Source organism: Actinoplanes sp. NPDC049598, from assembly GCF_040675435.1.
Lineage (GTDB): Bacteria > Actinomycetota > Actinomycetes > Mycobacteriales > Micromonosporaceae > Actinoplanes.
Window position 1 is genome coordinate 130,789 of the sequence record NZ_JBFAOX010000016.1, and the last position, 84,057, is coordinate 214,845.

An 84,057-nucleotide genomic window follows, 5' to 3' on the forward strand; every position below is an offset into this window, starting at 1 on the left:
GGCGAGCCGCTGGCCGGCTGGTCAGGGGTGGCGCCGAACGGTGAGCCGCTGGCGGGCGTGCCGTAGGGCGAGCCGCTGGCCGGCTGGTCAGGGGTGGCGCCGAACGGTGAGCCGCTGGCGGGCGTGCCGTAGGGCGAGCCGCTGGCCGGCTGGTCAGGGGTGGCGCCGAACGGTGAACCGCCGGCGGGTGCGCCGTAGGTCGAGCCACCGGGTGCGGTCTCCGGCGGCGCCGCGGGAGCGCCGGTCGGGAACGCCACCGGGGCGGCGCCGGCCGGCGAGACGCGGGCGCTGGCCCGGGCCGGCGACTGCGGGGCGACACCGGGCGTGCTCGGCTCGTCCTGCTCTCCCGGCCGGGCGCCCGCGGTGAACATGCCGGTCGGCTCGCTGAAGTCGGCAGCCGGCTGGTACTCGGGGGCCGAGGACGCTTCGCCCTGGTCGGGCTCCGTGGGGGCAGCCCGTCCGTACACCCGGGCCTGCGGGGCCGCCGGCGGCGGCGGAAGCTCGGTGGCCTCGACCGGGGCGACGCGGCTGTTCGTCGGCACCGACGCGCTGGCCGTGACCGGGCGGGCCGAACCCACCGCGGCCGGACCGGCGGAAGCAGAGCCGGCAGAAGCTGAGCCCGTCGAAGCCGAGCCGGCCGCGGCCGAGCCGGAAACCGGGCCGGCGGGGGTGGCCGGGCTGACCGAGGCGGAACCGCCCGCGGCGGGTGGCACCTCGGACGGGTCGCGAGGCTGCGGCACCGATCCGTTGCGGGAGTCGGAGCCGGTCAGAGCGCCGAGGGCCGCGCCGGGCACGCGCTGCGGATACCCGTTGTCACCAGCGGGCTCCGGACGCCTGTACTGAGCGTGGTCGTCCGGTGCCTCGTCCCGCGAGCTCTCACCGAAGCCGGACCCGTAGGCCGGCGCCTCCGAGGCCGACCGAGGCGCGCCGTACGGCGACCCGGAAGCCGGAGCACCGTAGGGCGACTCCTCAGAGTTGGCCGAGCTGAACGGGCGGGCCGAGCCGTAAGTGCCGGTGGCGGGCTGGGCGCCGGAGTTCTCCTCCGGGCTGTCGCCGAAGGCCGGCCGGGCCGAGCCGTACGGGGTGGCGCTGCCTTCGGCGGGCCGGGCCGACCCGTACACGGGCGAGGCCGGCGATGACCCGAACGCGGCGTCGGACGATCCCTCAGCCGGCGCCCCGAACGGCGCGGAGGGCTTGGCCGAACCATAGGCCGAGCCGCTGGCTGATTGCTCCTCCTGCGCGTTGCGGCCGAACGGGTCGGGCAGCGACGAGCCCGGGCCACCGGAATTGCGGCTCGGCAGCTCGGGCGCGGGGCCGTTGGACTCCGAGCGCCCGAACGGATCGGCGAACGGCTCCGACCGGTACGGGTGGGGCGGGATCTCCTCCGCGGCGGGCGCGGACGAGGAGGCGCCGCCGCCGAAGGAACTGAAGCCGCCCGAGGGCTGACCGTCCGGCGAGGAGGCCGGGGCGCCGTACGTCGGCTGCTGGGTGCGGACGGGCAGCTCGCCGGGCTGCGACGGCTGCTGCGGAACGGCCGCGGGGGCCTCCGGCTCGGAGGCGCCGGGCGTGCCGCGCAGCGGGAAACCGCCGCTGCCGCCACCACGGGTCGGGAACGCCGAGCCGCCACCACCGGCGCCGCGCAGCGGGAAGCCACCGGCCGGGTCGGCCGCGGCCGGGGCGGGCGCACCGGTGGGACGCACCGACGGCGGGGCGTCGGGCAGATCGGTCAGGGTCGCGCCCGGGACGCGTACGCGCTGGTTGTCGAAGGCCGAGATGCCGGGCGGGCGACCGGTCGACTGGTCGGCCTGCTCGCCCGGAAAGCCGGAACCACGGCCGAAGTCGTCGGCGGAAGGACCGCCGGAAGCGGCGGGGCCACCAGCGGGATCACCGGAGAAGGCGGGCCCGTCATAAGAGGCGGAAGAGGCAGGAGCGGCCGACTCGGGACCCCGGTTGGCCTGGCCGGCGGCGAAGCCGTTGAAGCCTTGAAGATCGTCCACGGTGCCACCCGGGTTCGCGTTCCGCTGCGGCAGCGGGGCCCCCTGGCGCTGGACGAACTGGTTCTCCGAGTCGGGCGTCGAGCGCACCTGCGGCGCCCAGGCGGACGACGGCTGCTCCGGCGATGGCGACGGCGCGGAAGCCGCATACGGCTCACCGGCCGAGACGGAGCCGTAGGGGGAGGCACTGCCTCGCTGCGGCAGGGCGCCACCCTCGTCCGGCTGCGGCACCCGGGCCGAGCCGTACTGGCCACCGGAGGCGGGACCGCCTGAGGAGGGGCCGAAGGAGGAGACCGCGGGCACCACGAACGGCGAGCCGCCGTTCGGCGTGGCCTGCGGAGGCGGGCCGTACGAGCTGGGGAAACCATCGGCGGGCGGCTGGGCCGAGACCCGGCCCGCTGCCCGCTGACCGTCGGTGTCCGGCGGGAAACCGTCCGACGTGGGTCCGCCCGACGTGGCCTCGGCCGGTCGCGAACCGGCGTAATGCCCCTCGGACGTCATGAGCGCCTCCTCAAACATTTCGGCCGTGCCGGGCTTGTGCACGGACGCGGCCCGCCGGCGGGCGCCGGCGGCCGTGCCCAGCTCTGAGGCCAGGCCGTGCGGAACCCCCGGGCGCGCACTGGGAAAAGTGCGGGTCGTGAGCCCCGGTCCCGGGCCGACCGGCCGAGCCGGCTCGTTGACCGTGCCCAACCGTACCGGGCGAGGGCGGCCTGAGGAATCCCGGTGTACGTCCGGAAGGGGACCGAATGAAGATCTTTAAGCGTGACGTGAAAATGCAAACGGCCCGTCCGGAGGGAATCCGGGCGGGCCGTGGTTGTCGTCAGCTCAGAAGTTGCGGCGCTGCGCCATCAGGGCGATCTCGTCGCGCATGGACTGGGTGGGGGCACTCATCCAGGCGCGGTCGATGGCACGGTTCTCGCGGTTGATCATCCGGCGCCGGCGGAGGCGGTCGGCGATGCTCATTGCTAAGTCACTTCCCTTGTGCCGGGATCTTCCGGCCACATCGTGGTGCTCGTCTCGGTAGCTCCATTGTGCTACCTACCGAGACGAGCTGCCATCGATTTAGGGGGTGACGTCCAGCACGTGCCTAACGATCGTAGGTCAAGAAAACCAGTTGCCTAAGCATCGTCGGTGTGCCTAGCTCCATGAGAGCAGGGCCCCCTCCGGATCGGTGAGGAAGTCGCCGATGTCGCGGAGGAACTTCGAGCCCAGCTCGCCGTCGATGATCCGGTGGTCGAAGGAGAGCGACAGGGTGGTGACCTGGCGCGGCTTGACCTTGCCCTTGTGCACCCAGGGCATCGGCTTGATGGCCCCGACGGCCAGGATCGCCGACTCGCCCGGGGGCAGGATCGGCGTGCCGGTGTCCACCCCGAACACCCCGACATTGGTGATCGACAGCGTGCCGCCCGACATGTCGGAAGGAGGCGTCTTGCCGGATCTTGCAACCTGGACCAGCGTGTTCAACGCCTCAGCCAACTCGCGCAAGGTGAGCCGGCCGGCGTCCTTGATGTTGGGAACGATCAGGCCACGCTCGGTGGCCGAGGCGATACCGAGGTTGACGTACTCCTTGACCACGATCTCGTTGGTCGCGCCGGACCAGGTCGAGTTGACCATCGGGTGACGCTTGACGGCGAGCAGCACCGCCTTGGCCACCAGCAGCAACGGCGAGACCCGGATGTCGCGGAACTCGCGCCGGCCCTTGAGCTTCTCGAGCGCCTTCATGCTCCGCGTCACATCGATCGTCAGGAACTCGGTGACGTGCGGCGCCGTGAAGGCCGACGCCACCATGTTCTCCGCCGTGAGCTTGCGCACGCCCTTGATCGGCACGCGCTGCTCGCGGGACGCGTCGAAGACCGCCGCGGCCACGGCGGGGGTCGCCGTCGGGGCCGCGGTGGCGGCTGGTGCCGGCGCTGACGCGGCTTGCTGTACGTCGTCCCGCGTGACCGAACCCAGCGGGCCCGTCCCGGTGATCGCGGCCAGGTCGACCCCGAGGTCGCGGGCGAGCTTACGGACCGGCGGCTTGGCCAGCACCGGCCCGGCCACACGCGGTGCCGGAGCCGGAGCCTGAGCGGGCGCCGGCGCCACGGGAGCGGGCGGGGGCGGCGCCACGGGCGTACTGCCCAGGCGGGGTCGCCTCTTGGCCGCCGTGGTCCGGGGGCCGTAGCCGACGAGGACGGGCGTGCGGCCCGCGTTGGGCGCCGGGCTGCCGGCCATACCGGGCTCGATGGCGCCCTCGGCCGGCGCGATCTGCACGGCGGCGAGCGACTCGGCCGACGGCACCGGACCGTCCAGATCGGGCAGCGGCCCGGCCGACGGGTCGGTGTCGATTGCGATGATCGGCGCGCCGACCTCGACCGTCGTGCCGGCCTCGACGAAGATCCGGGCGACCACGCCGCCCCACTTGGCCGGGATCTCGACCGCCGCCTTGGCCGTCTCGACCTCGACGATGGGCTGGTTGAGCTCGATGGTGTCGCCGACCTTGACGAGCCAGGCGAGGATCTCGCCCTCGGTCAGGCCCTCACCGAGGTCGGGCAGGGGAAATTCCTTGATCCGGGACATCCGCGTCACCAGCCGAACGAACGGTCGACGGCGTCCAGGACCCGGTCGAGGTCGGGGAGGTACTCCTCCTCGACCCGGGCCGCCGGGTACGGGATGTCGTAGCCGGTCACCCGCAGCACCGGGGCCTCGAGCGAGTAGAAGCAGTGCTCGGTGATCCGGGCCGCGATCTCGGCGCCGAGGCCGATGTTGCCGGGGGCCTCGTGCACCACGACGGCGCGGCCGGTGCGCTTCACCGACTCGTACACCGGCTCGTAGTCGATCGGGGAGAGCGAGCGCAGGTCGATGACCTCGAGGTTGCGGCCGTCCTCGGCCGCGGCGGCGGCCGCGTCCAGCGCCGTGCGGACCATCGGGCCGTACGCGATCAGCGTCGCGTCCGAACCGGGGCGGGCCACCCGGGACCTGTGCAGCGGGTAGGCGCCGGAGAGCCCGGCGTCGAGGTCGACGTCGCCCTTCTCCCAGTACCGCCGCTTGGGCTCGAAGAAGACGATCGGGTCGTCCGAGGCGATGGCCTGCTGGATCATCGTGAACGCGTCGGCCGGGTTCGAGCAGCTCACGACCTTGAGGCCGGGGGTGTGCGCGAAGTACGCCTCGGGGGACTCGGAGTGGTGCTCGACCGCGCCGATGCCGCCCGCGAACGGGATCCGGATCACGATGGGCAGCTTGACCTTGCCCTGCGAGCGGTAGGACATCTTCGCCACCTGGGTGACGATCTGGTTGTACGCGGGGAAGACGAACCCGTCGAACTGGATCTCGCAGACCGGCCGGTAGCCGCGGATCGCGAGGCCGACGGCGGTGCCCACGATGCCCGCCTCGGCGAGGGGGGTGTCGATGACCCGGTCCTCGCCGAAGTCCTTCTGCAGGCCGTCGGTGATCCGGAAGACGCCGCCGAGCTTGCCGACGTCCTCACCCATGACGACGACCTTGGCGTCGCTCTCCAGCGAGCGCCGCAGCCCGTGGTTGAGCGCCTTGCCGAGGGTGATGTTCTCGCTCATCAGTGCCCGCTCCCCTCGAACGATGCCTGGTAGTCGGTGAACTGCCGGCGCTGGGCGTCCAGGTCGGGTGAGCCGTTGGGATAGACGTGGTCGAACATGGTGACCGGCTGCGGGTCGGGCATCGCCAGCACCCGCTCGCGCAGGTCGAGGGCGAGTTTCTTGGCCGCCTCGTCGACCTCGCCGAAGAAGGCGTCGTCGACGATCTGCTGCTTGGTGAGGAAGGCCTTGAGCCGGGAGATCGGGTCCTTGGCCTTCCACGACTCGACCTCGCTGGCGATCCGGTACCGGGTCGGGTCGTCGGAACTGGTGTGCGCGCCCATCCGGTAGGTGTAGGCCTCGATCAGCGTCGGGCCCTCGCCCTGACGGGCCCGGTCGAGCGCCGAGCGGGTGACCGCGTAACTGGCCAGCACGTCGTTGCCGTCGATGCGGACGCCCGGGAAGCCGAAGCCCGCGGCCCGGCGGTAGAGCGGGATGCGGGTCTGGCGCTCGAGCGGCTCCGAGATCGCGTACTGGTTGTTCTGGCAGAAGAAGACGATCGGCGCGTTGAAGACACCGGACCAGACGAACGACTCGTTGACCTCGCCCTGGCTGGTGGCGCCGTCGCCGAAGTACGCGATCACGGCCTCGCCGTCGGGGCTGCCGGTCTTGCCGTCCATGGTCACGCCCATCGCGTAACCGGTGGCGTGCAGGGTCTGGGCCCCGATCACGACCGTGTAGCCGTTGAACTTGTGCTCGTTGGCGTCCCAGCCACCCTGGTCGACGCCGCGGAACAAGCCGAATGGCATGATCGGGTCGATCCCGCGGGTGTAGAGGACGCCGTGCTCGCGGTAGGTCGGGAAGGCCATGTCCTGCGGGCGCAGGGCCCGCCCGGAGCCGACCTGGGCCGCCTCCTGGCCCAGCAGGCTGGCCCAGAGGCCGAGCTCGCCCTGCCGCTGGAGCGCGAGGGCCTCGCCGTCGAGCCGGCGGACCGTGACCAGGTCACGGTAGAGATCTTGGTATTGCTCGTCGGTGAAGTCGACGGAATAGGTCGTACCGTCCGCCGTCGTGACGCTGTCGACGCGCTCGCCCGCGGGGGTGAGCAGTTGGACGAAGCCGCCTGCCGGGGCGTCTACCCCGACGTCGCTTTCGCCGTTCGCCATCGTGTCTCCCTGTTCGTGTCAGCGCCGCGGCGGGTGTTGCCCGTCCACGCGGCGAACCGCCTCGGTCGCCGCGCCTGGCCCGGGTGAGGTTGCCGCGCAGCGTTTCGGCGCGGGCCGAGACCCCGCCGGGGAGTGACGGCAGCCACCTCGCCCCGCTGGATCAGCGAAGCGACGGCGGCGGTGCCGTCGCCCCCATCCTGACAGAGAACGTGAGCCCCGTTACAGGTCAGGCTGATCACAACTGGGAAATTTGCCGGTCACATCGGTGCCCGTATTTGTCCTATTAAGTGGTTTTCGTACGGTCACTACCGTACGAACGGGCCGATTCCGCCGCTGCCGATATGCCTATGCGTCGTTCACTCCGATAACCGGGACGAATCAAAGTTGATCATTCCAGCTCTCGCCCCGCCGGGCTGCTCGTGACACGCCAATGAGCAGGTCGTGACCCGCCGCTCGCCGGTCACCGCCCGCCCCGCCCACCGACCGCCAGGAGGAGACCGGACGTGCCGGACCAGCGCGACGACGACCTCGTGCCGCCGATGAAGGTGATGCGGAAGCGGCTCAACGGCGTCTACCGGGCCGACACCGGCTTCTCCGGTCCCACTCGCCGGTATGTGCTGATCGTGGCGCTTCTGGTCGGTCTGGCCTCGCTGCCGACCCTGGCCGCGATCACGGCCGGGACGAACGAGATCAACGGCGACCGGACCGACACTATGGACGTTCCGGTGCTGCCGCCGACGTTGCCGGGGCCGGTCTCGGTCTCGCCGTCGGCCACGGCCTCGGCCGGCCCGGCGCCCGACGCGGAGCCGGGGGAGCCCGGCGGGTCGCCGGCGGCCCAGGGGGCCGAGCGGGCCGCGGACGCGGCGAAGCGGCTCGGACTGCTGCTCGGGCAGGCCGGGATGCGGGAGCCGTTCGCCGCGCTGCCGGGGATGCCGCGCGTGCCGGGGCTGCCCTCGGTGGAGTCGCCGTCGCGGCCGCGCGCCGAGCGCCCGCGGCCGGCCCGGCCGAAGAGCCCCGGCCGTGACGAGCGCCCGGCCCGTGCCGAGCGCCCGGCCGGTGCGCGGATTCCATCCGTGCCGGGTCTGCCGTCCGTGCCCGGTGAGCCGGAGGAGCCGGAGCTCGAGGTCCCGCCGGCGGCCGAGGAGCCCGCGCCGGCCGAGAAGCCTGCGCCGGTCGAGGAGCCCGCGCCGGTCGAGGAGCCCGCCGACGATGCGCCGTCGGGCCGTGACGCCGGCGACGAATCCGACGATTCGGATTATTCTGATTATTCGGACCATTCGAGTGACTCGGACGATTCGGACGGCGAGGAACCGGAAAAGCCGTACGTGCCGGGGTTGCCCGAAGTCCCCGACGAACGCCGCTGCGAGCGGTCCGCCGAGAAGAAGACCAACCGTCATCGGAGGTCAGCAGTGTCCGAACGCCCGCACAACATCCGCGCGACTCGCATCCTCGAGCGCAGCTACGCCAACACCGGCGGCTACCACGGCCGGATCCCCGAGTCGCGGACCGAGGAGAACCAGATCGCGAACCGCTCCTACCGGGGCGCCCACCGGGCCGGCAGCCTGCACCACGCCGACGACCAGACCCCTGAGCAGCGGCGCAGCTCCCGCGTCGGCCGCCACCACGCCGCCGAACAATCGACCTGGCACTAGGCCCCGTCGAGGCGGTGGCGGTTGGCCTCGAGCCAGGCGTCGATCGCGTCGGTGTCGTTCGGGTCGACGCCCTCGGAGATCAGCTGGGCCACCGCCGCGGTGGCCGGGCTGCGCCGCTCACCCGTCGCGTAGAGCCGGGCGAACTCCGGGATCATCTCCTCGACGACCTCGTCGGTCTGGGTGGCCGCGGTCTCGGGCAGGTCCCGGCGGCGGGTCGCATAGGCCGACCAGGCGCGGGCCACCCGCGGCAGCATCGCCGCGTCGTCCATGTCGAGCACCGCGCGCCGGTGCACCCAGTCGAGCAGGAACAGGCCGGCCACGGCCGGGCTCCAGCGCAGCGGATCGGGCTCGGGCAGGCTCGCCGCGTGGTCGAGGATCAGGCTGATGCAGAAGTGCAGCGAGGCCAGCTCGTCGTCGGCGGTCACCCGGTCGAGGCCGAAGCGGGCCGCCTCGGCCGAGGCGAGGAAGTCGCGCACCAGATCGTGACCGGCCACCGAGGGCGGCTCGGCCAGCGCCGGCGTGGAGGCCGTGGGCAGCAGCGCCAGCCGGGCCGCGGCGAGCGCCCGGTCGGTGGCGAGCGAGCCCTCGGAGGGCAGGTCGCCCAGCCCGTCGGTGATCTCGAGGTGGCGGCTGACCTCGCCCCGCAGCCGCCCCGGATCCTCCTCGCGGAACCAGGTCAGGTCGTCCTCGGCGCACATCTGGCGGACCTGGGTGAGGATCCGCTCGGCCGAGGAGCCGACGAAGATGTCCTTGGTGATGCCGATGTTGTGGTCGACCAGGGCGACGACGGCGTGCTCGGGGCCGCCCTCGTCGACGTCGTCGTAGGCGTAGGTGACCAGATAGGACGTCTGATCGCCGTAGACGTCGCCGTAGGCGTAGCACCCGGTCGGGCGCACGCGCCCCAGCTGGGCCACCCACGACGGCGCCTGGGCCCCGCGCCGCACCTGGTCGGCCCCCTCGGCGTCGGGCACCAGGGCCGCGAAGACCTCGCGGATCGTGGTCGCGGCGGCCGTGCGCCGGCGGACGGTGGAGGCCAGGAAGCCGGTGACGAACTCGCGCACGGCGGTGGCGCGGTCCTCGACCGCCACCGAGTAGACGCTGCCGAGCAGGGCGGTGCCCAGCATCTCGGCATCCAGCGCGCAGTCGAGTTTCGCCACGTCGCGGGCCGCGTGCAGGACCGCCTCGTACGGAGTCTGAGGTGCCGGCATCTCGCGAGCGTACCCGTGACCGGCGCCACTGGGGCTATTCAGATCGCACCGCGGTGAGAGCTTCACGCGCCTGTGCGTAGGCGTTGAGCACCTCACGGACCGGCGCCACCACGTACTCCCGGCCGACCTCGGTGATCGACTGGCGCAATCGTTGCTCGGCCTTTCTCCGGGCGCGCCGTGATCCCCACTCGACGATCGGCTTGAGCAGCAGCCACAGCAGAATGCCCAGTAGGAGGCCACCGAGCAGCAGCACTGTCGGCATCGGCACCACGCCGAGCTTCGGATTGTCGAGCGGCGGCAGGCCGAGCACCCGTACGCCGTAGCCGGCCAGCAACCAGCCGAGCCCGACGATGGCCGCCGCGACCAGGAGCAACTGCAGGCCGCCGACGACCCGCCACCACAGTGGTGTCCGGTCCGGGCCGAGCTTGGTCTGGCCGACCGCGCGGTCCAGCGCGTCCGGCAGGTCGGCCGCCCGGGAGCGGGCCGCGTTGTTCAGGGCCGGGGTCCACACCTCGGGCAGCGGGGCCGCCGCACGGTTGGCGACCGCCCGCACCGAGAGGCCGACCGCGGACTTCTGGGCCGCGTCCGCCTCGGGCAGGGACGTGCGGGGCACGATGTCGGTGGAGACCGCGTCGCTCTCGGGGGCTGTGTCGAGATGCAGCCGCTTGAGCGGGTCGGGCCGGAGTCTGCGCAGGCCCCGCACGAGCGGCCAGCCGGTCGCGGCGGCCGCGCGATGCCGGTAGGCCGCGGCCGCGGCGTCGGCCGCCGCGCCCACGCCGGCCGAGGCCGCGAGGGCCTCGGTGAGCTGGCGGACGGTGGCCCGGTCGACCTCGTCCTCGGCCGCGGGGGGCCCGATCATCGCCATCAGGGGCTGGCTGACCGCGTCGACGTCGGCCGCCACCCGGCGCAGCGCGGCCTGCTTGCTCGCGACCGTGGTCTCCAGGGCGCCGCGCAGCTCGGCCAGCATGCCGGGCTGCTTGGCCGAGGTGGCCAGCACCGGGGCCGAGCCGAGGCCGTCATCGACGAGCAGGCGCTTCAGGTCGGTCAGCACCAGCTCGGTGTCCTGCGTGGACAGCCGGTCGGCCTGGTTGAGCACTACGACCGTCACGTCCGCGTGCGAGCGGAACTGCGACAGATAGGCCTGGTGGAGGATCCGGTCGCCGTATTTCTGGGGGTCGACGACCCAGACGATCTGGTCGACGAGGCCGAGCAGCCGGTCCACCTCGAGACGGTGTCCACGCTCGACGGAGTCGAAGTCGGGCAGGTCGAGCAGGACCAGGCCGCGCAGGGCGACCTCGTCGTCGCCGTCCAGCGCGCTCTCCCGGATGAAGCGGTGCCGCGGCAGCACGCCGACCCAGTCGAGGAGCCGGTTGGCCGGCTCCAGCGGGCCCCACACGCAGGCGTGGGCGACGCCGGTGGTCGGGCGGCGCACCCCGACCGGCGACAACTTGAGCCGGGCCAGGGCGTTGAACAGGCTGGACTTGCCGCTGCCGGTGCTGCCGGCCAGCGCCACCACGGTGTGGTCGCGGGACAGCTCCAGCCGGTTGCCGGCCCGCTCGATCAGCGTGTGCGCCGCGACCAGCTCGTTGTCGGGCAGGTAGGGATCGACCAGGCGGACGAACCGGCCCAGCGCCTCGAGCCGCTGGACCAGCCGGTCGGGGTCGATGCGGCCGTCGTCCGCGCTGTGTGCGCCTCGCACCTTCTCCACCAGGCTCATGACGTGCTCCGGGTCAATGCCAACTCGGCACGGGCATTTTCCACCTCGGTCGCGGCCAGCCGCAGCTCGCCGCCGGGGTCGGTCGCGAGCCCGGCCGCGGTGAGGCGGTCGCTGTAGCGGGCGGCCTCGGCGTCGAGGAGCTCGCCGACCCGCAGCATCAGGTCTTCCCGGGCCTGGGTGGCGAGGGTCCGGATGGCCTGGTCGCCGAAGATCGCCTCGAGCACCTTCTGTGCGGCGACGGTGGTGGCGGCGCCCGTGGCGACCTCGAGCCCGGTCGGGATGAACGCGGTCGAGGTGAAGACGGCGATCATCACGGCCAGGCCGGCGCCGTTCACCGCGTACGCGGCGCCGCGGGCGACCACTCTCTTCTCGCCGCCCTCGGTGCGGACCAGGCCGAGCACCCATTCCTGCCAGTCGCGGACCAGGCGTTCGGCCTTGGCCGGCAGATCGGCCGACGTCCGCTGCAGGCCGGGCTCGAGCAGGGCCGCCCCGGCCGGGTGGGCCTGCCAGGCCGCGTACGCCTGCTCGGCCGCGTCCGCCGCGATCGCGCGCAGCAGCGTGACCAGCTGGGACTCCAGCGCGGACTGGAGGTTGCGGCCGGGCAGCGGGCGGCCGGTGAGCGCCGAGACCAGCTTGTCGCGCAGCTGCCCGACCTTGTTCTCCAGCGTCTTGAGGAACTCGCCCGTGCCGACGAACTCCTGCCAGCGGGCCAGCACCTCGCCGCGCAGCAGCCGGCCGTCGCGCAGCCCGTCGGTCATCGTCTGCCGGGCGTTGCGGTAGGCCGCCTCGACCCGGTCGTTGAGCGCCTTGGCGGCCCGGGTCTGCTCCTCGGCCGCCTCGGCCAGGCCCTCGACGGCCGGCCCGAGCGCGGTCAGCGCGCCGTCGAGCGTCTGCCGCACGACCGCGCCGCGCGCGGTCGCGTCGGCCGCGAGCTGGCCGAACCAGTCGTGCAGGGGCCGGATGACGTCCTCCGGGATCAGGCCCTGACCGTCGAGCCGGGTCTCGGGCAGCACGAACAGCGGGGCGCCGCCCAGCTCGCGGACCGCCAGCATGTCGCTCAGGTGGGTCGCGATCTCGCCGGCCGCCTCGGGCGGCACACGGTCGAGGACCAGCGCGATGACCGTGCCGCGCAGACGCGCGGTGGTCAGCAGCTCCCACGGCACGGCGTCGGCGTAACGCGCGGCCGTCGTGACGAACAGCCACAGGTCGGCCGCCGCGAGCAGCTGGGCGGCGAGCTTGCGGTTGAGGTCGACGACCGAGTCGATGTCGGGCGCGTCGAGGAAGGCCAGGCCGGCGCCGAGCCCGGGGGCCGAGACCAGCTGCAGGGTGCGCGGGTCGGTGCTCGACTCGCGGGTGCGCACCAGGCCCGGCAGGAGCTGGCCCTGCTGGAACCAGGGCTGGTCGCCCGGGTTGCTCACCAGCACCGGGGAACGGGTGGTCGGCCGCAGCACCCCGGCCGCGCTGACCGGAGCCCGGACGAGGCTGTTGACCAGGGTCGACTTGCCGGCCCCGGTGGAACCGCCGACGACCACCAGCAGCGGCGCGTCGAGCCGGGCCAGGCGGGGCAGCAGGTAGTCGTCGAGCTGGGCGACCAGGGCCGCGCCGACCCGCTGCGCGTCCTGGGCCGAGGGCATGACCAACGGGTACGCCGCGGTGTCGATCGCGGCGCGCAACCGGGACAGCGCTTGTGCGAGCTTCGCCACGGCCGGCGGCAGCTCGGCGGCCGGCTGCGGCTCGAGCGCGGCCGGGGCCTCGGGCTCCTGGGGCACCTCGGGCTCCGAAGCGCCGGGATCCGGATGTGGCTGACGGGACACGACGGTTTCCGTACGATCAGAGTGGTCCACGGACTCGGCTTTACCCGCGCTGACCTGGGTTTTATCGGCCGGGCTGGAGGTTGGGAGCGTGGCGCCGGGCGCGGCGGACAGGGCCGACGGACCGACCGCCTCTCCGTGCGTCGTCACGGGTAAAGAGTGCCCGATCTATGCAGACAGAACAACAGGTACCGGTATGCCGTGACCGGACAGGTATCTACCGAAGTGCTGGCGCGGCTGTGGCAGCATCGTACTTGCGCCTCTAAGACTCAACTTCGATTTGACGTTGGGCGCACCCGTGGCATCATTGAGTCGGTTCCACTCAACCTTTGTACCGAACCGAGCTCTGTAAGAAGCGAGGAACACCATGGCACGTGCGGTCGGCATCGACCTCGGCACCACGAACTCCTGCGTCAGCGTTCTGGAAGGAGGCGAGCCCACCGTCATCGCCAACGCGGAGGGCTCCCGGACGACCCCGTCCATCGTCGCCTTCGCCCGCAACGGCGAGGTGCTCGTGGGTGAGGTCGCCAAGCGCCAGGCGGTGACGAACCCGGACCGGACCATCCGCTCGGTCAAGCGGGAGGTCGGCACCAACTGGTCGATCGACATCGACGGCAAGAAGTACACCCCGCAGGAGATCTCGGCGCGGGTCCTGATGAAGCTGAAGCGCGACTCCGAGGCGTACCTCGGTGAGACGGTCACCGACGCGGTCATCACCGTGCCGGCGTACTTCAACGACGCGCAGCGCCAGGCCACCAAGGAGGCGGGCGAGATCGCCGGCCTCAACGTCCTGCGGATCGTCAACGAGCCCACCGCCGCCGCCCTGGCGTACGGGCTCGACAAGGGCTCCAAGGAGCAGACCGTCCTGGTCTTCGACCTCGGCGGCGGCACCTTCGACGTCTCCCTGCTCGAGCTGGGCGACGGCGTCATCGAGGTGAAGTCGACCTCCGGTGACAACCACCTGGGTGGTGACGACTGGGACCAGCGGATCATCGACCACCTGGTCAAGACGTTCCGCGGTGAGCACGGCATCGATCTCGGCTCGGACAAGATGGCCCTGCAGCGTCTGCGCGAGGCCGCCGAGAAGGCGAAGATCGAGCTGTCCGCCGCGACCACCACCAGCATCAACCTGCCGTACATCACGGCCGGCCCGGACGGCCCGCTGCACCTCGACATGTCCCTGTCGCGCGCCGAGTTCCAGCGCATGACGCAGGACCTGCTCGACCGCTGCAAGGGCCCGTTCGAGTCCGCGATCAAGGACGCCGACGTCAAGCTCTCCGACATCGACCACGTCATCCTGGTCGGCGGCTCGACGCGCATGCCGGCCGTGGCCGAGCTGGTCAAGAGCATGACCGGCCGCGACGCCAACAAGGGCGTCAACCCGGACGAGGTCGTCGCCGTCGGCGCCGCCCTGCAGGCCGGTGTGCTCAAGGGCGAGGTCAAGGACGTCCTGCTGCTCGATGTCACCCCGCTCTCGCTGGGCATCGAGACCAAGGGCGGCATCATGCACAAGCTGGTGGAGCGCAACACCACCATCCCGGCGCACCGCTCCGAGGTCTACACGACGGCCGAGGACAACCAGCCCTCCGTGCTGATCCAGGTCTTCCAGGGCGAGCGCGAGATGGCCGCGTACAACAAGAAGCTCGGCACCTTCGAGCTCAGCGGCATCGCCCCGGCGCCCCGCGGCGTCCCGCAGATCGAGGTCTCCTTCGACATCGACGCGAACGGCATCGTGCACGTGTCCGCCAAGGACCTGGGCACGGGCAAGGAGCAGAAGATGACGATCACCGGCGGCTCCGCGCTGCCGAAGGACGACATCGAGCGCATGATGCGCGACGCCCAGGACCACGCGGACGAGGACAAGAAGCGCCGCGAGGACGCGGAGACCCGCAACCTGGCCGAGCAGCTGCAGTGGCAGACCGAGAAGTTCCTGGCCGAGAGCGGCGACAAGCTGCCCGAGGACAGCAAGACCAAGATCGGTGAGGCGCTGGGCGAGCTGCGCGGCGCGCTGGGCGGCAACGACATCGACAAGATCAAGGCCGCTCACGAGCACCTGTCGCAGGTCTCGCAGGAGGCCGGCTCGGCGCTCTACTCGCAGGGTGACGCCGCTCAGGCGGCCGCCGGGGCGGGCGACGCGCCGGGTGCTCCCGGTGGCGCGCCGGGTGGCGCCGCGACCGGTTCGGCCGGCCCGACGGCCGGTTCTTCGGCGGGCGGCCCCGACGACGTCGTGGACGCCGAGATCGTGGAGGACGACAAGAAGTGAGTGCCGCGGACGACGAGAACGACGGTCAGGCGACCGAGCGGGTCGTCATCCGGGACCGCCGCAAGATCGATCCGAAGGGCGAGAAGGGCTCGGCCAAGGGCACGGCTTCGGTCGGCGCCCACCGGGCCGACGACGCCGAGGAGACTCCGGAGCCGGCGGCCGCCGACGCGGCCGCCGAGCCGGAGGAGACCAAGCCCGGCCTCGGCGCCGAGCTGGAGGCCCTGCGGAACGACCTGGAGGAGCGGACCCACGACCTGCAGCGCGTGACCGCGGAGTACGCCAACTACCGCAAGCGGGTCGACCGCGACCGGGGCGCCGCGGCCGAGCAGACCACGGGCTCCGTGCTCACGGCCCTGTTGCCGGTGCTGGACGACATCGATCGGGCCCGGGAGCACGGCGACCTGGCCGGCCCGTTCGCCTCGGTGGCCGAGTCGCTGATCGCGGCGACCGGCAAGCTGGGGCTGGCCGCCTTCGGCGACAAGGGCGACGCGTTCGACCCGAACCGCCACGAGGCGGTCGCGCACCAGACGTCCCCGGACGTCACGGAGCCGACCTGCGTCGAGGTCATGCGCCGGGGCTACACGCTCGGCGAGCGGCTGCTGCGACCGGCTCTGGTCGCGGTCGCCGACCCGGAGTGATCTCACATGTTCGTCCCGCCCACCGCGCCGCGGTGGGCGGGACCTGCCCGTAGGAGGGGGTGGACGAGATGAGCTCGAAGGACTGGCTCGAAAAGGACTTCTATGCCGTTCTCGGCGTGCCCAAGTCCGCTCCGACCGACGAGATCAAGAAGGCCTACCGGAAACTCGCCCGGGATCTGCATCCCGACCGCAACCCCGGTAACAAGGAGGCGGAGGAGAAGTTCAAGGCCGCTTCCGAGGCGTACGACGTGCTCTCGGACGACAAGAAGCGCAAAGAGTACGACGAGATGCGCTCGCTGTTCGGCTCGGGCGCGTTCCGCCGGGGCGCCCGCTCCGGTGGCGGCGGTCAGTTCGACCCGTCCGACCTGTTCGGCGGGTTCAGCAACGCGGGCGCGGCCGGTGGCGGCGGCGCCCCCGGTGACCGCCGGTTCGGCGGCGCCGGCTTCTCGGACATATTCAGCTCGATATTCTCGGGCGGTGGGCCTGGTGGTGGCGCCGCCCGACGAGGACCGCGCCGCGGCCGTGATGTCGAGACCGAGGTGACGCTCGACTTCGCCCAGGCCGTCCGGGGCACGACGCTGCCGCTGACGCTGCGCTCGGCCGGCGAGTGCGACACCTGTCACGGCAGCGGGGCCAAGCCGGGCACGTCACCGCGGACCTGTCCGCAGTGCGCGGGCAGCGGCCTGATCTCGCGCAACCAGGGGTCGTTCAGCTTCTCCGAGCCGTGCCGCGAGTGCCAGGGCGCGGGAACGATCGTCGACGAGAAGTGCCCGGAGTGCCGCGGCACGGGCGGGGTCACCAAGGCCCGCACGATCAACGTCCGCTTCCCGGCGGGCGTGGCCGACGGCCAGCGCATCCGGCTCAGCGGCCGGGGCGAGCCGGGCGACCGCGGCGGGCCCGCGGGCGACCTCTACGTACAGGTCATGGTGCGGCCGGACGAAATCTTCGGCCGGACCGGGGACGACCTCACCCTGACGGTGCCGATCAGCATCGCCGAGGCGGTTCTCGGGACCGATCTCCGGGTGCCGACTCTGGACGGGCCCGTCACCATGAGAGTGCCGCCCGGCACGCCGAGCGGACGCAAGCTGCGAGCCCGGGGCAAGGGCGTGGCTCGCAAGGCCGGACCGCCCGGGGACCTCATCGTCACCGTCGACGTGCAGGTGCCCGCCGAGGTCACCGGGGAAGCCCGGGACGCGCTCGAGCGCTTCGCCAAGCTGACCCCGCCCGCCGGGCGGGAGCGGCTCGAGGCGCGGGTGCGCAAGGGCAGTTAGGACCGTGAAGGAGGTGGCACATGCATGAGGAGATCAGCATCTCGGTCGAGCAGGCCTCCGACGCGAAGGTCCTGATCATCTCGGTCGCGGCCCGCCTGGCCGGCATGCACCCGCAGACCCTGCGGCAGTACGACCGGCTCGGCCTGGTGCAGCCCGGCCGGGCCGGCGGCGGTGGTCGCCGGTACAGCGAGCGCGACGTCGCCCTGCTGCGCGAGGTGCAGCGGCTCAGCCAGGAGGACGGCGTCAACCTGGCCGGGATCAAGCGGATCATCGGGCTCGAGCAGCTCGTCGGCGACCTGCAGCAGCGGGTGCAGGAGCTGGAGCAGGAGCTCGCCGCCGCGTACGACCGGATCGCCCAGATCGAGAGCCCGTACGGCCGTCGTGACCTGGTCCGCCAGGAGCGGCCGTCGACGGCGTTGGTGGTGTGGCGCCCGCGCCGGGCGTCGGACAGGTAATCGCGAAAGGCGGCCCGGTGACAGGGCCGCCTCAGCGCCGGTTGTAAAGACCCAGGCGCCGCGGGTACCGGACCAGGCCGCCCTCGATCCAGTCGCTGTAATCGAAGATCTCGGGCCGGCTCAGCAGCACGCGGCAGTTGTGCGCCCAGATCTGCATCGGCTCGTCGCCGACCTCGTCGGCCCGCTCCACGAACTTCTTGAGACGGCGCTTGCGCTGGCCGGTCGCGTTCTGCCGGACGCCGTCGGCGGCGTAGATGTAAAGGCAGTGCTGCGCGAACCGGCGGGCCGGGCACTGTCTGTCCATGGCCAGCTCGAACAGGACCGGTGCGAGCACGTCGCCCGATATGAGCAGGTCCCAGTCGGCCGGCATGGCGTTGAGAGGGACGGCGTCGGGATGATAGGCCCACGCCTGCAGCTCCTCCGGCCGAGGATCGACCGGGTTGGCGAACCCGAAGAAAGTCGACTCACGCACTGTCACGCCGCCGCCTGATGAGAAAGTCCCGATAACACGTAGTTGTCGGAGCGGAACGGTAGCGCGCCGGTCATGTCCTACGGAAGTGGCACGGCGTCACAATCGGATACTAGTCAGTAGCTTTGAGCACCGGGGCCTGCTGAGGGCGTGTTCGGCGGCGGACAAAATTCTTGAACCACTGGTAATCGGGCAGGCGCGCGAGAAGCGGCCCGGTAACCACGGTGATCAATACGTACGCCGTGGCCAGCGGTGCGAGCCGCGGCTCGACGCCGGAGGACACGGCCAGGCCGGCGATGACGATCGAGAACTCGCCCCGCGGCATCAGGGCCAGGCCGGCCCGCAGCCGGCCGGGCACGGCGATGCCCACCCGTTTGGCCGCCAGATAGCCGGTGACCACCTTGGTCCCCATGGTCAGCACGGCCAGGCCGAGCGCGGGCAGCAGCACCGGCGGGATCTCGGCCGGATCGGTCGAGAGCCCGAAGAAGACGAAGAAGACCGCGGCGAACAGGTCGCGCAGCGGCGACAGCATCTGCGTCGCGTGGTGGGCCACCGGCCCGGAGATGGCGATGCCGACCAGGAACGCGCCGACCGCGCTGGAGACCTTGAGCTCCTCGGCCACGCCGGCCACGAACAGGGTCAGGCCGAGCACGCCGAGCAGCAGCGCCTCCGCGTCCTGGGCCGAGATCAGGGTGCTGATCTGCTTGCCGTACCGGATGGCGACGACCAGGACCGCGATCACCGTGACCACCGCGACGCCCAGCGCCTTGGCCCCGCCGATCAGGCCCACGCCGGCCAGCACGGCCGTGACCAGGGGCAGGTAGAAGGCCATGGCCAGGTCCTCGATGACCAGCACGGACAGGATGACCGGGGTCTCGCGGTTACCGAGGCGCCCCAGGTCGCCGAGCACCTTGGCGATCACGCCGGAGGACGAGACCCAGGTGATGCCGGCCAGCACCAGCGCGGCCCGCCAGTCCCAGCCCATCAGCAGCGCGAAGCCGGCCCCGGGCAGGGCGTTGAGCAGCGCGTCGATCACGCCGGCGGGCGCGGCCGCGCGCAGGTTGCCGACGAGCTCGCCCGCCGAGTACTCCAGGCCCAGCATGACCAGCAGCAGGATGACGCCGATGGCCGCGCCGACCTCGATGAACTCCTCGCTGGCGGAGAGCGGCACCAGGCCGCCGTGCCCGAAGGCGAGGCCGGCCAGCAGGTAGAGCGGGATCGGGGACAGCCCGATCCGGCGACCGAGCCGGCCGAGCATTCCGAGCGCGAAGAGCAGCGCTCCTACCTCGATGAGCAGGATCGTGGTGTCGTGCACGCCCTGGCCTTAGCCGTCGTCGTCGCCGGCCAGGATGGCGGTCACGCCGTCCAGGCCCTCGCGGGTGCCGACGGTCACGACCACGTCGTTCGGCTCGAAGACGAAGGACGGGCCGGGCGACGCGATCACCTCACGGTCACGCATGACCGCGACGATGGAGGCGCCGGTGCGGGTACGGGCCCGGGTGTCGCCGAGCTTGCGGCCGACGAACGGCGAGCCGGCGCCCAGCCCGATCTGCTCGGTGAGCAGGCCGGCCGCCTGCTGCCGGAGACCGGCCAGCTGGCCCAGCATGAGGGAGGCGCCCAGCACGTCGGCCAGGGCCTCGGCCTCGTCGTCGGTCAGCGGGATGGAGGCCAGGCAGGCGTCCGGGTCGTCGACGTCGTAGAGGACCAGATCACGCCGGCCGTTGCGGTGTGACACCACGCCGACCGTCCGTCCCGAGGACGTGACCAGGTCGTGTCGGACACCTATACCCGGCAGAGGAGTCTGTTCCACCCGTACTCGCACGATCACAACGGTAACAGCGTTGTGGCCTGCGGCTCGGGCGTCGCGGCCCGGGCGCGGCGGGCGCTGATCAGCAGGATCAGGCCGACGGCGCAGAGGCCGAGGTTGAGGACGTAGGCGAGCCGGAAGCCGTACGCCTGGGCCAGGCCGAAGGCCGGGGCGGCCAGGATCTGCCCGGTCGTGAACGTGTTGGTGATCATCGTGGTGGCCCGGCCCGGGTGACCCGGCATCAGGTCCTGCATGTACGAGATGCCGAGCCCGCTGATCGCGGCGATGGCGGCGGTGTTGAGCGGCTGGGCGGCCGCGAGCACCCAGATCGAGCCCGCGCTCGCCGCGACGGCGTGGTAGGCGATCGCGCAGCCCACCCCGATCAGGATCAGCGTCCGCGACGGCATCCGGGTGGTGAGCACGCCGAAGCCGAGCATGAGCGGGATCTCCAAGGCGGCGCAGAGGCCGAGGATCAGGCCGGCCGAGCGGACCGACCCGCCCAGGTCGGTGCTGACGTAGAGCGGCATCGCCTGCACCGCCAGCGTGCCCGCGGTCTGCACGACCGTGAAGCCGGCGACGATCAGGACCAGCGTGGATCGGGGCGGGACCGGCGCGACCGCGTCCGGCAGATCTTGCGGGCCACCGGTCGCGGGCCGGCCGGCCTCGGGCAGCCAGCGGATCACGATCAGCGCGGTGATCGCGTACATGATCGCGGCGACCCCGTACGTCCAGCCGAAGCCGTGCCCGGCGAGCACGAGCGCGGCCAGCGGCGGCCCGCCGACCCAGGCGACGGAGAACAGCGTGCGCAGCGTGCTGATGCCGAGGGCGGCCCTTGTGGGATCCCCGGTTTGGAGCACCTGACGGGCGTACGCGAAGGATTGTGGGAAGAGTGAGCCGGCCAGGGCCGTGAGGGTCACGGTGAGCGCGAGCAGAAGCCAGTAGTCGCGGACCACGGCGGTGAGGGCGGTGCCCGCGAGGCCGGCCAGCGCGGCGGTGATGAGCAGCTTGCGCCGGATCGGGCGGCGGTCCGAGACGCGGCCGATCAGCCAGGACACGAGAACGCCGGCGACCGGGGCGGCGATCAGGAAGGCCGTGGTCCGGACTGGGCCCGCGTGCACGGCGTCGCTGAGGAACAGCGCCAGGTAGGGACCGACGAACGAGGTCGAGAGGCCGACCGCTACGAAGATCAGAGCAAGCGGTAAGAGGCGTCTCGACACGTGGTGTAACGCTACAACGACTGGTGGGATGTTATTCAGGGCTCGTGGTGACGATCACTTGCGGCGCGCGCTAGAGTTGAGCGCAGCACGCTCAAGTTTCTCTTCAGGGGAGCGCATGAACGCCGAACGCCTCACCACCAAGAGCCGCGATGTCATCACGGGGGCGGTCGCCGACGCCGGTCGGCGCGGGCACGCCACCGTCGAGCCGTGGCACATGCTGCTTTCTCTTCTCGACACCGGCGGCTCGACCGCGCCGGCTCTCCTGCGCGCCGTCGGGGCCAACCCCGCGGATGTACGCCGCGTGGCCGTGCGCGCGATCGAGCAGTTGCCCTCCGCCCGTGGTGCCAGCACGGCCGAGCCGAGTCTGTCCCGCGAGTTCGTCAACGCGATCGGCGAGGCCGAGCTGATCGCCCAGCCGCTGGGCGACGAGTACGTGTCGACCGAGCACCTGTTGGCCGGCCTGGCCCGCGTCGGCGGCGCCGTCGGGCGCGCCCTCAAGGACGCCGGCGCCACCGAGGAGGCCCTGGTCGCCGCGTTCCCGCAGGTCCGCGGGGGCGAGCGCCGGGTCACCACCAACGACCCGGAGTCCACCTACAAGGCGCTGGAGAAGTACAGCGTCGACCTGACCGCGCAGGCCCGTGACGGCAAGATCGACCCGGTCATCGGCCGTGACGCCGAGATCCGCCGCGTCGTGCAGGTGCTCTCCCGCCGCACCAAGAACAACCCGGTGCTGATCGGCGAGCCTGGCGTCGGCAAGACCGCGATCGTCGAGGGCCTGGCCCAGCGCATCGTGGCCGGCGATGTGCCCGAGACGCTGCGCGACAAGAAGCTGGTCTCGCTCGACCTGGGCGCCATGGTGGCCGGCGCGCAGTACCGCGGCCAGTTCGAGGAGCGCCTCAAGAGCGTTCTGGAGGAGATCCGCAACTCCAACGGCCAGGTCGTCACCTTCCTCGACGAGCTGCACACGGTCGTCGGCGCCGGCAAGGGCGAGGGCTCGATGGACGCCGGCAACATGCTCAAGCCGATGCTGGCCCGCGGCGAGCTGCGGATGGTCGGCGCGACCACCCTCGACGAGTACCGCGAGCACATCGAGAAGGACCCGGCCCTGGAGCGGCGCTTCCAGCCGGTCGTGGTCGGCGAGCCCACGGTCGAGGACACGATCGGCATCCTGCGCGGGCTCAAGGGCCGTTACGAGGCCCACCACCGGGTGCAGATCACCGACGCCGCCCTGGTCGCCGCGGCTTCGCTGTCCGACCGCTACATCAGCGACCGGTTCCTGCCCGACAAGGCGATCGACCTGATCGACGAGGCCGCCTCCCGGCTCCGCATGGAGATCGACTCCCGGCCGGTCGAGCTCGACCAGCTCCAGCGCCAGGTCGACCGCATGCGCGTCGAGAAGCTGGCCCTGGAGAAGGAGACCGACCCGGCCTCCCGTGACCGGCTGGGCCGGCTCGAGCGCGACCTGGCCGACCGCGAGGAGGAGCTGACCGCCCTCAACGCCCGGTGGGAGCGCGAGCGCGGCGGCCTCAACCTCGTCGGCGAGCTGAAGAAGAGGCTCGACGAGACCAAGGCGTCGCAGGAGCGGGCGCAGCGCGACGGCAACCTGCTCGAGGCGTCGCGGCTGCTCTACGAGGTGATCCCGGCCCTGGAAAAGGAGCTGCGGGCGGCCTCCGAGGCCGACGAGCAGGAGGCCAAGGCCGAGCCGCCGATGGTCAAGGAGGAGGTCGGCGCCGACGACATCGCCGAGGTGATCTCCTCGTGGACCGGCATCCCGGCCGGCCGCATGATGGAGGGCGAGACGGCCAAGCTCCTGCGCATGGAGGAGTCGCTGCGGGCCAAGGTGGTCGGCCAGACCGAGGCCGTGGCCGCGGTGGCCGGCGCCGTCCGCCGCTCCCGGGCCGGCATCGCCGACCCCGACCGCCCGACCGGCAGCTTCCTGTTCCTCGGCCCGACCGGTGTCGGCAAGACCGAGCTGGCCAAGGCGCTGGCCGGGTTCCTGTTCGACGACGAGCGGGCCATGGTCCGCATCGACATGAGCGAGTACGGAGAGAAGCACTCGGTGGCCCGGCTCGTCGGCGCCCCGCCCGGCTACGTCGGGTACGAGGAGGGCGGCCAGCTAACCGAGGCGGTGCGCCGGCGCCCGTACAGCGTGGTCCTGCTCGACGAAGTGGAGAAGGCCCACCCGGACGTCTTTGACGTGCTGCTGCAGGTGCTCGACGACGGGCGGCTCACCGACGGCCAGGGCCGTACGGTCGACTTCCGCAACGCGATCCTGGTGCTCACCTCGAACCTCGGCTCGCAGGTGGCCGACTTCACGATGGGCGACGAGGAGCGGCGGGACGAGGTCCTCGCGGTCGTGCGGGCGCACTTCAAGCCCGAGTTCCTCAACCGGCTCGACGACATCGTGGTGTTCCACGCGCTGACCAAGAACGACCTGGCCGCGATCGTCGACATCCAGCTGAGCCGGCTGCGGACCCGGCTGGCCGACCGGCGGCTGACGCTCGACGTCACGACCGGCGCGGTCGAGTGGCTGGGCGAGCACGGGTACGACCCGATCTACGGCGCGCGGCCGTTGCGCCGGCTCGTGCAGTCGGCGATCGGCGACTCGCTGGCCAAGGCGCTGCTGGCCGGGGAGATCCGCGACGGGGACAAGGTCGTGGTCGACCTCGATCCGTCGGGCGACGGGCTGACGGTCACCCGCGGCCTCTGAAAGAAACGAGCCCCGGGCAACTGCCCGGGGCTCGTTCGCTAGTCGGTGGCCGTCCGCTGCCGGTAGGCCTGGGTCATCAAGACGTCGGTGACCAGTTGTTCTCCGCCCTCGGCGGGCCAGATACGGATGCCGTCGCGGTGGAGCTGATATCGCACGTCCTTGAATCGGGTCCGTGTGTCGTCATGGTGAACGACGTCGAGAGTGTCGGCATGGGGCATGGGACTCACCGGTCCTTAACAGGTCTGAGGCGGCCGCGGTGTGGTCACGCGGCCGGCGTAACGGGACAGGTGCCCTAGGACGGTCTGCCTCGGCCCACTTCTGTCGGGGCGGGCGACTCGTCCGGGCACAGGGCGTCGCGGGAGGTCTCTGCTGCCACGTCGGCGCCACGGATGGAAGTGTAGGGGCCGGAATCGACCCGTGTCGCCCCCTGAACGAGCGACCTATTTACGGATATTTCGTCCATCGTCGCCCGATGTTGCCACAGCCTGTCGGCTTCTGCGCCGCTGTCGCCAATATGGCGGCCGACCGATACCGTGAGTGGATCAAGAATAGGGGGCATTGTGACCGTTCCGAGCTACCCGGCGCCCGGCTATCCGGCGCCCGCGCCGAGGTCGCGTCCGCTGATCGTTACGGTCGCGTCCTACCTGCTCTACGCCGTCGCGGCGATCGAGGTGATCAACGCGATCGTGGCCTTCGCGACGATGAGCCGCATGGCTGACACCGTCCGCGACGTCTACGCCGGCACCGAGGCCGAGGACGCCGCCGGCATCGTCAACGCCGCTTTCGTCTTCGGCGCCGTCATCAACCTGCTGATCGGCGCCGGCTTCGCCGTCCTGGCCTACTTCAACGGCCGCGGCAAGAACCCGTCCCGCATCGTCACCTGGGTGATCGGCGGCATCGCGATCTGCTGCTTCGGCTTCGGCCTGAGCGGGAACGCCCTGGTCTCGGCGATGGAGTCGGCCGGGACGACCGACACCACGACCTGGCAGGACGACGACCTCGACCAGCGCATCAACGACGCGCTGCCGGGTTGGTACACGCCGACCACGACGGCCCTGGCCGCCATCGCGCTGCTCGCCATCCTGGCCACGGTCATCCTGCTGGCGCTGCCGGCCTCGAACGAGTTCTTCCGCAAGCCGGCCCCGAGCGGCTGGGACCCCTCGGCCGGATATCCGCCTTACCCGGGCCAGCAGCCGCCGCCCGGCGGCGGGCAGTACCCGATGTACGGGCAGCAGAACCCGTACCCGCCGCAGTACCCCGGGCAGGGCTATCCGGCGCCGCAGGGTCAGCCGGGGCAGCCGGCTCCGGGCCTTCCGCCCTATCCGGGCCAGGGGACGCCGCCTCCGGCGTCCGGTCCTTATTCTCCGCCGACGGCCGGGGATCAGTACGCGCCGCCGCCGGCCTCCGACCCGTACGCGCAGCCGCCGGCGTCCTCGTGGGGGGCCTCGCCGCCCGGTTGGGGCGAGAACCGCCAGCCGGCCGATCCCTCTTCGACCCCGCCATCCAGCCCGCCCGCGAGCTCGCCTTCGACCCCGCCCGCGAGCTCGCCCTCGGAGCCGGACGGGACCGAGCCGCCGGCGGACGGGACGCAGCCACCCAAGCCTTGATGCCTCCCCGGACGGGTTCCGCACCGCTGGGCGCTTCGTCCGGGTAGGTTCGGGCCAACGGATCACCGCGGGGAGTCGTCGATGTCGTACCCAGCCCAGCCGCCGTCGATCGCCGTGGCGCCGCCGCCCTCACCGGCCGGCCGGCCGCCCACGGTGTCGGCGGCTGCCGTTCTGCTCTGGGTGATGGCCGTGATCGGCCTGATCTATGCGATCACCACGCTGGCCATCGTGCCGGGAACGATCGACCGCTTCCGCGACGTCACCGTCGGCACGGGCGACACCGACCGGGACTACTACGTCGCCGTCGTCTGGCTCGGCGCGGCCGTGGCCCTCGCGCTGGCCGTGATCATCTTTGCCCTGTACGTGGTGCTGGGGCTCGCCCTGCGCCGCGGCAGCAACGCGGCCCGGATAGCGACGCTGGTCGCCTGCGGCCTGGGGATCCTGGCCGGTGCGGCCAGCGCCCTCACGGTGGCGGTCGAGGGTGGTGGCGACTCGGTGCCCGGAGCGCTGGGCACCCAGCTGACCGACTCGTACCCCGGGGGCTGGGTCGGGACGAACGCCGGGCTGTCGGTGGCCCAGATCTTCGGGTACGTGGTGGTGGGGGTGCTGGTGTTGACGGCTCCCCGGGCCTTCTTCCGCAAGCCGTCCGCCCCGGCCGGCGCGGGGATGCCGGCGGGTGGGTATCCGCCGGCCTACGGGGCGCCCTATCCCGGCTATCCGGCGCCGGGTCCGACTTCGGGTCCGGCTTACGGCGTCGGCCCGTCCGGCCCTGGATCGCCGTACCCAGCCGCGCCCTATCCCTCCACGCCGTCCGGGCCGGATCCGTCCGCGCCGTCCGCGCCCTACCCAGCCGCGCCGTCCGCGCCCTACCCAGCCGCGCCGTCCGCGCCCTACCCAGCCGCGCCGTCCGGGCCGTATCCGTCTGCGGCTTACCCGGCCGCTTCGTCCGGGCCGTATCCGTCAGCGCCCTACCCGGCCGCTCCGTATGCGGCCGGGCCCGGCGTGCCTTATCCGCCTGCGCCTGCCGCGGGTGACGCCGAGTCGCCGTACGCCCGTCCCTCGACCCCGCCCTCGCCGGAAGCCGCCCCGGCGGATCCGGCCTCCGCTCAGCCCGCCGCGAATTTCGACGCCGCTACGGCGCCTTCGTCCGCGCCGGTCCCAGCCGGGTCCTCTTCCACAGCGGCCCCTTCCGCAGCGGCTCCTTCCGGCACAGCCCCTTCCGCAGCGGCTCCTTCCGGCACAGCCCCTTCCGCGCCGTCGGCTTCCGGGCCTAATCCGGCTGAGGTTCCTTCGGGTGAGTCGAGTGGGGCCGAGTCGGGGAAGCGTGAGACGCCTTCGCGGTCCGATGATGAGTACTGGTCGCGTCCGTCCGAGTAGTTACTCGTGAGTTACCCCCTCGTTTTGAGGTGAGCCCCCTCATATTGATGGGTATGGGTCACCCGAACGGGTAGCTTTCTCATCCGGCGATGTCCCTCAATCGGCTGTCCGGATAGCGCCCGGCCAGCCGGTCGGAGGGTGTTTTTCGCTACATGGGTAAAGGTCCGGCGCCAACATTCACAGGACCTTCTCAGCACCCCGACCGGGTGATCTGTCGGCTGCCGCTCGTGTGACCCAGGACATAGGGGCTTTGAGCTGCATCGATGTTCTCCGGATGGGGCGAAAGGGACTTCGCCAACAGTAAGGTTTGTTTAACGAAGGACCCAATGTTGTGCGTCAATAGTTCCCTTCAGCACTGCCGGGGCGAAAGGTTCCAGTTTCGTTCCAGCCAGTACGCTCGATACATGCAAGCACGCCACGACCTGCGTAAATTCATCACTGAATTGCCCGTCGCAGAGCGTGGTGCCGTGCTTTCATCGGGTCGTGAACTTCTGGCATCCGGCCGCCCGGTCCAGAAGATCGCGCACGGTGTTGAGATGACGACGGCGAGGTGTGTGCGGACCTCGCTCAAATCGGATCAGTCACCGGAAACGGATCGACGAATTGACAATGTGGGGCGTCTCACTCCCGGGGCGGGGATCGAGACCTCGACACAGATGGGCAGCGACCTGACGGCGGCTGAGGCGTTGCAGGAGGCAGAGACCGAGTTCGGTGCGGCGGTAAAGGTTGATCGGGTGTTCGGGTTGCCGGCCATCCCGGATCGACCGTCCCGGTGATCGATCTCGGCCTTACGGCCTCGAAGTTAGGCGGTTCGTTCCTGCACTCATGCAGGAGAATCGATGCAGTTGGTGGAAGGATGGAGATCGTGGGAACTGCGTTGGCGGAAATGACAATGCCTCAGATCTCGCCGCTTGCCGGCGAGCCAATTGAACGTGCTGACGCCGAGCGGCTGGCAGGGGTCCTCAAGGCCCTGGCCGACCCGGCGCGGCTGCGGCTGCTGAGCCTCATCCAGTCCGCGACGGACGGTGAGGCCTGCGTGTGCGACCTGACCGCTCCGCTCGGGCTGTCTCAGCCGACGGTGAGCCATCACCTTCGGATCCTCACGGAGGCCGGCCTGCTCGAGCGTGAGAAGCGGGGTGTGTGGGCGTACTACCGCCTCGTGCCGACCGCCATCGCGACCATCGCCGATCTTCTGACCCCGCCGCGCAAGCGGGCCACGAAGAAGGCGCGCTGACCGCTTTCGGGACTCGCCTGGCGTCACCGGCATCACGTGGGGCGTGACGCCAGGCCGAAGACCTTCTCCGCCTCAAGTCCACCCCCAGGACCCGAGGAGTAACGGGTGAACTACGTCCACGGCGATCTGCGCGATCAGCTCGCTTTCGTGGGTTTCGACGTGATCCAGGCCGGCCTGGTGGCCGGCTCGGGCGGCAACCTCTCCGCGAGGATCCCCGACGAGGACGCCATCTGGGTCACCGCCAGTGGCTCCTGGCTGGGCCGGCTCAGCCGGACCACCTTCGCCGCCGTCCGCGTCTCCGACGGCTCACCCGCGACGGTCGGCAATGTGCTGCCCCCGCGGATCGAGCCGACCAGCGAACTGGCGTTGCACCTCGCGTTGTACAGGGCTCGCCCCGACGTCAACGCCATCATCCATCTGCATCCGCAGACTGCTCTGCTGCTCGACGCGCTGGGCGAGCACATCCGGATCGTCACCACGGACCACGCCTACTACCTCAGGCGCGTCTCCACGGTGCCGTTCCGCACGCCCGGCACCGTCGAGCTGGCCTCTCTGACGGCCGCCATGGCCGCCGACGGCACCGACTGCCTGGTTCTGAGCCAGCACGGTTGCGTGGTCCTCGGCGACTCGGTCGAGCTGGCCCACAAACGGGCCCGCAACCTCGAGGAGGCCGCGCAGCTCACCTACCGGGCCCTGGCCGCCGGCCGCCTGGAAAACTTGCGCGACTGCCCCGAGGACTTTCTGAACCGCCTTTCCGGCTCCACCGCAGTTTCCGTCTGATCAGCCGGAGCCCGCGCCTCCGGGCTCACCGCTCCAACCGGCGCTCCGCGCCATCCCATCGCACCCCGACGCCGCCCGGTCCCTTCCGGGCGGCGTCGCTTCTATCCGTACGCCCCACCACCCGCCGCGGGTCCGCGCCCATCCGAGCCCACCCGCCAAGCCGAATTCCACTCTCGGCCCAGCCGCGCCGCACTTCCCGCCTCCGCGCTGCCCGGCCCGCGCCGCCCTTCCCGCCTCCGTGCTGCCCGGCCCGCGCCGCCCTTCCCGCCTCCGTGCTGCCCGGCCCGCGCCGCCCTTCCCGCCTCCGTGCTGCCCGGCCCGCGCCGCACTCCCGGCCCGCGCCGCCCTTCCCGCCCCTGCGCTGCCCCACCCGCATGAACAAAAGACGCCGCCCCAAGTGGGGCGGCGTCGTTGTGGACGTCGGAGCTGCGTCAGCTGCGGCGGTGGGAGCGCGGCGGGTAGCGCTTGTCGTTGTCGTCCTCTTCGCGGGCGGCCTCGACCAGGCCGGCGATGCTCGCGGCGGCGACGACGCCGATGGCCGCGGCGGCGTCGGGCTCGGCGGAGCCGCCGTTCTTCTTCTTGTGGCGGCGCTCGCGGAGGACCTCGATGATGATCGGCAGCAGCGAGATCAGCACGATGAGGGCGACGACCGGCAGGATGTAGCGGTCGATGTGGTCACCGATGGCGTCGTAGATCTGCTGGGCCAGCGCGTGGCCGATGATGATGATGCCGTCGGTCCAGAGGACGGCGCCGACCACGTTCCAGATGAAGAACTGGCGGGCCGGCATGCCGAGCGTGCCGGCGACCGGGTTGAGGAACGTGCGCACGATCGGGATGAAGCGAGCGAGCACGACGGCCTTGGCCGGGCCGAACTTCTGGAAGTAGTACTCGGCCTTCTCGACGTACTCCCGCTTGAAGAGCTTGGAATCCGGCCGGTCGAACATCCGCTGCCCGTACCGGGCGCCGAGCCAGTGACCGAGCTGAGCGCCGACGATGGCGCAGATCGGCGCGCCGATCAGCAGCCCCACGTAGGACAGCTGCGTGCCCTCACCGAAGATCGAGTCGGCCACGGGTGAGGCGGCCACGCCCGCCAGGAAGAGAAGCGAGTCGCCCGGGAAGAAGAACCCGACCAGCAGACCGGTCTCGGCGAACATGATCGCCCAGACGCCGATCAGTCCGAAAGTGTGCAGCAGGTCCTTCGGATCCATCGGATTGAAGGCGAGCTGCTCGCTGAGCGCACGGATGTCCACGAGGAGCCAGGGTACCGGCACCGGCCCATGTGAATCCTGTCCACTTCCTGTGGAAAGTCTTTCCCCACGGGAGATATCGCCACTGCCTGGTCCTATGGACGCATCGGTGCCCGTTCATCCGCCCGAACGGCCACCCCACCCACCCAAATGGCCAGGTCACGCCGCGTATGCCCCACGCGGCGGGCTGTCACGAAGCCGCCTCCGGATGCCCCCGCCCGCCCAGGAATGCGCCCCGCCTGCGCGCAGTGCGCCCTGCCTGCGCGCGCCGTCTGCGCACGGTGCGCCCCGGGCCACGCGCGGGGGGCCGATCGCCCGGGCCGGTGGGGGACCGGCCCGGGCGGTGGGTCACAGACGAGGGTCGACGGGCTCGGACTCCGAGGCGAGGATGGCGAAGACCAGCTCGTGGACGCGCCACAGCGGCTCCCCGGCCGCGACCCGGTCGAGGGCCGCGAGGCCCAGCCCGTGCTCGCGCAGGGCGAGGTTGCGCTTGCGGCCCAGGTTGCGGCGGCGCAACCGGGCGAGCTGCTCGGGCCGGGTGTACTCCGGGCCGTAGATGATCCGCAGGTACTCACGACCCCGGCACTTCACCCCGGGCTGGACCAGCCGGCCCTTGGCCTCGGTGGCGGTCAGCCCCGACCACGGCTTGACCACCATGCCCTCGCCCCCGGCGGCAGTCAGACCCAGCCACCACTCGGTGGCCTCGGCCTCGGACGCCGGGTCGGCCAGGTCGACGACCACCCGCCGCGTCGGGGTGAACAGCTCCGGGTCGGCCGCCACGAGACGGTCGGCCTGAGCCAGATGCCAGCCGTGGTCGCGGCTCGCATAGGACACGCCGGCCCCGGCCAGCACCGCGAACGGGGCCAGCGTGACACCGGTGAGACCGTCCGTCGGCTTCACGTACGACCGGTAGGCCGCCGAGTAGCCGTCGATCTCGGCCGACCGCAGCTCCAGCCGGTCGCGCAGCGCCGTCACGTCGAGCCCACGCGTGGCCGTGCTCTCCAGCACGCTCAGCGCCGCGGGCAGCGCGGACCGGCCGGCCGCGCCGACTCCGGCGTACCGCTCGCGGATCAAGCCAGCCGCCTTGGCCGACCACGGAAGCAGCTCCGCGTCGATCAGCAGCCAGTCGGTGTCGAGCTCGTCGAAGAGCCCGGCCGCGGCCGCCCGGACCCGGGCGAGCAGCGGCTCGTCCAGCGCGGGGCCGAAGAACGGCCGCCCCGTCCGTGTCCAGATGGCGTCGCCCGAGCCCGACCGGGACACGCGAACCACGGCCCGCGAGCCCATGTGCTTCTCCTCGCACATGACTTTCTCCACGCCGGCCGCGCGCATGTCGGCGAAGGCGGTCGCCGGATGCTCCAGATAACCGTCGAGCTCCGAGGTCGAGCACGGCGCCATGGTCGGCGGCAGCCACACCAGCGTCGCCGGGTCCAGCGCGAACCGGCTCATCACCTCGAGCGCGGCGGCCGCGTTCTCGGCGGCGATCGTGGCCCGCCCGTACCCGTAGTCGAGGTGCCGGCGGCCGGTCACGTCAGTGAGGTCGAGCCCCTCGTCGGAGCGGGTCGGCGCGACCAGCGGGCGGACCGGCGCGTAGTACTCCCGCTCGGCCGGGACCGACACCAGCTCACGCGACGGCCAGCGCAGCGCGGTCAGCGCCCCGCCGAAGACACAGCCGGTGTCGAGACAGATGGTGTTGTTGATCCACTCCGGTTTCGGGGTCGGGGTGTGGCCGTACACGACCGCGGCCGACCCCCGGTAGTCCCGCGCCCACGGGTAGCGGACCGGCAGGCCGTACTCGTCGGTCTCGCCGGTGGTCTCGCCGTAGAGGGCGAAGCTGCGCACCCGGCCCGAGGCGCGACCCTGGTAGGCCTCCTTCAGCCCGGCGTGCGCCACCACCAGATCGCCCCCGTCGAGCACGTAGTGGCTGACGAGGCCCTCGATGAAGGCCTTGGCCTCGGTGACGAACTCGGCCGGCTCCGCCTCGAGCTGCTCGAGGGTCTCGGGCAGGCCGTGGGTGAGCTGGACGTTGCGCCCGTTGAGCTTGCGGGCCAGCTTCTGCTCGTGGTTGCCGGGCACGCAGAGCGCCGTGCCGGCGGCGACCATGCCCATCACCAGGCGCAGCACGCCCGGCGAGTCGGGGCCGCGGTCGACCAGGTCGCCGACGAAGACAGCCGTACGGCCCTCGGGGTGAACGGCGTCGACCGGGCGGCCCGAGCTGTCGCGCGCCACGACATAACCCAGGCGCTCGAGAAGGGTATCGAGCTCGGCTCGGCAGCCGTGCACGTCGCCGATGATGTCGAACGGGCCGGTGAGCTCGCGCTTGTCGTTGAACAGCTTCTCGTAGCGGATCTCGGCCGCGGCGATCTCGTCGGGCCCGCGCAGCACGTGCACCTTGCGGAAGCCCTCGCGACTGAGTGAGCCGAGAGTGCGCCGCAGGTCGCGATGCATCCGGGTGAGCACGCGGCGGTCGAAGGTGCGGTCGGGGCGGACCTGCGTACGCTCCCAGGCCAGCGCCTCGGGCACGTCGAGGACGATCGCCACCGGCAGCACGTCGTGCTCGCGGGCCACCCGGACCAGCTCGGCCCGGCCGTGCGGCTGCAGGTTGGTGGCGTCGACGACGGTGAGCCGGCCGGCGGCCAGCCGCTTGCCGGCCACGTAGTGCAGCGCGTCGAAGGCCTCGGCCGACGCGGCCTGGTCGTTCTCGTCGTCGGCGATGAGGCCGCGGAAGAAGTCGGACGACAGCACCTGGGTGGGACGGAAGTGGTTGCGCGCGAAGGTCGACTTGCCCGAGCCGGAGATGCCGACCAGGGCGACGAGCGCGAGCTCCGGGATGTCGATCATGCGGTCACCTCCGTGAAGAGAGCGAGCTGGGTCGGGGAGCCAGTAGCATCGTCGATCTCCCCGACCGTCCTGAATGTCACGTTGTATCCGTATGTCTCGGCGGTCCGGGTCGCCCATGACTCGAACTCGGCCCGGGTCCACTCGAAGCGATGGTCGGAATGGCGCATGCCGGTCAGCCCCGGGTAGTTGACGTTGTACTCGGCGTTGGGTGTGGTGACGACGACCGCCCCCGGGTGGGCGTGACCGAAGACGGTGGCCTCCAGCGCGGGCAGCCTCGGCGGGTCGAGATGCTCGATGACCTCCATCAGCACCGCGGCGTCATAACCGCGCAGCCGGTCATCGCGGTAGGTCAGCGCGGACTGCCACAGCTTGAGCCGGCCGCGCTGCCGCTCGGGCAGACGGTCGAGGCGCAGCTTGCGGGCGGCGATCTCGAGCGCCCGGGCCGACACGTCGGTGCCGACGATCTCGGTGAACCGGCGATCCTTCATCAGGCCGCTCAGCAGCGCGCCGCCGCCACAGCCCAGGTCGAGGACACGCGCCGCGTTCGCGTCGGCCAGAGCGGCGAGCACCGCGTCCCGCCGCTGCTCGGCCAGCGACTGCCGGCGTACCACCGGGAGCTCGGCCTCCTCCTCAGCCGGCGGCTCCTCGGCCTCCTCGCCCTCGAGCGACTGCAGCGCCGTGGCGGCGAACGAGCGTTTGTGGGCCAGGTAGCGACGGGCGATCATCACCTTCTCCGGGTGGCCGGCGAGCCAGCCCTCACCGGAGCGCAGCAGCTTCTCGATCTCGTCGGGCGCGACCCAGTAGTGCTTCGCGTCGTCGAGGACGGGCAGCAACACGTACAGATGGTTGAGAGCCGTGGCGAGCCGGAGGGAACCGCGCAGAGTGAGATCGACATAGCGGCTGTCGCCGCCGATCTCGGGCTCGAACGGGATCGGGGTGGCTTCGACCTGCCAGCCGAGCGGCTCGAACAGGCGCGTGGCCAGCTCGACGGTGCCGCGCAGCACCGGCACGCGGATCTCCAGCGGGATGGCGGTCGCGGCCAGCTCGGGCCGGTCCTTGGAGGCGCCGCGCAGGGCGGAGCGGAAGACCTTGGCCAGGGCGCTGGCGAGCAGGCTGGAGGCCGCATAGGGCCGGTCGTTGACGAACTGGCTCAGCTCGAACGCGTCGCGCTGGGCGCGCAGCCGCTGGGGATCGACGTCCAGCAGGAGCGCGGCCGTGCACCGCTCGTCGGTGACCTCGGGATACATGACGTACGCAGTGCCGGTGGGCACGTCGAACGTGTGCACCTTGTCGGGGTGCTTGACCAGTAGGTAACCGAGGTCGGTGGCCGGGCGGTGGGTGGTCGAGACGGTGAGCAGCACGCCCGTAATGATGGGCCGCGGAAACGATCAAGAGCGAACTATTTCCGCGTCCTGTGGACAACTCCGGGACTGTGGACAACTCCGGGAATTGTCGGTCCTGGGCGATAGATTGGTGCCTCAGGCGGGGGCCCCCTGGGAGGGTGGGCCGCGGGCAGTTACCGGTAGTCGTCCTCGAGCTGGACTGAGCGGCTCTGTTCCTGGGCGTCCCACTCGGGCGTCTCGTCGCTCAGGGCCGGCGTCAGGTCGTCGCCGTCGTCGTCGAGGTAGGCGACGGTCGCCTGTTCCGCGGCGTCAGCCTCGGGTGCTTCGAGGTCGTCGCTGCCTGGGTAGGTCATCGTGCGCTTCCTTCCGCCGTCATCCGGGCCACTTTTCCCCCTCAGCATGCGCGTAAACCGCCCGCTTTCGGTCCGCGGCCGGAGATTTACGGGGTCATTTCTGATCGGCCGGGCGGCTACGGAATACTGCCTGTTGGAGGACAGCGCGGTCCTGCCCTCTGTCTCCCGAACGCAAAGAGCAAGGAGCGCACCGATGCCCATCGCTTCTCCCGAGGTCTACGCCGAGATGCTGGACCGGGCCAAGGCGGGCGCGTTCGCGTACCCGGCGATCAACGTGACGTCCTCGCAGACCCTCAACGCGGCCCTGCAGGGCTTCGCCGAGGCGGGCAGCGACGGCATCATCCAGATCTCCACCGGCGGCGCCGAGTACGTGTCGGGCCCGACGGTCAAGAACATGATCACCGGCGCTGTGGCGCTGGCCGAGTTCGCGACCGAGGTGGCCAAGAACTACCCGATCAACGTCGCGCTGCACACCGACCACTGCCCCAAGGACAAGCTCGACAAGTACGTGCGCCCGCTGCTCGCTCTGAGCAAGGAGCGCGTCGCCAACGGGCAGGCCCCGCTCTTCCAGTCGCACATGTGGGACGGCTCGGCCGTGCCGGTCGACGAGAACCTGCAGATCGCCGAGGAGCTCCTGAAGGACGCCGCGGCCGCGCACATCATCCTCGAGATCGAGGTCGGCGTGGTCGGTGGCGAGGAGGACGGCGTCTCGGCCGCGATCGACGACAAGCTGTACTCGACCGTCGAGGACGGCCTGGCCACCGCCGCCGCCCTGGGCCTGGGCGAGAAGGGCCGCTACATGACGGCCCTGACCTTCGGCAACGTGCACGGCGTCTACAAGCCGGGCAACGTCAAGCTCCGCCCGGAGATCCTCAAGGAGATCCAGGACGCGGTCGGCGCCAAGTACGGCAAGGAGAAGCCGTTCGACCTGGTCTTCCACGGTGGCTCGGGCTCGCTGCTGTCGGAGATCCACGGCGCTCTGGACTACGGCGTGGTGAAGATGAACATCGACACCGACACGCAGTACGCGTTCACCCGCCCGGTCGTCGACCACGTCTTCAAGAACTACGACGGCGTGCTCAAGATCGACGGCGAGGTCGGCAACAAGAAGGCCTACGACCCGCGTGCCTGGGGCAAGCTGGCCGAGAACGGTCTGGCCAAGCGCGTCGTCGAGGCGTGCGAGCACCTCCGCTCGGTCGGAACCACTCTCTCGAAGTAATCGAACAATGACAGCCGGTCCCCATGTGAGGGACCGGCTGTTCCGTTTGTTGCCGAGTTACTGAGAGGTATGTATACGATCGTCGTCCCCCGGGAGGTGGATCATGATCGTGCTGGGTATCGAGGGCTATGAGCCCACGTGGCACCATGACGCCGAGGCCCTAGCGGCAGTTCACCGGACCAGGTTTGTGCGGCTCATCGGCAGGAAACTGCGATCAAGCTGGCTGATGTGGGACATCGCCGAGCGAGGCTGGTTCGCGGACGGCCCGGTGATCCTCGACTTTGGAATGACAAGAGTCGAGATAACCCACCGTAAATTCGACGAGTGCGCGATCACCTGGGATCAGATCGATCTGAACCAGCCGATCGACTGGTACGAGCACTTCGACTGGCGGCCCGACCCGCACGCCGCCCTGCGCGCGGCCCGCGGGCAGCGTCTGCGCTCGGTCAACATCATCGAGCTGATCACGACGGCCGAGTGGCGGCCGCGGGTGCTGCACGCCGTCGAGTTCCTCTTCGAGGAGGCGCGGCTGGCCGTCTTCAACGCCATGGACGAGAACGGCCTGACCGACGTGCCGGAGAAGGATCTTCCGGTGACTAACTGGCGGCGTGTGCACGTGGCGTGAGCGCCTTCATCGCCACGTCCAGCGAGTCGGTGACCACCACCAGATGCGACTGGTCGCCGTGCGGGCTCTTGGCCAGCAGCGGCCGCAGCAGCGCCTCGACCGGCAGCTCACGCCAGTGGTCGACGCCGAGGAAGACGAACGCGCCGGACGGGCCGTCGGTCTGGTAGAAGGTCTTGGTGGCCGCCTGGAAGATCTCCTGGACCGTGCCCGCCCAGCCCGGCGCGAAGACGATGCCGCCGCGGGAAAGCCGCAGGATCGAGTCCTCCCGCACCGCGTTGGAGAAGTACTTGCCGATCTGACCGGCGAAAAGGTTGGCCGGCTCATGACCGTAGAGCCAGGTCGGCAGGGCCAGGCCGCCGTGCCGCAGCCGCCCGGCCACGTCGGCCACCGCCTTCGCCGGCGCCGGGAAGCGCTTGCGGACGGCCAGGGCCGAGGCGGTGTACGGGTCGTGGTCGCCGAAGTGCGGCGCGGCCGACAGCTCGTCGATCGCCTCCATGAGCTGGGGCGCCGGGCGGGCCGCGAAGTACGCCCCGAGGTTCGCCGCTTCCATCACACCGGGGCCGCCGCCGGTCACCACCAGCCGGCCCAGGGACGCGAGCCGCCAGGCCAGCGTCGCCGCCATCCGGTACGCGGCTGAGCCGCGCGGCGCCGCGTGCCCGCCCATGATTCCGACCGCGCCTTCGACGCCGCGCCCGGACACCCAGGCGGCCAGCGCCTTGCCCAGCGCGTTGTCGATGCCGGCGTCGTGCAGCCGCTGGGCGATGGCCTCGCGGATGTCCGGCGACGCGCCGCCGTGCGCGACGAAATGGTCGTACACCTGGGTGTCGTACATCCCGGCGAAGCCGCCCTCGGCGAAGCCGAACGACAGATCCTCGGGCGTGTAGAGGTTGGCCGGGTGCGTCGGGTAGGGCCGCGCGTCGAACGGCGGGACCAGGTGGGCGCCGCGCCGGATGAGATCGATCTCGACGTCGTCGCCGGCCAGGCGGCAGCCGATGAACAGCGCCCCGGCCACCTCGACCTCGCCGAACTCGGGCGGGTCGAGATCGAGACGGAGTCCGAGGATCACGAGCCCGGCCAGGGACTTCTTGGCCAGATGGACGTCGAGCTCGGCCCGGGACTCGATCTCGTTGACCGTGGCGTCGAAGGGAACGTCGCCGCCGAAGACGGGCTGAAGGGGATCGCCGACCATGCCCCGTAGGGTAGCCACCGTGCGAAACGCAGCGGGATCGCTCTACGGCCTGGCCTACGGCGACGCCCTGGGCAAGCCGACCGAGTTCCAGGACTACGAGACGATCGTGGCCACCTACGGGCCGGGTGGCCCGCGCGAGCTGACCGGCGACCCGGCCCTCGTCACCGACGACACCCAGATGGGGCTGGCGGTGGGTGAGGCCATTCTCGCGGCGTCGGCCTTCACCGCCGAGGCGCTCGAGCCGGAGCTGCGGCGGGCGTTCCTGGCCTGGGCGGTCAGCCCCGACAACAACCGTGCGCCGGGCATGACCTGCTTGCGGGCCTGCGCCGCGCTGGAGGCCGGCGGTCCGTGGCAACAGGCGACCCAGACCGGGTCCAAGGGCTGCGGGGCGAACATGCGGGTCACGCCGGTCGGCCTGGTGCCGGGTCTCAGCGACGACCAGCGGTCCGGGGCGGCCCAGCTGCAGGCCGGGCTCACCCACGGCCACCCCACCGGTCTCGCGGCGAGCGAGCTGACGGCGTACGCGGTCTGGTGGCTGGCCGGTGGTCTGCCGCCGGCCGATCTGCTCGCCGCGTTGCGTGAGCGCTGCGACAGCCAGCGCAAGGTCTACCGCGAGGGGTGGCTGGGCGATCTGTGGCAACAGCCGGGGGTCGGCTCGCCCGAGGACTTCATCGCCCGCGGCTGGGACGAGACGGCGGTGGCGCTTGACCGGGTCAAGATTGCCCTGGCTGTACGGAATTACGACGGCGACCCGTGCTTGGCCACGGGCGCGGGCTGGATCGCCGAGGAGGCACTGGCCACGGCCCTGTACTGCTACTTGATCTCGCCCGAGGAGCCGGTCGCGGTGCTCGGCCGGGGCGCGGCGTCATCCGGCGACTCCGACTCCATCGCCTGCCTGGCCGGCGCGTTCGCGGGGGCGGCGCTGGGCATGCCGGCCTGGCCGTCGGGCTGGGAACACCGTATTGAGTACGCGGATCGGCTGAACCGCCTGGCCGGCGCCTGGGACTGAGATCGGGCGCCCGGTTGCGCTACGCGCGAATCTTGCCGGGGCGGGGGTGCCCGGAGGAATGCGGACGGGTCGGACCGGTTGAATAAGGTCATGCAGAACCTCCTTCCCGAGCCGCCGGCCACCCTGCTGCCCGCCGACGAGCAGGCCGACAAGGCCCTGGCCGAGGCCGCGCAGAGCGGCACCGCCGACGCGTACAAGGCCGTTGCCGCCGCGCACCCCGCGTACAGCGGAGGCTGGGCCGCCCTGGCCGCCGACGCGCTGGCCGCCGGCGAGCCGGTCACCGCCTACGCCTACGCCCGCACCGGATATCACCGCGGCCTCGACGCGCTGCGCCGCAACGGCTGGAAGGGCCACGGCCCGGTCCCGTGGTCGCACGGGCCCAACCAGGGCTTCCTGCGCTGCCTGCACAGCCTGTCCCAGGCCGCCGCCGAGATCGGCGAGGCCGACGAGGCCGCCCGCTGCGCCCAGTTCCTCCGCGACAGCGACCCGGCCGCGGCCGACGCCCTGTCCTGACCGCGCTCACCCACGCCGGCCGCAGTCGATCTGTGGCCGGCCTCGGGTGGGGGTCAGGGAAACGAGCAGCCACGGATGATCCGTGGTGTGGCCCTGCGCGTGGGGTAGGCCGGTCAGAGGCCCTCGGCGACCGCGGCGGCGATCTTGAGCCAGGCGTCGCGGGTGGGTGAGGAGAGGTGGCCGTAACGCAGCGGCTCGCCGGAGTCGATGAGCTTCTCGTAGGGGGCCAGCAGGACCGCCCGGGTGCGGGCGGCGAAGTGGCGCTGGATGGCCGGCAGGTCGATGTCCTTGCGGGTGGGCGGCATCGAGACGACGCTGACGGCCTGGCGGACCAGGCGCTGGCGGCCGCTCTGCTCCAGGTGGTCGAGCATCCGGGCCGCGGTCTCGGCCGAGTCGTTACGGGCCGACATGGTGATCACCAGTTGGTCGGTCGCGTCCATGGCGGCCTGCCAGTTCTGCGCGCGGACGTTGTTGCCGGTGTCCACAAAGATCAGTTTGTAGAACCGGCTGACGATCTCACGGATCTCGGCGAACGCGTCGGCCGTGAGCATCTCACCCGCCGTGGCCGACTCGTCCGAGGCGAGCACGTCGAACATGCCCTCGCCCTGGGCCCGGACATACTGCGACAGATCGCCCACGCGGCCGTGCGCTCCCTGGAACAGGTGCAGGTCGCGCATCATGTCGCGGACCGTACGGGCGTGGAAGTCCTGCTGCGCCCGCATGCCGAGGGTGCCCTGGGTCTCGTTGTTGTCCCAGGCCAGCACGTATCCGCCGCGCTTCTGGCCGAACGTCATGGCCAGCAGCAGCACGGCCACCGTCTTGCCGGCGCCGCCCTTGGGGTTGACCACGGTGACCTGGCGCAGCCCGCCGAAGTTGCGGCGGACCATCTCCACGTCCTGCTTGTACTCCAGCTCGCGCTTGCCCGGGGCGAGCTTGACCAGGCCTCCGGTGACGTTCTTGAGCAGCGCGCGCGGGCCCATCGTGGCCACCGGCTCGGCCGGCTTGGCCAGGCGGCGCCGGGCGAACTCCTCGGCGGTCGGCGTGCCGTCGGAGACCCACGGCAGATCCTGGAACGGATCGGCCGGCGGCTGGCCGGGCGCCTGCGGATGCGGCGGCTGCGGCGGCTGCGGCTGCTGCGTCTGCGGATGAGGCTGGTACGTCTGCGGGTGCTGCTGGTACGTCTGCGGGTGGGGCTGGTAGAGCTGCGGGTGAGGCTGCGGGAACGCCCGCGGGTCGACGCTGGGCGGATACGGCCCGGGCGGCGGCGCACCCTGCGCCCGCGGATCTTGCGGGGGAGCGGGCGGCGCGGGCGGCGGCGCACCCTGCGCCCGCGGATCTTGCGGGGGAGCGGCCGGCGCGGGCGGCGGCGCCGGAACCGAGGCCGACCCCATAGCCGGCGGCCCGGCCGCAGCGGCCGGAGCCGGAGCCGAAGAATCGGACAGGGCCGAAGCCGCGGGTGAAGCCGAGGCGGCGGACGGAGCTGAGGCCCCGGATGAAACCGAGGCGGCAGATGGAGCTGAGGCCGCAGGTGGCGCTGAGGCCGCAGGTGGCGCTGAGGCCGCGGAAGGCGCCGGGGTGCTCGGTGGAGCCGATGCGGCGGGGGAGGCCGGGGCCGCGGGCATGGGGCGCTGCGGGGGTTGGGACCAGGGCGAATCCGGCAAAGTGTGCACACCGGACTCGGTGTCGTCCGGCTCGCCGCCACCGAAAACTGGTGCCGGAGGTGACGTGGGGGCCGGCGTCGGCTCGGTCTCGGGCCAGGCGCGAGTGGGCGGCGACGGAACCGGAGCGCGCTGAACCGGCACCGGCGCCTGCCCGTGCTGCGGCGTCGGTGGTGGGGTGGGCGCCGTCGGCGGCTGGACCGCGTACGGCTGGGGCCTTGGCATTGAAGCCGGCGGCGGCACCGGAATGGCCGGCGGTGGTGGCACCGGAACGCGATCACCGGGCCGGTAGACACCGGCGGGTGGCACGGGCACCGGCGGGGGAGTCTCATGCGGAACCGGCCGTCCGTGCACCGGGGCCGCCAGCTCGTCCGCCTCCCAGAAGGGCTCGACGTCCCTGTCCGGGGGCGCGGGGGTGCCGGACGTGCCCGGGACGTAGACGCGGTCAGCGCTTTCGTCCTCCGCCGATCCCACGGATGCAACCCTCCCCGATGGTTGGTCCTACTTTTTCAGACTCGCACAGACCGTCAGCTTGCGTACACCGCCCAGGCGCCGGGCTCCGTCCACCAGGAACGCTTGCGGCTCATCGAGCCCGCGACCCCGTCGTCGAGGAACTGGAGCTCGCCGTCGCGGGGCAGCACCGAGACGGCCCGGCCCCGTGCCCGCCGCACCTCGATGCGGATCTTCGTGCCCCGGAAACGTTTCTTGATGATCATCGGGACGGCGACCGCCACCTCGACCGTGCCGTCCTCGGCGTTGCCCTCGGCCAGCAGTTGGAGGCCGTCGAACTCGGCGTAGCCCGCGCCGTTGCCGATCGCGCAGGCCAGGATCGGGTCGTCGCCCCCAGACAGGACTGCGTCGTCCACCTCGACCCGGCCCCGCCAGGTCAGCGCCCGGCCGTCGTCGTCGACCCCGCCGACCAGGGCGCCGTCCACTGTGACCGAGCCACCATCGTTACGCAGCAGGTCAAGGCGGCGGGTACGCCCCTCGAGGACCGCCGCCGCCACCGCCGCCGGCACGCGGGGCAGGCCCAGCTGCGCGGCGAGGTCGGTGGTGTTGGCGGCGTCCAGCGGCAGGATCGCGACCGGCGGGAGATCGGGCACCGTGCGGTTGGCGGCCAGGTCGGCCGGGCGTTTGCTGGGCGGCGGGGCGTACCGGCGTACCAGCCGGCGGACGACGGCCCGCAGCTGGCCGTCGGTGGCCGAGGCCACCACCAAGCGGACCCGGGAATCGGAATCGGGCCAGGTCAGGCCATCGGCCCGGGCGGGACCGTCGAGGCGGGCGATCACCTCGTCGATCTCGGTGTCGGAGTGGGCCGTGACCATTTCGACCCGGGCCCCGCCGGCCGTGAGAGCGTCGGCGCACTCGCGCACCGGCACCCGCGGCGTGTCGCACGCTTCCTTCTCGAGAACACCGCAGCCGCCGCAGGACGAGCCGCAAGCGCCGGCCGATGACGAGCCTTCGGCCAGGCTGAGCAGGATCACGTCGTACATCAGGCCTCGCTCAGCACCGAGTGACGCTCGATGACCGCCTCGCGGCCGGGGCCGACGCCGACGATCGAGATGCGGGCGCCGAGACGCTGCTCGACGAACTCGACGAAGCGCTGGGCGTCCTTGGGCAGGTCCTCGAAGGTGCGGCAGCCGGAGATGTCCTGCTTCCAGCCGGGCAGCGTCTCGAAGATCGGCATCGCGTGGTGGAAGTCGGTCTGGTTCACCGGCATCTCGTCGTGCCGGACCCCGTTGACCTCGTAGGCCACGCAGACTGGGATCTCGTCCAGCTCGTCGTAATTGTCCAACTTGGTCAGCGCGAAGTCGGTGACCCCGTTGATCCGCTGCGCGTACCGGCCGATCACCAGGTCGAGCCAGCCGATCCGGCGCGGGCGGCCGGTCGTCGTGCCGTACTCGTGGCCGACCTCGCGCAGGTAGTCGCCGAACTTGTCGTGCAGCTCGGTCGGGAACGGGCCCTCGCCGACCCGGGTGGTGAACGCCTTGAGCACGGCCACCACGCGGTCGATGCGGGTGGGCGGGATGCCGGAGCCGGTGCAGGCGCCCCCGGCGGTCGCGTTGGAGCTGGTCACGAACGGGTACGTGCCGTGGTCGACGTCGAGCAGGGTGGCCTGGCCGGCCTCGCAGAGCACGACCTTGCCCTCGTCCAGGGCCTCGGAGAGCTCCAGGGCGGTGTCCCCCACGTACGGCCGGAGTCGCTCGACGTAGGACAGCAGCTCGCGGACCACGTCGTCGGCCTTGACGGCCTGGCGGTTGTAGATCTTCGAGAGCACCTGATTTTTGAAGGTGAGGGCGGCCTCGACCTTCTGCCGCAGGATCGACTCGTCGAAGAGGTCCTGGATGCGCACGCCCATCCGGTTCATCTTGTCGGCGTAGGTCGGGCCGATGCCGCGGCCGGTCGTGCCGATCCGCCGGGCCCCCAGGTACCGCTCGGCGACCTTGTCCATCGAGCGGTTGTAGGACGGGATGACGTGCGCGTTGGCGCTCACCCGGAGCCGCGAAGTGTCGATGCCGCGGGCTTCCAGCCCGTCGATCTCCTCGAACAGCACGGCGAGGTCGACCACCACGCCGTTGCCGATCACCGGCGTCACGCCGGGGGTGAGGATGCCGCTCGGCAGCAGGTGGAGGGCGTACTTCTCGCCGTTGATCACCACAGTGTGACCGGCGTTGTTGCCGCCGTTGAACTTCACCACGTAGTCGAGCCGGTCGCCCAGCAGGTCAGTGGCCTTGCCCTTGCCCTCGTCGCCCCATTGGGCTCCGACCAACACGATCACCGGCACGCGCGTGACGCCTTCCGTAGAACAGGTCGTACCTGGCAGAGGTCCGGGTACTGCCGAAGTTTACGCGACTGCCCTGCTGTGCGACGTGGGGAAGGAGACCGCCGGTAGGATCGGCGGCCGTGCGCGTACTTCTGATCGGCTCCGGCGGCCGGGAACATGCCCTCGCCCTCGGCCTCGCCGCCGACCCCACCGTCGACTTCCTCGCCGCCGCTCCCGGCAACCCGGGCATCGCCCAGGTGGCCGAGCTGCACGACGTCCAGGCGACGGATCCGGCCGCGGTGGCCGCCCTGGCCGTGGAGCTCGCCGCCGACCTGGTCGTGGTCGGCCCCGAGGCGCCGCTGGTGGCCGGGGTGGCGGATGCGGTGCGGGCCAAGGGCATCGCCTGCTTCGGCCCGAGCGCGGCCGCGGCCCAGCTCGAGGGGTCCAAGGCCTTCGCCAAGGACGTGATGGCCGCGGCCGGCGTGCCCACGGCCGGGTCGTACGCCTGCACGACCGCCGAGGAGGTCACGCGCGCGCTCGACGAGCTCGGCGCCCCGTACGTGGTCAAGAACGACGGCCTGGCCGCGGGCAAGGGCGTCGTGGTGACCGACGATCGTGCCGCCGCCGAACGGCACGCGGCCGAGTGCGGCACCGTCGTGATCGAGGAGTACCTGTCCGGCCCCGAGGTCTCGCTCTTCGTGGTCACCGACGGCACGGCGGCGGTGCCGCTGATGCCGGCGCAGGATTTCAAGCGGCTGGCCGACGGCGACGAGGGCCCCAACACCGGGGGCATGGGGGCGTACGCCCCGCTCGACTGGGCGCCGAAGGACCTCGTGCCCCAGGTGCTGCGCGAGACGGTCGAGCCGACCCTGGCCGAGATGCGCCGCCGGGGCACGCCGTTCGCCGGCCTGCTCTACGTCGGACTCGCGCTCACGCCCGACGGCCCCAAGGTGATCGAGTTCAACGCGCGGTTCGGCGACCCGGAGACCCAGGTCGTGCTCGCGCTGCTGGAGACGCCGCTGGGCGGGCTGCTGAACGCGGCCGCCACCGGCACGCTGGCCGAGCTCCCGCCGCTGCGCTGGCGCGAGGGCGCCGCGATCACGGTCGTGGTGGCGAGCAAGAACTACCCGGCCACGCCCCGTACCGGCGATGTCATCTCCGGCGCCGAGGTGCCCGGCGTGATCCACGCGGGCACGGCCCGGCGGGCGGACGGCGCGCTCATCTCGGCCGGCGGCCGGGTGCTGAGCGTGACGGCGATCGGGGCCGACCTCGCGTCGGCCCGGGACGCGGCCTACGCGCTGGTCGACGGCGTACGCCTGGACGGCGCCCAGTATCGGACGGACATCGCACTGAGCGCCGTCGAGGGTCGTCTGTAGATCAGGCCTTCGGGATGTCGAAGAGCTTGGCCACGTTGGCGGCCAGGCCCAGGTCGCCCTTGGCCTTCACCTTGCCGGTCATGAACAGCATCATCGGGTTGCCGTCGCCCGAGACGACCTTGAGGAACGTGACGGCGTCCATGGTCATCGTCAGCTTGGGGTCGCGGACCGGCTGGTTGGTGACCGTGCAGGCGCCGTTCTCGATCACGGTCTCGTAGGTGTCGCTCGCGCCCCCGGCGCCGCCGGTGATGACCCAGTGGATGACGGCCTGGGTGGCGCCGGCCTTCTCCGGGCGGAACAGGGTGGGCATCCGGTTGAAGACCTCGTCGAGGATCTTGGTGCGGTTCTCGCCGGCCATCACCTCGGCGATCTTCGAGTCCGGCGTCGACTTGACGAGCTGAGCGAACTCTTTCGGGCCGATCGAGGCGAGTGACTCGGCGTTGAAATCAGTCATCGGTGGACCTTTCAGATGAGCGGACTACCTACTCGTCAGTAACCTTAGCGACCTTGCGCTTTCCCCGTGCAGTGTGCCACTCCCAAATAAATGTTGGACAGTCGGCTCGCCGCTCCCTAGACTCCCCAACATGTCTTTGGGAGATGAGGCGGACCGGCAGTCGCTGAGGGCGACCGCCCATCCGGTCCGCCTGCGGATCATGTCGCTGCTCACCGGGGCGCCGATGACCGCGGCCGAGGTGGCCCGCGAGCTCGGCCTGACCCATGCCAACGCCAGCTACCACCTGCGCAATCTCCTGGCCGGCGGCATGATCGTCCAGGCCGGCGAGGAGAAGATCCGCGGGGGCGTGGCCAAGCGCTACCGCTACGACGCCACCCGCGACCACGCGCCGAACGATCCCGGCCAGCGCCGCGCGCTCTTCATCGCGCTCGGCAACGAGCTGGTCCGCCGCTCCGCCGCCGGCCGGTTCGCCGAGAAGAACGGCCTTCTGGGTGACGGCGAGTTCTGGATCGAGCCCACGGCCTGGCTCGACTTCCGGTCGAAGTTCCTCGCGCTCGTCGACGAGCTGCACGAGGCCGCCCAGCCTCCGCGCACCCCGGGCACCATCCGTACGAGCACCACGGTCGCGATGTTCGAGATGGAGTCCTGATGAGTGCCCTCGCGCCGCTTCGGTACGCCCCGTTCCGGCTGCTCATCGCCGGTCGCACGGTCAACGCCCTGGGCAACTCGTTCGCCAACCTCGCGCTCGCGTTCGCCGTGCTCGACCTGACCGGCTCGACCAGCGACCTCGGCCTCGTGGTGGGCATCCGCACGCTGGTCAACGTCGTCTTCCTGCTCTTCGGCGGCGTGCTCGCCGACCGCATGCCCAAGCAGTTCCTGATGGTCGGCTCGAGCCTGGCCGCTTTCGCCTCCCAGGCCGTGGTGGCGGCCCTGGTGCTGACCGGCTCGGCCACGGTTCCGCTGCTCATCGTGCTGGGCGCGGTCAACGGCATGGTCGGCGCGCTCGCCCTGCCGGCCAGCTCGTCGATCCTGCCGCAGACGGTGCCGGCCGAGATCCGTCAGCAGGCCAACGCGATCAACCGGCTCACCCTCAACTCCGCCGTCATCCTCGGCGCCCCGCTGGCCGGCGTCGTGGTCGCCGCGACCAACCCGGGCTGGGGCATCGCGGTCGACGCGGCCACCTTCCTCGTCGCCGGGCTCATCTTCATGGCCCTGCGGACCCCGGCGCCGGTCAAGATCCCCGAGCCCGAGGGCACGATCGGCGACGAGAAGACGCCGGGCGAGGCGGCGGTCGAGCCGTCCCGGCCGAACATCTTCGCCGATCTGCGCACCGGGTGGACGGAGTTCCGCTCGCGCACCTGGCTGTGGGTCGTGGTGGCCGCCTTCGCGGTGATCAACGCCTGCTGGAGCGGCGGTCTCGCCGTGCTCGGCCCCGCGGTCGCCGACGACACCTTCGGCCGGCGGGGCTGGGGCTTCGTCCTGGCCGCGCAGACCGCCGGCATGATCATCGGTGGCCTGATCGCGATGCGGTTGCGGCTGCGCCGGCTGCTGCTGGTCGGTGTGGTCAGCACCTTCGGCATGGCCCTGCCGTTGCTGCTGCTGGGCCTCTATCCCCAGGTGATCGTGCTCGCCCTGGGCGCGCTGGTGGCCGGGGCGCTGCTCGAGCAGTTCGGGGTCGCCTGGGAGACGACGATGCAGGAGCATGTGCCGTCGGACAAACTCGCGCGCGTGTATTCGTACGACATGGTCGGCTCTTTCGTCGCGATGCCGATCGGCGAGCTCCTCGTAGGCCCCATCTCCCACCAGGTCGGCGTGGAGGCGACCCTGGTCGGTGCCGGCGTGCTGGTCATCGTCGCCGTGCTGGGCATGCTGAGCAGCCGGGACGTGCGCACGCTGCGACACGAGCTGCCTCAGCGTGATCCCGGGCCCGTGAAAGAATCGGTCGCGTGACCATCCCGAACGTCCTTGCCGCCCGCTACGCCTCCGCCGAGCTCGCCGACCTCTGGTCCCCGGAGGAGAAGATCAGGATGGAGCGCCGGCTCTGGCTGGCCGTCCTGCGCGCCCAGCGCGACCTCGGAGTGTCGGTGCCCGAGGGCGCCGTCGAGGCGTACGAGGCGGTCCTCGACGACGTCGACCTGGCGTCGATCGCCGAGCGCGAGCGGATCACCCGGCACGACGTGAAGGCGCGGATCGAGGAGTTCAGCGCGCTGGCCGGCTTCGAGCAGATCCACAAGGGCATGACCTCGCGCGATCTCACCGAGAACGTCGAGCAGCTGCAGATCCGGGCCTCGCTCGAGCTGATCCGGGCCCGGGTCGTCGCCACCCTGGCCCGCCTCGCCGAGCGCGCCGTCGAGTACTCCGACCTGGTCATGACCGGCCGCTCGCACAACGTGGCGGCCCAGGCCACCACGCTCGGCAAGCGGTTCGCCTCGGCCGCCCAGGAGCTGCTCATCGCCTACGAGCGGCTCGACGACCTGATCGGGCGGTACCCGCTGCGCGGCATCAAGGGGCCGGTCGGCACCGCGGCCGACCAGCTCGACCTGCTCGACGGCGACTTCGAGGCGCTGGCCGGGCTGGAGCAGCGGGTCGCCGGCCACCTCGGCTTCAACCGGGTGCTCAGCAGCGTCGGCCAGGTCTACCCGCGCTCGCTCGACTTCGACGTCGTGTCGGCGCTGGCCCAGATCGTCGCCGGCCCGTCCTCGCTGGCCACCACGATCCGCCTGATGGTCGGTCAGGAGCTGGTGACCGAGGGCTTCAAGCCGGGCCAGGTCGGCTCGTCGGCGATGCCGCACAAGATGAACACGCGCTCGTCGGAGCGGGTCAACGGCCTCGCCGTGATCGTCCGCGGTTACCTGTCGATGGTCGGCGAGCTCGCCGGTGACCAGTGGAACGAGGGCGACGTCTCCTGCTCGGTCGTGCGCCGGGTCGCGCTGCCGGACGCGTTCTTCGCCACCGACGGCCTCTTCCAGACCTTCCTCACCGTGCTCGACGAGTTCGGGGCGTACCCGGCGGTGATCGCCCGCGAGCTCGACCGGTTCCTGCCGTTCCTGGCCACCACCAAGATCTTGGTGGCCGCGGTCCGCAAGGGCGTCGGCCGCGAGGTCGCGCACGAGGTGATCAAGGAGCACGCGGTCGCCGTGGCGCTGGCCATGCGGGAGAAGGGCGCGCCGGTCAACGACCTGTTCGACCGGCTCGCGGCCGACGGCCGGCTGGAGCTGAGCCGGGGCGAGATCGACGCTCTGGTGGCCGACCGGGCGGCCTTCGTCGGGGCCGCGCCGTCGCAGGTGAGCGCCGTGGTCGACCGGATCGCGACGATCGTCGCGGCCCATCCGGAGGCGGCGAAATACGCGCCCGCGCCCATCCTCTAGTTTTTGCCGCCGAGGTGCGACGGAGCTCGACCGTCTCGCCACACCTCAGCGGAACCCCGACGTTAGGGGCCGCCGGCCCGGCCGCCAAGCATCCACTTGACACCTATCACAGTGTGATGACCATCGCGCCGGACGTGGGAAGGCCGGGACAGCAGGGACGACGAGGCCCTGGAAAATTGAAGCTTTGATCGTTCGAGTGGGCGAGATCACCGGCGAGATTGCCTGCTCAGCCCGGCCGGCGTCGCCTGGGCGACACCGGCCGACCAGCCCGTCACGTGGTTCGCAAGGTAGGCTCCACGTGCTTACACCTATCAGTCAGGAGTGCCCGTGGCTCGCGTCGTGGTCGACGTCATGCTCAAGCCGGAGATCCTCGACCCGCAGGGCCAGGCGGTGGCCAACGCGCTGCCGCGGCTCGGCGTCACCGATGTCTCCTCCGTCCGGATCGGGCGGCGGATCGAGATCGAGTTCGCCGGCGAGCCCGATCTGGACCGGGCTCGTGAGATCGCCGACAAGCTGCTCGCCAACCCGGTGATCGAAGACTTCTCGATCAAGGTCGAGGACGACGCGAAGGCCGAGGTCGCCTGAGCATGCGCATCGGTGTGGTCACCTTCCCGGGCTCGCTGGACGACGGGGACGCGGCCCGCGCCGTGCGCCTCGCCGGCGCCGACGCCGTCCGCCTCTGGCACGGCGACCCCGATCTGCACAATGTCGACGCCGTGGTGCTGCCCGGCGGCTTCTCGTACGGCGACGCCCTGCGCTGCGGCGCGATCGCCCGGTTCGCCCCGGTCATGGAGTCGCTCATCGACGCGGCCCGCGGCGGCCTCCCGGTGCTCGGCATCTGCAACGGCTTCCAGATCCTCTGCGAGGCCCACCTGCTGCCCGGCGCGCTGACCCGCAACCAGCACCTGCACTTCCGCAACCGCGACCAGTGGCTGCGCGTCGAGGCCACGAACACCGCCTGGACCAACACGTTCCAGCCGGAGCAGGAGATCCTGATCCCGGTGAAGAACGGCGAGGGCTGCTACGTCGCCGACCAGCGGACGCTGGACGCGCTCGAGGCCGAGGGACGGGTGGTCGCGCGGTACGTCCGCGGCAACCCGAACGGCTCGCAGCGCGACATCGCCGCCGTCACCAACGAGGCCGGCAACGTCGTCGGCATCATGCCGCATCCGGAACACGCGGTGGAGACGCTGACCGGTCCGTCGCTCGACGGCCTCGGCTTCTTCACCTCGGTCCTGCGGGCCCTGGCCGGGGCGTCCGCGGGGGCTCAGCACGCAGGGGGACACCAGTAATGACCACGCAGCCGGAGACGGCAGCGCCGAACCAGAAGCCGACCGGCTTTGCCGCGACGGACGTGCTGGTCAACGAGTTCGACGGCGGCCCCGACACGGTGCACCGGGCGTTCCAGACGCCCGACGAGCTGCAGCCGCACACGGAGCTGGGCCTCAAGGACGACGAGTACGAGCGCATCCGGCAGATCCTCGGCCGGCGCCCGACCGCGTCCGAGCTGGCGATGTACTCGATCATGTGGAGCGAGCACTGCTCCTACAAGTCGAGCAAGGTCCACCTGCGCCAGTTCGGTGAGAAGGCCCCGCGCAGCGACCGCATGCTCGCCGGCATCGGTGAGAACGCGGGCGTCGTGCAGATCTCCGACGAGATCGCGGTGACCTTCAAGGTCGAGTCGCACAACCACCCGAGCTTCGTCGAGCCCTACCAGGGCGCCGCGACCGGCGTCGGCGGCATCGTCCGCGACATCCTCGCCATGGGCGCCCGGCCGATCGCGGTGATGGACCCGCTGCGCTTCGGCGCAGCCGACCACCCCGACACGGCCCGGGTCCTGCCCGGCGTGGTCGCCGGCATCGGCGGCTACGGCAACTGCCTGGGCCTGCCCAACATCGGCGGCGAGATCGTCTTCGACCCCACGTACCAGGGCAACCCGCTGGTCAACGCGCTCAGCATCGGTGTCCTGCCGGTCGAGCGGCTGCAGCACAAGGAGGCGGCCGGCGTCGGTAACGTCGTCGTGCTGCTCGGCGCGCGTACGGGCCGCGACGGCATCGGCGGCGTCTCCGTGCTCGCCTCGGCCACCTTCGACGAGGAGGCCGAGCAGCGCCGCCCGTCGGTGCAGGTGGGCGACCCGTTCATGGAGAAGCTGCTCATCGAGAGCTGCCTCGAGCTGTACGACGCCGGTCTCGTGGCCGGCATCCAGGACCTCGGCGGCGCGGGCCTGACCTGCGCGCTCACCGAGACCGCGGCCGCGGCCGGCACCGGCATGCGGGTCTGGCTCGAGCGGGTGCCGCTGCGCGAGGCGTCGATGAGCCCGACCGAGATCCTGGCCAGCGAGTCGCAGGAGCGCATGCTCCTGATCGTCACCCCGGAGAACCTCGCCCAGGTGCTCGCCGTGGCCGAGAAGTGGGGCGTCTGGGCCACCGCGATCGGCGAGGTCACCCCGGCCGGCGAGGCCGGCGAGCCCGGCCGTCTCGTGATCACCTGGAACGACCATGTGGTGGTGGACGTGCCGCCCGGCTCGCTCGCCGACGACGGCCCGGTCTACGCCCGGCCGATCCGCGAGCCCGCCGACCTGATCCTGCTCCAGGCCGACAAGGCCGAGACGCTGCCCCGCCCGTCCACCGGCGACGAGCTGCGCGAGACCGTGCTGCGGATGGCCGGCTCGCCCAACCTCTGCGACAAGACGTGGGTCACCGAGCAGTACGACCGGTACGTGCTCGGCAACACCGTGCTGGCCCAGCCCGAGGACTCGGGTGTGCTGCGCATCGACGAGCGCACCGGCCTCGGTGTCGCGCTGTCGGTGGACGGCAACGGCCGCTTCGCCCGCCTCGACCCGTACGAGGGCGCGAAGCTCGCGCTGGCCGAGGCGTACCGGAACGTGGCCGTGACCGGCGCCGAGCCGGTGGCCGTGACCGACTGCCTCAACTTCGGCTCGCCCGAGGACCCGGCCGTGATGTGGCAGTTCGCCGAGGCCGTGCGCGGTCTGGCCGACGGCTGCCAGCTGCTGGGCACCCCGGTCACCGGGGGCAACGTCAGCTTCTACAACCAGACCGGCGCGGCCGCGATCCACCCGACCCCGGTGGTCGGCGTGCTGGGCGTCTTCGACGACGTGGCCCGGCGGATCCCGATGGGCTTCCCGGCTCCGGCCAAGGACGGCGACCTGCTCTTCCTGCTCGGGGAGACCGACGCCGAGCTCTCCGGCTCCGAGTGGGCGTGGGTCACCCACGGCCACCTGGGCGGCCGCCCGCCGAAGGTGGACCTGGCCCACGAGCAGCGCCTGGGCGCCCTGATGGCCCGCGCCTCGAAGGCCGGTCTCGTCGCCGCGGCGCACGACCTCTCCGACGGCGGCCTGTCCCAGGCCCTGGTCGAGAGCGCGCTCCGCCGCAACGTGGGCGCCAGGATCACGCTGCCCGAGGACGGCAACACCGCCTTCGTCCAGCTGTTCAGTGAGTCGTCCGGCCGGGCCCTGGTCGCGGTGCCGCGCGGGCACGACAAGGCGTTCCTGGCCCTGGTGGCCGACTCCGGCATCGCTTGCGCGCCGCTCGGCGTCACCACGGCCGAGCCCGTGCTGGACGTGCGCGACCAGTTCAGCATCCCGCTGGACGAGCTGCGCGCGGCGTACACGGCGACGCTGCCGGCCCTGTTCGGGGGCGCGGCCGAGCTGGCCAACCGGCACGGCGACCCGGAGCACGCGGCCGACCCGTCGGCTCCGGCCCGGCCCGACCGCGGCGACGAGGTCCTCGTGACCGCGGCGGCCGGCGCGGCCATGGAAACGGCCGCCCCGGTCGAGGCGGACGGCATCCCGGCGGCGTCGGTGGCCGAGGTCAAGGAGCCGGTGCCGGCCGAGGGCGAGGGCCGCTCGGTCACCCTCGAGCTGACCGAGCAGCAGCCGGCGCCGGGCGGGCCCATCGGCCCCGCCTGATCGTGGCACAGCGAAAAGCCCCCGCACCTCGACGAGGTGCGGGGGCTTTTTCGTGTGCTCAGTAGCGGCGCTGACCGCGCTGGTCGTAGTCGTCCTGGTCGTCGTAGCCGCCGTTGTACTGCTGGGTGTGACCGCCGTACTGCTGCTGGGCGCCGCCCGGCTGCTGCGGGGGGTAGCCGCCGTTGTCCTGGTCGTCCCAGCCGCCCTGCTGGCCGCCGTACTGCTGGGTGCCGCCCCCGTACTGCTGGGTGCCCCCGCCGTACTGCTGCTGGCCGCCCGGCTGCTCGTAGCCGTAACCGCCGTTGTCGTGCTCGTCCCAGCCGCCCTGCTGGCCGCCGTACTGCTGCTGGCCGCCCTGCTCGTAGCCGTAGCCGGCGTCGTCCTCGGGGCGGTAGAAGCCGGTCGGCTCGCTGTACGACGACCCGTAGCCGGTCTCCGGCTGCTGACCTCCGTACTGCTGGGTGCCGCCGCCGTACTGCTGGGTGCCGGGCTGGTTGTCCCAGTTGCCGTTGTAGCCGCCCTGCGGCGGGATCGGCGCGCCGTACGGGTCGGGGAACTCGTCGTCGGCCGCGGGCACCGGGCGCTGGAGCATCGTCGGCGCGTCGGACATGGACGGCGCGGGCGCGATCATCGTCGCGTCGTTGCGGCCGCCGCCGACCGGCGCGGCCACCCGGGTCGCGTCGTTGAACCGGCCCTGGGCGGGCGGGATGCCGCCGCCCGACGGGGCCATGGCCGTCGGGTCGTCGTCGCCACCGTCGGTGGGGTTGTTCTTGCGGCGCATCCAGACCAGCACGATCGCGCCGATGCCGGCCGCGACGAGCAGGACGCCGATGATGATGTAGAGCCAGGAGCTGCCGCTGTCCGAGCTCGACGCGGCGTTGTTGGCCGCGCTGCCCTCCTCGGTGGTGGTCTCCGTGGTGGCCGGCTGCTCCTCGGTGGCCTCGGACGCCTCGTCGGTCGGGGTGGGGCTGGCCGAGGCCGAGGCCGAGGCGGACGGGGAGGCCGACGGGCTCTCGACCACCTTCGACTCGAGGATGAGGTTCTTGGTCACGCTGCGGTCGGCGGCGGCCTGAATGGTCACCGTGACCGGCTTGAAGTCGTCCTTCGCGGCCCCGATCGAGAGCGTGCCGGGCGCGATCGGCTTGCTGTCGGTCGACGAGAACGAGTACGCGCCGGAGCCGCTGGAGGTCGTCTCGAAGGTCGTGCCGGCGCTGTCCCGCAGGCCCACCGTGGCCCCGGAGACGGCCTTGCCGTCCTGATCGCGGACCTTGCCGGACACCTTGCCGACGGTCTGCGGCTTGTCCTGGCCCTTGACCGTGATGGTCGCGGTGGCGCTGTTGGACTCGCCGTTGATGGTGGCGGTGACGCGCACCTGGACCTGGCGGGTCTCGCCGGCGTTCACGTTCGGCGCGGTCAGCCGCGCGTTGAAGGTGCGGCCGTTCTGGTCGACCTGCGCGATGCCCGAACAGTCACCGGAACAGCTGATGCCGGTGACCCGGACCTGGGCGGTGGCGCGGACCTGGCCGCCCTGCTCGCCCTCCTCGGGGTCGGGTGCGGGGGCCTTCACCTGATACTGCATATTTAGCTGGCCCCCGGTGAGGACCTCGTTCTGCAGGTCAGTGATCTCGACCTCCGGAGGCGCCGCCAGCGCAGCCGCCGGGACTGCGAAGAGACCTCCCGCGACCACAGCCAGTAACGCACCGGCCTGGACCACCCGGGCACGTAGGTGCGTCGTCACCATCCACCGCCTTCCGGTCGCACGGTCTCCCGGCTTCTCTTCAGCTGCCGGTTACATCCCGCGACTAAAACACCGTCGGCCACTATGCCTTGTCACACGTCCGTTGCGCGACCCAGGGCCGCGTACGAATCTTCGGGAAGCGGGTCGTATCGTCCCGACGTGTCCCCTGCGCACAATAAATCCGAGTCCGTGATCCGCGCGCTGGACGCGCTGGACCGAGGCGCCGAACCCGAGAGATCAGTGCTGCGTGACGCTGTGCGAGCACTGCTGACCGAGTTGTCCCGCCGAGCGCCTGGCCGTTCGGTGGAGGTGCGAATTCCGCCTTTCGGTGCGATTCAGTGTGTTCCCGGTCCCAGGCACACGCGTGGCACACCGCCCAATGTGGTCGAAGCCGATCCGGTCACCTGGCTCCTCGTCGCCACGCAGCGTGTGAGCTGGGCGGATGCGGTGAGTGACGGAAGGCTGCGCGCGAGCGGCATCCGCACCGACCTGAGTGAATACCTCCCGCTGACCGGGGAAGTCGCCGATTGACAGCGCGAGCCGCACCCCTCGTGCTCGCGTACACTGGGCGGTCGGGAGCGGTGCGGTGGACCCCACCTCACGTTCGAGCAGATCAGCATGAGGGAGCGACAGGTGCCCCGAGGCGACGGCCGGTTGACCGACGATCTCGACCCCCAGGAGCGCGGCCCCCAGGATGCCTGCGGCGTCTTCGGCGTCTGGGCCCCCGAGGAAGAGGTCGCCAAACTCACCTACTTCGGGCTCTTCGCTCTGCAGCATCGCGGCCAGGAGGCCGCCGGTATTGCTGTGAGTGACGGTTCCGGTGTGGTGGTGTACAAGGATCTCGGCCTCGTGTCGCAGGTCTTCGACGAGCCGACGCTGGCCAGCCTTCGCGGCCACCTCGCGATCGGCCACACGCGGTACTCGACGACCGGCGGCTCGAACTGGGAGAACGCCCAGCCCACGATCCGCGCCACCACGGCCGGCACGACGATCGCGCTGGCCCACAACGGCAACCTGGTCAACACGGCCGAGCTGGCCCGCGAGGTCGCCGAGCGCGGCCTCGAGGCGGACAGCGCCACCTCCGACACCGCCCTGGTGACGACGCTGCTGGCCAGCCGCCCCGACCTCTCGGTCGAGGCCGCCGCGCTCGAGGTGCTGCCCAACCTGCGGGGCGCCTTCAGCTTCGTCTTCATGGACGAGAGCACCCTGTACGCCGCGCGCGACCCCCAGGGCGTCCGCCCGCTGGTGCTCGGCCGCATGGAGCGGGGCTGGGTCGTGGCCAGCGAGACGGCCGCGCTCGACATCGTCGGCGCGAGCTTCGTGCGTGAGGTCGAGCCGGGCGAGATGCTCGCGGTCGACGAGCACGGCCTGCGCTCCACCCGGTTCGCCGCCCCGGAGCCCAAGGGCTGCCTCTTCGAGTACGTCTACCTGGCCCGCCCCGACACCACGATCGCCGGCCGCAACATGTACTCGGCCCGCGTCGAGATCGGCCGGCGGCTGGCCAAGGAGCACCCGGTCGAGGCCGACCTGGTCATCCCGGTGCCCGAGTCGGGCACCCCGGCCGCGATCGGCTACGCCGAGGCCTCCGGCATCCCCTACAGCGCCGGCCTGACCAAGAACGCGTACGTCGGCCGGACCTTCATCCAGCCCTCGCAGACCATTCGCCAGCTGGGCATCCGGCTCAAGCTGAACCCACTGCGCGAGGTCGTCCGGGGCAAGCGCCTGGTCGTGGTCGACGACTCGATCGTCCGCGGCAACACCCAGCGTGCGCTGGTGCGCATGCTGCGTGAGGCCGGCGCGCTCGAGGTCCACGTCCGCATCTCGTCGCCGCCGGTGAAATGGCCGTGCTTCTACGGCATCGACTTCGCCACCCGCGCCGAGCTGGTCGCCAACGGCCTGGAGATCGATGGCATCCGCCGCTCGATCGGGGCCGACTCCCTGGGTTATGTTTCCCTGGACGGCCTGGTGCAGGCGACCGAGCAGCCGAAGTCGCGCCTCTGCATGGCGTGCTTCGACGGCGAGTACCCGATCGAGCTCCCGGCCGGCAACCTGATCGGCAAGCACCTGCTCGAGGGTGTCGGCAAGCGGGCCTCGATGCCGTCCGCGACCGACGAGGCGGCCACCGCGGCGGTGGCGGAGCTCGAGACGGAGTACGAGACCGTCGCCGCGCACCACCAGTGACTTTGTTGTACCAAGCAGCTCTAAGGGGAGAACCGTGACGCACGTGTCCGAGCGCAACAACGCCGGGTCCAACCAGCCCTGGACGGCCGGGGCCGGACGCGGCAGTGCTCGCAAGCGCACGTCCACCTACGCGGACGCCGGCGTCTCGATCGAGGCCGGCGACCGCGCGGTCGAGCTGCTCAAGTCCAAGGTCAAGAAGACCACGCGGCCCGAGGTGATCGGTGACCTCGGCGGCTTCTCCGGCCTGTTCCGGCTGAACACCCAGAAATACAAGAGCCCGATCCTGGCCTCGTCGACCGACGGCGTCGGCACCAAACTGGTGATCGCCCAGCAGCTCGACATCCACGACACGATCGGCATCGACCTGGTCGCGATGGTCGTCGACGACCTGGTCGCCTGTGGCGCCGAGCCGCTGTTCCTGCTCGACTACATCGCCTGTGGCGAGGTCGTGCCGGACAAGGTGGCCGAGATCGGCGCCGGCATCGCCGACGGCTGCCGCTACGCGGGCTGCGCCCTGCTCGGTGGCGAGACCGCGGAGCACCCCGGGGTGCTGCGCCCGGACGAGTACGACGTCTCCGCCACCGGCGTCGGCGTGGTGGAGGAGAGCGAGATCCTGGGCCGCGAGCGGGTCGAGGTCGGCGACGCGGTCATCGCGATGCGCTCGTCCGGCCTGCACTCCAACGGCTACTCGCTGGTGCGCCACGTCCTGCTCGGCGCGGGCCGGATGCGTCTCGACTCGGTGGTCGACGACTTCGGTTCGCAGCGGACCCTCGGCGAGGAGCTGCTCACCCCGACCAAGATCTACGCCAAGGACTGCCTTGGCCTGATCGAGGAGACCGACGTCCGCGCGTTCTCGCACGTGACCGGGGGCGGCATCCCCGGCAACCTGGTGCGCGTGCTGCCCGAGACGGTCGACGCGGTCGTCGACCGCTCCACCTGGCGCCCGCAGCCCATCTTCGACCTCATCCAGGCCAAGGGCCGGATCGAGGACCACGAGATGGAGGCCACGTTCAACATGGGCGTGGGCATGTTCGCGGTCGTCTCGGCCGACGACGCCGACCGGGCCATGGCCTATCTCACCGGCCGCGGCGTCGAGGCGTGGCAGGTCGGCGAGATCATCGAGGGCACCGGCGAGGTGCAGATGATGGGGCAGTACACCCGCGGCTGAGGCCGAATATGGGACAAACGTGAAATGATCCGCGTGTGTCGATGTCGGGCACATGCGGATCTTTCGTGTTCGGGGTGGACTGCGGGGCCTAGCCTGGCGTCTGTTCAAGGGTGGGGGTGGGATACATGGCGGTCGGGTGGAGTGGGATGCGCGGCATCTCCCCGGTGCCCACCTACGTCGTCATGCAGCCCACCACCCTCTGCAACCTCGACTGCTCGTACTGCTACCTGCCGTTCCGGGCGGCCGACAAGCGCATGCCGGTCGAGGTGGCCCGGGCCGTGGCCACGGCCGTCGAGCCGTGGGCGGCCGGCGGGCGGTTCTCGGTCGTCTGGCACGGCGGCGAGCCGCTGGCCGCCGGCCGGGAGCACTTCGCGGCGCTGCTCGAGCCGTTCGGCCCGGCCGTCGAGCACCACGTGCAGACCAACGCCACGCTGATCGACGACGCCTGGTGCTCGTTCTTCGCCGAGCACGAGGTGCGGGTCAGCGTGAGCGTGGACGGCCCGGAGCCGCGCAACGCCGACCGCGTGACCCGGGGCGGCAAACCGGCGTACGACCGGATCCTGCGCGGCGTCGAAGCGCTCCGCCGCCACGGGATCCCGTTCTCGGCGCTCTGCGTGGTCGGTGATCCCCGCCCGGGCGTGGCCGCCGAGCTCTACGACTATTTTCTTGGGCTGGGCTGCGACGTGCTCGGCATCAACGTCGAAGAGCTGGAGGGGGTCAACACCCGGACCAACGGCCACGACGCGGCCGACGTCACGGCTTTCTGGGCCGAATTGGTCACGGCGTGGCGCCGGGATCCCCGGATCCACCTCCGCGAGGTCGAGTGGTCGCTGCGCTACGCGGCGGCCGTGCTCGACGGCACCGCCGACGAGCTGTTGCCCCGGCGGCTCGACCCGATCCCGACGATCGCCCACGACGGTTCGGTCGTGCTGCTCTCGCCCGAGCTGGCCGGCTTCTCGGATCCGCGCTACGGCGACTTCACGAGCGGTAACGTGCTGAGCGCCGGGCTCGGCGAGATCTTGGCGGCGGCCGAGGGCACGCCGTGGATAGCCGAGTTCCTGCGCGGCGTGGAGTCCTGCCGGGCCACCTGCCCCTACTTCGGATTCTGCGGGGGCGCCCACGCGGCCAACCGCTACTTCGAGCACGGCCGGTTCGACACCACCGAGACCGACCACTGCCGGAACAGCAAGATTCGCCTACTGGAGGGAGTGCTGGACCATGCCCGAGATCATGAACCCACGGCTGTCTGAGGACGCCGACAACGATCCGGTGGCGGCGCGGGTGCAGGACACCCGGGCCGGGTTGGCTGCTCTCATCGCCGAGGCGGAAGAAGCTCGCCGGCAGCGCGCGGAAGGCCCGTCGGAGGACGGCGGCTCAGCGGTGTGCGCCTGGAACCACTTCGAGAACATTCCCACGTTCTACAACTGGAACAACCGCCCGCGGTAGCGGGGCGGTTCAAGCCCACGCGGGCAAGTGCCCCGCGTGGGCTTCAGTGTTGAACCGTTGGATGGAAGGTGACCACGACACACGGAAGCACGCGGTCAGCCGCGTGCTCTGTGCAATACGGGTCAGCGCCTTGTAGGCGACCAGGAATCCTGGTCGTCGTCAGCGTCGTCCTCGTCATCGTCGACGAACTCATCGTTGTCGTCGTCGAAGTGACGGTCGGACTTACCGGCACCCGCCAGTTCGCGCTGCAAGGCGGTGAGGTCGGTGTTCGGGGAGTGATACTTCAGCTCCCGGGCCACCTTCGTCTGCTTGGCCTTAGCACGGCCGCGCCCCATGGCTCGACCCCCTCGCACAGAATTCGGGGCAGCCCGAAGGCGGGCCCCGATGACGTCAGGCATCTCTCGTGGGTCTTACGGTACATGGACGATGCCCTGTTCGGCACCTCGGGTTGCCTGTGACACTGCCGCGCGTCGCGGTTTTCCGTCCCGGAACGCGCGGCAGGCGCGAAACCGCTCCCATTTCCACCGGATCGACCGGTCAAGGGGCATCCGTTCGGCTGGCCTCAGCCCAGGTAGATGGACCGGAGACGGCCGACCTCGGCCATCCGCTGCTCGGCCAGCCGGTCGGCCGCCACCGCGGGTGAGACCCCCTCGGAGTCGGCCAGCTGAAGAATGCGGCGGGTCGTCTCGAAGATGCCGGTGGCGCGCAGCTTGGCCCGCTCGAAGTTGAAGCCCTCGATCTCGTCGGCCACCTGGATCACGCCGCCGGCGTTGACGAGGTAGTCGGGCGTGTAGAGGATGCCCCGCTCGGCCAGCGCCTTCTCGATGCCGGGGTGGGCGAGCTGGTTGTTGGCCCCGCCGGTGACGACCTTGGCCTTGAGCACGGCGACAGTGTCGTCGTCCAGGGCGCCGCCCAGCGCGCAGGGCGCGTAGACGTCCAGGTCGCTGGTGATCAGGGCCTGCGTGTCGGCCACCAGCTCGATCTGCGGGTACGTGGTGCGGGCCCAGCTCAGGGCGGCCTCGTTCACGTCGGTGGCGATCACCGCGGCGCCGTCCTCGACGAGGTGGCCGGCCAGGTACTTGCCGACCTTGCCGAGACCCGCGATGCCGACCGTGCGCCCGGCCAGGGTGGGCCGGCCCCAGGCGTGCTCGGCCGCGGCCCGCATGCCCTGGAAGACGCCCCAGGCGGTGAGGATCGAGGAGTCGCCGGCGCCGCCGTGCTCCAGGCTGCGCCCGGTCACGTACTTGGTCTCGCGGGCGATGACATCCATGTCCGGCACGTACGTGCCGACGTCGCAGGCGGTGTAGTACCGGCCGTGCAGCGACTCGACGAAGCGGCCGTACGCGCGCAGCAGGCCCTCCGATTTCGCCCGGGCCGGGTCGCCCCAGATGACCGCCTTGCCGCCGCCGAGGTCGAGGCCGGCGAGGGCGTTCTTGTACGCCATGCCGCGGGAGAGCTTCAACACGTCCGCCAGGGCGTCCGCCTCGCTCTCGTACGGGTAGAAGCGGGTGCCGCCGAGAGCCGGCCCGAGGGCCGTCGAGTAGATCCCGATGATCGCCTTGAGGCCGGTCTGCCTGTCCTGGCAGAAGACGACCTGTTCGTGACCGGTGGCGTCGGTGCCGTCGGTGTCGAACACGCCCATGGCTGTTCTCCTGATCCTGTTGTCGTGGCCCTCGTGGGACCGGTTGTCCCGGCGGGGGTGTGCCGGACAAAGCGAGCCTAGTCGCGCCGCCCCCTTGGTGATTACGTCCGCGCGGGAAGTTCCACTCAGCCGAATTCATGAAAGACTCGCGCCGTGCCGTCACTGTTCGCGTCGTATCTCCGGGTCTACGAGCCGCTGACCGCGTTCGACCGCGACCGTCAGGTCTTCTGGCGGCGCTACGCCCGGGAGGGGCGTGACCTGGGGCCCGTCGACGGTCCCGTCCGGCAGCGGACGGCCGTCCTGGAGGCGCTCGGTGCGGGCTGGACCAGGCTGCCCGACCTGCCCGACGAGGCGTACGTCCTGCAGTGGGGTGACTCTCTGCTGGTCTGCCCGTGGAATCTGCGCCTGCGCGTCGCCGAGGCGGCGCTGAACGCGCGTGACGGCGTGCCCAGCGTGCTGGCCGACGCGTTCGTGCCGCCGGTGCTGGCCGGCCAGGCGAAAGCCATCGTGGAGGACTGGCGCAGCGGGGCCAAGGTGCTGGAGCACGGGGTGCCGCGGGTGCACGAGCAGATCGCCACGTGGGGGGTGCCGCTGCGCTGGTTCGCCTTCGTCGACCTGGAGGAGCGCGAGTTCTCGCTCACCGGCGACGCCCGCACCCTGCGCTACCGGACCGAGATCTCCAAGGCCCGGCGCCGGGCCCACCGGGCCGTGGCCGTGCTGCGCAAGTCGCTGGGCGACGCGCCGATCACCGAGGCGGTCGAGGAGGGCACCCGGTGGCTCGAGGAGTTCCACCCGCGGTCGATCGTCGAGCTCGACTACGGCGGTCTCGTCAACCTTCTTCCGGATGACGACCTCGCGGCGGACGATTCACCCGGATTGGTGGCAGCCGGACTTTCCGCCCTGTCGCGCGGCGACGCCGATGACGCCTCCGCCGCCTACGAGAAGCTCGTCGAGCGGTGGCGGGCCGTCCAGCTCCTCGAGCGCTGCAACTGAGCTGCGGAAATAGGGACAGACCGGCGGCTTTCAGAAGCCGCTGGGAGCGCTCCCGAAGCGAATACTCTTCGTAATCAGCGCTGGCCGAAGCGTGATAATCGGACTAAACGCGACACTATCTGGCGTAGAAAACACGCAAAAATCGGGCATGCTTCATCCGTCTATCTGGGGACGTTCGTCCGTTCGGCCCATGTCGGACATCGGGGACTAGCCGGACCATGAGAGACGCACCGGCCGGCGGGACCCCGGCCGATGTTCGTAGGTACCTGTGGAGGAGTGACCGATGGCATCGCGTACGCACGATCCTGAGCCGCTACTAACGCCGGCAGAGGTGGCGTCGATGTTCCGTGTCGACCCGAAGACCGTCACCCGCTGGGCGAAGGCCGGCAAGCTGAGTGCAATTCGCACTCTGGGCGGCCACCGTCGTTACCGGGAGTCGGAGGTTCGTGCCCTGCTGCAGGGGCAGATTCCCACGCAGCGTCAGGGCGACTGAACCAACCTCAGTCGATTCGAAAGATCGTTGTAAGGGGCGACGTCGGGGAAGGCGATCGCCCCTTCCTCGTTTCTTGATCAGCTTGTCTTGATCAAAGAAACGACCCGGCCACCATGCCGTTACGGCCTCGGCCGGACGTACTTCGGCGGAACCGAGTTGCCCCCGGGCGACAGTGCGCCAAGGCTGAGACCCATGGAACAACCACCGATCGGCGACGTCTTCGGCGAGATGATCCGGGACGCCTATGCGGTACGCACCGGAGTCGGGCCCCGCCCCCTGGCCGGCGGCCGCGTGCCCCGCCCGGTCATCGAGGTGATCGAGCGCGACGACGGCCTGATCAACGGCGCGCCGGCCGACCACTATCTGGCCGAGCCCGCCGACTGGCAGCCGCACGACCACCGCGCCCTGCGCCTCTGCCGCGGCCACGTGCTCGACATCGGTGTCGGCGCCGGGCGTACGGCCATCGAGCTGCAGACGCGCGGCATGGCGGTGACCGGCCTGGACACGTCGGCCGGGGCCATCGAGATCGCCCGCCGCCGGGGTCTGCGCGACACCGTGCTCAACACGGTCGACAACTACGCCGCCGGGGCCAGCGTCCGCTACGACACCTTCCTGCTGCTGGGCAACAACCTCGGCCTGCTCGAGAGCGCCGAGCGGGCGCCGGTCTTCCTGGACGCGCTGGCCCGGCTGGCCAACCCGGGCGCGCGGATCATCGCGCAGAGCACCGACCCGTACGGCACCACCGACCCGGTGCACGTCGGCTACCACCGGCGCAACCGGGAGCGCGGGCGGTTCGGCGGCCAGCTGCGGCTGCGGCTGCGCTACCGGTTGCTGGCCACGGAGTGGTTCGACTACCTGAACTGCTCGATCGAGGAACTCGAGACGCTGGTGTCGGGCACACCGTGGCGGCTCAAGGCGGTCGACGACGGCGATCGGCCCTACTACATCGCGGTCCTGGAGCTGGCCGGATGAGTGTCAGCCGCCGCATCGCCTTTCTGCTGCGGCACCGGCCCGAGACAGCCGGCCTCACCCTGGACGCGAACGGCTGGGTGCCGGTGGACGACCTGCTGGCCGTGCTGCCGATCGACCGGGCCGGGCTGGACGCGATCGTGGCCGGCGATGAGAAGTCCCGGTACGCCATCGCGCGCCGGGCCGACGGCTCCGAGTGGATCCGGGCCAACCAGGGGCATTCGCGCCGGGTTGAGGTCGATCTTGGGCTCGAGCCGGCCACGCCGCCGGCCGTTCTCTTTCACGGCACGCCCAGCCGCAACCGCGACGCGATCCGGCGGGACGGACTGCGGCCGGGGAGCCGCCACCACGTGCACCTGTCGCCGGACGTGCCGACGGCCCTGGTCGTCGGCCGCCGCCGGTCGGCCGACGTGCTGGTGCTGCGGGTGGCGGCGGGAGAGATGGCCGCCGCCGGGCACGTCTTCCACCGCAGTGAGAACGGGGTCTGGCTGACCGCCGCCGTGCCACCGGAGTACCTCCTGCGAGAACCGACAAATCCGTAATTTCCGGGGCTCCACAGTGGTCAACTTCTTACCCGCCGTTAGCGTTGGGTCATGGCGAGGATCACCCGGCGTGAGCTGACGAACCTCGCCGGAGCCTTGGGGATCGCCGCCACCCTCGGCGGGCTCGCCTTCGGGCTGCCCGCCCTCGACCGGTCCCTGCCGGCCCAGCGCGCGGTCAGCCCGGCCGAGCCGTACCAGGTCGGCGCCGGAGTCAGCGTGGTGCCGCCGGCCGGGGCGACGATCGACGTCACCGGGACCCGCCCCGGCGACACCGACGGGACGGCCCTCTTCCGGCTCGGGCCGGTGTCGTACGCGATCGCCGTCCGGCCCTTTCGCGGCGACCTCGACGCGGCCGCCATGCGGTTGCGTGAGCGGATCACCAACACCAGCGGTTACCAGGTGACCGGGACCCAGCTCACGGTCAGCACGGCCGGTGGGCTGGCCGGCGTCCAGGGTGGATACACGGCGCCGGGGCGCGGCGGGCGCTACGCGGTCTTCGTCGGCGACGGGCTCACCATCGAGGTCACGATCAGCGGGAACGACCTCGACCTGGGGCGCAGCCTGCCGCAGATCGAAGCCAGCGTCCGGACCCTGCGCCACCACCGGGAGGGCCGGTGACCACGTCGGTCGTGCGGCCGGCGAGCGGGCGGCTCCGCGTCTCCGCGCCCGCCTTCGGGATCGTGCTGCTCCTGCTGGTGGCCGGCGGAGTCCGGATGGCGCGCCTCGGGGGCGAATTCGTCACGGCGTACCCCCGGGCGACCTTGACCTCGGTCTTGCTCTTCGCCCTGCTGGCCGTGCCCTTCTGGCTGGTCGTGGCCGAACTCGACTTCCTCGAGCGGGAGCCGGTCCGGCTGCGGGTGATCGCGTTCGCCTGGGGCGGTCTGGTCGCCACCAGCGTGTCCATCCGGGGTGGGGCCGCCCTGGAGAACATCGTGGCGAAGCTCGGCTCGCCGCACCTCGCGGCCGACTGGGGAGCGGCGATCGCCGGGCCGACCGTCGAGGAGATCGCCAAGATCCTGGGCGTGGTGGCGATCGTGCTAATGGCCCGGTCCCAGATCAACAGCGTGCTGGACGGGGTCGTCTACGGCGCTATGGTCGGGCTGGGCTTCCAGATCGCCGAGAACATCGTCTTCGCGGTGGGCGCGGTCGCGCTGGCCGGTCAGGGCGACCAGATCCAGCCGGTGATCACGACGTTCCTGCTCCGCGGCTTCCTCTCCGGGGTCTGGAGCCACACGCTCTTCGGCGCCCTGGCCGGCGCCGGCATCGGCTATCTCGTGGTCCGCCGGGACCTTCCGCGCGCCCTTTGGTCGATCCTCAGCGCCTGGGCGGCGCACGTGCTGTGGAACTCGCCGCTGCTCACCGACGGCCCGGGCAACGGCGTGCTGGCGTTGCTGGCGGTGATCCTGCTCAAGGGCCTGCCACCCCTGCTGCTGGTTCTGTGGCTGGTGCGGCGCCTGCACGACCGGGAGTCCGACTACTACGCTTCCCGGCTCGCTACGCTTCGCGACCCCACACTGATCACCGAGGGCGAGTTGCATGCGTTGCGCTCGGGGTCACGGCGGGCGTCGGCCCGGCGGCTGGCGCCGGGTCCGGCCCGATCAGCTGTACGCCGTCTGCAGCGCGCCCAGGCTCGGTTGGGCGTCGAGCTCAGCCGAGCGTCAGCGGCCGGCGTCGAACACTGGTCATCGGTGATCCGCCGCGAACGGGTCGTGCTCGCCCGCCTGGGCCACCCGGAGGCGATCGCCGGGCCGGTGTCGTGGCGGCACACGGCCTCGACCGTGCTCACGACCGTGGTGGCGATCGCCGTCCTCTGGGTGGCTCTCTCGGCTCTGGGTGGCGCTTAGGGTGTGGGCGGCAGGCCGCCGTCGCCGTCCACGATCGTGTCCGGGGTGCCGTCCTCGTCCAGGTCGACCATCGTGATGTCGACCTTGCCGTCGCCGTCGGTGTCGAACTGGAACAGGTCGGGCTTGCCGTCGCCGTCGGTGTCGGACACCCACACGTCGGTCTTGCCGTCGCCGTTCGCGTCCTGCGCGATCAGGTCGACGCGGTCGTTGCCGCGCGTCTCGACGGTCTCCTGCGGCTCGGTCATACGGTTCTCCCCTTCGTTGCCTTCGAACGAGACTAGGGCTCACATCACAGGTCCGCGAGCCGGGTCACACCGGTACCGTGGATCGAATGGATATTGCTGCCGACAGTGTGCAGGACCTCCTCAACACCACGGGTGGAGGCGGAACCCTCGGCACGCGGATGGGCATCCAGCTCAGCGAGGCGTCGGCCGAGCGGGTCGTCGGCACCATGCCGGTCGAGGGCAACACCCAGCCGTACGGCCTGCTGCACGGCGGCGCGTCCTGCGTGCTGGCCGAGACCCTCGGCTCGGTGGGCGCGGTCATGCACGGCCAGAGCGTCGACCGGCCGTTCGCCGTCGGCGTCGACATCAACGCCACCCACCACAAGTCGGCCCGCTCCGGCGTGGTCACCGGCGTGGCGACACCGGTCCACCGCGGCCGCACCATGGCCACCTACGAAATCGTCATCACCGACGAGGGCGGCGAGCGGGTCTGCACCGCACGCATCACCTGTCTGCTCCGCGGCGCCTGATTTTTCCCTCCTCCGGGGGCGAACCTTGACCGATCCACGTACCTTTTCTCACGTGACCGAGGTTCCACAGCACGCCTTCGACGACGCGGCGCTCGTGCTCCAGCGTGCGCTGACCGGCGACAGCGACGCGGTGGTCGGCACGTTCGACGCGGTCGTCGACCGCGACGGCATCGTCGGGGCCTACGACGTGGCGTGGTGCCTGGCCGCCACCATGGTCGGCCAGATCCCCTCCGGGGGCGCCTGGACCCTCGACTTCCCCGGCATCGACGACGCCCGGTACGACAAGCGCTGGGTGGCCCGCTTCGTCAGCGCCTACGTCAACGGCGACATCCCGACCGGCGAGGCCCTCTTCGGCGCCGCGATCGCCGACGGCCAACTCCCCGACTGCCTGCTCGCCCTGGCCGGCTCGACGGTGGCCACCCTGCGCCACCGAGCGGCCTAATGGCCCTTTAAATACAGCGCCTTGGCGTACTGGGCGGCGGCCGCCTCGTTGTACATGGACGCCTGACCCATGTAGTACTCCTGGTCGGCCCAGGCGGCCTGCGCCTGCGCCGTGCCCTTCCAGCGGATGCTCGCATCGACGTCGGACAGCCCTCGCGCCCGGAACTGCTTGCGCATGGCCATCCGCCCGGCCCGGAACGTCGCCTGAGCCTCCTCGGCCATCCGCATCGCCTCGAACGCCTTGTCGCTCAGCGCCTCCGCCATGGTCCAGGCCGCCTGCTCCGCCGCGTTGGTGAAAGTCAGCACCGCGTTCCTCCTCGAACCGCTGCCCACCTCGTCTGGTCACACTCTTATCGACGTCGCCGCACCCCTTCAAGGCCCGGCCCCCAGCCCGAATAGGCGCGAATTGCCCCCGGGCGGACCCTCAGCCCTTGGCGCCGGCCCCGGCCCCGGCTTGGTCGAGGCAGCGCCGGAGCCGTTGCAGGTATTGGTCGAAGGACTCGTCGGACGGCCAGGTCTGGTAGGCCGTGGAGACCGCGGCGAACGCGAGATTGAACTGCAGCGTGGCCGTCAGAGGGTCCGCGCCGTCAGTTCGTTCGGCGACCCAGTCACGAAGGTCGGTGCGGAACTGCTCGCCGAGGTCCTGTGTCGACTGGGCGAGCGCGGGCGATTGCGCCTTGAGCCGGCGCTGCAGAGGCATGCGGTCGGCGAGCCGCTCGTTGAAGCCGATCATGATTGCGGTCAGGGAGTCCCAGAGCGGCTCGCCGGCGGGGCGCGCGTCCATGAGCCTGCGCCAGTGGTCGCGTTCCTCCGGGTCCTGGTCGAAGACGACGGCTTCCTTGCTGGCGAAGTAGTTGAAGAACGTCGCGCGGGAGACCTTCGCGGCGGCCGCGATCTGCTCGACACTGACGGACTCGTAGCCGCGCTCATCGAACAACCCCAGCGCGGCCGCCCGGATCGCGCGCCAGACGGCCAGCTTCTTCTGTTCCCGCAAGCTCATCCCGTCCCCCTTCGCGACAATCATAATGGTTTAGACGCCGTCTATAATTAGACGCCGTCTAGTTTTGGAGGGACATCTCATGAGCAAGGTCTGGTTCATCACCGGCACATCCCGCGGCTTCGGCCGCCACTTCACCGAGGCCGCCCTCGACCGCGGCGACCAGGTCGCCGCCACCGCCCGCACCACCGCAACCCTCGACGACCTGGTCGCCAAGTACGGCGACAACGTCCTGCCCCTCGCCCTGGACGTCACCGACAAGACCGCCGTCACCGCCGCGGTCGGCGCCGCCCACGAGAAGTTCGGCCGGCTCGACGTGGTCGTCAACAACGCCGGCTACGGGCTGTTCGGCGCGATCGAGGAGATCAGCGAGCAGCAACTCCGCGACCAGCTGGAGACCAACCTGTTCGGCGCCTTCTTCGTCACCCAGGCGGTCCTCCCGATCCTGCGCGACCAGGGCAGCGGCCACCTCATTCAGATCTCCACGATCGGCGGTGTCGGCGCGTTCCCCAACCTCGGCGGCTACCACGCCTCCAAGTGGGCCCTCGAAGGCTTCACCGAGTCCCTGGCCCAGGAGGTCGCCAACTTCGGCATCAAGGTCACCCTGGTCGAGCCCGGCGGCTTCGCCACCGACTGGGCCGGATCCTCCGCCGTACACGCCGCCCCGAACCCGGCCTACCAGCCGCTACGCGACGCTATGGCCGCCCGCGCAGGCGAAGCCCAGTACGGCGACCCAGCCGCCGCGGGCCCAGCCCTGCTCCAGATCGCCGACGCGGAGAACCCGCCGCTGCGCGTGCTGTTCGGCAGCCAGCCGGTAGCGCTCGTCAAGCACCTCTACGCCCAGCGCCTGCAAACCTGGTCCGACTGGGAGCACATCGCCCACGCCGCCCAGGGCTGACGCAAACTCGGCCGCGGGCAAACCTCAACCCGGCGCCCGACCAACCGATTCTGAACCTTCGCGGAAAGAGGAATCACAGAGAAAGCGGAGAGACCCCCGGGACGGGCAGGGCTGGTGCCCGTCATCCTCGAAGCTTTCTCACCCCGGTGCCCGCGGCCTCCCCCTGGCCGCGGGCACCGACCTTTCCCGGCCTCGTGTCCGGCCGGCGACACCCTCCGGCCCGGCCAAGCCCTGGCTGCGATTCGTGTTGACGCGGCGGCTGGCAGGCAGTGCCCAGCGCATCCGCATGCATGGCTCAGCCGCGATCGACCTCGCGTGGCTGGCCGCCGGCAAAGGTCGATGCGGTGGTCATGCTCTCCAACAAGCCGTGGGACACCTCGGCCGGCGTCATCATCGCCCGCGAGGCCGGCGCCCCGGTCACCGACGACGAGGGTTCACCGCACACCATGAGCTCCCACGAGACCATCGCCGCGAACGCCGATCTGCTCCCGGCCGTCGTCAGGCTCCTCGAACGCTAGGGCTCGAGGTCGATGGCCGCTCTCATCTCGGCGTCCATGTGGAAGGGGACGGACTCGTGCTCGTGGGTTACGAGCCAGCGGCCGTTCAGGCGGCGTAGGCCGAGGGTTACGCGGTACCAGAGGGTGAAGGGTTCGGTGGCGCCGCGCGGGGTGGCGGTCATCGAGTCGATGCTGGTGGCGAAGGCTACGTCGCCGTCGGTGGTGATTTCCAGCTGGGTCACCTCGCGGCGGGGTGGGGCTTCGAAGGTGGCCAGCCACTGCTCGACCGGGGCCGGGTCGGTCGTGTCGACTCGGCGGCCGAGTGGGGGCGCCAGGCTGAACTCGACGACCTCGGGGGCGGAGTAGGCCAGCATGGCTTTGACGTCGCCGGCCTGGAGCAGGGCGGCGCGGCGTTCGATGACTTCCCTGATTTCCTGCATGACTACCTCCTGGAAGAAAACTCGCTGGGACGTCGAAGTCACCGCGGCGGTTTCGACATCCTGGGTGAGACGAGGAGATGAGCGATGAAATATCTGATCCTGATTCAGTCGAATCCGCGCAGCCTGGCCGTCTGGGACAAGATGTCCGACGATGACCGGATGGCGTTCGGCAAGGGCCATCTGAGCCTCAACGAGGAGATGGAGGAGGCCGGCGTGCGGGTCGCCTCGGAGGGGCTGGCCGATCCGTCGCTGGCCAAGTGGGTGTCGGTGCGGGACGGCGAGACGATCGTCTCGGATGGGCCCTTCGCCGAGGTCAAGGAGCATCTGGCCGGCTTCTATCTGATCGATGTGGCGAGTATGGCGGAGGCCACGGCCTGGGCCGCCAAGGTGCCGGATGCGGCCAACACCGAGGTCGAGGTGCGCCCGGTCCTCGACATGAGCGGATGGGAGTAGAGGATCTGCTCCGCACCGCCGCGCCGCAGGTCCTGGGCGCGGTGGTGCGCCGGTACGGCGATTTCGACTCGTGTGAGGACGCCGTCCAGGAGGCGTTGCTGGCGGCGGCGAGGCAGTGGCCGGCCGAGGGTGTGCCCGCCGACCCGCGGGCATGGCTGATCCGGGTGGCGTCGCGCCGCCGCATCGAGATGTTGCGCAGTGACGAGGCTCGGCGGCGGCGGGAGGCGTTGCCTCCGGATCCGGTTCCGGAGGTACGCGGTGACGACGAGCTCGATCTTCTCGTGCTCTGCTGCCATCCCGAATTGACGCCCTCCGCCCAGATTCCGCTGACCTTGCGGGCGGTCGGCGGTCTGAGCACCGCCGAGATCGCCCGGGCCCTGCTGATCCCGGAGAGCACCGTCGGCCAGCGGATCAGCCGGGCCAAGCGCCGCATCAAGGAGACGGGCGCCCGCTTTGTTCCGACCGGCAAAGGCGAGATCACAGCCGTACGGCAGGTGTTGTATCTGATCTTCAATGAGGGGCACACCGCGAGCGCCGGCTCGAAGCTGCAGCGGGTCGAGTTGAGCACCGAGGCGATCCGGCTGACGCGGCAGCTGCACGCGCGGCGGCCGGACGACGGCGAGGTGACCGGCCTGCTCGCGTTGATGCTGCTCACGGACGCCCGCCGCCCGGCCCGGACGAGGGCCGACGGCGCCCTCGTGCCGCTGGCCGCGCAGGACCGCACGTTGTGGGATCGCGCCGCGATCGACGAGGGCATCGCCTTGATCACGTCAGCGCTGCGGGAGACCGCGGTCGGCCCGTTCCAGGTGCAGGCCGCCATCGCCGCCGTCCACGCCGAGGCGGCCACGGCCGAGGAGACCGACTGGCCGCAGATCCTGCAGCTCTACCGCCTGCTCGAGGTGCTCGCGCCGGGCCCGATGGTCACCCTGAACCGGATCGTGGCCCTGGCCGAAGTGGACGGACCGCGGATCGCGCTCGAGGCCCTCGGCGAACTCACGATCGACCATCACCGGGCGACAGCGGTCCGCGCCCACCTCTTGGAGATGGCCGGCGATTTGGCCGGCGCTCGGCACGCGTACGAGCAAGCCGCAAAACGAACCTTGAGTCGCCCCGAGCAGAGCTATCTGGCGTCGCGGGCCTTGCGTTTGCGGATCGACGACCGCGGCGGCGCCGAGCGCATGTGATCCCGCACCCGGGTCATGATGTCGCCCAGCTCGGTCGTGTCCTGCTCGCTGAGCGGGGCGAACAGCATCTGCGCGACGATCTCGACGTGGCCCGGCAGGACCCGTCCGACCCGTTCGAGACCGGCCGGGGTGATGGTCACCAGGGTGGCCCGGTCGTCCACCGGTGACGGCTCCCGGGTGATCAGGCCGGCCTTTTCGAGCAGCCCGGCCTGATAGGTGAGGCCGCTGCGGCTGTAGACGACGCCGTCGGCCAGCTCGGTCATCGACAGCCGGCCCGCGTCGGCCAGCCGGGCCAGGAGCTGGAACTGGACGTAGCTCAGATCACCGACCGCGCGGAGCTGCTGCTCGACCGCGTGTTCGAGCAGGCTGACCGCCTCGGTGAGCGCGAAGTAGGTCCCGAGCTGGTGCGGTGCGAGAGGCATGCCACAAACCTAACGCTTCGAACTCGAAGCGTTCGCATGCGGGAACCGGGCGGTGCCCGCCGACCGCGACGTTTGACGGACGCAACCCGGTCGGCGGGCCCCGCTTGGACCCGCCCGGGCGTACCGGGCGGGGAATCACGGCCGCAGCCACACCGCCTCGTCCCGGTGTGACTCGAGCGGCCCGGGGTAATCGAGCCCACGGCGTACATCGTCCGGCAGCCGCCACGGCTGGTGGACCGCCACGCCCTCGATTCCCTTGAGTTCCGGTATGTAGCGACGAACGTACACGCCCTCGGGGTCGAAACGCTCGGCCTGACGGATCGGATTGAAGCGGCGGTACGGCCGAGTGTCGTTCCCGGTGCCGGCCACCCACTGCCAATTGCCGGAATTGTTGGGCACGTCACCGTCGAGCAGCCAGCGGAAGAACCACTGCACGCCCGGCCGCCAGTCGAGGCCGAGGTGCTTGGTGAGGAAGGCCGAGGTGATCAACCGGGCCCGGTTGTGCATCCATCCCTCCGCCTGGAGCTGGCGCATCCCGGCGTCGACGATCGGCACGCCGGTCAGGCCATCCTTCCAGTGCTGCAGCGCGTCGGAGTCATCCCGCCAGGACGAGTCGGCGGCCAGCCGCATCGGCGCCGTCGAGATCTGCGGGAAGGCGAGGGTGACCTGGTAGTAGAAGTCACGCCAGCACAGCTGCCGGACGTACGGCTCGTTGGCCCGCGCCGCGTTGGCCAGCTCCAGGGGCGACAAGCAGCCGAAACGCAGGTACGGGCTGAGCCGGCTCGTGCCGTCCGCGGCCATGTCGTTGTGCAGTTCCTCGTACGGATCGAGGTGGCGCAGCCAGGTGGCGAGCCGGCGCCGGGCCTCGGTCTCCCCGCCCGCGGCGGCGTCGGGCGACTCGCCCTCGGGCAGGGCGGGCAGCCGGCCGGCCGCGACCCCGGGCGGGAGGGTGATCTTCGTTGGGGTCGCGGCTTCTTCGCGCCATTGCGCCGCCTGCCAGACCCGGAAGTACGGCGAGAAGACGCGGTACGAGGCGCCGCCGCCACCCGGTCGCAGCGCGCCCGGATCGACGACGGTCAGGCCGGGGAACAGCTTCAGCGCGATCCGGTGCCGTTCGCACTCCTGGCGCAGCCGCTCCTCGCGCCGGCGGGCGTAGCCGCTGACGTCGGCCGCCATCCCGATGCCCTCGGCGCCGACCGAGCGGGCCACCTCGATCGCCTCGGCCACCGGGTCGCCCATCCGGACCACCAGGTCGCCCCCCAAGGCGCGCAGGGTTTTCCGCAGGTCGGCCAGAGACTGGTGGAGGAAGCGGGTTCGGTTCGGAGACAGCCGGCCCAGGGCCGGGTCGAGCACGTAGAGCGGCACCACCTGCTCGGCGGTGGCGCAGGCGGCGGCCAGGGCCGGGTTGTCGTGCACCCGCAGGTCGCGGGTGAGCAGGACGACTGCGGTCTTCATCAGGCGGCCAGCCGCACCGGCGTGCCGGGCCGGGTGAGCAGGCTCTGCATCGCCACGGCGGCCCGGCGCCGGTTGGGCACGGTGGCCCGGCCCGAGAACACGTCGTAGTCGGCCGCCTCGATCTCCTGCAGGATGCCGCCGTACAGGGCGAACGCGGTCCGCATGCAGGCCTGGGAGGCCGGCTCGAGCATCGGGATGCCCGGGGCGGCCGCGGCGTAGTGCTCCCGGGCCTGACCCACCTCGTGCCGGATCAGCTCCTTGATCGCCGGGGTCGACTGCCGCTTCTCCAGGTCGGCCCGGGTGACGCCGAACCGCGCGAGGTGGGACTCGGGCAGGTAGACCCGGTCGCGGTCGAGGTCCTCGGCCACGTCGCGGATGAAGTTCGTGAGCTGGAAGGCGAAGCCGAGCTGGCGGGCCGGCTCGCGGGCGGCGGCCGGATCGCCCGACCCGAGGATCGGCAGCATCATCGTGCCGATCACGGCGGCCGAGCCCTCCATGTAGTCGAGCAGATCGTCGTAAGTCGCGTACGAGGTGACCGTGAGGTCCATCGCCATGCAGCGCAGGAACGTCGCGAAGTCGTCCACGTCGAGGTCGAACACGGCGATGGTGTGCAGCGCGGCCGGCAGCAGCGGGTCGTCGACCGGCTCGCCGCGCAGACCGGCCACGAACTCGTCGGACCACTCGGTCAGCCGCGCGGCCCGCTCGGCCGGCGGCAGATCCTCGGTGCGGTCGACGATCTCGTCGGCGTACCGGGTGAAGCCGTAGAGGGCGTGCACGTGACGGCGCTTCCACGCGGGTAGGAGCCGGGTCGCCAGGTAGTAGGTCCGGCCGTGCTTCTTGTGCAGCTCGCGGCAGCGCTCGTACGACGCGGCCAGATCCAGTTCCACGGTCTCTCCCGAATTAAACGACAAGACTTCCTCATCACAAACCGACGCACGAATCGACGCAACCCCGAGGCTAGGGTACGTTGATTCTCGTGGCCAACGACACGCTCCAGGGAAACAGGCACCGCGGGATACCCCGCCACGGTGCCACCCCCGACTCGCTGATCGACGCGATCCAGGGCACGCTGGCCGATTTTCTGGCCGCTCAGACCGCCTCGCTCGACTCGATCGATCCGGAGCTCGGCGGGTTCGCCCGCACAGCTCGTGATCTCGTCCTCGCCGGCGGCAAGCGGCTGCGCCCCGTCTTCGCGTACTGGGGCTGGCGCGGCGTCGCCGGGGAGGACGCGCCGCTCGAGCCCGTGCTGCCCGCCTTCGCCGCGCTGGAGCTCATGCACACGTTCGCCCTGGTCCACGACGACGTCATGGACGAGTCGGACACCCGCCGCGGCCGTCCCACCGCTCACCGGATCTTCGAGAGCCGCAACGGCCGCCGCTTCGGCTCGGCCGCCGCGATCCTCATCGGTGACCTCTGCCTCGTCTGGGCCGACCAGCTGCTCGCCCGGGCCCAGGCCCCGCTGGGCGTGCGCACCGTCTACGACCGCATGCGCGTCGAAGCGATCGCCGGGCAGTACCTCGACGTGCTCGGCGAGGCCGAGCCCGACACCTGGTCGGTCGAGCGTGCGCTGCTGGTGGCCCGGCACAAGACCGCCAGCTACACGATCCAGCGGCCGCTGCAGTTCGGGCTGGCCCTGGCCGGGCTGGCCGACCCCGAGATCGACCTCGCGTACGGGCGGTACGGCCTCGCCGTCGGTGAGGCGTTCCAGCTCCGGGACGACATGCTCGGCGTCTACGGCGACCCGGCCGTCACCGGCAAGCCCGCCGGCGACGATCTGCGTACGGGTAAGCCGACCGCCCTGCTGATGCTGGCCCGCCGCCTCGCCTCTCCCGCCCAGCGAGAGGCCCTCGACCCCGCCGGAGCCGTCAACCCCGCCGACGGCTCCGGCGGCCTTACTTCCGCCGCCATCGCGCGGCGAGCGCAGGTCATCCTCGAGACCGGCGCCCCGGCCCGGCTCGAGGCGATGATCCAGGAACGGGTCGCGGACGGCGTCGCCGCCCTGGCCGGCGCTCCCCTGGACGAGAACGCGCGGGCCGCGCTCATCGAGCTTGCGGTGCGGGCCACGCACCGACCGGCATGATGTCCTCCATGCGTACCGTCACGGGTCCCACCGAGCGGGTGGTCATCGTCGGCGCCGGCCTGGCCGGCCTGGCCGCCGCCCTTCATCTGGCCGCGGCCGGCCGTCAGGTCACGGTCGTCGAGCGGGAGCCGGTGCCGGGCGGCCGGGCCGGCCGGCTCGGCCTCCAGGGGTACGAGTTCGACACCGGCCCGACCGTGCTGACCATGCCCGAGCTGATCGAGGAACCCCTCGCGGCCGTCGGCGAGAAGCTGTCCGACTGGCTCGAGCTGACGCCGCTCGACCCGGCCTACCGGGCGTACTACCCGGACGGCTCCACGCTGGACGTGAAGACCGACACGGTCCGGATGGCGGCCGAGATCTCCCGCGTCTGCGGGCCCCGGGAGGCCGACGGCTACCTGCGGTTCGTCGATTTCGCGCGGCAGCTCTGGCTGCTCGAGCGCAACCACTTCATCGACCGCAACCTCGACACCCCGATCGACCTGGTCAACCTGAACCTGCTCAAGCTCCTGGGCCTGGGCGGTTTCCGGCGGCTCCAGCCGAAGATCAACCAGTACTTCCGCGACCCCCGCACCCAGCGCATCTTCTCCTTCCAGGCGATGTACGCGGGGCTGGCCCCGCAGGACGCGCTGGCCATCTACGCGGTGATCGCCTACCTCGACTCGGTCGCGGGCGTGTTCTTCCCCAAGGGCGGCATGCACGCCGTCCCCAAGGCGCTGGCCGGCGCGGCCGAGAAGCACGGCGTGGAGTTCCGCTACAACACGACGGTCACTTCGGTCGACACTGCGAACGGCCGCGCGACCGGCGTGATCACCGCGGACGGCGAGCGGATCCCGGCCGACGTCGTGGTCCTCAACCCCGACCTGCCGATCGCCAACCGCGACCTGCTGCCGGCGCGGCGACAGCGCAACCTGCGCTACTCGCCCTCCTGCGTGGTCCTGCACATCGGGTCCAGCCAGTCGTACAGCAAGATCGCCCACCACAACATCCACTTCGGACGGCCGTGGCAGGGCACGTTCGACGAGGTGATCAAGAAGGGGCTGCTGATGAGCGACCCCTCGCTGCTCGTGACCAACCCCTCGGGCACCGACCCTTCGGTGGCGCCCCCCGGCAAACAGACCTACTACGTTCTCGCCCCCGCGCCCAATCTCGAGGCGGGCCCGATGAACTGGCGCGGAGGCCTCGCCGAGCGGTACGCGTCGTCGCTGGTCAGCACGCTCGAGGAGCGCGGCTACGTCGGCTTCGGCGACGGCATCGAAGTGCAGCAGATCATCACCCCGGCCGACTGGCTCGACCAGGGCATGGCGGCCGGCACGCCGTTCGCGGCCGCGCACACCTTCGCCCAGACCGGCCCGTTCCGCCCCTCCAACCTGCACCCGACACTGCCGAACGTGGTCTACACCGGCTCGGGCACCCAGCCCGGCGTCGGCGTGCCGATGGTGCTCATCTCGGGGAAGCTGGCCGCCGGAAGGATCACAGCGTGACGGCACGGGAGTCACATCTTGTCGAACTGGTCGACTCCGAGGGCACCGTCCTCGGGTCGACCACGGTCGAACAGGCCCACGAGGCGCCGGGGCAACTGCACCGGGCGTTCTCGGTGTTCCTGCGCGACGCCTCCGGCCAGGTGCTGGTGCAGCAGCGGGCGGCCGTGAAGACACGCTTCCCGCTGCGGTGGGCCAACACGTGCTGCGGCCACCCCGGCCCGGGCGAGAACCTCGCCACCGCGGCCGGCCGCCGGCTCGGTGAAGAACTCGGACTGCCGGCGGTACCCCTCACCGACGTGGGGGTCTACGCGTACTACGCGGAGGACCCGGCCACCGGCCGCGTCGAATACGAATACGACCACGTGCTCCTGGGTGACCTGCCCTCCGGCGTACAGCCATCGCCTGATCCCGACGAAGTCGCGGACTGCCGCTGGGTGTCGGTGCCGGACCTGCTCGACGAGCTGGGTGAGGACTCACGGGCGTACGCCCCCTGGCTCCTCGGAGTGACCACCCGCCTGGCCGAGCATCTCGACGTCGCCCCGGCACGTCCTGACGAGGCGGCGGAGCCGTCGGGTGGCCGTTGAGGGCTTGACCGCCGGGGCCGTCGCCCGTCGCCTGGGCGTCGCCGTCACCACCCTGAGGACCTGGCACCAGCGGTACGGGCTGGGGCCGAGCTCCCACGTGCCCGGGCACCATCGGCGCTACACCGAGCAGGACCTGAACCGCCTGCAGGTGATGCAGCGGCTCACCGCGCAGGGAGTCGCGCCCGCCGAGGCCGCGGCGTGGGCCCGCCGTGAGTCCGGCCCGCCCCCGTCCGCCTCCGGCCCGCCTCCGGCCGGCTCTCGACGTGATGGGGGCGGGCACGCGATCGCCTTGGGGGCGGTCTCACCCGCCGCCCGCGGCCTCTCGCGGGCCGCCATGCGCCTGGACGCCCCCGCCATGCGCGAGATCTTCCAGACGGCCGTGACCGAGAACGGCGTCATCGAAGCCTGGAACCATGTGGCGATGCCCGTGCTGATCGGCATCGGCGAACGCTACGAAGCCACCCGGCGCTTCATCGAGGTCGAACACCTGCTCTCCCGCACCATCACCGAGGTCCTCGGCGCGGTGCCCCGCCCGCCCGCCGCCGAGATCCCCCGGATCCTGCTGGCCGCCGCCGACGAGGATCAGCACAGCCTCCCGCTGGAGGCCCTGGCGGCCGCCCTGGCCGAGGCCGGCGTCCCCAGCCGCCTCCTGGGTGCCCGCGTGCCACCGGACGCGCTGCTCGACACCATCGCCCGCACCGGCCCCGACGTGGTCGTCCTCTGGTCGCAGATCCCCAGCACCGGCGACCCGGCCCAACTGACCCGGGTGCGGCAAACCCCGCACCCCCCGAAACTGACCATGGCGGCCGGCCCCGGCTGGCCTCACCCCCTGCCCGAGAACGTGGCCCAGCTCACCGACCTCGCTTCGGCCGTGGAAACCCTCACGGCCGCCACCCGCCCCTAGTTTCCGCAGGTCAAAGCCTTCACCACCCCCAACGGGATACCGATTTGAAGGCGGGGTGGTCGATCACGTATGCTTTCCAAGCCTCAAGCGGGGCCCGGTTGGGGTCTACGCCGCCAAGCATTGCGAACGTGCAATACTGGCGGAGTTGCCCTCATCGTCTAGTGGCCCAGGACGCCGCCCTTTCAAGGCGGTAGCACGGGTTCGAATCCCGTTGGGGGCACTGGTAAGTCGGCAGTGTAAGGTTGCCGAGGCACCAGCCGGGTAGGAAAGAAGTACAGAGCAAGGTCCTGTGGAGCAGTTGGAGTGCTCGCCGCCCTGTCAAGGCGGAGGTCGCGGGTTCAAGTCCCGTCAGGACCGCAACACCAAGGCCAGGTAGCTCAGTTGGTACGAGCGTCCGACTGAAAATCGGAAGGTCGGCGGTTCGACCCCGCCCCTGGCCACCAGGCCTCTCGCCGGGCTCTGAGCACCGTCCACCTGCGGAAACGCACGGTGGACGTTTTGCTTTCCGGAGGAGGATCCGGCGATGGCCATGCCCCGGAAGGGCAGCCGCCTCATCACGGTCGACGGCACCACCTATCGCTGGGCGGTCCGGCCGAAACCGACCTACTGCCAAGGGCTGGACTGGGGACCACTGACCTTCGCCGTGGAACGCGCCGACACCCCGGGACAGGTTCTCTCCGTGGCGACCCGATCGCCGAGGCTGGACAACTGGCTCAACCTGCCGGGCCGGCCCATAACGCCCCGGCTCGTCGAACAGAGCGTCCGAGCGGCCCTCGCCGCGGGTTGGGAACCGGATCGAAGCGACGGCGTCTTCAAACTGACGCTGCAGCCCTGACCAACCTGGCTGGACATCACACCTAGCCGGGCGCGGCTTCGGCTTCGCGTCGTTTGCGGCAGCGGTCTCACGCTCGGCCCGAGCATGCTCTCGATCTCCCGCGACTTCCGGGCGATCCTCCCGGGCTTGTTCGCGCGCCCGCCGTGCTTCGCGACGCTCGCCTCCGGACCTCCCGGAGCAGCCAGGGTGCGAGGCAGCGGGTTGTCGCTTAGGGCCAAAGCAGAGTTTGTCGCCTGGCCGGAAAGGGACGGTGCCCGCGGCCAGGGGGAGGCCGCGGGCACCGGGTGAGAAAAGCTTCGAGGATGACGGGCACCAGCCCTGCCCGTCGGGGGTTCCTCTCGCTCTCTCGGTGATCCCTCTTTCCGCGAAGGTTCAGAATCGGTTGGTCAGCCGCCGGGTTGAAGGTTTTGCAGGGCTTGTTCGATCCGGTCCACGGCCGCGAAGTCACCCAGGCGGCGGGTCACGTAGCCGATGGCCAGGTCGCGGGCGGGATCGGCCCAGCCTGCGCTGCCGCCGGTGCCGCCATGGCCCCACGTGCCGTCGGGTTCGATCTGCACCCCGTACCCCCAGGTCGTCTCCGTCCCGATGAACAGGTCGGGGCCCGTGTATTGGGGAACGGCCAGCGCCGGAAGCGGCCCGGCGTAGAAGCGGGCGACCGCCGAAGCCGTGGTGTGCAGATTGATGGCCGGAATGGTCGCGCCCCGCCACAGCGCGCTGTTCACCACGTCGACATCGAAGGCGCCCGGCGGATTTTCCAGCATCGCCGACCGCGCCAGGGTCTCCGCCGGCCACGACGGCGTCGAATACTCGAGTTCGGCGCACCGCGCCATGTCCAATGGGGACAGCGCATAGAGCAGATCCGGACCGAGCTCCTGTCGTACGAATTCAGCCGGCGCCCGCCCGTCGACGCGCCGGACCAGTTCGCCGAGCAAATGCCCGTACGTGAACGCATGCTCTCCCGCCGTGGATCCCGGCTCCCATGAAGGGGACGCCGCTGCCAGATCGGCGCAGAGCAGATCCCAATCGGCCCAGGCCGACGTGGGGCGCGGCACCGGAAAGGACGGCAACCCCGCCGTATGGCACAACACCTGGCGTACGGTCACCGCCGCCTGGAACGACGGCCAGTAAGCCGACATCGGCCGATCCAGATCGATGCCGAGCCGCAGCGCCGCCGCCGCGATCACCGGTTTCCCGGTCGAATAGACATTGACCAGAGTGTCCGCCGTCCACGGCGTTGTCCGCGCGACATCGCGCCAGCCTTCATAGATTTCCACCACCGGTGTCCCGTGGCGCAGCACGGTCAGCGCCGAGCCGCCTCGGGGTTCGGCCGCGAAAGCGGCGGCGACGGCCTCGAAACCGGGTGCGATCAAGCCCTCCATCCCGGGCACGGTAACGCGATCAAGTGCTTAGGTGGAGCCATGGGCGAGATTCAGCAGGTCGATGTGGTGGTCATGGGTCTGGGCGTGGGCGGCGAGGAGGCCGCCGGCCGGTTGGCCGCCGCCGGTCTGACCGTGGTGGGCGTGGAGAACACGCTGGTCGGCGGCGAGTGCCCGTACTGGGGCTGTATCCCGACGAAGATGATGGTCCGCGCCGGTTCGGCGATCGCCGAGGCGTGGCGCATCCCGGGCCTGGCCGGCGTCGCGACGGTCACCCCGGACTGGCAGCCGGTGGCCAAGCGCATCCGGGACGAGGCCACCGACGACTGGAACGACAAGGTGGCGGTGGACCGGTTCGTCGGCAAAGGCGGCCACTTCGTGCGGGGCACGGCCAAGGCCGTCGGCCCGGGCCGGGTCCAGGTCGACGACGAGGTGTACGAGGCCACGCGCGCCGTGGTCGTCGCGACCGGCACGAAGGCCGTGATCCCGCCGATCGACGGGCTCGCCGGCACCCCGTACTGGACGAACCGCGAAGTCGTCGAGACCGAGGTGCTTCCGGAGACGCTGCTGGTGCTCGGTGGCGGGGCCATCGGGGTCGAGCTGGCGCAGGTCCTGGCGCGGTTCGGCGTCCGGGTCACGATCATCGAGGGGAGCGGCCGGCTGCTCGCCATGGAGGAGCCGGAGTCGTCCGAGGTCGCGGCCCGCGCGCTGACCGCCAACGGCGTCACCATCCGGACCGGGGTGCACGCCACGAAGGTCTCGTACGACGAGGGTTTCACCGTCACGCTGGACGACGGCACCACCTTGACCGGCGAGAAGCTGCTGGTGGCGACCGGCCGGGCGGCCCGGTTGAGCGGTCTCGAGGCGCTCGGGGTCGACGAGTCGGCCCGTTTCGTGACGACCGACGAGTGGATGCGCGCCGGCGACAAGGTGTGGGCCGTCGGTGACGTCACCGGGCACGGCGCCTTCACCCACATGGCGATGTACGAGGCGGACGTCGCGGTCCGGGACATTCTCGGCCAGGGCGGGCCGGCCGCCGACTACCGGGCGCTGCCCCGGGTCACCTTCATCGACCCCGAGATCGGCGCCGTCGGTCTCACCGAGAAGCAGGCCCGCGACGCCGGCCTGGACGTACGCGTCGGTTTCGTCCCGCTGTCGTCGACCTCCCGCGGCTTCATCCACGGGCCCGGCAACGACGGCTTCATCAAGCTGATCGCGGCCGACGGCGTGATCGTCGGCGCCACCACGGCCGGGCCGGCGGGCGGCGAGATGATCGGGGCGCTGTCGGTCGCCGTGCACGCGTCGGTGCCGGTGTCCACTTTGCAGAGCACGATCTGGGCCTACCCGACCTTCCACCGTGGCATCGGCTCGGCGCTAGAGGGTCTTCTCCAGTAACCGCAGATTCGGGATTCCGTGCGCTCCCGCCAGCCGGAGCGCACGGCCGGTCCGCCGATCACCGACCACGATCATGTGCCGGTGGCGGGGGAGTCCGGACGCGGCCCGCACGATCACCGCGGCCGCGTCGTCGTCCAGGGACCGCAGGTGGCCGAGGTTGAGATGCACGTCCGGGTCGAGGCGTACGGCTTCGGCCAGGGCGTCCCGCAGCGGGCCGGCTCCGTCCGGGCCGAGCTCACCGGCCACCCGCACCCCGGGCGGAACGTGCTGCCGGCAGATCCGCAGCGACGCGTCCTCGTGGTAGACCGTGGCGGTCACGGTTCTCGGGTGCGTCCTGGACGCGTACGCCAGGGTCACCGAGTCGAACGCCTCCCGGTCGTACTCGCAGATGGCGGTGATGCCGCCGTCCCCGAAGAGCTTCGAGACCTCGTTCTCGAAGACGAGCAGCTGCTCGGCCCCGGCCTGCGGGCGAGCCGCCCAGCACATGTCGAGGGTGACCCGCAGGCCGCGCGGCGCTTTGTCCCGCTCGGCCGCGAGCCGCCGGACCATCACCGACGCGTCCGGTGACCGTCCCGCGCCCCAGAGCTCGCTGACGTCGCGGACCTGCTCCTCGGCCGGCACGCCCCGCCGGCGCAGATCCTCCCGGAGGGCGCCGATCCCGTCGGAGTAACAGATGACCTCTTCGCCCCGCTGGACGCCGGCGCTGACGAACGCGGCGAGCAGGTCGAGCCGTTCCTCCGTCTCGCTGAAGGTCAGGCACGCATGATCGCCTGGCTCCAGCCGGTCCACCGCCGTCATGAGTGGCTGTTACCCGGTTTCACGCGTCCTCTATCGGGAAGGGCTCTCTCATGCAGATCCTCAACCGGCTCGAAGAGGCCCGCTCCCTCGATCCCGTGACGGAGAAGCTGCAGGCCGCCGTCACCGCCGTGGTCAAGCCGCAGCGACTCCGCGACCTCCTGCACGGCACCTTGACGGGCCATGCCCTGCATCCGGTGCTGGTCCAGGTGCCGGTGGGGGCGTTCATCTCGTCCGCGATCCTCGATCTGCTCCCGGGGACCCGGCGCGCCGCGACCACGCTGGTCGGCGTCGGAGTGGCGGGTGCGGTGCCGGCGATCGCGGCCGGCTGGACCGACTGGTCCCAGATGACCAAGGACCGGCAGCGGGTGGGCCTGGTGCATGCGGCGGCCAACGCCGTCGCGGTCGGCCTCTACACGGCCTCCTTCGTCGCCCGCCTGCGCGGACGCTCGGGGCGAGGTCTCGGCCTGGCCGGTCTGTCGGTGGCTGGTCTGGGTGCCTACCTGGGCGGTCACTTGTCGTACGCGATGAGCGCCGGCGTCAACCAGGCGGCGCCCCAGCTCGCCCGTATCCCCGAGTCGTGGACCGAGATCGGGTCACTGGCCTCGATGCCGGAGGGCAAGCCGTTCGTCCGCGCCGTCGAGGGCGTCCCCGTCCTCTTCTACCGCCTGGGCGACCGGGTGACCGCGATGCTCGAGGCCTGCGGGCACGAGACGGGGCCGCTCGGCGAGGGCGACGTCATCGGCTCGGGTTCGGACGCGTGCGTGGTGTGCCCCTGGCACGGGAGTGTCTTCAGGCTTACGGACGGTGGTGTCGTGCACGGTCCCGCCTCCAGCAACCAGCCGGTGTTGCGGGTGAAGGTGGCCGACGGGATGGTGGCGGTCAGCGCACCCTGAGGTTTCTGGGCCGTTTTGCCGCGCTGACCTGCGTATACGCGAGACAGTGGTACCCGATTTGGCGGCCCGGGAACGAGCCTGTAATGTTTTCCGAGCCGGCAGGGAAACGGGCGAGGCCAGCGGAGAGATCCGCGGGGCGGCCGTCCTGCCAAATCCTTCGAACTGCGGAACGTAGCGATGCTGCGCGCCTGAGTCGGGGGAGGTACTAGGGCAGATCGGTTCCAACCGGGAGATACCGGTTGACACGGCCGGGATGACCTAGTAAAGTTGAGCGGGTGCCCCGGGGTGATTGACCGGGTAGCGGTTGTTCTTTGAGAACTCAACAGGGTGCTTGATAAGCCAGTGCCAATTAAGTAATACCCCGGCCGGC

General features: G+C 71.2%; 80 protein-coding genes and 3 tRNA genes. 49 read left to right on the plus strand and 34 right to left on the minus strand.

All coding sequences use genetic code 11. The features are described from left to right. From AB0J66_RS31965 to pdhA, 5 genes are all read right to left on the minus strand, one after another. Positions 1–2,495 (minus strand): hypothetical protein (locus AB0J66_RS31965; RefSeq protein WP_364668543.1); only part of this gene is annotated, 2,495 nt, incomplete at its 3' end. A 324-nt stretch (positions 2,496–2,819) separates the two neighbouring features. Then, positions 2,820–2,957 carry a hypothetical protein gene (locus AB0J66_RS31970; protein ID WP_179855508.1) on the minus strand — a complete coding sequence of 46 codons (138 nt, stop codon included), beginning with the start codon at positions 2,955–2,957 and terminating at the stop codon, positions 2,820–2,822. A gap of 174 nt (positions 2,958–3,131) precedes the next feature. Then, positions 3,132–4,553 carry a dihydrolipoamide acetyltransferase family protein gene (locus AB0J66_RS31975; protein WP_364668737.1) on the minus strand — a complete coding sequence of 474 codons (1,422 nt, stop codon included), beginning with the start codon at positions 4,551–4,553 and terminating at the stop codon, positions 3,132–3,134. 5 nt (positions 4,554–4,558) lie between these two features. Beyond that, entirely contained in the window at positions 4,559–5,548 is a 990-nt protein-coding gene (locus tag AB0J66_RS31980; protein WP_364668740.1) for an alpha-ketoacid dehydrogenase subunit beta, read from the minus strand. Further along, positions 5,545–6,684, minus strand: a complete 1,140-nt coding sequence (gene pdhA / locus AB0J66_RS31985) for a pyruvate dehydrogenase (acetyl-transferring) E1 component subunit alpha (RefSeq protein WP_364668545.1) — start codon at positions 6,682–6,684, stop codon at positions 5,545–5,547. Before pdhA ends, AB0J66_RS31980 begins: the two co-directional genes overlap by 4 nt. 503 nt (positions 6,685–7,187) lie before the next feature. Between pdhA and AB0J66_RS31990 the strand changes: the two genes are divergently transcribed. After that, positions 7,188–8,336, plus strand: a complete 1,149-nt coding sequence (locus tag AB0J66_RS31990; RefSeq protein WP_364668547.1) for a hypothetical protein — start codon at positions 7,188–7,190, stop codon at positions 8,334–8,336. Here the strand turns inward: AB0J66_RS31990 and AB0J66_RS31995 are convergent. Genes AB0J66_RS31995 through AB0J66_RS32005 form a run of 3 tightly spaced genes read right to left on the minus strand, consistent with a single transcriptional unit; the run spans position 8,333 to position 12,895 of the window. Next, positions 8,333–9,544: a hypothetical protein gene (locus AB0J66_RS31995; protein ID WP_364668549.1), complete on the minus strand. Its 1,212-nt coding sequence runs from the start codon at positions 9,542–9,544 to the stop codon at positions 8,333–8,335. The genes AB0J66_RS31990 and AB0J66_RS31995 overlap by 4 nt on opposite strands. Before the next feature lie 34 nt (positions 9,545–9,578). Beyond that, on the minus strand, positions 9,579–11,261 hold the full coding sequence (locus tag AB0J66_RS32000; RefSeq protein ID WP_364668552.1) for a GTPase: 1,683 nt from the start codon (positions 11,259–11,261) through the stop codon (positions 9,579–9,581). Then, complete coding sequence (locus tag AB0J66_RS32005) at positions 11,258–12,895, minus strand: GTPase domain-containing protein (protein ID WP_364668743.1); 1,638 nt, start codon at positions 12,893–12,895, stop codon at positions 11,258–11,260. Before AB0J66_RS32005 ends, AB0J66_RS32000 begins: the two co-directional genes overlap by 4 nt. Before the next feature lie 544 nt (positions 12,896–13,439). Between AB0J66_RS32005 and dnaK the strand changes: the two genes are divergently transcribed. The 4 genes from dnaK (at position 13,440) to AB0J66_RS32025 (ending at position 17,699) form a co-directional block, all read left to right on the plus strand. Continuing rightward, positions 13,440–15,335, plus strand: coding sequence for a molecular chaperone DnaK (gene dnaK, locus AB0J66_RS32010; RefSeq protein WP_364668555.1), 1,896 nt, complete (start codon positions 13,440–13,442; stop codon positions 15,333–15,335). Next, positions 15,332–15,973 (plus strand): nucleotide exchange factor GrpE, encoded by a 642-nt coding sequence (gene grpE, locus AB0J66_RS32015; protein WP_364668558.1) that lies wholly within the window; start codon positions 15,332–15,334, stop codon positions 15,971–15,973. Before dnaK ends, grpE begins: the two co-directional genes overlap by 4 nt. Positions 15,974–16,041: 68 nt before the next feature. After that, on the plus strand, positions 16,042–17,244 hold the full coding sequence (dnaJ, locus tag AB0J66_RS32020) for a molecular chaperone DnaJ (RefSeq protein WP_364668560.1): 1,203 nt from the start codon (positions 16,042–16,044) through the stop codon (positions 17,242–17,244). A gap of 20 nt (positions 17,245–17,264) precedes the next feature. After that, positions 17,265–17,699 carry a MerR family transcriptional regulator gene (locus AB0J66_RS32025; RefSeq protein ID WP_364668563.1) on the plus strand — a complete coding sequence of 145 codons (435 nt, stop codon included), beginning with the start codon at positions 17,265–17,267 and terminating at the stop codon, positions 17,697–17,699. A 31-nt stretch (positions 17,700–17,730) separates the two neighbouring features. Here AB0J66_RS32025 and AB0J66_RS32030 read toward each other — a convergent pair whose 3' ends face one another. The 4 genes from AB0J66_RS32030 to AB0J66_RS32045 form a co-directional block, all read right to left on the minus strand. After that, positions 17,731–18,177: a hypothetical protein gene (locus AB0J66_RS32030; protein ID WP_364668565.1), complete on the minus strand. Its 447-nt coding sequence runs from the start codon at positions 18,175–18,177 to the stop codon at positions 17,731–17,733. Between the two features lie 103 nt (positions 18,178–18,280). Then, complete coding sequence (locus AB0J66_RS32035) at positions 18,281–19,483, minus strand: cation:proton antiporter (RefSeq protein ID WP_364668567.1); 1,203 nt, start codon at positions 19,481–19,483, stop codon at positions 18,281–18,283. Positions 19,484–19,492: 9 nt separating this feature from the next. Beyond that, positions 19,493–19,990, minus strand: a complete 498-nt coding sequence (locus AB0J66_RS32040; protein ID WP_364668570.1) for a cation:proton antiporter regulatory subunit — start codon at positions 19,988–19,990, stop codon at positions 19,493–19,495. A gap of 2 nt (positions 19,991–19,992) precedes the next feature. Continuing rightward, complete coding sequence (locus AB0J66_RS32045) at positions 19,993–21,192, minus strand: sugar efflux transporter (RefSeq protein ID WP_364668572.1); 1,200 nt, start codon at positions 21,190–21,192, stop codon at positions 19,993–19,995. Between the two features lie 115 nt (positions 21,193–21,307). Between AB0J66_RS32045 and clpB the strand changes: the two genes are divergently transcribed. After that, positions 21,308–23,902 carry an ATP-dependent chaperone ClpB gene (clpB, locus tag AB0J66_RS32050; protein WP_364668575.1) on the plus strand — a complete coding sequence of 865 codons (2,595 nt, stop codon included), beginning with the start codon at positions 21,308–21,310 and terminating at the stop codon, positions 23,900–23,902. Positions 23,903–23,940: 38 nt separating this feature from the next. Here the strand turns inward: clpB and AB0J66_RS32055 are convergent, their stop codons facing one another. Further along, complete coding sequence (locus tag AB0J66_RS32055) at positions 23,941–24,120, minus strand: hypothetical protein (RefSeq protein ID WP_203774155.1); 180 nt, start codon at positions 24,118–24,120, stop codon at positions 23,941–23,943. Positions 24,121–24,462: 342 nt separating this feature from the next. Between AB0J66_RS32055 and AB0J66_RS32060 the strand changes: the two genes are divergently transcribed. From AB0J66_RS32060 to AB0J66_RS32080, 5 genes are all read left to right on the plus strand, one after another. Further along, positions 24,463–25,509 carry a hypothetical protein gene (locus AB0J66_RS32060; RefSeq protein WP_364668578.1) on the plus strand — a complete coding sequence of 349 codons (1,047 nt, stop codon included), beginning with the start codon at positions 24,463–24,465 and terminating at the stop codon, positions 25,507–25,509. Positions 25,510–25,590: 81 nt separating this feature from the next. Next, a complete protein-coding gene (locus AB0J66_RS32065) occupies positions 25,591–26,886 on the plus strand; it encodes a hypothetical protein (RefSeq protein ID WP_364668756.1) in 1,296 nt (431 codons plus the stop codon). Positions 26,887–27,290: 404 nt separating this feature from the next. Continuing rightward, positions 27,291–27,662 carry a hypothetical protein gene (locus tag AB0J66_RS32070; RefSeq protein WP_364668580.1) on the plus strand — a complete coding sequence of 124 codons (372 nt, stop codon included), beginning with the start codon at positions 27,291–27,293 and terminating at the stop codon, positions 27,660–27,662. 80 nt (positions 27,663–27,742) lie between these two features. Further along, on the plus strand, positions 27,743–28,120 hold the full coding sequence (locus AB0J66_RS32075) for a metalloregulator ArsR/SmtB family transcription factor (RefSeq protein ID WP_014440216.1): 378 nt from the start codon (positions 27,743–27,745) through the stop codon (positions 28,118–28,120). A 105-nt stretch (positions 28,121–28,225) separates the two neighbouring features. Then, the gene (locus AB0J66_RS32080; protein ID WP_364668583.1) at positions 28,226–28,900 is read left to right on the plus strand and encodes a class II aldolase/adducin family protein; all 675 of its coding nucleotides are present in this window, start codon (positions 28,226–28,228) and stop codon (positions 28,898–28,900) included. 431 nt (positions 28,901–29,331) lie between these two features. Here AB0J66_RS32080 and AB0J66_RS32085 read toward each other — a convergent pair whose 3' ends face one another. The 4 genes from AB0J66_RS32085 to AB0J66_RS32100 form a co-directional block, all read right to left on the minus strand. Then, positions 29,332–30,150, minus strand: coding sequence for a DedA family protein (locus AB0J66_RS32085; RefSeq protein WP_364668586.1), 819 nt, complete (start codon positions 30,148–30,150; stop codon positions 29,332–29,334). A 345-nt stretch (positions 30,151–30,495) separates the two neighbouring features. Next, positions 30,496–32,985 (minus strand): polynucleotide kinase-phosphatase, encoded by a 2,490-nt coding sequence (locus tag AB0J66_RS32090; RefSeq protein ID WP_364668588.1) that lies wholly within the window; start codon positions 32,983–32,985, stop codon positions 30,496–30,498. Continuing rightward, on the minus strand, positions 32,982–34,346 hold the full coding sequence (locus AB0J66_RS32095; RefSeq protein WP_364668591.1) for a 3' terminal RNA ribose 2'-O-methyltransferase Hen1: 1,365 nt from the start codon (positions 34,344–34,346) through the stop codon (positions 32,982–32,984). Before AB0J66_RS32095 ends, AB0J66_RS32090 begins: the two co-directional genes overlap by 4 nt. 155 nt (positions 34,347–34,501) lie before the next feature. After that, positions 34,502–34,681 carry a hypothetical protein gene (locus AB0J66_RS32100; RefSeq protein ID WP_364668593.1) on the minus strand — a complete coding sequence of 60 codons (180 nt, stop codon included), beginning with the start codon at positions 34,679–34,681 and terminating at the stop codon, positions 34,502–34,504. Positions 34,682–34,874: 193 nt separating this feature from the next. Here AB0J66_RS32100 and fbaA point away from each other — a divergent pair, with 193 nt between their 5' ends. Both fbaA and AB0J66_RS32110 read left to right on the plus strand, forming a co-directional pair. Beyond that, positions 34,875–35,900, plus strand: a complete 1,026-nt coding sequence (fbaA, locus tag AB0J66_RS32105; protein WP_364668595.1) for a class II fructose-bisphosphate aldolase — start codon at positions 34,875–34,877, stop codon at positions 35,898–35,900. Between the two features lie 103 nt (positions 35,901–36,003). Then, on the plus strand, positions 36,004–36,525 hold the full coding sequence (locus AB0J66_RS32110) for a hypothetical protein (RefSeq protein WP_364668598.1): 522 nt from the start codon (positions 36,004–36,006) through the stop codon (positions 36,523–36,525). On the opposite strand, the gene AB0J66_RS32115 is transcribed toward AB0J66_RS32110, so the two are convergent. Next, positions 36,497–37,714 (minus strand): hypothetical protein, encoded by a 1,218-nt coding sequence (locus tag AB0J66_RS32115; protein ID WP_364668600.1) that lies wholly within the window; start codon positions 37,712–37,714, stop codon positions 36,497–36,499. The genes AB0J66_RS32110 and AB0J66_RS32115 overlap by 29 nt on opposite strands. Between AB0J66_RS32115 and AB0J66_RS32120 the strand changes: the two genes are divergently transcribed. Together AB0J66_RS32120 and AB0J66_RS32125 are read left to right on the plus strand one after the other, a co-directional pair. Then, entirely contained in the window at positions 37,713–38,723 is a 1,011-nt protein-coding gene (locus AB0J66_RS32120; RefSeq protein ID WP_364668603.1) for an ADP-ribosylglycohydrolase family protein, read from the plus strand. The genes AB0J66_RS32115 and AB0J66_RS32120 overlap by 2 nt on opposite strands. 90 nt (positions 38,724–38,813) lie before the next feature. Beyond that, entirely contained in the window at positions 38,814–39,236 is a 423-nt protein-coding gene (locus AB0J66_RS32125; RefSeq protein WP_364668605.1) for a DUF3151 domain-containing protein, read from the plus strand. 113 nt (positions 39,237–39,349) lie between these two features. Here AB0J66_RS32125 and AB0J66_RS32130 read toward each other — a convergent pair whose 3' ends face one another. The 3 genes from AB0J66_RS32130 to AB0J66_RS32140 form a co-directional block, all read right to left on the minus strand. Continuing rightward, positions 39,350–41,119 carry a chromosome partitioning protein gene (locus tag AB0J66_RS32130; RefSeq protein WP_364668746.1) on the minus strand — a complete coding sequence of 590 codons (1,770 nt, stop codon included), beginning with the start codon at positions 41,117–41,119 and terminating at the stop codon, positions 39,350–39,352. Between the two features lie 302 nt (positions 41,120–41,421). Then, on the minus strand, positions 41,422–42,387 hold the full coding sequence (locus tag AB0J66_RS32135; RefSeq protein ID WP_364668608.1) for a hypothetical protein: 966 nt from the start codon (positions 42,385–42,387) through the stop codon (positions 41,422–41,424). After that, positions 42,387–43,679, minus strand: a complete 1,293-nt coding sequence (locus AB0J66_RS32140; protein WP_364668611.1) for an adenylosuccinate synthase — start codon at positions 43,677–43,679, stop codon at positions 42,387–42,389. The genes AB0J66_RS32135 and AB0J66_RS32140 overlap by 1 nt, the downstream gene beginning before the upstream one ends. 119 nt (positions 43,680–43,798) lie before the next feature. Here AB0J66_RS32140 and purD point away from each other — a divergent pair, with 119 nt between their 5' ends. Continuing rightward, positions 43,799–45,034, plus strand: a complete 1,236-nt coding sequence (gene purD, locus AB0J66_RS32145; RefSeq protein ID WP_364668614.1) for a phosphoribosylamine--glycine ligase — start codon at positions 43,799–43,801, stop codon at positions 45,032–45,034. 1 nt (position 45,035) lies between these two features. Here purD and AB0J66_RS32150 read toward each other — a convergent pair whose 3' ends face one another. Next, the gene (locus AB0J66_RS32150) at positions 45,036–45,488 is read right to left on the minus strand and encodes an SCP2 sterol-binding domain-containing protein (RefSeq protein WP_364668617.1); all 453 of its coding nucleotides are present in this window, start codon (positions 45,486–45,488) and stop codon (positions 45,036–45,038) included. Positions 45,489–45,618: 130 nt separating this feature from the next. Between AB0J66_RS32150 and AB0J66_RS32155 the strand changes: the two genes are divergently transcribed. The 6 genes from AB0J66_RS32155 to purL all read left to right on the plus strand — a co-directional run bounded on the left by AB0J66_RS32155 (position 45,619) and on the right by purL (position 52,784). Further along, positions 45,619–46,137: a helix-turn-helix domain-containing protein gene (locus tag AB0J66_RS32155; protein ID WP_364668620.1), complete on the plus strand. Its 519-nt coding sequence runs from the start codon at positions 45,619–45,621 to the stop codon at positions 46,135–46,137. After that, complete coding sequence (locus AB0J66_RS32160; protein ID WP_364668623.1) at positions 46,137–47,438, plus strand: MFS transporter; 1,302 nt, start codon at positions 46,137–46,139, stop codon at positions 47,436–47,438. The genes AB0J66_RS32155 and AB0J66_RS32160 overlap by 1 nt, the downstream gene beginning before the upstream one ends. After that, complete coding sequence (gene purB, locus AB0J66_RS32165) at positions 47,435–48,856, plus strand: adenylosuccinate lyase (protein ID WP_364668625.1); 1,422 nt, start codon at positions 47,435–47,437, stop codon at positions 48,854–48,856. The genes AB0J66_RS32160 and purB overlap by 4 nt, the downstream gene beginning before the upstream one ends. Positions 48,857–49,183: 327 nt before the next feature. Then, positions 49,184–49,441, plus strand: a complete 258-nt coding sequence (purS, locus tag AB0J66_RS32170; protein ID WP_097326998.1) for a phosphoribosylformylglycinamidine synthase subunit PurS — start codon at positions 49,184–49,186, stop codon at positions 49,439–49,441. After that, positions 49,438–50,148, plus strand: coding sequence for a phosphoribosylformylglycinamidine synthase subunit PurQ (gene purQ / locus AB0J66_RS32175; RefSeq protein ID WP_364668749.1), 711 nt, complete (start codon positions 49,438–49,440; stop codon positions 50,146–50,148). The genes purS and purQ overlap by 4 nt, the downstream gene beginning before the upstream one ends. Continuing rightward, a complete protein-coding gene (gene purL, locus AB0J66_RS32180; protein ID WP_364668628.1) occupies positions 50,148–52,784 on the plus strand; it encodes a phosphoribosylformylglycinamidine synthase subunit PurL in 2,637 nt (878 codons plus the stop codon). The genes purQ and purL overlap by 1 nt, the downstream gene beginning before the upstream one ends. 58 nt (positions 52,785–52,842) lie before the next feature. On the opposite strand, the gene AB0J66_RS32185 is transcribed toward purL, so the two are convergent. Beyond that, the gene (locus AB0J66_RS32185) at positions 52,843–54,525 is read right to left on the minus strand and encodes a carboxypeptidase-like regulatory domain-containing protein (protein WP_364668631.1); all 1,683 of its coding nucleotides are present in this window, start codon (positions 54,523–54,525) and stop codon (positions 52,843–52,845) included. Positions 54,526–54,681: 156 nt separating this feature from the next. On the opposite strand from AB0J66_RS32185, the gene AB0J66_RS32190 reads away from it, so the two are divergent. From AB0J66_RS32190 to amcA, 5 genes are all read left to right on the plus strand, one after another. Continuing rightward, a complete protein-coding gene (locus tag AB0J66_RS32190; RefSeq protein ID WP_364668633.1) occupies positions 54,682–55,053 on the plus strand; it encodes a sterol carrier family protein in 372 nt (123 codons plus the stop codon). 102 nt (positions 55,054–55,155) lie between these two features. After that, positions 55,156–56,703, plus strand: coding sequence for an amidophosphoribosyltransferase (gene purF / locus AB0J66_RS32195; RefSeq protein ID WP_364668752.1), 1,548 nt, complete (start codon positions 55,156–55,158; stop codon positions 56,701–56,703). A gap of 34 nt (positions 56,704–56,737) precedes the next feature. Then, on the plus strand, positions 56,738–57,871 hold the full coding sequence (gene purM / locus AB0J66_RS32200; RefSeq protein ID WP_364668634.1) for a phosphoribosylformylglycinamidine cyclo-ligase: 1,134 nt from the start codon (positions 56,738–56,740) through the stop codon (positions 57,869–57,871). A gap of 146 nt (positions 57,872–58,017) precedes the next feature. Beyond that, positions 58,018–59,121, plus strand: a complete 1,104-nt coding sequence (amcB, locus tag AB0J66_RS32205; protein WP_364668754.1) for a cyclophane-forming radical SAM peptide maturase AmcB — start codon at positions 58,018–58,020, stop codon at positions 59,119–59,121. Further along, the gene (gene amcA, locus AB0J66_RS32210; RefSeq protein WP_364668637.1) at positions 59,090–59,317 is read left to right on the plus strand and encodes a multiple cyclophane-containing RiPP AmcA; all 228 of its coding nucleotides are present in this window, start codon (positions 59,090–59,092) and stop codon (positions 59,315–59,317) included. The genes amcB and amcA overlap by 32 nt, the downstream gene beginning before the upstream one ends. Before the next feature lie 122 nt (positions 59,318–59,439). On the opposite strand, the gene AB0J66_RS32215 is transcribed toward amcA, so the two are convergent. Both AB0J66_RS32215 and AB0J66_RS32220 read right to left on the minus strand, forming a co-directional pair. Beyond that, a complete protein-coding gene (locus AB0J66_RS32215) occupies positions 59,440–59,652 on the minus strand; it encodes a DUF3073 domain-containing protein (RefSeq protein ID WP_127505362.1) in 213 nt (70 codons plus the stop codon). A 227-nt stretch (positions 59,653–59,879) separates the two neighbouring features. After that, positions 59,880–60,959 carry a Glu/Leu/Phe/Val dehydrogenase dimerization domain-containing protein gene (locus AB0J66_RS32220; protein ID WP_364668640.1) on the minus strand — a complete coding sequence of 360 codons (1,080 nt, stop codon included), beginning with the start codon at positions 60,957–60,959 and terminating at the stop codon, positions 59,880–59,882. Positions 60,960–61,112: 153 nt separating this feature from the next. On the opposite strand from AB0J66_RS32220, the gene AB0J66_RS32225 reads away from it, so the two are divergent. The 6 genes from AB0J66_RS32225 (at position 61,113) to AB0J66_RS32250 (ending at position 65,800) form a co-directional block, all read left to right on the plus strand. Then, positions 61,113–61,952, plus strand: a complete 840-nt coding sequence (locus tag AB0J66_RS32225; protein ID WP_364668642.1) for a hypothetical protein — start codon at positions 61,113–61,115, stop codon at positions 61,950–61,952. A 283-nt stretch (positions 61,953–62,235) separates the two neighbouring features. Further along, positions 62,236–62,445: a BldC family transcriptional regulator gene (locus AB0J66_RS32230; protein ID WP_014687221.1), complete on the plus strand. Its 210-nt coding sequence runs from the start codon at positions 62,236–62,238 to the stop codon at positions 62,443–62,445. 192 nt (positions 62,446–62,637) lie between these two features. After that, the gene (locus tag AB0J66_RS32235; RefSeq protein WP_364668644.1) at positions 62,638–63,417 is read left to right on the plus strand and encodes a methyltransferase domain-containing protein; all 780 of its coding nucleotides are present in this window, start codon (positions 62,638–62,640) and stop codon (positions 63,415–63,417) included. Beyond that, entirely contained in the window at positions 63,414–63,956 is a 543-nt protein-coding gene (locus AB0J66_RS32240) for an RNA 2'-phosphotransferase (protein WP_364668647.1), read from the plus strand. Before AB0J66_RS32235 ends, AB0J66_RS32240 begins: the two co-directional genes overlap by 4 nt. A gap of 51 nt (positions 63,957–64,007) precedes the next feature. Then, on the plus strand, positions 64,008–64,574 hold the full coding sequence (locus AB0J66_RS32245; RefSeq protein ID WP_364668650.1) for a hypothetical protein: 567 nt from the start codon (positions 64,008–64,010) through the stop codon (positions 64,572–64,574). Beyond that, on the plus strand, positions 64,571–65,800 hold the full coding sequence (locus AB0J66_RS32250) for a PrsW family intramembrane metalloprotease (protein ID WP_364668653.1): 1,230 nt from the start codon (positions 64,571–64,573) through the stop codon (positions 65,798–65,800). The genes AB0J66_RS32245 and AB0J66_RS32250 overlap by 4 nt, the downstream gene beginning before the upstream one ends. On the opposite strand, the gene AB0J66_RS32255 is transcribed toward AB0J66_RS32250, so the two are convergent. Beyond that, positions 65,797–66,045 (minus strand): hypothetical protein, encoded by a 249-nt coding sequence (locus AB0J66_RS32255; RefSeq protein ID WP_364668655.1) that lies wholly within the window; start codon positions 66,043–66,045, stop codon positions 65,797–65,799. The genes AB0J66_RS32250 and AB0J66_RS32255 overlap by 4 nt on opposite strands. An 86-nt stretch (positions 66,046–66,131) precedes the next feature. Here AB0J66_RS32255 and AB0J66_RS32260 point away from each other — a divergent pair, with 86 nt between their 5' ends. Then, positions 66,132–66,554, plus strand: a complete 423-nt coding sequence (locus tag AB0J66_RS32260; RefSeq protein WP_364668658.1) for a hotdog fold thioesterase — start codon at positions 66,132–66,134, stop codon at positions 66,552–66,554. Between the two features lie 52 nt (positions 66,555–66,606). Then, entirely contained in the window at positions 66,607–66,996 is a 390-nt protein-coding gene (locus tag AB0J66_RS32265; RefSeq protein ID WP_097326970.1) for a hypothetical protein, read from the plus strand. Here the strand turns inward: AB0J66_RS32265 and AB0J66_RS32270 are convergent. Beyond that, the gene (locus AB0J66_RS32270) at positions 66,993–67,301 is read right to left on the minus strand and encodes a hypothetical protein (protein ID WP_364668660.1); all 309 of its coding nucleotides are present in this window, start codon (positions 67,299–67,301) and stop codon (positions 66,993–66,995) included. The two genes, AB0J66_RS32265 and AB0J66_RS32270, sit on opposite strands and share 4 nt — an antisense overlap. Before the next feature lie 118 nt (positions 67,302–67,419). Continuing rightward, a complete protein-coding gene (locus AB0J66_RS32275) occupies positions 67,420–67,995 on the minus strand; it encodes a TetR family transcriptional regulator (RefSeq protein WP_364668663.1) in 576 nt (191 codons plus the stop codon). 79 nt (positions 67,996–68,074) lie between these two features. On the opposite strand from AB0J66_RS32275, the gene AB0J66_RS32280 reads away from it, so the two are divergent. Further along, on the plus strand, positions 68,075–68,890 hold the full coding sequence (locus tag AB0J66_RS32280) for an SDR family NAD(P)-dependent oxidoreductase (RefSeq protein WP_364668665.1): 816 nt from the start codon (positions 68,075–68,077) through the stop codon (positions 68,888–68,890). 344 nt (positions 68,891–69,234) lie between these two features. After that, complete coding sequence (locus AB0J66_RS32285) at positions 69,235–69,408, plus strand: inositol monophosphatase family protein (RefSeq protein WP_364668668.1); 174 nt, start codon at positions 69,235–69,237, stop codon at positions 69,406–69,408. Here AB0J66_RS32285 and AB0J66_RS32290 read toward each other — a convergent pair. Continuing rightward, positions 69,405–69,827, minus strand: a complete 423-nt coding sequence (locus AB0J66_RS32290) for a nuclear transport factor 2 family protein (RefSeq protein ID WP_364668671.1) — start codon at positions 69,825–69,827, stop codon at positions 69,405–69,407. The two genes, AB0J66_RS32285 and AB0J66_RS32290, sit on opposite strands and share 4 nt — an antisense overlap. 84 nt (positions 69,828–69,911) lie before the next feature. Between AB0J66_RS32290 and AB0J66_RS32295 the strand changes: the two genes are divergently transcribed. Both AB0J66_RS32295 and AB0J66_RS32300 read left to right on the plus strand, forming a co-directional pair. Next, on the plus strand, positions 69,912–70,280 hold the full coding sequence (locus tag AB0J66_RS32295; protein WP_364668673.1) for a YciI family protein: 369 nt from the start codon (positions 69,912–69,914) through the stop codon (positions 70,278–70,280). Then, the gene (locus AB0J66_RS32300) at positions 70,271–71,464 is read left to right on the plus strand and encodes a sigma-70 family RNA polymerase sigma factor (protein ID WP_364668676.1); all 1,194 of its coding nucleotides are present in this window, start codon (positions 70,271–70,273) and stop codon (positions 71,462–71,464) included. The genes AB0J66_RS32295 and AB0J66_RS32300 overlap by 10 nt, the downstream gene beginning before the upstream one ends. On the opposite strand, the gene AB0J66_RS32305 is transcribed toward AB0J66_RS32300, so the two are convergent. The 3 genes from AB0J66_RS32305 to AB0J66_RS32315 form a co-directional block, all read right to left on the minus strand. Next, a complete protein-coding gene (locus tag AB0J66_RS32305; RefSeq protein ID WP_364668679.1) occupies positions 71,401–71,886 on the minus strand; it encodes a MarR family transcriptional regulator in 486 nt (161 codons plus the stop codon). The genes AB0J66_RS32300 and AB0J66_RS32305 overlap by 64 nt on opposite strands. A gap of 135 nt (positions 71,887–72,021) precedes the next feature. Beyond that, entirely contained in the window at positions 72,022–73,341 is a 1,320-nt protein-coding gene (locus AB0J66_RS32310; protein ID WP_364668681.1) for a deoxyribodipyrimidine photo-lyase, read from the minus strand. Further along, positions 73,341–74,228 (minus strand): phytoene/squalene synthase family protein, encoded by an 888-nt coding sequence (locus AB0J66_RS32315; protein WP_364668684.1) that lies wholly within the window; start codon positions 74,226–74,228, stop codon positions 73,341–73,343. Before AB0J66_RS32315 ends, AB0J66_RS32310 begins: the two co-directional genes overlap by 1 nt. Before the next feature lie 89 nt (positions 74,229–74,317). On the opposite strand from AB0J66_RS32315, the gene AB0J66_RS32320 reads away from it, so the two are divergent. The 8 genes from AB0J66_RS32320 to AB0J66_RS32355 all read left to right on the plus strand — a co-directional run bounded on the left by AB0J66_RS32320 (position 74,318) and on the right by AB0J66_RS32355 (position 79,225). After that, positions 74,318–75,421 (plus strand): polyprenyl synthetase family protein, encoded by a 1,104-nt coding sequence (locus tag AB0J66_RS32320; protein ID WP_364668687.1) that lies wholly within the window; start codon positions 74,318–74,320, stop codon positions 75,419–75,421. A gap of 8 nt (positions 75,422–75,429) precedes the next feature. Beyond that, on the plus strand, positions 75,430–76,902 hold the full coding sequence (gene crtI, locus AB0J66_RS32325; protein ID WP_364668689.1) for a phytoene desaturase family protein: 1,473 nt from the start codon (positions 75,430–75,432) through the stop codon (positions 76,900–76,902). Next, positions 76,899–77,486: an isopentenyl-diphosphate Delta-isomerase gene (gene idi, locus AB0J66_RS32330; protein ID WP_364668691.1), complete on the plus strand. Its 588-nt coding sequence runs from the start codon at positions 76,899–76,901 to the stop codon at positions 77,484–77,486. The genes crtI and idi overlap by 4 nt, the downstream gene beginning before the upstream one ends. Next, positions 77,476–78,390 carry a MerR family transcriptional regulator gene (locus tag AB0J66_RS32335; protein WP_364668694.1) on the plus strand — a complete coding sequence of 305 codons (915 nt, stop codon included), beginning with the start codon at positions 77,476–77,478 and terminating at the stop codon, positions 78,388–78,390. Before idi ends, AB0J66_RS32335 begins: the two co-directional genes overlap by 11 nt. Positions 78,391–78,537: 147 nt before the next feature. Next, positions 78,538–78,610 (plus strand) — tRNA-Glu (locus AB0J66_RS32340). Positions 78,611–78,673: 63 nt separating this feature from the next. Then, a tRNA-Asp gene (locus tag AB0J66_RS32345) sits at positions 78,674–78,747 on the plus strand. Between the two features lie 9 nt (positions 78,748–78,756). Beyond that, positions 78,757–78,833 (plus strand) — tRNA-Phe (locus tag AB0J66_RS32350). Positions 78,834–78,913: 80 nt separating this feature from the next. Continuing rightward, positions 78,914–79,225 carry a hypothetical protein gene (locus AB0J66_RS32355; RefSeq protein WP_364668696.1) on the plus strand — a complete coding sequence of 104 codons (312 nt, stop codon included), beginning with the start codon at positions 78,914–78,916 and terminating at the stop codon, positions 79,223–79,225. 386 nt (positions 79,226–79,611) lie between these two features. Here AB0J66_RS32355 and AB0J66_RS32360 read toward each other — a convergent pair whose 3' ends face one another. After that, the gene (locus AB0J66_RS32360; protein ID WP_364668699.1) at positions 79,612–80,604 is read right to left on the minus strand and encodes a serine hydrolase domain-containing protein; all 993 of its coding nucleotides are present in this window, start codon (positions 80,602–80,604) and stop codon (positions 79,612–79,614) included. A 39-nt stretch (positions 80,605–80,643) separates the two neighbouring features. Here AB0J66_RS32360 and AB0J66_RS32365 point away from each other — a divergent pair, with 39 nt between their 5' ends. Further along, complete coding sequence (locus tag AB0J66_RS32365) at positions 80,644–81,996, plus strand: NAD(P)/FAD-dependent oxidoreductase (protein WP_364668701.1); 1,353 nt, start codon at positions 80,644–80,646, stop codon at positions 81,994–81,996. Here AB0J66_RS32365 and AB0J66_RS32370 read toward each other — a convergent pair. Then, positions 81,976–82,794: an MEDS domain-containing protein gene (locus AB0J66_RS32370; RefSeq protein ID WP_364668704.1), complete on the minus strand. Its 819-nt coding sequence runs from the start codon at positions 82,792–82,794 to the stop codon at positions 81,976–81,978. The two genes, AB0J66_RS32365 and AB0J66_RS32370, sit on opposite strands and share 21 nt — an antisense overlap. A 50-nt stretch (positions 82,795–82,844) precedes the next feature. Between AB0J66_RS32370 and AB0J66_RS32375 the strand changes: the two genes are divergently transcribed. Next, the gene (locus AB0J66_RS32375; RefSeq protein ID WP_364668707.1) at positions 82,845–83,687 is read left to right on the plus strand and encodes a Rieske (2Fe-2S) protein; all 843 of its coding nucleotides are present in this window, start codon (positions 82,845–82,847) and stop codon (positions 83,685–83,687) included. The last annotated feature ends 370 nt before the right edge of the window (positions 83,688–84,057 follow it).

Bases quoted from the DNA above. Each gene is read 5' to 3' on its own strand.
- AB0J66_RS32135 (WP_364668608.1), bottom strand. From the start codon at position 42,387: ATGTACGACGTGATCCTGCTCAGCCTGGCCGAAGGCTCGTCATCGGCC.
- AB0J66_RS31995 (WP_364668549.1), bottom strand. From the start codon at position 9,544: ATGCCGGCACCTCAGACTCCGTACGAGGCGGTCCTGCACGCGGCCCGC.
- AB0J66_RS32075 (WP_014440216.1), top strand. From the start codon at position 27,743: ATGGAGATCGTGGGAACTGCGTTGGCGGAAATGACAATGCCTCAGATC.
- AB0J66_RS32090 (WP_364668588.1), bottom strand. From the start codon at position 32,985: ATGATCGACATCCCGGAGCTCGCGCTCGTCGCCCTGGTCGGCATCTCC.
- AB0J66_RS32375 (WP_364668707.1), top strand. From the start codon at position 82,845: ATGCAGATCCTCAACCGGCTCGAAGAGGCCCGCTCCCTCGATCCCGTG.
- AB0J66_RS32100 (WP_364668593.1), bottom strand. From the start codon at position 34,681: ATGACCTACCCAGGCAGCGACGACCTCGAAGCACCCGAGGCTGACGCC.
- AB0J66_RS32280 (WP_364668665.1), top strand. From the start codon at position 68,075: ATGAGCAAGGTCTGGTTCATCACCGGCACATCCCGCGGCTTCGGCCGC.
- AB0J66_RS32110 (WP_364668598.1), top strand. From the start codon at position 36,004: ATGATCGTGCTGGGTATCGAGGGCTATGAGCCCACGTGGCACCATGAC.
- AB0J66_RS32275 (WP_364668663.1), bottom strand. From the start codon at position 67,995: ATGAGCTTGCGGGAACAGAAGAAGCTGGCCGTCTGGCGCGCGATCCGG.
- amcB (WP_364668754.1), top strand. From the start codon at position 58,018: ATGCGCGGCATCTCCCCGGTGCCCACCTACGTCGTCATGCAGCCCACC.
- AB0J66_RS31975 (WP_364668737.1), bottom strand. From the start codon at position 4,553: ATGTCCCGGATCAAGGAATTTCCCCTGCCCGACCTCGGTGAGGGCCTG.
- pdhA (WP_364668545.1), bottom strand. From the start codon at position 6,684: ATGGCGAACGGCGAAAGCGACGTCGGGGTAGACGCCCCGGCAGGCGGC.
- AB0J66_RS32310 (WP_364668681.1), bottom strand. From the start codon at position 73,341: ATGAAGACCGCAGTCGTCCTGCTCACCCGCGACCTGCGGGTGCACGAC.
- dnaJ (WP_364668560.1), top strand. From the start codon at position 16,042: ATGAGCTCGAAGGACTGGCTCGAAAAGGACTTCTATGCCGTTCTCGGC.
- AB0J66_RS32125 (WP_364668605.1), top strand. From the start codon at position 38,814: ATGCAGAACCTCCTTCCCGAGCCGCCGGCCACCCTGCTGCCCGCCGAC.
- AB0J66_RS32000 (WP_364668552.1), bottom strand. From the start codon at position 11,261: ATGAGCCTGGTGGAGAAGGTGCGAGGCGCACACAGCGCGGACGACGGC.
- AB0J66_RS32245 (WP_364668650.1), top strand. From the start codon at position 64,008: ATGGCGAGGATCACCCGGCGTGAGCTGACGAACCTCGCCGGAGCCTTG.
- AB0J66_RS32300 (WP_364668676.1), top strand. From the start codon at position 70,271: ATGGGAGTAGAGGATCTGCTCCGCACCGCCGCGCCGCAGGTCCTGGGC.
- AB0J66_RS32185 (WP_364668631.1), bottom strand. From the start codon at position 54,525: ATGGTGACGACGCACCTACGTGCCCGGGTGGTCCAGGCCGGTGCGTTA.
- AB0J66_RS32305 (WP_364668679.1), bottom strand. From the start codon at position 71,886: ATGCCTCTCGCACCGCACCAGCTCGGGACCTACTTCGCGCTCACCGAG.
- AB0J66_RS32235 (WP_364668644.1), top strand. From the start codon at position 62,638: ATGGAACAACCACCGATCGGCGACGTCTTCGGCGAGATGATCCGGGAC.
- AB0J66_RS32065 (WP_364668756.1), top strand. From the start codon at position 25,591: ATGTCGTACCCAGCCCAGCCGCCGTCGATCGCCGTGGCGCCGCCGCCC.
- AB0J66_RS32220 (WP_364668640.1), bottom strand. From the start codon at position 60,959: ATGGGCGTGTTCGACACCGACGGCACCGACGCCACCGGTCACGAACAG.
- AB0J66_RS32150 (WP_364668617.1), bottom strand. From the start codon at position 45,488: ATGACTGATTTCAACGCCGAGTCACTCGCCTCGATCGGCCCGAAAGAG.
- AB0J66_RS32055 (WP_203774155.1), bottom strand. From the start codon at position 24,120: ATGCCCCATGCCGACACTCTCGACGTCGTTCACCATGACGACACACGG.
- AB0J66_RS32160 (WP_364668623.1), top strand. From the start codon at position 46,137: ATGAGTGCCCTCGCGCCGCTTCGGTACGCCCCGTTCCGGCTGCTCATC.
- AB0J66_RS32290 (WP_364668671.1), bottom strand. From the start codon at position 69,827: ATGCAGGAAATCAGGGAAGTCATCGAACGCCGCGCCGCCCTGCTCCAG.
- AB0J66_RS32120 (WP_364668603.1), top strand. From the start codon at position 37,713: ATGCCCCGTAGGGTAGCCACCGTGCGAAACGCAGCGGGATCGCTCTAC.
- AB0J66_RS31970 (WP_179855508.1), bottom strand. From the start codon at position 2,957: ATGAGCATCGCCGACCGCCTCCGCCGGCGCCGGATGATCAACCGCGAG.
- AB0J66_RS32355 (WP_364668696.1), top strand. From the start codon at position 78,914: ATGGCCATGCCCCGGAAGGGCAGCCGCCTCATCACGGTCGACGGCACC.
- AB0J66_RS32005 (WP_364668743.1), bottom strand. From the start codon at position 12,895: ATGCCCTCGGCCCAGGACGCGCAGCGGGTCGGCGCGGCCCTGGTCGCC.
- AB0J66_RS32215 (WP_127505362.1), bottom strand. From the start codon at position 59,652: ATGGGGCGCGGCCGTGCTAAGGCCAAGCAGACGAAGGTGGCCCGGGAG.
- AB0J66_RS32365 (WP_364668701.1), top strand. From the start codon at position 80,644: ATGGGCGAGATTCAGCAGGTCGATGTGGTGGTCATGGGTCTGGGCGTG.
- AB0J66_RS32130 (WP_364668746.1), bottom strand. From the start codon at position 41,119: ATGCCAAGGCCCCAGCCGTACGCGGTCCAGCCGCCGACGGCGCCCACC.
- AB0J66_RS32230 (WP_014687221.1), top strand. From the start codon at position 62,236: ATGGCATCGCGTACGCACGATCCTGAGCCGCTACTAACGCCGGCAGAG.
- purL (WP_364668628.1), top strand. From the start codon at position 50,148: ATGACCACGCAGCCGGAGACGGCAGCGCCGAACCAGAAGCCGACCGGC.
- AB0J66_RS32260 (WP_364668658.1), top strand. From the start codon at position 66,132: ATGGATATTGCTGCCGACAGTGTGCAGGACCTCCTCAACACCACGGGT.
- AB0J66_RS32360 (WP_364668699.1), bottom strand. From the start codon at position 80,604: ATGGAGGGCTTGATCGCACCCGGTTTCGAGGCCGTCGCCGCCGCTTTC.
- AB0J66_RS32025 (WP_364668563.1), top strand. From the start codon at position 17,265: ATGCATGAGGAGATCAGCATCTCGGTCGAGCAGGCCTCCGACGCGAAG.
- AB0J66_RS32370 (WP_364668704.1), bottom strand. From the start codon at position 82,794: ATGACGGCGGTGGACCGGCTGGAGCCAGGCGATCATGCGTGCCTGACC.
- clpB (WP_364668575.1), top strand. From the start codon at position 21,308: ATGAACGCCGAACGCCTCACCACCAAGAGCCGCGATGTCATCACGGGG.
- crtI (WP_364668689.1), top strand. From the start codon at position 75,430: ATGCGTACCGTCACGGGTCCCACCGAGCGGGTGGTCATCGTCGGCGCC.
- AB0J66_RS32155 (WP_364668620.1), top strand. From the start codon at position 45,619: ATGTCTTTGGGAGATGAGGCGGACCGGCAGTCGCTGAGGGCGACCGCC.
- fbaA (WP_364668595.1), top strand. From the start codon at position 34,875: ATGCCCATCGCTTCTCCCGAGGTCTACGCCGAGATGCTGGACCGGGCC.
- AB0J66_RS32115 (WP_364668600.1), bottom strand. From the start codon at position 37,714: ATGGTCGGCGATCCCCTTCAGCCCGTCTTCGGCGGCGACGTTCCCTTC.
- dnaK (WP_364668555.1), top strand. From the start codon at position 13,440: ATGGCACGTGCGGTCGGCATCGACCTCGGCACCACGAACTCCTGCGTC.
- amcA (WP_364668637.1), top strand. From the start codon at position 59,090: ATGCCCGAGATCATGAACCCACGGCTGTCTGAGGACGCCGACAACGAT.
- AB0J66_RS32255 (WP_364668655.1), bottom strand. From the start codon at position 66,045: ATGACCGAGCCGCAGGAGACCGTCGAGACGCGCGGCAACGACCGCGTC.
- AB0J66_RS32295 (WP_364668673.1), top strand. From the start codon at position 69,912: ATGAAATATCTGATCCTGATTCAGTCGAATCCGCGCAGCCTGGCCGTC.
- AB0J66_RS32240 (WP_364668647.1), top strand. From the start codon at position 63,414: ATGAGTGTCAGCCGCCGCATCGCCTTTCTGCTGCGGCACCGGCCCGAG.
- AB0J66_RS32070 (WP_364668580.1), top strand. From the start codon at position 27,291: ATGCAAGCACGCCACGACCTGCGTAAATTCATCACTGAATTGCCCGTC.